This window comes from Sandaracinaceae bacterium (assembly GCA_020633055.1).
Classification (GTDB): domain Bacteria; phylum Myxococcota_A; class Polyangia; order Polyangiales; family Houyiibacteriaceae; genus JADJJE01.
In genome coordinates this window covers 288,202-403,544 of record JACKEJ010000007.1, presented here as the reverse complement: position 1 = coordinate 403,544, position 115,343 = coordinate 288,202, and the positions used below count along the sequence as shown (strand labels likewise).

At 69.8% G+C, this 115,343-nt stretch carries 92 protein-coding genes and 1 pseudogene (2 of these 93 only partly in view); 54 read left to right on the top strand and 39 right to left on the bottom strand.

Annotated elements, in window-relative coordinates:
- Window positions 1-1,647: the 3' portion of a protein kinase gene (locus tag H6726_15175; protein ID MCB9658992.1), read on the top strand. The gene continues 18 nt to the left of window position 1, outside the view; 1,647 of the gene's 1,665 nt are visible here — the last part of the coding sequence; its start codon lies off the left edge, out of view; it ends in the stop codon at window positions 1,645-1,647.
- A gap of 1 nt (window position 1,648) precedes the next feature.
- Here H6726_15175 and H6726_15170 read toward each other — a convergent pair whose 3' ends face one another.
- On the bottom strand, window positions 1,649-3,046 hold the full coding sequence (locus H6726_15170; protein ID MCB9658991.1) for a DUF2236 domain-containing protein: 1,398 nt from the start codon (window positions 3,044-3,046) through the stop codon (window positions 1,649-1,651).
- Between the two features lie 172 nt (window positions 3,047-3,218).
- On the opposite strand from H6726_15170, the gene H6726_15165 reads away from it, so the two are divergent.
- Window positions 3,219-5,621, top strand: coding sequence for a Smr/MutS family protein (locus tag H6726_15165; GenBank protein ID MCB9658990.1), 2,403 nt, complete (start codon window positions 3,219-3,221; stop codon window positions 5,619-5,621).
- A gap of 60 nt (window positions 5,622-5,681) precedes the next feature.
- Here the strand turns inward: H6726_15165 and H6726_15160 are convergent, their stop codons facing one another.
- Window positions 5,682-7,157: an alanine:cation symporter family protein gene (locus H6726_15160; GenBank protein ID MCB9658989.1), complete on the bottom strand. Its 1,476-nt coding sequence runs from the start codon at window positions 7,155-7,157 to the stop codon at window positions 5,682-5,684.
- A gap of 363 nt (window positions 7,158-7,520) precedes the next feature.
- Here H6726_15160 and H6726_15155 point away from each other — a divergent pair, with 363 nt between their 5' ends.
- Both H6726_15155 and H6726_15150 read left to right on the top strand, forming a co-directional pair.
- Entirely contained in the window at window positions 7,521-8,513 is a 993-nt protein-coding gene (locus tag H6726_15155) for a tetratricopeptide repeat protein (protein MCB9658988.1), read from the top strand.
- 98 nt (window positions 8,514-8,611) lie between these two features.
- Window positions 8,612-9,571, top strand: a complete 960-nt coding sequence (locus H6726_15150) for a J domain-containing protein (GenBank protein ID MCB9658987.1) — start codon at window positions 8,612-8,614, stop codon at window positions 9,569-9,571.
- A 97-nt stretch (window positions 9,572-9,668) separates the two neighbouring features.
- Here the strand turns inward: H6726_15150 and H6726_15145 are convergent, their stop codons facing one another.
- Complete coding sequence (locus H6726_15145) at window positions 9,669-10,619, bottom strand: SRPBCC domain-containing protein (GenBank protein MCB9658986.1); 951 nt, start codon at window positions 10,617-10,619, stop codon at window positions 9,669-9,671.
- 211 nt (window positions 10,620-10,830) lie between these two features.
- Between H6726_15145 and H6726_15140 the strand changes: the two genes are divergently transcribed.
- Window positions 10,831-14,463 (top strand): hydantoinase B/oxoprolinase family protein, encoded by a 3,633-nt coding sequence (locus H6726_15140; protein MCB9658985.1) that lies wholly within the window; start codon window positions 10,831-10,833, stop codon window positions 14,461-14,463.
- Window positions 14,460-15,080 (top strand): DUF2062 domain-containing protein, encoded by a 621-nt coding sequence (locus H6726_15135; GenBank protein MCB9658984.1) that lies wholly within the window; start codon window positions 14,460-14,462, stop codon window positions 15,078-15,080. Before H6726_15140 ends, H6726_15135 begins: the two co-directional genes overlap by 4 nt.
- 63 nt (window positions 15,081-15,143) lie before the next feature.
- Here the strand turns inward: H6726_15135 and rsmA are convergent, their stop codons facing one another.
- The 4 genes from rsmA to H6726_15115 all read right to left on the bottom strand — a co-directional run bounded on the left by rsmA (window position 15,144) and on the right by H6726_15115 (window position 19,794).
- A complete protein-coding gene (rsmA, locus tag H6726_15130; GenBank protein ID MCB9658983.1) occupies window positions 15,144-15,971 on the bottom strand; it encodes a ribosomal RNA small subunit methyltransferase A in 828 nt (275 codons plus the stop codon).
- Window positions 15,968-17,542 carry a DUF58 domain-containing protein gene (locus H6726_15125; protein ID MCB9658982.1) on the bottom strand — a complete coding sequence of 525 codons (1,575 nt, stop codon included), beginning with the start codon at window positions 17,540-17,542 and terminating at the stop codon, window positions 15,968-15,970. The genes rsmA and H6726_15125 overlap by 4 nt, the downstream gene beginning before the upstream one ends.
- Before the next feature lies 1 nt (window position 17,543).
- Complete coding sequence (locus H6726_15120) at window positions 17,544-18,476, bottom strand: MoxR family ATPase (GenBank protein MCB9658981.1); 933 nt, start codon at window positions 18,474-18,476, stop codon at window positions 17,544-17,546.
- Window positions 18,477-18,540: 64 nt separating this feature from the next.
- On the bottom strand, window positions 18,541-19,794 hold the full coding sequence (locus tag H6726_15115; GenBank protein ID MCB9658980.1) for a hypothetical protein: 1,254 nt from the start codon (window positions 19,792-19,794) through the stop codon (window positions 18,541-18,543).
- A 244-nt stretch (window positions 19,795-20,038) separates the two neighbouring features.
- Here H6726_15115 and H6726_15110 point away from each other — a divergent pair, with 244 nt between their 5' ends.
- Window positions 20,039-20,218: a hypothetical protein gene (locus tag H6726_15110; GenBank protein ID MCB9658979.1), complete on the top strand. Its 180-nt coding sequence runs from the start codon at window positions 20,039-20,041 to the stop codon at window positions 20,216-20,218.
- Window positions 20,219-20,281: 63 nt separating this feature from the next.
- Here the strand turns inward: H6726_15110 and H6726_15105 are convergent, their stop codons facing one another.
- The gene (locus H6726_15105) at window positions 20,282-21,115 is read right to left on the bottom strand and encodes an SDR family oxidoreductase (protein MCB9658978.1); all 834 of its coding nucleotides are present in this window, start codon (window positions 21,113-21,115) and stop codon (window positions 20,282-20,284) included.
- 137 nt (window positions 21,116-21,252) lie between these two features.
- Here H6726_15105 and H6726_15100 point away from each other — a divergent pair, with 137 nt between their 5' ends.
- The 3 genes from H6726_15100 to H6726_15090 all read left to right on the top strand — a co-directional run bounded on the left by H6726_15100 (window position 21,253) and on the right by H6726_15090 (window position 24,371).
- Window positions 21,253-22,584 (top strand): membrane dipeptidase, encoded by a 1,332-nt coding sequence (locus H6726_15100; GenBank protein MCB9658977.1) that lies wholly within the window; start codon window positions 21,253-21,255, stop codon window positions 22,582-22,584.
- Complete coding sequence (locus H6726_15095; GenBank protein MCB9658976.1) at window positions 22,581-23,798, top strand: FHA domain-containing protein; 1,218 nt, start codon at window positions 22,581-22,583, stop codon at window positions 23,796-23,798. The genes H6726_15100 and H6726_15095 overlap by 4 nt, the downstream gene beginning before the upstream one ends.
- Before the next feature lie 132 nt (window positions 23,799-23,930).
- The gene (locus H6726_15090) at window positions 23,931-24,371 is read left to right on the top strand and encodes a CoA-binding protein (GenBank protein MCB9658975.1); all 441 of its coding nucleotides are present in this window, start codon (window positions 23,931-23,933) and stop codon (window positions 24,369-24,371) included.
- A gap of 74 nt (window positions 24,372-24,445) precedes the next feature.
- Here H6726_15090 and H6726_15085 read toward each other — a convergent pair whose 3' ends face one another.
- Window positions 24,446-25,501, bottom strand: a complete 1,056-nt coding sequence (locus H6726_15085; protein ID MCB9658974.1) for a 3-oxoacyl-ACP synthase — start codon at window positions 25,499-25,501, stop codon at window positions 24,446-24,448.
- A 160-nt stretch (window positions 25,502-25,661) separates the two neighbouring features.
- Between H6726_15085 and H6726_15080 the strand changes: the two genes are divergently transcribed.
- The 3 genes from H6726_15080 to H6726_15070 all read left to right on the top strand — a co-directional run bounded on the left by H6726_15080 (window position 25,662) and on the right by H6726_15070 (window position 29,560).
- Complete coding sequence (locus H6726_15080) at window positions 25,662-26,594, top strand: M48 family metallopeptidase (GenBank protein ID MCB9658973.1); 933 nt, start codon at window positions 25,662-25,664, stop codon at window positions 26,592-26,594.
- A gap of 7 nt (window positions 26,595-26,601) precedes the next feature.
- Window positions 26,602-28,338 carry a dynamin family protein gene (locus tag H6726_15075; GenBank protein ID MCB9658972.1) on the top strand — a complete coding sequence of 579 codons (1,737 nt, stop codon included), beginning with the start codon at window positions 26,602-26,604 and terminating at the stop codon, window positions 28,336-28,338.
- A 151-nt stretch (window positions 28,339-28,489) separates the two neighbouring features.
- Complete coding sequence (locus H6726_15070; protein ID MCB9658971.1) at window positions 28,490-29,560, top strand: alpha/beta fold hydrolase; 1,071 nt, start codon at window positions 28,490-28,492, stop codon at window positions 29,558-29,560.
- Between the two features lie 92 nt (window positions 29,561-29,652).
- Here the strand turns inward: H6726_15070 and H6726_15065 are convergent, their stop codons facing one another.
- From H6726_15065 to H6726_15040, 6 genes are all read right to left on the bottom strand, one after another.
- Window positions 29,653-30,045, bottom strand: coding sequence for a hypothetical protein (locus tag H6726_15065; GenBank protein ID MCB9658970.1), 393 nt, complete (start codon window positions 30,043-30,045; stop codon window positions 29,653-29,655).
- Complete coding sequence (gene carA / locus H6726_15060) at window positions 30,042-31,187, bottom strand: glutamine-hydrolyzing carbamoyl-phosphate synthase small subunit (GenBank protein MCB9658969.1); 1,146 nt, start codon at window positions 31,185-31,187, stop codon at window positions 30,042-30,044. The genes H6726_15065 and carA overlap by 4 nt, the downstream gene beginning before the upstream one ends.
- Window positions 31,188-31,274: 87 nt before the next feature.
- Window positions 31,275-32,573 carry a dihydroorotase gene (locus H6726_15055; GenBank protein ID MCB9658968.1) on the bottom strand — a complete coding sequence of 433 codons (1,299 nt, stop codon included), beginning with the start codon at window positions 32,571-32,573 and terminating at the stop codon, window positions 31,275-31,277.
- A 71-nt stretch (window positions 32,574-32,644) separates the two neighbouring features.
- Window positions 32,645-32,899: a hypothetical protein gene (locus tag H6726_15050; protein MCB9658967.1), complete on the bottom strand. Its 255-nt coding sequence runs from the start codon at window positions 32,897-32,899 to the stop codon at window positions 32,645-32,647.
- A gap of 350 nt (window positions 32,900-33,249) precedes the next feature.
- On the bottom strand, window positions 33,250-34,665 hold the full coding sequence (locus H6726_15045; protein MCB9658966.1) for a hypothetical protein: 1,416 nt from the start codon (window positions 34,663-34,665) through the stop codon (window positions 33,250-33,252).
- A 115-nt stretch (window positions 34,666-34,780) separates the two neighbouring features.
- Complete coding sequence (locus H6726_15040) at window positions 34,781-35,323, bottom strand: hypothetical protein (protein ID MCB9658965.1); 543 nt, start codon at window positions 35,321-35,323, stop codon at window positions 34,781-34,783.
- On the opposite strand from H6726_15040, the gene H6726_15035 reads away from it, so the two are divergent.
- Together H6726_15035 and H6726_15030 are read left to right on the top strand one after the other, a co-directional pair.
- Window positions 35,316-35,681, top strand: a complete 366-nt coding sequence (locus H6726_15035) for a hypothetical protein (protein ID MCB9658964.1) — start codon at window positions 35,316-35,318, stop codon at window positions 35,679-35,681. The two genes, H6726_15040 and H6726_15035, sit on opposite strands and share 8 nt — an antisense overlap.
- A gap of 80 nt (window positions 35,682-35,761) precedes the next feature.
- Window positions 35,762-36,727, top strand: coding sequence for a homoserine kinase (locus H6726_15030; GenBank protein MCB9658963.1), 966 nt, complete (start codon window positions 35,762-35,764; stop codon window positions 36,725-36,727).
- A gap of 180 nt (window positions 36,728-36,907) precedes the next feature.
- Here the strand turns inward: H6726_15030 and H6726_15025 are convergent, their stop codons facing one another.
- Window positions 36,908-39,976, bottom strand: coding sequence for a PDZ domain-containing protein (locus H6726_15025; protein ID MCB9658962.1), 3,069 nt, complete (start codon window positions 39,974-39,976; stop codon window positions 36,908-36,910).
- A 192-nt stretch (window positions 39,977-40,168) separates the two neighbouring features.
- Between H6726_15025 and H6726_15020 the strand changes: the two genes are divergently transcribed.
- The 6 genes from H6726_15020 to H6726_14995 all read left to right on the top strand — a co-directional run bounded on the left by H6726_15020 (window position 40,169) and on the right by H6726_14995 (window position 47,828).
- Window positions 40,169-42,808 (top strand): tetratricopeptide repeat protein, encoded by a 2,640-nt coding sequence (locus H6726_15020; protein MCB9658961.1) that lies wholly within the window; start codon window positions 40,169-40,171, stop codon window positions 42,806-42,808.
- Between the two features lie 40 nt (window positions 42,809-42,848).
- On the top strand, window positions 42,849-44,237 hold the full coding sequence (locus H6726_15015; protein ID MCB9658960.1) for an HD domain-containing protein: 1,389 nt from the start codon (window positions 42,849-42,851) through the stop codon (window positions 44,235-44,237).
- Window positions 44,234-44,968: a protein tyrosine phosphatase gene (locus H6726_15010; GenBank protein MCB9658959.1), complete on the top strand. Its 735-nt coding sequence runs from the start codon at window positions 44,234-44,236 to the stop codon at window positions 44,966-44,968. The genes H6726_15015 and H6726_15010 overlap by 4 nt, the downstream gene beginning before the upstream one ends.
- A gap of 20 nt (window positions 44,969-44,988) precedes the next feature.
- Window positions 44,989-46,077 carry a flippase-like domain-containing protein gene (locus H6726_15005; protein ID MCB9658958.1) on the top strand — a complete coding sequence of 363 codons (1,089 nt, stop codon included), beginning with the start codon at window positions 44,989-44,991 and terminating at the stop codon, window positions 46,075-46,077.
- Window positions 46,078-46,210: 133 nt separating this feature from the next.
- On the top strand, window positions 46,211-46,729 hold the full coding sequence (locus H6726_15000) for a hypothetical protein (protein ID MCB9658957.1): 519 nt from the start codon (window positions 46,211-46,213) through the stop codon (window positions 46,727-46,729).
- A 193-nt stretch (window positions 46,730-46,922) separates the two neighbouring features.
- Window positions 46,923-47,828 carry a hypothetical protein gene (locus H6726_14995; GenBank protein MCB9658956.1) on the top strand — a complete coding sequence of 302 codons (906 nt, stop codon included), beginning with the start codon at window positions 46,923-46,925 and terminating at the stop codon, window positions 47,826-47,828.
- Between the two features lie 54 nt (window positions 47,829-47,882).
- On the opposite strand, the gene H6726_14990 is transcribed toward H6726_14995, so the two are convergent.
- Window positions 47,883-48,947 carry a tetratricopeptide repeat protein gene (locus H6726_14990; protein MCB9658955.1) on the bottom strand — a complete coding sequence of 355 codons (1,065 nt, stop codon included), beginning with the start codon at window positions 48,945-48,947 and terminating at the stop codon, window positions 47,883-47,885.
- A gap of 88 nt (window positions 48,948-49,035) precedes the next feature.
- On the opposite strand from H6726_14990, the gene uvrA reads away from it, so the two are divergent.
- On the top strand, window positions 49,036-54,534 hold the full coding sequence (gene uvrA / locus H6726_14985; protein ID MCB9658954.1) for an excinuclease ABC subunit UvrA: 5,499 nt from the start codon (window positions 49,036-49,038) through the stop codon (window positions 54,532-54,534).
- The gene (locus H6726_14980) at window positions 54,531-56,018 is read left to right on the top strand and encodes an AI-2E family transporter (protein ID MCB9658953.1); all 1,488 of its coding nucleotides are present in this window, start codon (window positions 54,531-54,533) and stop codon (window positions 56,016-56,018) included. Before uvrA ends, H6726_14980 begins: the two co-directional genes overlap by 4 nt.
- A gap of 60 nt (window positions 56,019-56,078) precedes the next feature.
- Here H6726_14980 and H6726_14975 read toward each other — a convergent pair whose 3' ends face one another.
- Window positions 56,079-56,837, bottom strand: a complete 759-nt coding sequence (locus H6726_14975) for a serine/threonine-protein phosphatase (protein MCB9658952.1) — start codon at window positions 56,835-56,837, stop codon at window positions 56,079-56,081.
- 152 nt (window positions 56,838-56,989) lie between these two features.
- On the opposite strand from H6726_14975, the gene H6726_14970 reads away from it, so the two are divergent.
- From H6726_14970 to H6726_14950, 5 genes are all read left to right on the top strand, one after another.
- Window positions 56,990-58,129, top strand: a complete 1,140-nt coding sequence (locus H6726_14970) for a trypsin-like peptidase domain-containing protein (GenBank protein ID MCB9658951.1) — start codon at window positions 56,990-56,992, stop codon at window positions 58,127-58,129.
- A 239-nt stretch (window positions 58,130-58,368) separates the two neighbouring features.
- The gene (locus tag H6726_14965; GenBank protein MCB9658950.1) at window positions 58,369-59,748 is read left to right on the top strand and encodes a hypothetical protein; all 1,380 of its coding nucleotides are present in this window, start codon (window positions 58,369-58,371) and stop codon (window positions 59,746-59,748) included.
- A gap of 233 nt (window positions 59,749-59,981) precedes the next feature.
- The gene (locus H6726_14960) at window positions 59,982-60,644 is read left to right on the top strand and encodes a queuosine precursor transporter (protein ID MCB9658949.1); all 663 of its coding nucleotides are present in this window, start codon (window positions 59,982-59,984) and stop codon (window positions 60,642-60,644) included.
- Window positions 60,641-61,234, top strand: coding sequence for a hypothetical protein (locus H6726_14955; GenBank protein MCB9658948.1), 594 nt, complete (start codon window positions 60,641-60,643; stop codon window positions 61,232-61,234). The genes H6726_14960 and H6726_14955 overlap by 4 nt, the downstream gene beginning before the upstream one ends.
- 29 nt (window positions 61,235-61,263) lie before the next feature.
- Complete coding sequence (locus H6726_14950; protein MCB9658947.1) at window positions 61,264-62,802, top strand: matrixin family metalloprotease; 1,539 nt, start codon at window positions 61,264-61,266, stop codon at window positions 62,800-62,802.
- 13 nt (window positions 62,803-62,815) lie between these two features.
- Here the strand turns inward: H6726_14950 and H6726_14945 are convergent, their stop codons facing one another.
- Entirely contained in the window at window positions 62,816-63,961 is a 1,146-nt protein-coding gene (locus H6726_14945; GenBank protein ID MCB9658946.1) for a hypothetical protein, read from the bottom strand.
- 145 nt (window positions 63,962-64,106) lie between these two features.
- Between H6726_14945 and H6726_14940 the strand changes: the two genes are divergently transcribed.
- On the top strand, window positions 64,107-65,645 hold the full coding sequence (locus tag H6726_14940; GenBank protein MCB9658945.1) for a hypothetical protein: 1,539 nt from the start codon (window positions 64,107-64,109) through the stop codon (window positions 65,643-65,645).
- A gap of 47 nt (window positions 65,646-65,692) precedes the next feature.
- Here the strand turns inward: H6726_14940 and H6726_14935 are convergent, their stop codons facing one another.
- Window positions 65,693-67,357 carry a hypothetical protein gene (locus H6726_14935; GenBank protein MCB9658944.1) on the bottom strand — a complete coding sequence of 555 codons (1,665 nt, stop codon included), beginning with the start codon at window positions 67,355-67,357 and terminating at the stop codon, window positions 65,693-65,695.
- A 121-nt stretch (window positions 67,358-67,478) separates the two neighbouring features.
- Between H6726_14935 and H6726_14930 the strand changes: the two genes are divergently transcribed.
- From H6726_14930 to H6726_14910, 5 genes are all read left to right on the top strand, one after another.
- Entirely contained in the window at window positions 67,479-67,817 is a 339-nt protein-coding gene (locus tag H6726_14930) for a P-II family nitrogen regulator (protein MCB9658943.1), read from the top strand.
- 318 nt (window positions 67,818-68,135) lie between these two features.
- Window positions 68,136-68,816, top strand: a complete 681-nt coding sequence (locus tag H6726_14925; protein MCB9658942.1) for a MotA/TolQ/ExbB proton channel family protein — start codon at window positions 68,136-68,138, stop codon at window positions 68,814-68,816.
- Window positions 68,816-69,307 (top strand): biopolymer transporter ExbD, encoded by a 492-nt coding sequence (locus H6726_14920; protein ID MCB9658941.1) that lies wholly within the window; start codon window positions 68,816-68,818, stop codon window positions 69,305-69,307. Before H6726_14925 ends, H6726_14920 begins: the two co-directional genes overlap by 1 nt.
- A gap of 14 nt (window positions 69,308-69,321) precedes the next feature.
- Window positions 69,322-70,161, top strand: a complete 840-nt coding sequence (locus H6726_14915; GenBank protein MCB9658940.1) for an energy transducer TonB — start codon at window positions 69,322-69,324, stop codon at window positions 70,159-70,161.
- Window positions 70,162-70,281: 120 nt separating this feature from the next.
- Window positions 70,282-70,872 carry a hypothetical protein gene (locus H6726_14910; GenBank protein ID MCB9658939.1) on the top strand — a complete coding sequence of 197 codons (591 nt, stop codon included), beginning with the start codon at window positions 70,282-70,284 and terminating at the stop codon, window positions 70,870-70,872.
- 85 nt (window positions 70,873-70,957) lie between these two features.
- Here the strand turns inward: H6726_14910 and H6726_14905 are convergent, their stop codons facing one another.
- The 3 genes from H6726_14905 to H6726_14895 form a co-directional block, all read right to left on the bottom strand.
- A complete protein-coding gene (locus tag H6726_14905; protein MCB9658938.1) occupies window positions 70,958-72,667 on the bottom strand; it encodes a methyltransferase domain-containing protein in 1,710 nt (569 codons plus the stop codon).
- Complete coding sequence (gene psd, locus H6726_14900; protein ID MCB9658937.1) at window positions 72,664-73,416, bottom strand: phosphatidylserine decarboxylase; 753 nt, start codon at window positions 73,414-73,416, stop codon at window positions 72,664-72,666. The genes H6726_14905 and psd overlap by 4 nt, the downstream gene beginning before the upstream one ends.
- 200 nt (window positions 73,417-73,616) lie before the next feature.
- Window positions 73,617-74,675, bottom strand: coding sequence for a tRNA pseudouridine(13) synthase TruD (locus H6726_14895; protein MCB9658936.1), 1,059 nt, complete (start codon window positions 74,673-74,675; stop codon window positions 73,617-73,619).
- Between the two features lie 89 nt (window positions 74,676-74,764).
- Here H6726_14895 and H6726_14890 point away from each other — a divergent pair, with 89 nt between their 5' ends.
- Complete coding sequence (locus H6726_14890; protein MCB9658935.1) at window positions 74,765-75,838, top strand: beta-lactamase family protein; 1,074 nt, start codon at window positions 74,765-74,767, stop codon at window positions 75,836-75,838.
- On the opposite strand, the gene H6726_14885 is transcribed toward H6726_14890, so the two are convergent.
- From H6726_14885 to H6726_14870, 4 genes are all read right to left on the bottom strand, one after another.
- Window positions 75,805-78,039 carry an ATP-dependent RecD-like DNA helicase gene (locus tag H6726_14885; protein ID MCB9658934.1) on the bottom strand — a complete coding sequence of 745 codons (2,235 nt, stop codon included), beginning with the start codon at window positions 78,037-78,039 and terminating at the stop codon, window positions 75,805-75,807. The genes H6726_14890 and H6726_14885 overlap by 34 nt on opposite strands.
- A complete protein-coding gene (locus tag H6726_14880; GenBank protein ID MCB9658933.1) occupies window positions 78,033-79,247 on the bottom strand; it encodes a lamin tail domain-containing protein in 1,215 nt (404 codons plus the stop codon). The genes H6726_14885 and H6726_14880 overlap by 7 nt, the downstream gene beginning before the upstream one ends.
- Window positions 79,248-79,381: 134 nt before the next feature.
- Window positions 79,382-79,774: a septal ring lytic transglycosylase RlpA family protein gene (locus H6726_14875; protein ID MCB9658932.1), complete on the bottom strand. Its 393-nt coding sequence runs from the start codon at window positions 79,772-79,774 to the stop codon at window positions 79,382-79,384.
- A 345-nt stretch (window positions 79,775-80,119) separates the two neighbouring features.
- The gene (locus tag H6726_14870) at window positions 80,120-81,094 is read right to left on the bottom strand and encodes a hypothetical protein (GenBank protein MCB9658931.1); all 975 of its coding nucleotides are present in this window, start codon (window positions 81,092-81,094) and stop codon (window positions 80,120-80,122) included.
- A 756-nt stretch (window positions 81,095-81,850) separates the two neighbouring features.
- Here H6726_14870 and rpsP point away from each other — a divergent pair.
- The 10 genes and pseudogenes from rpsP (at window position 81,851) to H6726_14820 (ending at window position 93,361) form a co-directional block, all read left to right on the top strand.
- The gene (gene rpsP, locus H6726_14865; GenBank protein ID MCB9658930.1) at window positions 81,851-82,108 is read left to right on the top strand and encodes a 30S ribosomal protein S16; all 258 of its coding nucleotides are present in this window, start codon (window positions 81,851-81,853) and stop codon (window positions 82,106-82,108) included.
- An 88-nt stretch (window positions 82,109-82,196) separates the two neighbouring features.
- Window positions 82,197-82,436, top strand: coding sequence for a KH domain-containing protein (locus H6726_14860; GenBank protein MCB9658929.1), 240 nt, complete (start codon window positions 82,197-82,199; stop codon window positions 82,434-82,436).
- On the top strand, window positions 82,433-83,017 hold the full coding sequence (gene rimM, locus H6726_14855) for a 16S rRNA processing protein RimM (GenBank protein ID MCB9658928.1): 585 nt from the start codon (window positions 82,433-82,435) through the stop codon (window positions 83,015-83,017). The genes H6726_14860 and rimM overlap by 4 nt, the downstream gene beginning before the upstream one ends.
- Window positions 83,017-83,781 carry a tRNA (guanosine(37)-N1)-methyltransferase TrmD gene (trmD, locus tag H6726_14850; protein ID MCB9658927.1) on the top strand — a complete coding sequence of 255 codons (765 nt, stop codon included), beginning with the start codon at window positions 83,017-83,019 and terminating at the stop codon, window positions 83,779-83,781. The genes rimM and trmD overlap by 1 nt, the downstream gene beginning before the upstream one ends.
- Window positions 83,778-84,355 (top strand): annotated as a pseudogene (locus H6726_14845) (RNA methyltransferase). The gene trmD and the pseudogene H6726_14845 overlap by 4 nt, the downstream one beginning before the upstream one ends.
- Window positions 84,356-84,472: 117 nt before the next feature.
- Window positions 84,473-84,832, top strand: coding sequence for a 50S ribosomal protein L19 (gene rplS, locus H6726_14840; GenBank protein ID MCB9658926.1), 360 nt, complete (start codon window positions 84,473-84,475; stop codon window positions 84,830-84,832).
- 135 nt (window positions 84,833-84,967) lie between these two features.
- Window positions 84,968-85,711 carry a GNAT family N-acetyltransferase gene (locus tag H6726_14835; protein MCB9658925.1) on the top strand — a complete coding sequence of 248 codons (744 nt, stop codon included), beginning with the start codon at window positions 84,968-84,970 and terminating at the stop codon, window positions 85,709-85,711.
- A 526-nt stretch (window positions 85,712-86,237) separates the two neighbouring features.
- Window positions 86,238-87,479 carry an ABC transporter ATP-binding protein gene (locus H6726_14830; GenBank protein MCB9658924.1) on the top strand — a complete coding sequence of 414 codons (1,242 nt, stop codon included), beginning with the start codon at window positions 86,238-86,240 and terminating at the stop codon, window positions 87,477-87,479.
- Window positions 87,480-87,526: 47 nt separating this feature from the next.
- Window positions 87,527-89,335, top strand: coding sequence for an ABC transporter ATP-binding protein (locus H6726_14825; GenBank protein MCB9658923.1), 1,809 nt, complete (start codon window positions 87,527-87,529; stop codon window positions 89,333-89,335).
- A 15-nt stretch (window positions 89,336-89,350) separates the two neighbouring features.
- Window positions 89,351-93,361 carry a protein kinase gene (locus H6726_14820; protein ID MCB9658922.1) on the top strand — a complete coding sequence of 1,337 codons (4,011 nt, stop codon included), beginning with the start codon at window positions 89,351-89,353 and terminating at the stop codon, window positions 93,359-93,361.
- 60 nt (window positions 93,362-93,421) lie between these two features.
- Here the strand turns inward: H6726_14820 and H6726_14815 are convergent, their stop codons facing one another.
- Entirely contained in the window at window positions 93,422-95,167 is a 1,746-nt protein-coding gene (locus H6726_14815) for an amidohydrolase family protein (protein ID MCB9658921.1), read from the bottom strand.
- A 57-nt stretch (window positions 95,168-95,224) separates the two neighbouring features.
- Window positions 95,225-96,124 (bottom strand): NAD(P)-dependent oxidoreductase, encoded by a 900-nt coding sequence (locus H6726_14810; GenBank protein ID MCB9658920.1) that lies wholly within the window; start codon window positions 96,122-96,124, stop codon window positions 95,225-95,227.
- A gap of 62 nt (window positions 96,125-96,186) precedes the next feature.
- Between H6726_14810 and H6726_14805 the strand changes: the two genes are divergently transcribed.
- Window positions 96,187-97,419, top strand: coding sequence for a beta-lactamase family protein (locus H6726_14805; GenBank protein ID MCB9658919.1), 1,233 nt, complete (start codon window positions 96,187-96,189; stop codon window positions 97,417-97,419).
- 105 nt (window positions 97,420-97,524) lie between these two features.
- Here H6726_14805 and H6726_14800 read toward each other — a convergent pair whose 3' ends face one another.
- The 4 genes from H6726_14800 to H6726_14785 all read right to left on the bottom strand — a co-directional run bounded on the left by H6726_14800 (window position 97,525) and on the right by H6726_14785 (window position 103,626).
- Window positions 97,525-99,108, bottom strand: coding sequence for a hypothetical protein (locus H6726_14800; GenBank protein MCB9658918.1), 1,584 nt, complete (start codon window positions 99,106-99,108; stop codon window positions 97,525-97,527).
- Between the two features lie 46 nt (window positions 99,109-99,154).
- Window positions 99,155-100,738 (bottom strand): hypothetical protein, encoded by a 1,584-nt coding sequence (locus tag H6726_14795; protein ID MCB9658917.1) that lies wholly within the window; start codon window positions 100,736-100,738, stop codon window positions 99,155-99,157.
- 166 nt (window positions 100,739-100,904) lie between these two features.
- Window positions 100,905-101,492, bottom strand: a complete 588-nt coding sequence (locus tag H6726_14790; GenBank protein MCB9658916.1) for a DNA-3-methyladenine glycosylase I — start codon at window positions 101,490-101,492, stop codon at window positions 100,905-100,907.
- Window positions 101,493-101,622: 130 nt separating this feature from the next.
- Window positions 101,623-103,626 carry an SDR family oxidoreductase gene (locus tag H6726_14785; GenBank protein MCB9658915.1) on the bottom strand — a complete coding sequence of 668 codons (2,004 nt, stop codon included), beginning with the start codon at window positions 103,624-103,626 and terminating at the stop codon, window positions 101,623-101,625.
- A 107-nt stretch (window positions 103,627-103,733) separates the two neighbouring features.
- On the opposite strand from H6726_14785, the gene H6726_14780 reads away from it, so the two are divergent.
- From H6726_14780 to H6726_14765, 4 genes are all read left to right on the top strand, one after another.
- Complete coding sequence (locus H6726_14780) at window positions 103,734-104,768, top strand: AraC family transcriptional regulator (GenBank protein ID MCB9658914.1); 1,035 nt, start codon at window positions 103,734-103,736, stop codon at window positions 104,766-104,768.
- A 54-nt stretch (window positions 104,769-104,822) separates the two neighbouring features.
- Window positions 104,823-105,275 carry a response regulator transcription factor gene (locus H6726_14775; protein ID MCB9658913.1) on the top strand — a complete coding sequence of 151 codons (453 nt, stop codon included), beginning with the start codon at window positions 104,823-104,825 and terminating at the stop codon, window positions 105,273-105,275.
- A gap of 132 nt (window positions 105,276-105,407) precedes the next feature.
- Entirely contained in the window at window positions 105,408-106,223 is an 816-nt protein-coding gene (locus tag H6726_14770) for an enoyl-CoA hydratase/isomerase family protein (GenBank protein ID MCB9658912.1), read from the top strand.
- 28 nt (window positions 106,224-106,251) lie between these two features.
- The gene (locus H6726_14765) at window positions 106,252-107,208 is read left to right on the top strand and encodes a TerB family tellurite resistance protein (protein MCB9658911.1); all 957 of its coding nucleotides are present in this window, start codon (window positions 106,252-106,254) and stop codon (window positions 107,206-107,208) included.
- A 21-nt stretch (window positions 107,209-107,229) separates the two neighbouring features.
- Here the strand turns inward: H6726_14765 and chrA are convergent, their stop codons facing one another.
- On the bottom strand, window positions 107,230-108,603 hold the full coding sequence (gene chrA, locus H6726_14760) for a chromate efflux transporter (GenBank protein MCB9658910.1): 1,374 nt from the start codon (window positions 108,601-108,603) through the stop codon (window positions 107,230-107,232).
- On the bottom strand, window positions 108,603-109,220 hold the full coding sequence (locus tag H6726_14755; protein ID MCB9658909.1) for a hypothetical protein: 618 nt from the start codon (window positions 109,218-109,220) through the stop codon (window positions 108,603-108,605). Before H6726_14755 ends, chrA begins: the two co-directional genes overlap by 1 nt.
- A 318-nt stretch (window positions 109,221-109,538) precedes the next feature.
- Here H6726_14755 and H6726_14750 point away from each other — a divergent pair, with 318 nt between their 5' ends.
- The 3 genes from H6726_14750 (at window position 109,539) to H6726_14740 (ending at window position 111,758) form a co-directional block, all read left to right on the top strand.
- Window positions 109,539-109,757, top strand: coding sequence for a DUF4287 domain-containing protein (locus H6726_14750; protein MCB9658908.1), 219 nt, complete (start codon window positions 109,539-109,541; stop codon window positions 109,755-109,757).
- A 68-nt stretch (window positions 109,758-109,825) separates the two neighbouring features.
- Window positions 109,826-110,725, top strand: a complete 900-nt coding sequence (locus H6726_14745) for a mechanosensitive ion channel (protein ID MCB9658907.1) — start codon at window positions 109,826-109,828, stop codon at window positions 110,723-110,725.
- 229 nt (window positions 110,726-110,954) lie between these two features.
- Complete coding sequence (locus H6726_14740; GenBank protein ID MCB9658906.1) at window positions 110,955-111,758, top strand: cation transporter; 804 nt, start codon at window positions 110,955-110,957, stop codon at window positions 111,756-111,758.
- Window positions 111,759-111,789: 31 nt separating this feature from the next.
- Here the strand turns inward: H6726_14740 and H6726_14735 are convergent, their stop codons facing one another.
- Together H6726_14735 and H6726_14730 are read right to left on the bottom strand one after the other, a co-directional pair.
- Window positions 111,790-111,933 (bottom strand): hypothetical protein, encoded by a 144-nt coding sequence (locus H6726_14735; protein ID MCB9658905.1) that lies wholly within the window; start codon window positions 111,931-111,933, stop codon window positions 111,790-111,792.
- A gap of 417 nt (window positions 111,934-112,350) precedes the next feature.
- Window positions 112,351-113,652, bottom strand: a complete 1,302-nt coding sequence (locus H6726_14730; GenBank protein ID MCB9658904.1) for an ISNCY family transposase — start codon at window positions 113,650-113,652, stop codon at window positions 112,351-112,353.
- A gap of 184 nt (window positions 113,653-113,836) precedes the next feature.
- On the opposite strand from H6726_14730, the gene H6726_14725 reads away from it, so the two are divergent.
- Window positions 113,837-114,163: a hypothetical protein gene (locus tag H6726_14725; protein ID MCB9658903.1), complete on the top strand. Its 327-nt coding sequence runs from the start codon at window positions 113,837-113,839 to the stop codon at window positions 114,161-114,163.
- Here H6726_14725 and H6726_14720 read toward each other — a convergent pair.
- Together H6726_14720 and H6726_14715 are read right to left on the bottom strand one after the other, a co-directional pair.
- Window positions 114,154-115,080 carry a hypothetical protein gene (locus H6726_14720; protein MCB9658902.1) on the bottom strand — a complete coding sequence of 309 codons (927 nt, stop codon included), beginning with the start codon at window positions 115,078-115,080 and terminating at the stop codon, window positions 114,154-114,156. The genes H6726_14725 and H6726_14720 overlap by 10 nt on opposite strands.
- 29 nt (window positions 115,081-115,109) lie before the next feature.
- Window positions 115,110-115,343, bottom strand: the 3' portion of a protein-coding gene (locus H6726_14715; GenBank protein MCB9658901.1) for a GntR family transcriptional regulator. 114 nt of this gene lie beyond the right edge of the window; the window shows 234 of its 348 coding nt (coding positions 115-348); its start codon lies off the right edge, out of view; it ends in the stop codon at window positions 115,110-115,112.

Below are 115,343 nucleotides of genomic sequence, written 5' to 3'. Positions count from 1 at the left end.
CCAGTCTGCAAGAACGAGTACGAAGGCGGCGAGGTCTTCTGCCCGATCGACGGCGCCCGCGTCGTCACGCACACGCAGATGGAGTCGGGGGACATCCCGGATGATCCGCTCATCGGGCAGATGCTCGACAAGTACAAGGTCATCCGACAGATCGGCGAGGGCGGCATGGGCCTCGTCTACGAAGGCATCCACACCGTCATCGAGAAGCGGGTGGCCATCAAGCTGCTGCGCGACGACTTCTCGAGCCGGCCCGAGGTGGTCGCGCGCTTCCGCCAAGAGGCCAAGAGCGCCTCGCGCATTGGCCACGAGCACATCGTCGACATCAGCGACTTCGGCGAGACCCCGCAGGGCGCGAGCTACTTCATCATGGAGTACCTCGAGGGCGAGGACCTCGCGAACGTCCTCGAGCGCGAGGGCGTGCTCGCCGTGCCGCGCGCCATCGCCATCGTCAGCCAGTGCTGCCGCGCGCTGGGGGCGGCGCACAGCAAGGGCATCGTCCACCGCGACATGAAGCCCGAGAACATCTTCTTGGTGTCGCGCCACGACAACGCGGACTTCGTGAAGATCGTGGACTTCGGCATCGCCAAGATGTCCGACATCGAGACCGAGGGAGAGCCCGGCCGCAAGCTCACCAAGACGGGCATGATCTTCGGCACGCCCGAATACATGTCCCCCGAGCAGGCCGCCGGAAAGCACCTGGACCACCGCGTGGACGTGTACGCCATGGGCGTCATCCTGTTCGAGTGCGTCACGGGCCGCGTGCCGTTCGTGGGCGACTCGTTCATGGGCATCCTCACGCAGCACATGTTCGAGGAGCCCCCAGCGCTGCAGGAGGTCAACCAGCACGTCGAGTGCAGCGCCGAGCTCGAGATGGTCATCTACAAGGCGCTCGCCAAGGCGCCCGAGGACCGCTACCAGGACATGCCCGCGCTGCTCGAGGCCCTCGAGGCGGCGTCCGAAGGGCGCGTCGCAAAGTCCACGCTTGCGGGCTACGGCGAGCCGGTCAAGGCCCCGCGCAAGCCCCCGCGCTCCCTCGCCCCAGGGCGGGTGTCGTCTCCGACCATGGCGGAGCCGCAGCCCAGCCGACTGCCCATGATCCTGGCCATCGCCGTGGTGCTCGCGGCGGGAGGCGGGGTGGCGGCCTGGTTCCTGAGCCAGAGGCCGGTCGTCGTGGCGCAGAACCCCGACATGCGCCCGACCCCGGACGCGGTCGTGCCGGACGCGGGCAGTCCCACGAGTCCCGGCGGAAGCACGCCCGATACGGACACGGGTGCGGACGCCACGCAGGACGACGCAGGCGCCCCAACAGGTCCGTCCATGACCATCATCCACGTCGAGACGCGTCCTGACGGGGCCAGCGTTCAGGTGGCCAACACCGAGCAGATCTGCGGGCCCACGCCCTGCGACCTGGAGGTCGTGTCGGGCGTGCCCATCGTGCTCCAGGCTCGCCACGGGCTCTCGGTCGGGGACCTCGAGATCACGCCCGAGGGCAGTCGCACCACGGTGCAGATGGCGCTCGTGCGTCGCACTGGCGCGGGGCGACCGCCGGCTGGCATGACGGCGAACGGTGACACCCGCATGACCGACACCCAGACCACCACCATGATGGGTGGTGGCGACCTGAAGGTGCCGGACATCTTCCGCTGAGCTACGCGACGGCCGGGCGCATCGCCCCGGCTGGCGCGTGCCCGTGGGCGTTCTCGTGGCCGCTCGGTCGCCCGCCGTCCCCCCGCGCCACGGCGTGTTGGGTGGGGTTGGTGGTGTACTCCGCGTGCCCGTAGCTCACTAGGAGCTCGTCGAGGCGCTGCACCAGCCAGCGGTCGGCTGCGCGCTCCACGAGCGGCACGCGCTCTGCCGCCATGTGCGCGAACAGCGTGGGCACCGCGAAGCCCTGGAACGCCGCGAACACGGCGTAGTCGACGCGGCTCGGGATGACCTGCATTTGGGTGAGCTTGTCGTCTGGCACCCGGAACGTGTGACGGAAGAAGACCTTCGAGACGCTGCGCTCCACGGTGTCGAACACGCGCCCTGGGAGGTTTCGCTCGCTCGGCAGGTAGGCCGCCATCGTCGCGCGCACGAGCTCTCCGTTGGTCGCATCGTCGTATCCGTCGCGCAGCGTCGCCGAGTACACCAGCATGGCCTCGAAGATGTCCTTCGGCGTCTCGAGCAGCAGGTCGTCCGGGAGCCCCAGCAGAAAGCACTGGTGCCGGCACAGCTCGACGATGGCCCGCTCGCGCTTGGTGAAGCCGCGCTTCTCGCGCACCGCTTGGTACGCGGTCACGAACGCCGGCATGGTCCCCGCGGGCATCTGGTCCACTTGCGGAATGGGGATACCGAACACCGTCGAGTCCCAGCGCCCAGCGCGCATCAGCAGACTGGCGCGCACCATGGAATGCATGAGGCGCACCATGGCGGCCGCGCGGAAGCCCGAGCCGAAGCGGTCCAGCGCGTTTGGCAGACAAGCGGTCGTGAAGAAGCTGGCGGTCTCCTTCACACGCTGCACGGCGGAGTCCTCGGAGAGCGCGCCCGTGAGCGCCATGGGCAGCCCGGAGTACTTGTTCATGAACGTTGCGATGAACGCCCCTCGGATGACGAAGGGGGCCAGGATGGCCATCGTCACGCGCGTTGCCCGAGCGCCCTGCGCGCTGAGCTTCGGATCGATCCAGTCGGGGCGGCGCTCCATGGACTCGATGAACCGCACCAATTCGGCGGGCGGATCCTGCACCGCGTCCAGGCCCTTCTCGCAGGCGAGCGAGAGCATGTCCACCAAGCCCCGGAAGCCGTAGGTGGGGAGCAGCGCCGCGTAAGCGTCCGCGACGGTGTCCCCCAGCATGGTGTAGGCCTGCATGCGATCGACCGCCCCCGCGTCCGCGAGCACCTTCGCGCGGTACTTGGTGGCGAAGGGTTCGGCCAGCATGCTCTTCACCCCGAGGTCGCGGGTGAAGCGCTCGGGCACCTGGTCGAAGTCCACTCCGCCGTAGAGGCCGGGGATGAGCGTCTTCTGAGAACGGACGTTGGCCTGCAGTTCGGATAGGGAGATGGGCATTCGTGCTCTCGTTCGGGGATATGTTACTCGCCAGTGGTCTAGTTTAGGGGCAGCGCGGCGGAGAGCAACGACGCAGTCGAATTTTCGCGCGGATGGTCCGAGCCGAGGGAGACGCACAACCGACGCGCCGTGGGTTGCGCATCCGGGGCCCGAGCCGCAGGGTGCCGACGCCATGACGCAGTCGGCCTCGGACACGCTCTCAAAGACCCTCGCGGACCTCGAGTGGGATCGCCTCTCGCAGGCGGTCGCCGAGCGCTGCCGTGGGCCTCTCCGCGCACGGCTCGAGCATCTCCCCATCGCTGGCTCGCGAGAGGGAACGCTGGTCGCCTTGGCCGAGACAGCGGAGGCGATGCACCTCGCCTCCATCGGTGAGCCGCTGCGCGTGGATGGCGCGCGGGAGGTGTTCCCTCAGCTGGCGCGCCTCGAAAAGCGGGGGGCGCTGGACGGCCCCGCGCTCCGCGATTTGATGAGCGTGCTCGGCGTCGCGCGTGCGCTGCGTCTGTTCTTGGGACGGCACAGGCACGTGGCCCCCGCGCTCCACGCTCGCTGTGCCCTCGACCCCACGCTGGACGTGTTGCTGGACGAGCTCGAGTCCGCCATCGAGTCGGATGGGAGCCTGTCCGACCGCGCCAGCCCCGACATCCGCCGGCTGCGTTCCGACGTCGCCAACTTGCGGGCGCGTCTGATCGCGAAGCTGGAGGAGATCCTGGTCGAGAAGGCGGCGATCCTCTCCGATGCGTTCTACACCGAGCGAGACGGGCGGTACGTCGTGCCCGTTCGCCGGGACGCCCACGAGACCCTCCCGGGTATCGTCCACGGGACGAGCGCCAGCGGACACAGCGTGTTCGTCGAGCCGCGCGCGCTGGTGCCCCATGGCAACCACCTCAAGATGGCTCAAGCGGAGCTCGACCGGGAGATCGCCCGCGTGCTGCAGGCGCTGTCCGACCTCGCCGCAGAGCGCTTGCCCAGCCTGATGGCAGCCGCCGACGCCATCGACCACGCCGACCTGCGGGCGGCCGCGGCGCGCTTGGGTGATGAACTGGGGGCGCGCGTGCTGCCTCTATCGGACGAGTCCGACATCGACCTCAAGGCCGCGCGGCACCCGCTCCTGCTGCTCGACGGGGTCGCCGTCGTGCCCAACGACCTGCCGCTCTCGTCTGGTCGCGCGTTGGTGCTGTCGGGCCCCAACGCAGGTGGCAAGACCGTGGCCCTCAAGACCCTCGGTCTCGCCGCGCTCATGATGCGCGCGGGCCTCCCCATCCCAGCCGCCGACGGGAGCCGCTGCGGCTTCTTTTCGCACGTGGCCAGCGACGTTGGGGACGACCAGAACATCCACAAGAACCTGTCGACGTTCTCTGCGCACGTGACGCGTCTCGTGCAGATGCTGGATGAGACGCAGCCCGGCGCGCTGCTGCTGATGGACGAGCTCGCAGGCGGCACGGACCCCGAGGAAGGCTCCGCGCTCGCGTGCGCGCTGGTGGACACGCTGTGCCGGAGAGGTGGCGCGGTGGCGGTGACGACCCACTATGAAGCGCTGAAGGCGATGGCCATGCGCGATGAGCGGATGTTGAGCGCGGCGGTGGGCTTCAACGTCGCCGAGATGCGCCCGACCTTCGAGGTCACCTTGGGAATGCCAGGCGCATCGAGCGCGCTCGACGTCGCGCGTCGCTTCGGCGTGCCCGAGGTCGTGATCGAGCGCGCGCGCGCGGTGCTTCCGGAGCAGAGCCGGGACTTCGATCAGCTGGTGCGCGGGATCCAGGTGTTGCGTGAAGAGACGCAGCGCACGCTCGACGGCGCGCGAGAGCGCGAGCGCGCCGCCGAGGCGCTCCAAGCGAAGGCCGAGGGCAAGCTCGAGGCGCTGATGGCAGCTGACCAGCGCAGTGTCGCGCGTGCCACCACCAAGCTCTTCGACGAGCTGCGGGACATCCGCGCGCGCATCAAGGAGGCGCGCAAGGCGCTGCGTGAGGCACGCGACGAGCAGTCGCTCCAGGCGCTGCTGCGCAAGACGGACGAAGCTCAGCGGGCGACCAACGACCTCGCTACGGAGGCCGGAGCAGCGCGGGGTGGGGCGTCCGCGGCGCACGACACTGCACCGCCGGTTCAGCTCGGGGACGTTTCCATCGGAGCCACGGTCCATGTGGCTCGCCTCGGTCGAAGCGCCGTGATCCTGGAGGGACCGCTCAAGGGCAAAGTCCGCGTCGCCGCCGGTGCGCTGAAGCTGTGGGTCGACGTGGGCGAGCTGGGCGCGAGCGCGCCCGACGCGGAGAAGGCTCCGGCCATCGCTCACGAGGCCCCTCCCGCGGTCTCCGCTCCGAGCATGCCGACCGCCGACAACACCTTGGACCTGCGGGGGCTGCGCGTAGACGATGCGCTGGCCATGCTCGAGGCGTTCCTGGATCGCATGTTCGGCGCGGGGGAGGCCACCGCGTACGTGCTCCACGGTGTGGGGAGTGGCGCGCTACGCGACGCCGTTCGAAGCGAGCTGCGTCAGTACACGCGCTACGTCAGGGACTTCCGGCCGGGCGAGCGGGACGAGGGAGGAGAGCGCCTGACGGTCGTCCGGCTCCAGCGTTGAGCGGGCTGTCAGAGCGCGCGTCCGTGCGCGAGGGGCGCTCGAGCGAGCCTCCGCGCGTGGTCAGAACGTCTGCGGCGTGCCTCGGTTGACCGTCATCTGTCCGCTCTTCAGTTTGGCCCAGTAGGTGTCGAGCGCGGTCCCGATCTTCGGGCTGAGGATGATGACGCCGACGATGTTCGGGAGCGCCATGCCGAGGATCATCATGTCGCTGAAGTCGATCACGCTCCCCAGCTTGAGCACCGAGCCGAGCACCACCGCCCCGAGGTACATCAACTTGTACCAGAGGCTCTTGCCCTCACCCACCAGGTACGCCCAGCAGCGCTCGCCGTAGTAGCTCCAGCTGATGAGGGTGCTGTAGGCGAACAGGAACACGGCCACGCTGAGCACGTCTGGGAACCAGGGCACCACGCGCTGGAACGCGATCGAGGTGAGCGCGACGCCCTCCGCGTCGGCGGTCCACGCGCCCGTTACGATCAGCACGAGGCCCGTCATCAGACACACCACCACTGTGTCGATGAAGGGGCCGATGGACGCCACGATGCCCTCGCGGATGGGCTCGTCGGTGGCGGCGGCGGAGTGCGCGATGGCGGCTGAGCCCACGCCCGCCTCGTTGGAGAACGCGGCGCGCTGGAAGCCTACCGCGAGCACACCGACGACGCCTCCGCTGACCGCCTGCGGCGCGAACGCGCGTTCGAAGATGAGCGCGAAGGCGGCTGGGATGGCGCTCACGTTGGTCACCAGCACGATGAGGCCCGCGATGAGGTAGAGCCCGCACATGAGCGGCACGATGGCCGAGGCCACCTGTCCGATGCGCTTGATGCCACCGATGATCACGACGCCCACCAGCGCGGCGAGGAGCACGCCGTAGATGAGCTTCCCCGCGGCGTTGTCGAGCGCGGGGATGATCTGAATGACGCCCTGATAGCTCTGGTTGCTCTGGAACATGTTCCCGCCGCCAAAGCTGCCGCCGATGCACAGCACCGCAAACAGGGTCGCCATGACCTTGCCCAGCCGGGTCATCCCCAGCTCGGCGAACCCACGCTTCAGGTACTGCATCGGGCCACCCAGGACGCGCCCGGTCTCGTCCACGCTGCGATACATCTGACCGAGCGTGCACTCCGCGAACTTGGACGTCATGCCGAAGAAGGCGGCGACCACCATCCAAAAGAGCGCGCCGGGGCCACCCAGCTTCACCGCGACCGCGACGCCCGCGATGTTGCCCAGACCCACGGTCGCCGAGAGCGCGGAGGACAGCGCTTGGAAGTGCGACACCTCGCCCGCGTGCGAAGGATCGTCGAAGTCCCCGCGCACGACGCGCAGCGCGTGCGTGAACGCCCGCACGTTGATGAAACGAAAGCGGAAGGTGAAGAAGACCGCACCGAGGATGAGCCAAGCCACGATGAACGGGACCTTCGTGTTGTCGGTCGGGTCGCCACCGTCGTCCCAGAACCACACGTCCTTCATGAGCACGCTGGCGATCGGTACGACCACCCAGCGGCCGAACTGCGCGTCCACGGCTTCGATCCGCCGCGCCATCCGTGAAGGCTCAGGGGGCGGCGTCGCCAAATGCGAGGTGTCTCCCGGTCCCGGCGCTGTGCTGTCCGCGCTGCCGTCGAGGTCCCTATGGCCTTGGGCGTCTTCGGTGTCTTGGGTGTCTTGGGTGTTTTGGGTGTCTTGGGTGTCTTGGGCGCGCGCAGCAGATGCGCCGGTCGCGAACAGGACCGCGGTCAGGGCCACGCACGAAGAGAACGGCGCCGCGCGCAGCGCGACCGTGGGCTCACTCATGTCGCGGACCATGGCACACATGGGTGCACACTTCACCCCTCGCCGGGGAATGCGCGGCCCGCGTGGCGTGCGAACGACCTTGAACCCCGCGCGACCCCCGGGTATAGGAACGGCGTGAGCGAACGCGGGCAACCGACCATCAGGGAGCTTCAGCTGCGCGCAGAGCGAGCGCTGTCGAGTGGTCGTCGCGCCGACATCGAACGTGCGCTGATCGACCTCGCGCGCGAGGCTCCGGTGGGAAGCGACTCCGCCATCTTCGCGCACCGTCACCTGGCCGAGCTACACCTCGAGGACAACCCGTGGCGCGCTGCGCTGCATCTGCGCCGCGCGATCGACGCGGGGCATCCCCGGCACGGCGACGTACTTCACGCGCTGATGGGCCTCTGTCAGGCGCTGCTCGGCAACTACGCGTACGCGGCCCGGTGCTACCGGCGCGCGCTCGGCTTTGCACCAGGCACGCCTTGGTACCACCACAACCTGGGGCACCTGTTGGACGTCGGGCTGGACGACCTGGTTGGCGCCGAACAGCACCTGCGGGTGGCGTACGAACAAGAGCCTCTCCACGATGAGGTTGTGGCGTCCTTGGCCCACTGCCTGGCGCGCAGGGGCAAGCTGGTGGAGGCCCTCGTGCTCGCGCGGGAGGCGGTCGCCCTCGCTCCTCGCCACAAGGAGCACCGCTCGCTACAGGAGTGGATCGAGCAAGGGGCCCCTGCCAAGCGACCGCGTGCGGTCAAGGGCGTCATGGGTCGTGTTGGGTCCGTCGCCGACGGTGCCATCGACGATGCCGTCGAGGACATGTCGGGCTGCGAGGACGAGTTCACGGAGTCCGTGGCCGCGTTGCTGGTGGACCAGATGATCGCGGGCGGCTTCGATCCGGACGACATCAACTGCGCGCGTGACGTCCTCGACGACTACATCGGCTTGCGCGACGCCGTCGGGCGTCCCGACGTCCTGGCCGCAGCCGTCGAGTACACCGTGTCGCAGCTGCGCGGGTTGGGGCTGAGTCAGCAGAACATCGCAGACCGCTACGGCGTGACGCGCGGGGCCGTAGGTCATCGCTCGCGTGACATCCGCACCACGCTCTCGCTCAGCCCCTACACCCCGTAGCGCCGTGTGCGGCGCGCTGGCCGCGTCGCTCTACCGCCGTCGTCACGCGCGTTGTCGGAAAGTTGCCGCCGTGATGGCGTGTGTCGTATCGGAACGGAGTGGACCGACTCCCAGCAGCCACCGCTCTCTCGCGTGCCCTCCTGACGCTCACCCGGTCGGCCGCCACCGGGGTCCTCGAGGTCGTCGCGAGCGGCGTCGAGCGGGGACCCTCCGACGCACGTGTCAGCATCGTCGCTGGCACGCCGCGCGCGATCGCGCTCTCGGAACCCGACGAGAATGCCCTCGGGGACTTGCTCGTGGCGTCCGGCGCGTTGGGCTCGGAAGCGGCGCTCGTCGTGGACGACGCACCAGCCGGGCCGGTGGGGGAGTGGCTGGTGCAGAGCGGGCGCGTGACCCGGGAGGAGCTCACGAGGGCGCTCCGGTTGCAGCTTCAACGCAGGCTGCTGAGGCTGTTCTCCTTCCGCGATGCCGACTTCCGCTTCCGCGCGGGCACGCCCGAGATTGGGGTGCCTCTCCTCGACGAGCCCGTGAACGTCGCCGAGCTCGTCTTGGGGGCGATGCGCGAGGCGCTCATGGGGGAAGACCCGGCGCTGCTACGACGCAAGTTCGGCGACGAAGTGTTGGAGCTGACGCCACTCGGGGAGCAGCTCTTGGCGGACGTGTCTCTCGACCCGAGTGAGCTGGCCATGATGTCGATGCTGCGCGCAGGGGCGTGTCAGGTGGACGCGGTGCTCGCGGCATCTGCCGGGAGTCTGCGCGCGCTGCGCACGCTCACGGCGTTGAAGCTGGTGCGCGCCATCGCGCCACGCGGCCCCGACTCCTATGGCCTGCTGCTGCGCAAGCATCGTGAAGTGCAGCGTCACGCCACGCCGTGGGCCCTCCTCGACCTCCCTTCCACGGCGCGGCCCGAGCAGGCGCGGGTCGCGCTGCGGAGGCTCGCGCGCAGCCTCCATCCCGATCGGTTTCAGGGATCCGGCTCTTCGTCTGCGCGGCGCATCTCGCACGAAGTCTTGACGGCGCTCGTGTCGGCCGAGGCGGACCTGCGGACACCACGCTGAGCTCCCCGCGGGCAGAGTAGCGCTGGAGTTCTCTGGTGCGCGGCACGTGAAGGGCCGCACCAGGCAGCATCGAAGTCTGACCAGACGACGTGGCGATTCAACGACGCTTCTTGGGAGCAGTCTTCTTGGGCGCGGCCTTCTTGGGCGCGGCCTGCTTGGGAGCGGCCTTCTTGGGAGCGGCCTTCTTGGGAGCGGCCTTCTTGGGAGCGGCCTTCTTGGGCGCGGCCTTCTTGGGAGCGGCCTTCCTGGGCGCGGCCTTCTTGGGAGCGGCCTTCTTGGGCGCGGCCTTCTTGGGAGCGGCCTTGACGCGCTTGGTACTGGATGTGCTGGCGGGCGACACCGTCTGTGTCGACCTGCTGGATGCGGTCGTCTTCGTCCCCGGCTGCGAGCCCCGTGTATCGTGGCTCGCGCGCTCGGTGGCCTTCTTCGAGGCGGGCGGCGCAGCCGTCACGGGAGGATCGGACTGCGTGGAACCCTTCTTCTTGCGCAGGATGACGCGGCGCGCTTTGGGCGGGGGGTCGTCTGTCATCATCGGCGCATGCACGTTGCCGGCCGAGGTGATCGGGGTCCGGGCGCGTCGCATGCCCACCATGTCCGCCGTGGGCATCTGCCCTGCTCGGGTGGCCGCGCGGTGAGCCGCTTCCATGGCACCCGACTTTCCGAAGTAGCGCTTCATCGGATCCAGGTAGGCGGCGCGCCAGATCTCCCGAGCGGCCGCGGAGTGTCCCGCCGGGATCTGCGTGTGATGAATGCTCACCTTCGTGCCACCCGCGGCGGGCTGCAAGAGGATCTCCACGTGCGAGTCAGCGGCCTCTGGCGGAAAGTCCTGGGTGCGCCATGCCAGGAGGATCTGCTTGCCGGTGTCCAGCTTCACGTGCGTCGCTTCGACGAAGCGAGCCCGCGCGCTGACGCGACCTCCGACCCAAGGGTTGATCACCGCGACCGAGCCCGTAATGGCGCTGTGCCGCCTCGAGTCCATCCACGCGGCGTAGATGGCGTTGGGGCTGGCCGGTATCAGTGATGAGACTTGAACCTCTTCGAGGGACATAGCGGTGCTCATCCGTCGCGTGTCACAGCTCAGAAGTCCACAAAAACCTTGACTGCCTGCGCATCTTTGCAATCCGCCATTTCAAAATCGCGAGCAATTTCAATGTGACGATTATCGGCGATTCCTGCCGCTCCCGAGATCGCGCCACATCGGAATCGCAAGCGTCGACCCAGGCGCGATGGCGATGCGGCGGCCTGCTAGGCTCGCCACGGTGACCCCGCCCCTCCACCCCATCTACCTCGACCGCGGCGGCACGTTCTGCGACGGAGTCACACCGCTCGCGAGCGGGGGCTTTCGCACGGCCAAGCAACTCGCAACGGACGAGCCACCCCTGGACGTCATCCGGCAGCTCTTGGCGTTGGCGGACGGCGCGCGGATTCCACCTTGCGACATACGGCTCGGGACGACGCTCGCCACCAACGCCTTGCTCGAGCGCCGAGGCGCACGCACCGCCTTGCTCGTGACAGAAGGCTTCCGTGATCTGCTGGTGGTCGGGGACCAGGCGCGACCCGAGCTCTTCGCGCTCGAGATCCAGCGACCGGAGCCGTTGTACGAGGTCGTGCGCGAAGTGGGGGCACGCAGCGCCGCCGATGGTTCGCGGCTCCGCGATCTGGATCGGGGTGCGGTCAGCGAGGTCTTGCGCGAGCTCCGCGAGATGGGGATCACCTCCTTGGCGGTGGCCCTCATGCATTCCCCGATCGCGCCCGAGGACGAGCGCGCGATCGGCGCGCTGGCAGACGCGGCGGGCTTCTCCTGGGTGACGCTGTCGCACGAGGTGGCGCACGTCCGGGGCTATCTGGCGCGCACCGAGACGTGCTTGGTCGACGCCTACTTGACGCCCGTCATCCGCAGCTTCGTCACGTCGCTCGAGGCCGCGCTCCCCGGCAGCCGCATCCGACTGATGCAGAGCAGTGGCGACTTGATGGAGGCGGCGCACTTCCGCGGACGTGACGCCGTGTTGTCGGGTCCCGCCGGAGGTGCGGTTGCCGTCGGCAAGGTGGCCGCGCTCACAGGGGCGAGCCAGGTCGTCGGCTTCGACATGGGTGGCACGAGCACGGACGTGTGCCGCTACGGCGGTGCGCTCGAGCACGTGTACGACGCGCGTGTCGCGGGGACTCGGCTGCGGGTGCCCATGCTCGACATCCACACCGTGGCGGCCGGAGGTGGGTCCATCTGTCGCCTGCTGGGACGTCGCATGGTGGTCGGTCCAGAGAGCGCTGGCGCCCGCCCAGGACCCCTCTGCTACGGCCACCCGGATGCGGTCGATCTCACGTTGACGGACGTGGCGCACTTCCTCGGCCGCGTGCCCGCCGAGCGCTTCCCGTTTCCGCTGCATGCGGAGCGCGTCGCGGCGCGCTTGGGCGAGCTCGCTCACGAGCTCGGCTACGGTGACACCGACGCGTCTCGCGCGCGGGTCGCCGAGGGCTTCCTCGACGTTGCCACGGCCACGATGGGCGACGCCATCCGCAAGGTATCGGTCGCCCGTGGTCACGACGTCCGCGAGCACGCCCTCGTCGTGTTCGGAGGTGCCGGTGGACAGTACGCGTGCCGCGTCGCGCGTGACCTCGGCATCCGCACCCTGCTGGTGCATCCGCTGGCCGGCGTGCTCTCGGCGTACGGCATAGGGGTCGCAGCGACGGCATGGCACGGGACGCGCGACGCGGGCGGTGTGGGCCTCGAAGACGCCGCCCTCCCGGCGCTCCGCCTTTTGGCAGAGGCGCTCGTGGCCGAGGGGGAAGCGCTCATCGCCAAAGACGCGAGCGGCCTCGCCGGTGTGGACGCCCCTGTGGCGTTGAGCATCGAGCTGAGCGTGGACCTACGGTCCGAGGGCACCGAGACGTCGCTGTCCGTGCGGTTCGGCGACGTCGCGTGCATGTCGTCGGCGTTCGAGCGCGAGCACCGACGGCTCTTCGGCTACGTGCGTGACAGGCCGCTGCGCGTCGCCGCCGTGCGGGCGCGCGTGTCGGTCGAATCACGCGAGCGCGCGACCGCTGCGCACGACGACGCGATCACGAATGAGCCTTCGAGGGACGCGTCGCAGGCGATGCGGACACCCGTCTTCCTCGACGGCGTCCGCCAGCTCGTGCCTGTGCACGCTCAGGAGGAGCTCCCAGCCGAGCTGCACGGACCCGCGATGATCCTCGCGGCCACGGGGACACTGGTGCTGGAGCCGGGCTTCGTCCTCCGACGAGGGCCAGAGGGCATCCTCGTGCTCACCGACGAGCGACCAGTGGCCCGCGCTGCGCCTCGCGGGGACACCTCGGTCGATCCGGTGCGTCTGCAGGTGTTCCATCACCGCTTCATGGCGATCGCCGAGCAGATGGGGAGCGTGCTCGAGCGCACCGCCATGAGCACCAACATCCGTGACCGCCTCGACTTCTCGTGTGCCATCTTCGACGCACGGGGCGCGCTCATCGCGAACGCGCCGCACATCCCCGTTCACCTGGGCGCCATGAGCGAGTCGGTCGCCGCCGTGTGCGCCGCGCACCCCGCGATGGCGCCGGGGGACGTGTTCGCAACCAACGACCCGGCGGGGGGAGGGTCACACCTACCGGACATCACGGTGGTCACACCCGTGCACGTGGGGGAGGACCCGGCGCCCGCGTACTTCGTGGCGTGTCGAGGCCACCATGCCGACGTCGGAGGCATCACGCCTGGTTCCATGCCGCCGTTCTCGACCTCGCTCGTCGAGGAGGGGGTCGTGCTACGCGCGCTGCGCATCGTCGCCCAAGGGGAGCTGCACGTGGAAGCGCTGCGAGCGGCGCTCGCGGGCGGCCCGTATCCCGCCCGGCGGCCAGACGAGAACATCGCCGATCTTCGGGCCCAGGTCGCTGCGAACCGCCTGGGGGAGCGTTTGCTGCGCGAGCTTGTCGAACAAGAGGGCAGGGCGGTGGTGGACGCCTACATGGCTCACGTCCAGGACGACGCCGAAGCCTCGGTGGCCGAGGCCATCGCCCGCATTCCGGACGGGGAGCACCACTTCGAGGATGCCCTCGACGACGGTACGCCCGTGCGGGTGTGTGCGCGCGTCTCGGGGCAGCGGCTGTCCCTCGACTTCGCGGGGACGGGACCCGCCCGCGCCAACAACCTCAACGCGCCCCGCGCCGTGACGCGTGCCGCCGTCATGTACGTGCTGCGCGCACTGGTGTCCCGGGAGGTTCCTCTCAACGCAGGATGCGTGCGGGCGGTCGAGCTCTCGCTGCCGCCCGGTTGCTTGCTCGACCCTCCGGCCGAGAGCGCCGTGGCGGGTGGAAATGTGGAGACGTCGCAGCGCGTGGTGGACGTGCTGCTCGGGGCGCTCGGCCGGGTTGCCGCGAGCCAGGGAACCATGAACAACCTGACGCTCGGTGACGAACACTTTGGATACTACGAGACCATCGGAGGCGGCGCCGGCGCCAGCGCGCTACACCCGGGAGCGCCCGGAGTGCATACGCACATGACCAATTCGCGCATCACCGACGCCGAGCTGCTCGAGGCCCGCTACCCCGTGCGGGTCCGGACCTTCGGGCTGCGCGCCGGGTCTGGCGGGGCGGGCCGCCAGCGAGGTGGCGACGGACTCGTCCGCGAGTTCGAGTTCCTCGCGCCGCTCCATGTGAGCCTGCTCAGCGAGAGGCGCACCCGCGCGCCGTTCGGTCTGGCCGGAGGACACCCAGGCGCACGCGGCGCCAACTGGCTCAACGCACGGCCCATGGATGGAAAATTCGCCGTGCGCGTCGGGCCGGGCGACGTGCTCCGCATCGAGACACCGGGAGGCGGTGGGTACGGAGCCCTGGACTGCGCCGACGTCGATGTGAACGACGGCGCAGCGTCGACCGCGCCACGCGGCGCCGGGGAGGGTCCGTGAGGATCTGGCAGCGTCTGCGGGACGTGGTCGTCAACCGCATCCTCGGCCTCGACGATTCACCTCAACGCATCGCTCGCGGGGTGTTCCTCGGGTTCGTGGTGGCCATGACCCCCACGCTGGGTCTGCAGATCGTCATCTACGTCACGCTCGCCACGGCGCTGCGCGTGAACAAGGTGGCGGGGGTTCCCATCCTGTTCATCACCAACCCGGTCACGGCGGTGCCGCTGTACGGCTTCTGTTGGTGGCTCGGCAACCTCGTGCTCCACGCAGGGGCGGGGGACTCGAGCTGGGCCGAGGTGCAGGAGCGTCTCATGGCGGGCGAGTCCACCTCGGCCGGGATGTTCGAACAGCTGCTCTCGGCGGCGTTCTGGAGCCGTGTCGGCGACGCCATGGCTCAGCTGGGCGGTGAGCTGTGGCTGGGCTCACTGATCAGCGGGGTGGCGTTGGGCGTACCGGCCTACGCTCTCTCGTTGTGGGGCGTGCGTGCCTATCGCCGGCACGCGCTGCACGCGAACCCAGACCGCGATGACGCCCTCGGTGGCAACGAGCGCGTCACGACGTCCCTCGGGCCTCGCGGTGGCGACGAGCGCGCGCCGACCCCTCCCGACCTCACCTGAGCGAGGCGCCAACGGGGCGACGAGCGGCGGCCCGCCGCCCGCTGCGGGCGGGGTAGGGCCGCATCAGAGGTGCGCGGCGATGCGCGCGAACTCTTCGACCGACAACGTCTCCCCTCGGCGGCGGCCATCCACCTCGGCCATGTCGAGCGCCCGGTCGAGCGTGTCCGTGTCGGTGAACAGTGGCCGCAGGGCGTTCCGAAGCGTCTTGCGACGCTGATGGAAGGCCGCCTTCACCACCGCCTGCAAGGTGGGGGTCTCCTCCGCGCGTGGCTCGGCCCGCGGTGTCAGCTGCACCACGGCGCTCTCCACCTTCGGGGCTGGATGAAACGCGCCGCGGGGGACATCGAGGACGTGGTCGATCGCGTAGACCGCGGACAAGAACACGGTCGGCGCACCGTACGCCCGCTCGCCCGGGTGGGCGAGCCAGCGCTCGGCGACCTCTCGCTGCACCATCACCACCACGCGCGCGACGTTCGCACACTGGTCGACCAGACGGCGCGCGATCATCCCCGTGATCGCGTACGGCAGGTTGCCCACCACGACCACGGGACCCCCGGGACCCAAGAGGCCTTGCACGTCGAGTTGCGCCGCGTCTCCGTCGACCACGTGGAAGTTCGGGTGATCCGTGAGCTCCTTGTGCAACACGTGCAGCATGTCGGGATCACGCTCGATGCCTGTCACGGGCACCCCCGACGCCACGAGCGCGCGCGTGAGGGTCCCGAGCCCAGGGCCCAGCTCGACGCAGCGTTCCCCAGGCTTCAGGTCCACGGCGCGCGCGATCGCGCGGACGGTGGGCTCCGAGATCAGGAAGTTCTGCGAGAAGCGCCGCTTGGCGCCCAACCGGTGACGCGCCAGGACGTCGCGTGGGTCCTCGAACGAGTAGTCGGTCACGAGGCCAGCCTGGCAGACGGCGTCGGCAACGCCAGCGCTCCCGCGGCATCGGCGCCCTCCGCGACGCGCACGCGCACGCCAAGCCGCCCGAAGAAGACCTTCGCCTCTCGGACGTGTCGCGCCTCGGTGCGTCCGTAGACGGCGGCCTCGAGCGGGCCGCGAGTGGGCGTCGTCAGCAGCAGGACGGTCAGGGCGTGACCGTGCGCGTGGAGCAGCTGGATGGTGCGGCGCAGGGCGTCGGTGTGCAGGACCCCGTGGTAGTCCGTGACGAGCGTGATGGAGCGGGGAGAGCGCTCCCGCGCCGCGGCGACCTGGAGGGCCTCTGCCAGCGCCGGCCCCTTGCGACCGTGGCTGGCGTCGGGGCGGTGCGGGATGGGCAGTCCGCGACTGCGGCAGAACGCCCGCAGCGTGCGCGCCTCCTGCGTGTCCGCGTGGACCGTCTGCTCGAACGCCTCACGGTCCAGGGCCGCGTGGACGTGTCGCACGAGCGACCGGTACCGACCCGACTTTCCGGGCGAGAAGTCGAGCCCGTCTTGGTGCCGGATGTACCGCGCGACCAAGGCGCCGACCTGGCCGTCGTCGAGCGCCGTCAGGTCCGCGTCGACCACCTCGGTCGCCGCGAGCAGAGCGTCGTACAGCTTGGGCAGGTGCGTCGTACCTTCTCCCACGGGCACCTGGGCGATGGGGCGCTCGTCCGCGAGCACCAGGCCGACGCGGTCACCGTCTCGGAGCGCACGTTGGGCCAGCGCGGCGCAAGCGTCGATGGCGTGGTCGAGCTTCCGGGTCCCGAGCTCACCGCCCCGCATGCTGCCGGTCACGTCCAGCACGACGACGTGCGCCTCCTGCACCTCCTGCTCGACCTCTTTGATGAGCAGACGCCCGCTGCGCGCGCTCGCCTTCCAGGCGATGGACTTGAACGAGTCGCCCGGCTGGAGCTGACGCAGCTCATGGAAGTCGGTTCCTCCCCCACGCCTGCGCAGCGCCGTTCGCCCCGCACGGCTTGCCGCGTATCCGGTGCGTGGGTGGCTGCGGCGGGCGAGCGCAGCAGCGCGCGGCAGCACCCGCACGACGAGTGGGTTCGGGAAGTACAGCGGCATGCTGAACAGACCGAGTGGGCCACGGAGGGAGACGGCGAGCCCGTGCAACACGACGCGGCCCACCGCGCGAGCGCTCAGGCGGCACGTGAACTCCGAGCGCGAGCTGGGGGACACGAGCAGATCGCTCGCCGGGTTGGGCAGCAGCTCGACGCTCCCGGGCGCCAGCGGCCGCACGTCGGTCAGCGCGATGGCGTCGTGTCCGCGGTGACGCACGTAGCAGCGCACCTGGAACGGGATGCCTGGCACGATGGTGCCGCTGCCGCCGGCGCGGTCCAGCCACCAGGCGAATTCCAGGCGCTGCCGGCGGACGCGACGCCCGAGCGGCACCGTGAATGCGGCCAGCGTGGCCAGGGCGAGCAGCGTCGCGGACGCCAGCGTCACGACCAGGGCGGAGGAGCCGAGGAAGCCCAGTGCGAGGAGGCCCACCGCGGTGAAGAAGAGCAGGCGCGCCTCGCGGGATGGGACCGGGAGCATCTCAGCCTCGCCGCAAGGTCACGCGGGACAGGGTCTGCGAGAGGATGTCGTCGGCGCTCGCGCCGTCCATCTCGGCCTCGGGCGTCAGCACGAGACGGTGTGCCAGCACCGGTGTGACCAGGTGCTTGATGTCGTCCGGTAGGACGTAGTCGCGGGCGTCGAGGAGGGCGCGAGCGCGTGCAGCGTTCACGAGCGCGAGCGCTGCGCGCGGGCTGACACCGAGCAGCAGCCGGCCATGCGAGCGGGTCGCGCGTGCCAGACGCACCACGTAGGACAGCACCTCGTCTTCCACGTGGACGCGCTCGACGAGGCCCTGGAGCTCGAGAATGGCCGCGGGCGTAAGGACTGGGGCGGGCATGTCGGGCGCGGCCGCGAAGCGTCGCAGCACCCCGAGCTCTGCCTCTTCGCTCGGATAGCCCAGCATGATGCGTACCAGGAAGCGGTCGATCTGAGCCTCGGGCAGCGGGTACGTGCCGCCTTGCTCCACGGGGTTCTGCGTGGCCAGCACGAGAAAGGGCGCCGGCAGGGCCCGAGTCTCGCCCTCCACAGTGACCTGGCTCTCCTGCATCGCCTCGAGGAGTGCGCTCTGCGTCTTCGCGGGCGCCCGGTTGATCTCGTCTCCCAGCACGACGTTCGCGAAGATGGGGCCGGTGCGCAGGTCGAACGAGCCGTTGCGGGGGTCGAGCACGTAGGTGCCTGTGATGTCCGCCGGCAGGAGGTCCGGCGTGAACTGGATACGGCGGAAGCCGCAGCCGAGCGTCGACGCGAAGGCCTTGACGAGGGTCGTCTTGGCCACTCCAGGGACGCCCTCGAGGAGCACGTGGCCACGTGCCAGGAGCGCGACGAGCAGGAGCTCGGGCACGGCGTCTGGGCCGACGTACACGGATTGAACCGCGGCGATGACGGTGCGCGCGCGCTGCGCGGCGTGTCGCAGGACTTCGGCTGGGATGGGGCCCAGCCCGGGCTGGGCCAGTGCTACTTGTGGTTCGGTCACGGGATCATCCAGCGTCTTCGAGGGGAGTCGGTGCAGGGCGTGGGGCTGTCGCGGCCGCCGGGTCGGGGAGCCCGCCCAGCAGCGCCTCGCCCCCTTTTACCATGGAAGCGAGCGCGGCTCGTCGGAGGCGCGGCGTGCGGCCTCGGACGTCGACCTGGACCCACAGGCGATCCAGGCGACCGAGCAGCGCGGCGGCTTCGTCTGCTGCCTGCGGGGCGAGGCGGACCTGGAGCGCGCGGAGCACGTTGGGGCCGTCCGTGTCGGGGTGCAGGGACAGGCGGCGACGCAGCTCCACCAGCAACTCGAAGCGGTATGCGAGCGCCGCGGACAGCGCGTCGTCCTCGGCGCGGAGGAGCGCCAGACGCCCTCCCGTCCCGCCCGTCGCGCGCCCCTCGACTGGCAGGAAGATGCTCCGTTGATACGGCGACTGCTTGGGCAACGCGGACGCCGCGAAGATCAGCAGGATGGCGGCGATCGCGGCGGCGACCCCGCGCACCATGAGGTCCGGCAGCTCGAGCGCGCCGGCGCGCTCGAGCGAGAGCCGCGTGCGCTCCAGCGGTCGGTCTGCGTTGAGCGTGCCGAAGCGGCCGTGCACCACGCTCCCAGGCGTCATCAAGAACACGCGCCCCGACCCGTTTTCGGATTTGAGATACTGCAACAAATTCAGCGCGAAACGCTCGTTTCCTCGAAACTGCATCATGTTGTTGATCAGCAGGCTGGGGTCGCCGATGACGATCAGCCGCCCCGAGCCGACGGCGCCCGCGAGCACCACGGCCGCGTCCGCCTCGCCGAGCGCGAACACCGGCACGAGCTCTGGATGGGCGAGGGCGGTGGGGTGGTTCGTGACGAGCGCGCTCACCCCGGCCGTGATCGGGTGTGCGCCGCGCGGTGCAGCGATTGGGAGGTTCGGATTGCCGCGCAACCCCTCGGCGCTCACGGGGACCCGGGTGATGCCGAAGATGCGCAGGAAGCTGCCCGCCTCGCCAAAGTCATCGGCCACGGCCACGCGCCCACCCTCGGCCATGAAGCCACCCAGACTCGCTGGCAGCGACTCACTCGGGTAAAGGATGACGAGCGCGTCCTCACGCGTCAGGGACCCCAGGTCGAGCTCCGACGGTACTTCCAGCGGGATGTGGTGCTCGGCCGCGATCTCGACCAAGCGACTCAGCCCATCCCACGCTTCGCTCTCGGGCGCATAGGGCCTCTCTTGCGCGTGGGCGACTCCGAGCGCCGACAGCGCACAGGCTCCTGCGAGCACCCGCAACGCAAGAACTCGCCGAGCGCGGCGGAACCGTTGTGCCCCTTGCACGCGTGGCCGATCAGGCGGGTTGGTCATCGGACGTCACGAACCTACAACATCACGGACACCCGCCGCCGCGAAACGTTTCGGACGCCCTGGCGTCAAAGGGAACAGGGCGTCACGCGGACGCCAACAAAAAGATAGTGTGAATGTTGTCCCCTACACCGCGCTTGGTATAGTGGACGACGAACGAAACAACATCGTGCTACCTCCGTTCATCATCGACCAGATCCGGCAGAGAGAAGAGCGAGAACGGTCCATCCGAGACCAACCCGCGCTTCAGCTGCCGCTGCCTCCAAAGCGGCCACCGCTGCCGCAGGCGGACGATGACGGGCGCGATCCAGACGCCCCAGAGCGCGGCGTGGTCATCATCGACCTCTGACCCCCGGTCGACAGCCGCGCCGTGACGGCGGCTGTCCGGTGGGTTTGCCTGATGTCCGAACCTTCAGCGTGTGGCTGCGTCCCAGTGGGCCACGAGTTCGGCTTCGGTCAGCGGTTGGTCCCCGTCACCCAAGTAGCCCTCGGTCTCGCTCACCTGGTACGCGAAGAAGCGCGCGCCGGCGACGCCGACCACTTGACCCGAGACCTCGCTCGCTGCGTCGCTCATCAGGTGCGCCACCAGCGGAGCGACGTGTTCTGGCGCGAGCTTGGCGTGTCCGCTCTGGAACAAGGGGAGGTCCTCGGTCTGACGGGTGAGCGCAGTGGGGATGACGGCGTTCACGCGCACGCGGTCCGAGCGCAACTCGAGGGCGGCGGTGCGGACCATCGCCACGAGCGCTCCGTGTGCCATGGCGCTCGCGAGCTCACGCCGCTGTCCATTCAGACCGGCGGTGCCACCCAGCAGCGCGACGCTCCCACCCCCGCTGCGCGCCATGTGCCGGTGTGCAGCGCGGGTCAACGCCAGCGGGGCTTCGACGGAGACCGCGAACGCGCGCGCGCGCGCCGCGTCCGACGTGCGGCCAAACCGCGCACGCTCCACCACGCCAGCGCAGGACACGACCCCGTCGAGCCGACCGAAGCGTGCGGCGGCCAGCTCGCAGAGGGCCTCCGGAACGCCTTGCTCCGTGATGTCGCGCCCATCGCTCTCCACCTGCGCTCCTCGGGCGCGCAGCTGTGCGGCGACCTCCTCCATCAGGCCAGGGGCCGCGCCGTGGCCGGTCACGTCGCAACCGACGTCGTTCAACAGCAACAGGGCGCCTTGGGAGGCGAACCGCGACGCGCACGCCAGCCCGACGCCGCGTGCCGCACCCGTGATGACGATGACCTTGTCTCGCAGCATCGCGCGCGGTGTATCGCGCGCTGGCTCGGTGTGCACCTCGGCGTTGCGGGGCACGTTCGTGGAGGGGCGTATTCGTTACGCATTGGGGGCGTCCACGCGCCCTTGATGCCCGCGACCTAGCGGAGTACATCGGGCCGATGCTCTGGAAGGCCGCACGCGACAGCACGACGGGGAGGCGCCGCCTGCTGCTGGCGAGCGGGGTCTGGGTGTGCCTCGTCGCCGCGTGTAGCGACGCTCCCGAGGGCGGGGCCCCACACGCGGCGGAGCCGAGCGTGACGACCACACGGACCGTCGAGCCAGAACGGGAGGAGACCGACCGACCGGTCGGAGAGCCTGCGCCATCGAACGTACAGCCCACGCCGCTCCTCGCGATCGACACCCACGCCGACACGACGCAGCGCATGCTGGACGAAGGCGCCGACCTCACACGACGGCTCCCGGACGGACACCTGGATCTGGTCCGCATGCGCGAGGGCGGGCTCGGGGGGGTGTTCTTGAGCATCTGGGTGGACCCGCGCAAGTACCGGGGCGAGCGCGCCTGGCGCCGCACGCTCGCGCTCGTCGGAGCGGTCGAGGAGCTGGTGCAGCAACACCCGGAAGTGGCCGCCCTGTGTACCACCGGCGACGAGGTTCGTGCGGCGTTCACGGCGGGCAAGGCAGCCATCCTCATGGGGCTCGAGGGCGCACACGGGCTCGGCACGGACGATGTCGACCAGGCGCTCGCGCGGACGCGGCAGCTCTTCCGGCGCGGCGTGCGCTACATGACCATCACGTGGTCCACCGACAACGTGTTCGGCCACAGCGCGACCGGGCGCGCTCCGAGTGAGGGGCTGACGGACGTCGGTCGTGCGCTCGTCGCCGAGCTCAACGCGCTCGGGATGATCGTGGACGTCTCCCATGTCAGCGACGCCACGTTCGAGGACATCGCCCGCACCGCCACGCGACCGCTGCTCGCCTCCCACAGCGCGAGCCGCGCGCTCGCCGCGCACCCGCGCAACGTCACCGACGACATGATCCGACGCATCTCGGCCGGGGGGGGCGCGGTCTGCGTGAACTTCTACGCGCAGTTCATCGACGCGGCCTACCGCGCTCGGCGCCGACGCGTCCAGCGACGCAACCCCCAGGACTTCAGCGACTTGAGCGCGCAGCACGGCCACTATCGGGGACGGGCCACCGCGGCGCTCGCGCTGGCCCAGCAGCTGGATCCCCAGCTCGGCTACCCGACGGTGGAGCGGCTGGCCGACCACCTCGCCCATGTCACGGAGGTTGGCGGACCTGGTGCGGCGTGTCTCGGCTCGGACTTCGATGGGGTGGGGGAGCTCCCCTCGGGGCTGTCCGACGTGTCCCAGCTGCCGGCCCTGCGCGCCGCCCTCGAGGCACGTCAGCTCCCCGTCGCGGCGATTTTCGGTGAGAATGTGCTGAGAGTGCTGGATGCCCAGCGCGCCGCACCCGCCGCCCCTGCACCATGAGCGACAGCCAACAAATCGTCATCGGACGCTCTCGCGACTGCGGACTCGTCTTGAGCGACGGAACGGTCTCGGGCCGCCATGCACGCCTCACCTGGCAGGGGGCTTCCCTCCTGGTGGAAGACCTGGGCAGCGCCAACGGGACGTGGGTCCGAGGCCAACGCGTCACCCAGCTGCAGATCCGCCCTGGGGAGGACCTCCGGCTCGGCGCGGTGTCGTTTCCGTGGGGTCACCCCGACATGTATGCGTTCCTGCGCCGTGGCGCGGCCGGCGACACCATTCTCGGGATGAGCATCCCGGGCCGCAAGTACATCTGTGGCGCCTGCGGTCAGACTGGGCTCATTCCCACGGGCTTCGACGGAGGCACCCTGTCGTGCGCAGCCTGCCATACGGCCTTGATCGTTGGACGTAGGCCCGTACCGGCCCCTCCTCGGCAGTCGTCGGCTGGGAGCATCCTCGCGTCACTGTTGATGTTGGGCGTCGCAGCGGGGATCGGCGTGTGGCTGTGGCAGCACGGAGGCGAGGAGCGAGCGCGGGTGGTGCGGGAGCAGCTGCAGCCCATCGGCCCACGGCCCACCAGCGCCGAGGAGCTGTCGGTGCGTGTCCACACGCGCGACCGCGTGGTGGCGTCGATGGACAGCTCGAACCCGGTCGTGCGGAACACCGCGGCGCGCATCGCCGCCGATGCGCAGGGCAATTTCAGCATCGAGCAGGTGGCGAACATCTTCAGCCACGTGCGAGGCAGCTGGCGCTACGTCAATGATCCGGAGGGCAGCGAGTACTTCGCGCACGCCAGCGAGACCATCACCAACGAGTACGTCGGCGACTGTGACGACTTCGCCATCGTCGTGGCCGCGATGCTCACCTCGATCGGAGGGCGCGCGCGCATCGTGATGATGAGCGGCCCCGAAGGAGGCCACGCGTACCCGGAGGTGTGCCTCGCCGGTGATCCCGAGGACGTGCGCGCTCACCTCGACGACCACTACCAGCACCTGCGCGACCGGGCGCTGCGACAGCATGTGAACGGCATCCACTACCGGCCGGCCGAGGACTGCCCGCTGTGGCTCAACCTCGACTGGAACGCCGGAGTCCCGGGAGGGGCGTACGAGGCCGAGAGCTGGGCCGTCGCCATCTACCCAGATGGGAGGACCGAGACGCTCGCGACGGCGGGCACACCACCGCCAGCCGCGCCGCCAGCCCCCGCATCGGGCGGTTGAGCGCCACCCCGCCACCCCATGGCAGCCCCTCTGCGCCCGCCCCGGCCTTCGCATCAGGCAGTCGAGCGCCCTACGGCCGCACCGGACCCGAGTCCTGGCGGGTGCCGGCCGAAGCCTCCATGATTGGGGTTGATGACATCCCCCCATCCCCTCATCGTCACCGAGCCGGCGCAAGTCGGGGTGATCGCGCTCGATGCCCGACGCGTGGCCGTCCTCGGGATCAAGCCAGACACCCACAAGGACCAGCCGGCGTATTACGTCCCCGCCTACATGGACACCGTCGGGATCGAGGTGATCCCCGTCCCCGTGTACTACCCGGAGGTAAAGGAGATCCTGGGCTTGCCGGTGGAACGCGACCTGCAGCGCTTGCACGACATCGACGTCGTCGTCGTGTTCCGGCGCTCGGAGGACGTGGCCGACCACGTGCGGGCCTTGCTCGCGCTGCGTCCCAAGTGCGTGTGGCTCCAGTCGGGCATCCGCGACGATGCTTCGGCGCTGTCGCTGGCCGACGCGGGCATCGCGGTCGTGCAAGATCGCTGCTTCATGGTGGAGCACCGTCGCGCGCGGCACTGACGAGCCACGCCGTATTCGCACGGGGCAGGCGTGGCGCGGCCGCGCGTCTCCGTGCGGCCGCAGGGCCACGCGACCTACAAGCGGATGAGCGTCGCGCCCCAGTTCAGGCCAGAGCCCAGCGCGAAGAAGCAGATCAGCTGACCGCGCTGGGCGCGCCCGTCTCGCAGCATCTCGTCGAGCAGGATGCCGATGGTCGCGGCCGACGTGTTGCCAAAGCGGGCGATGTTGCTCGGGACCTTCTCCGCGGGGACGCCCAGCGCCTTTTGCACGGCCGCGTTGATGCGGTCGTTGGCCTGGTGCGCCACGAACCAGTCGATGTCGTCGAGGGACACACCGTGCTTGGCGGTCAGCGAGCGCACCACCTTGTTGAGCTCCGTCACCGCGACCTTCATGAGGTCCTGCCCCTGCATCTTGGGGATGTGCTCCTCGCGCTCGAACATCTCCGGCGTGAAGTAGGGGCGCGTCTTGAACCCCCCGCTGGCGATGTAGATGCGGTCGAACAGACGCCCGTCCGTGTGCACCTCGGTGCCGAGGAAGCCGGCACCCTCCGGGGCCTTCTGGACCACCAGCGCTGCGGCGCCGTCGCCGAACAGCACCGCCAGGTTGCGGTGGCGGGTACCCTTTTCGAAGGCTTCCTGCGTGATCTCCCGCTCGGCGTCACCGGTGACGACGTCCCAGTCGTCCCATGGCATGAAGCCCGCGTGGGCGTCCGCGCCGAGGATGAGCACGGTCTTCGCTTGGTCGGTCATGACCAGGCCGTTGGCGACCTGGAACGCGTAGGGCATGGCGGCGCACTGCTGCCGGATGTCCAGCGCAGGGACCCGCGGGATGCCCAGCTTCGCGCCGAGCAGGCCGCCCGAACCCGGGAAGATGTGCTCCGGCGTCATCGTCGCGAAGATGATGTAGTCGATCTCCTCGGGCTCCATCTCGGCAGCCTTGAGCGCGCGCCGAGCCGCGATGAGCGCCAGGTCGCTCACGCCCTCGCCCTCCGCGACGAAGTGGCGCTGCTCGATGCCCGTGCGTTGGCGTACCCACGCATCGTCGGTGTCCATGACCCGCGCCAAGCGGGAGTTCGGGATGGGCTCGCCCGGGACGTAGTGCCCCGTGCCGACGATGGTGATTCCGGCCATGGTGGGTTCCTTACCCACACTGGCGCCCCCTGCAACGCTACCGAGCGGGACCGCGGGGGCGGACGCCCGTAAGGGAAAATGCGGACATCCGGGAGCAAGGTTGCGAGTTCGGGCGTTGTCGGGATAGATCGACTGGCCCCTCGCCGTATCTTCGACTCGTATGTCCAAGCAGCCCACCGACTTCCAGAGCTACGTCCGGTCGCAGACCGGAGGGGGCACGGTCGCGCGGCCCAGCGGCGCGCCCGACTACGCGTTCTCCGCCGATGTGGCCATGCTGCGGGCCTTCGAGCGCATCCGACCGGTCGAGCTGGCGGCCGCATCGGTCGTCCGAGCCAGCGCGCAGCTCATGGATGCTCAGCAACTGGGTACGATGCTCCGAGTGAGCGACCGGCAGATCCCGCACCTGCACGCCATCGCGCAAGGGTGCGCGGATACCCTCGGCATCCCGCTGCCCAAGCTGTACGTGGCCAACAGCCCGGTGATCAACGCGTACACCTTCGGCACCAACAACGACGCGTTCATCGTGGTGCACTCCGCGCTGCTGGACCACTTCGACGACGACGAGCTGCGCTTCGTGATCGGCCACGAGATGGGGCACGTCCAGAACCGGCACGTGGTGTACGGGACGGTGCTGCGCGTGCTCAAGACCAGCGCCGCCATCTTTCTGCGGTGGATCATCGCGCCCGCGGAGGTGGCGCTGGCGACGTGGTCCCGCCGGGCCGAGATCACCTGCGATCGCGCCGGCCTCCTGTGCAGTCGAGACCTGGACAGCGCGCGGCGGTCGTTCTTGAAGCTCGCGTGCGGCAGCCAGAAGCTCTACGCCCAGATCGACCTGGACGCGTACCTCGAGCAGTTCGAGGACGGCCGGGGCAACCTCGGCCGCTACCAAGAGGCGTTCGCGACACACCCCTACCTGCCCAAGCGCATCCACGCGCTGCAGGTGTTCGCCGAGAGCGACCTGTACCGGCGGGCCGCGGGGTTGGGCGCAGGGGGTATCGGCATGCCGGAAGTGGACTCGCGCACCGCGCGCATCATCGAGATCGCGGACCCCTCGCTCGACCGAGCGCCGGGCGCCGCCGACGGGAAAGCCTGAGGTATCCGTGGCAGCTGACTACACCGAGCTCCGAACCGAGGCGCTGACGAGGCTCCGCAACGTGGCGCGCCTCGCGAAGAGCGCGGGTGCCGCCACGTTGGCCAAGGGCCTCGAGGAGGACCGCATCGCGCGGTTGCGTGACGAGCGCTTCCACCTGGTGGTGCTGGGAGAGTTCAACCACGGCAAGACCACGTTCGTGAACGCGCTGTTGGGAAAGGCCGTGCTGCCTTCCGGGGTCACGCCTACGACGGCGGTCATCCACCGCATCCGGCACGGCGAGTCGGAGACCGCCACCGCCGTCCGCACGGATGGGAGCGAAGAGGCCGTGCCGTTCGCGAACATCGCCAACTACGAGGTCGGCGGGTCGGCCATCGCCGATGGGGTGCAACACCTGGATCTCGAGTACCCCAACACGATGCTGGGGGAGGGCGTGATCCTGGTGGATACACCGGGCGTGAACGACCTCAACGACGCGCGCGCCGAGATCACCTACGAGTACATCCCCAAGGCGGACGCGGTCATCTTCCTCTTGGACGCGGGCCAGATCCTCAAGGAGAGCGAGCGACAGTTCATCGTCGGGAAGCTGCTCAGCGCGAGCCGCGACAAGGTCGTGTTCGTGGTGAACAAGATGGACCTCCTGGACGCGGCGGAGCAACACGAGGCGCTGGAATACGCCCGCATGAACCTGGCCAAGCTGCTGCCCGAGCCGCGGGTGTTCGGCATCAGCGCCGAGGGGGCGCTCGAGGGTGCGGCCGACTCAGGACTGCCGGAGCTGAGCGCCTTCCTCACAACCTACCTGCGCGAGGAGCGGGGCAGGGTGCTCATCGACAACGGGCTCGAGGCGGGCATCCGCGCGGCGAACACGCTGGTGTCTGGTATCGAGGTGCAGCAGCGCGCGCTGCAGATGGAGGCGTCCGAGATGGAGCGCCGGCTGGGCGCGCTCGAGGCCGACCTGGACGCGAGCGAGGAGCGCATCGCGGCGCGGGGGGCGCGCATCCGTGAGAACATCGCGGCCGTGAAGGCCGTCGTGCGTGCGGACGTGCAGAGCTTCGGGCGCAGCTTCGCGCAGTCGCTGCCCGCCGAGATCGACGCGGCGGACGCGAAGGACCTGCAGGCGCACCTGGCGGGCTTCATCGAGGCGCGCTTCCGCGACTTCGCCGAGGAGCAGACCGAAGAGATCGCAAAACGCCTCGAGCGCGTCGCGGAGGAGGCCATCGCGTTCGTCAGCGAGGACGCCAAGGCCCAGGCCGAGCGGCTGCGTCAGTCACTCGGGGACGGCCCCGAGCTGCACCTCGAGGTGAACACGCTGGCGTACGACGTGTCCGTGTTCGCCGTGGGCGCGTTCGGGGTCACGCTGATGGTCTTGAGCAACATCGTGGTGGGTGGCGCCATGGCGCTGGCGGCCCCCGTGTTGGCCTATGTGTTCCGCGGCCGCGCCGAGAAGCAGACCAAGGAGCGCGCCAAGGCCGAGGCCCCACGCGCCGTCGAGGAGGCGGCGGCAAAAATGGCTGACGCGTTCGACCAGCGCATCGACGAGTTTGGTCAGCGCCTCACGGGCTTCGTCGCGCAAGCCAACGCCGAGATGACGCGCAGCGTCGCCGAGCTCATTCGAGCGGCCCGAGAGGCTCGGGCGAGGGGCGAAGGTGCGCTGACGGAGCTCACCGCAGGTACGGGCATGACGCTGGTGCAGTTGTCCGACGAGCGCTCGCAGATGGAGAAGCTGCGGGCATCGCTGTGGGTCTGACGAGCGCGTGACGCCTCCTTGGAACGCGTGGTCGCCGGGGCCTCGCGGTCCGTCGGCACCCGTTCACGGCTCCCGACGCCCGCGCGCCGCGCGCGAACGGCGAGGACGCCCCAGTTGCACGCGCGGTCGCGGAGGGCATAGTCGGTGCCGCATGAGCTACGCCATCGCACTGGGCGGCGTGGGGGCGCTAGCGCTCCTCTGGTGGGCGCACCTGGTGTTCTGGGTGCGACGGTTGGGGACCACGCTCGACTACAGCGCGGTGCTCCGCGTGCCGACCGAGGACGGCAGCGCGATCGAGCTGCGGCGCGTGGGAGGGAACGACGCGCAGCCAGACGCGCCCCCTGTGCTGATGGTGCACGGCATCGCCGCCAGTCACCGCAACCTCGACGTCCGCGCCGACCGCAGCATGGCCCGCCACATGGCGAACGCAGGGCGAGACGTGTGGTTGCTGACGCTGCGCTGTGGGCGCACGGACCTCTCCTGGGCCGAGCGGCGTCGCGCGCGGTATCGGTCCATGCGTGACCACGACTTGCCGGCCGGGGTCCGCACAGTGCTGGTGCAGACGGGCGCTGCTCAGGTCGACCTCGTGGGGTTCTCGATGGGTGGCATGGTCATCTACGGCGCGCTCGGTCGGAGCGTCCCAGGTGCCGAGGTCCGCCGCGTGGTGATCGTTGGGTCGCCTGGCCGCGTCCTGCGCCCGTTCGGGTTCCTGCGGGTCGCTGGTCTGCTGCCGCGCGTGCTCGTGCCCTCGCTACCGCTGCGCTTTTGGGCGCGTTCCTTCGCCTTCATCGCCGACTTCCTGCCAGGCCCCTTCCACCGCCTGGTCCACAACCCGGACAACGTCGAGCGCGGGGTCGCACCGCGCGCGTTGGTAGACGTCATCGAGAGCATCCCTGCGGCTCTGGCGGCCGACTTCGGCGAGTGGCTGGGGGACGAGGGCTTCTTGCGCGTCGAAGACGACAAGGTCTGCGAGGGGCTGCGCGCGGTCACCACGCCAGCGTTGTTCTTCGCGGGGGCCGCCGACCGGATCGCGCGGGTGTCTGGGGTCGCATACGCCGCCGCGCTGTGGGGGGCAGACGCGGGGCTGAACCCCGAGCTGCGGGTCCTCGGGGTGGAGCAGGGGTACGCGGCCGACTACGGGCATGGGGACTTGGCGGTCGGCCGCCATGTGGTCGCGGACGTGTACGATCCGGCGCTGCGCTTCCTGTCCGCGCCGGTGTAGCCCTGGGTCGACGAGGCCTGCCTATGGTCGATGCGGCCCTAGGCACCCGGCATGGCCGTCGGTGCGCATGGGCGTGCTGACCGGCGCCGAGGTTACTCGCGGAAGAACAGGCGTACAGCTGCGCCTTCTGTCCCGACGGCGATGGCGTCCCGTTGGTACACCGCGCGCCGCGAGCAGTCCTCGAGCCGCACGCGGAACGTACCTTCGCCCACGTGGAAGTGGCGTGCGCTGCCGGGATCGATGGTCTCGGCGGGGCCAAGGCGGTCGTCCCCCCAGTCGCGCTCGCTCTGGCTCACGTAGGCGTAGCACACGAGATCCGGCAGGCGGTTCTCGACGGTGAGGCAGCCCGGCGCCACCCCCTGGGTAACGGGGTTTCGCGCATCGGGCACGGGCACATGCGCGCGGCACCCTGCAAAGAGGCTGCACATGACGAGGGTCGCGGCGAGGCACCCGAGCTCACGCAGGGGGCGTCGCCAGCGTGTCATGCGCGCGCGGCGTTCATGCGCTGCACGAAGCGCTCGAACAGGTAGCGTGAGTCGTGCGGGCCAGCGGCCGCCTCGGGGTGGTACTGCACCGCGAAGGCCCCGGTCTCCGTGTGCTCGAACCCCTGACAGGTGCCGTCGTTGAGGTGCACGTGGGTCATGGTGCACTTGCCCGCCATGGACGAGACATCGACGCAGAAGCCATGGTTCTGTGTGGTGATCTCGATGCGGCCCGTGGAGAGGTCTTTGACGGGCTGGTTGAGCCCACGGTGCCCGAACTTGAGCTTGTAGGTCTTGCAGCCCAGGGCCAGCCCCAGCAGCTGGTGCCCCAGGCAGATGCCGAAGAGCGGCGTCTTGCCGATGAGCTCCTGAATCGTTTCGATGGCGTACGTCGCCGCAGCCGGGTCCCCAGGGCCGTTGCTCAGGAACACCCCGTCTGGCTTCAGCGCGAGGATGTCGGCCGCCGAAGTGCGCGCTGGCACCACCGTGACCCTGCACCCAGCGTCCACCAGGCAGCGCAGGATGTTGCGCTTGACCCCGAAGTCCAGCGCCACGACGTGCAGCGCGGCGTCCGCTGCCTGGGTCGTCCAGGGCGCGCCCGACGTGCTCCACGTGTAGCGCTCGGCCGTGGTGACGTTCCCCGTCAAATCCAGCCCCTCCATGCTGGGCGCCGCTTTGGCCTTGGCCACGAGCGCGGCCGGGTCACCCGTGCCGATGATGCCCGTCTGGGCTCCGTTGTCGCGGATGTGACGCGTCAGCGCGCGGGTGTCGATGTTCGCCAACCCGACGATTCCGTGCTTGACCAGGTAGTCGTGGAGGGAGCTGTTCGAACGCCAGTTGCTCACGACGGGCGACAGCTCGCGCATGATGAACCCGGCGAGGTAGGGGCGGTCCGTCTCGGGGTCTTCGTCGTTGACGCCGGTGTTCCCGATCTGGGGTGCCGTCATGGTGACGATCTGCCCGCAGTAGGAGGGATCCGTGAGCACCTCCTGGTAGCCGGTCATGCCCGTGGTGAACACGGCCTCGCCGCTGGTCTCGCCTTCGGCGCCCACCGAGATGCCAGTGAAGACCGTTCCGTCGGCGAGGGCCAGGTGAGCGGGGCGCGCGGTATGGCGATGGCGGGAGGTCGTCGTCGGTGCTGTCATCGGTTTGGGGGCGTCGAGGGGTGGGCGAGCAGAGGCCGCTCGGGGTGCTCAGCGCGCTCTCGCGCGTTCGCGTGGAGGACGGTGGACTCAGGCGCTGGGCGCTTGGTGGACGACCTGGCCCGCTGCGATGGTGCGGTACACTCCGCCGACGACCTCGTGGTCGAGCAGCGGCGTGTTGAACGACTTCGAGCGTAGCGCTTCTCGCGTGACGGTCCAGCGGCGCTCGGGGTCGATGACCGTGATGTCGGCGCGCGCGCCTTCGCGCAGGGTCCCGGCGTCCAGGTCGGGCACCAGCTTGGCGGGCGAGGTGGAGAGGGACTCCACCCAGCGCAGGGGACTGAGCTGACCGCCGCGCACGAGGGCGAGCGTGCTGGCGATGGCCGTCTCGAGGCCGTTGATGCCAACCGCGGCGGCAGAGAACTCGCAGTCCTTCTCCATGGTGGAGTGGGGCGCGTGGTCGGTCGCGATGCAGTCGATGGTGCCGTCCGCGAGCGCCGCGATGAGCGCAGCGCGGTCCTCCTCGGTGCGCAGCGGCGGGTTGACCTTGCAGTGCGTGTCGTAGCTCACGAGGGCCTGCTCGGTCATCGTCAGGTGATGCGGGGTCACCTCGGCCGAGACGCGCAGGCCGCGGGCCTTGGCTTCGCGCACCAGACGTACGGCGCCCATGCTGGAGATGTGGGCTACGTGGTACCGCGCGCGGGTGCGCTCGACCAAGATGAGGTCGCGAGCGACGATGATGTCTTCCGCCTCGCGCGGCCAGCCACGCAGGCCGAGGCGCGTCGAGAGCTCGCCCTCGTTCATCTGCGCGCCCTCGGTCATGTGGTGGTCCTCGGCGTGCTGCGACACCAGCAGGTCGAAGGTGCTCGCGTACTCGAGCGCGCGGCGCATCACGGCGGCGTTCATCAGGCAGCGCCCGTCGTCGCTCACACCCACGGCTCCGGCCTTGCGCATGTCGCCCATCTCGGCGAGCTCCGCACCCTGTAGGCCCTTCGTCATGGCGCCAAACGGGAGCAGGCGCACGCCACGCCCGACCGCCTTGGCTCCGCTCATCATCATCTCGGTGATGGCGCGGTTGTCGTTGCAGGGCTTGGTGTTGGCCATGGGGCACACCGTCGTGAACCCGCCGGCAGCCGCGGCGGCCAGACCCGACGCGAGGTCCTCCTTGTACTCGTGCCCGGGCTCGCGCAGGTGCACGTGCAGGTCGATGAACCCGGGGACCACCCACTTGCCAGCGCAGTCGATGCGCTCGATGCGCTCCTGACTTGCGAGCTCACGCGCGGCTCCGGGGCCAACGCGCACGATACGCCCAGCTTCGACCACCACATCTGCCGTCTCGTCTCGACCGGTGGAGGGGTCGAGCACGCGGCCACCGAGTAGGAGCAGCATGGGCCTCGCGCTTACGTGAGGGGCCGGGGCAAGTCAAGCGCCAGCCCCGCCACCAGGGTCTCCTGCGGGATTCAGCCGGCCTTGACGCTCGCCGTGTCGGCCTCGTCCTCATCGCGCGGCGATGCGATGGTGCCGACCGACGACTGTGCCACGGCGTCGTCCTTCTTCTCGTTCACGCGCTTCTTCATGGTCATGACCTTACGGTAGACCGAGGCGAAGTCCTTGTTGCGAGTGGCCAGGTGAGGGGACCCACCACGCAGGAGGGTCTGGAGGATGAACTCGAGGACTTGGATTTCGCCCTCGGAGAAGCTGTTGGAGATCCGCATGACGACGATCTACCACCACGCTCACACGATGACAATCCGTGACGTGTAACGTAGGGTCACAATACATCATGTCACGCGACGTATTGCGCTCTAAGTGTTTGGAATGACATTGGTACTGACTGCGCGCGAATTCGTCACAGCGATCGCTTTTCCGCGAACCGATCGCCTCCTCCATCGCGGATCGGTTTGACAAGACGGCTCCGCTGCGCCCACGGGAAGGGCCTCGCTGCGTGCGGCCCCACCAACGCACACACGGCGTGCGACACGCGCGTTCGAACCGTGCTCGGGTACCCACGACCAGGCCCCGACGCAGGACGGCACGGGACACGCGTGCCTGGGGCTTGGAGCGCTCAGCCCTTGCGAGCGAGGATGATGCGCTTGAGCGCGTCGCCGACGGCCTGCGCGAGCGTCTCCACGCGCTCGGTGCCGTCTTCGCCGTACCGCACGTCGTCCGCCACCAGGACGGCGACCGTCTTGCCCATCACCTCGACCGGGCAGACCACCACCACGCCGCCACGGCTGCCCGTGGCCGCTCGGAACAGGTTGTCTGCCGCGGTCACGCCGTACGGCCCCGCGTAGCGCGCGCCGTCTTGCACCACGCCGCGAAACATCGACGGGGTCGAGATCGGGATCCAAAGGTTGCGGACGGCGTCGGCCGTCAGGCTGCCTCCCCGCCCGGACCAACCACGCAGTACCTGTCCTCTCAAAGCGAGGAACACGGCGGCGCGAGCCACCAGCAGGGTCGCCTCGCACGCCATGGTGAGGACGGCGTCGCGGTCGCGCAGGGTGCGCATCTGCGCGAGGGTGGTTCCGATGTCTCCCGGTGCACGCACGGGCGCGCGACCGTAGGACTTGCGCCCGCCCCGGACGCTGTTCAGGGACGGCGCCGACGACGGCCGAACGACCTCGGCGCTCGGTGTGTCGAGGTCGTCCCAAGAGTCCGATAGATCGATCTCGATGGACGCACCAGCGGGCCGTCGCGCTCCTACGCCCCACGCGTTGGCAGTGGCCGTGTCCGCGTCCGGGAGGCTCGCACGCGTGTTCGAGAACGAGTCGATCGTTATCTCCGGGTCGTCATCGCTTGCGTGGACGTCGCCGAGACGCGCCGGGGGCGAGGAGGGCAGGGTGGAGACGTGCGGAACATCGACGCCAGGCGGACGACTGAAGCGCTTCTCGGGCACGTTGACCTTCGGAGCGGCGCTGGCGTCTTCGGTTGCTGCCTTCGGTCGGACGAGGAGGACGACCTCGTCGGCAGGAGCAGCGGAGGGATCCTCGGTGGGACGGCTCAGCCCGGCCCCCGGGGTTCGTGGTCGCGTCAGCTCGAAGGTGATGTCGGGCTCGTCATCGTCGTCTTCGGCCGGGATGTCGTCGGGATAGGCGCGGTGCAGGGCATCCCGTAGGAGCGACAGCCGGGCCACGCGCGGCAGCAGGAGTGTGCCGCTGATGAGGGCGAGCTCGCGCGTCACGTGGGCGTCGCTCGGGTCGGCCATGGCCACCACCAGCCCCTCCTCCTCGACGCGCAGGGGCAGCGCCCAGAGTCGCTGGGCGACCGTCCCAGGGAGCCGGTCGAGGACACCGTGGACGACCTCGAGCGTGTCCTCCGACTCGAAGCCCTCGCCTCGCAAGAACGACTCCAGGACGTACTCGTCGAGTCCGCCCTCCACGAGGGCGGGCGCCAACGGGAGCCGGCTCCGCACGGCCTCGGCGACCTGCTCGCGCGTGACGAGCGTCGCCGCGAGCAACCTCCCTCCCAGATCTTCAGGCACGCGCTGGCCTCGTGAGGGGCGCGTTCTGGACGCCGATGGCAGCGGTTCGGAGCATGGGGACGCGGGACTCTATCACGCCTTCGCTGCGGGGCCCGCGCCAATCCGCCGTCGGGCGCTACCAGAGCTTGTGCGGGGGGAGCGAGGCGGCCGTGTGTCGATCCCCGACGCTGGGAGCGTCGGGCTCCCCATCGAGGGCGCGCAGGGCCGCCGAGACGCGCGCGAACCCAGCCGCTTCCGCGGGCTCACGTTGGAACACGCCAACGGCCCGCAGTGCCCGCATCCCGGCGCTGGAACCGAGGTCGGTCTCCCGGTCCAGGAACGCCTCCAGCGAGGAGTACCCCTTGACCTCGAACAGACGCGATTCGTTCACCTCGTGCAGCACCTCGCCCACCTCGAAGAACGAACGCTCGAGCGAGCGCTTCAGACCGCGAAGCTGGACGATCACGCCCGAGATCCGACCCAGGCGCGCCTTCAGATCATCGGCCTTGGCGGGTGTACGGATCGTGTCGATCGGCGCGATCGGCGCGCGCATGCGGCCCGGCGGCGTGCCCTTGGTCCGCGTGGCGCGAGGCGCCTTGTCGGTCTTGGCGCGGGTCCGTGGGCCAGCGCTTGCGGACTTGCCCTTGGCGGTCGCGATCGCCTTGGCGGCCTTGCTCACCTTGGGGACGGCCGCTCCCCGGGCCTTCGACGCTGTGGCCGAGGCGGACTTCCCCTTCGGGCTGGGGGCCTTTGTCGACGTCGACTTGCCGCGTCCGGACGTGGCTGGGCTCGGGGCCGACTTGGTCGACCGCTCCGAGGGCGTCTTCGCGGCGCGCTTGGCCGTCGATGGGGCTGCGGACCTGGGCGACTTGGCCGTCGAACCGCTGCTCTTCGCGCTGACCTTCCCCTTGGACGGCGCCTTCACCGAAGTGTGGGACGCCGCTTTGGGTGGACGGTGGCTCTTGCTTCCGCCTGCGCTTTTCGCTGAACTCTTCGACGATGCCTTGACCACGGCGTCTCCTGGCGCTGCCGGATGACCCCCCGGTAGTGCGTCTGCCCCATATCACTTGTGGTTTCCGTTTGTAAAGTGCCGTCGGCATGCGACAACGCGCGGAACATGGCGGTCTACACCTCGCTCAGTCTTGAAGACGCGAGCCGTATCACCGATGCGCACTCGCTGGGTCCCTGCCTCGAGATCACCCCGGTCTCGGCCGGTAGCGTGAATTCCAACTTTTTCCTGCGCTCCCCGGGGGGGCGACACTTCCTTCGCATCTACGAAGAGCAGGGGACGGACGGTGTGGCCTACGAGTGGTCGCTGCTCGACTTCCTGGCAGAGGCCGGGATACCAGTGCCTCAGCGCGTTGCAGGCCCAGCGCCTGGGGCGATCTGCGTGGCGGGGAAGCCAACCGCCGTGTTCGAGGTCGTGGCTGGCGAAGACATCTGCGGGGGCATGTTCGACGCCGCACGGGCCCACGAGGTGGGGCTGACGCTGGCGCGCATCCACGAGGTCGGTCGCAGCTTTCCGACCCGGCGGGCGAGCCGTTTCAAACGTGACACTCTGCCCGAGCGCCTCGACTACGCCGCCGCCCAGAGCCGCCCCGAGCTGTCGGAGCCGGTCGCGCGGCTACGGGACCTCTGCGCCGAGGTGGACGCGACGTATCCCACCGATCTCCCCCGGGGGGTGATCCACGGAGACATGTTCCGCGACAACGTCTTCTGGGACGGCCCCCGCATCTCCGCTGTCATCGACTGGGAGAGCGCCTCGGATGGCGAGCTGCTGTACGATCTCGCCGTCGTGTTCCTGGCATGGTGCTACGGCGACGACTTCCGCTGGGACGTCGCACGCGCGCTGTGCGCGGGCTATCAGCAAGCGCGTCCGCTCTCGCGGTCGGAGGTCGCGGGGCTGCGCACGGTGTGCTTGGCCGGCGCGGCGCGTTTCGCCACCACCCGCATTTTGGACTTCCACCTCCGGGATGGGGGCCTCGGCGAGAGGGTCATGAAGGACTATCGACGGTTCCTGGACCGTGCGAACGTCATCGCTAGGCTCGACAACGACGAGCTGGCAAACCGCCTGGTAGGCTGATTGGCGTCTCAACCTCGCCGAGGCCATCACGGGGGCATCGCGCTCGACGGTACGACGCGCGCGGGGCGGGACAAAGATGGCAGGGCGCGTCCCAACCACGGCCACCCCTGACCGCCACGTGAGCCGTCCGGCGGAGCGAGCCTGGCTCTGCTCCGTCAAGGTGCTAGCGGACGGTGCGTATCACTCGTGGACCACGTCGTAGAGCTCCTCGTCGAAGCGCGGCGTCTCCATCAGGGACCCGTCCGGAGCGTCACGCCGCACCTGCAGCACCTCTCGAGAGATGACCTCGTCGCTCTCGCGCACGAAGACAGTGATGTAGTTGATGCCGCCGTGTAGGGGGACGCTCGCTTCGAACGGAAGCTCCCGCGTGTCCGGCGCTGGCGCGGCGCGGTAGAGCACCTTGCGAGCACCCACGAACACGTACAGGTCGCGCACACGCTGGTCGTCGCGGGCCGTACCGCGCAGGGTGAAGGTGGCGTCGCGAGTGACGTGCTGGTCGTGGGTGCTGATTTCGATGGTTGGAGCGCGGTGCGTGATGGGGTACGTCAACTCGCCACGCGCAGCACCGCTGCCGAGCGACGCCGCCAGAACCCACGCTGGCCGCCCCTCTCCAAGATCGACGCGGGCGAACTCTCCGAGCGTGGCCGTGCGGCTCACCGACGTAGGCGTTTCGGCGATGGCGACCACGGGGGCGCTCGGGTCCGCCCACGCGCGGAGCTCCGTTCCGGCCGCCACCTGCACGCGTCCGCTCGCTGCCGAGACTTCGCGCGCTGGGACGGTCAGCGGCACCTCGACGTTCTCCACGACCGACTCGCGCAGCTCCGTGTCGTACACCGAGATCTCCAGCTTGGCCGTCTCACGTCGGAACTCGGGCAAGACCTCGAAGGTGAAGCGCACCATGCGCTCCGCGCCGGGGGCGATGGGCTCGAGCTCGAAGCGACCCGCGTGCAGCAGGACGCCGGCGCCGCTCAGGTTGCGCAGGTTGGCCTGAACGCCGAAGGTGGGCCCTTCGCCGACGTTCCTCACGCGCATGTAGATGCTGCCGAGCTCGCCCACCTGCAGCTGACCGTCTCCGTTTCCGCGGACGTCGTCGGCGACCTGGAGCGAGTATGCGAACTGTGGGCCGACGAGCGCGTGCAGCTCCGTGCGAATCTCCGCGGGCGCGGGCGCGCGCTCGTGCTCTTCGCTGAACTCCACGCGGATCGCGTCTGCGCGGTCGATGATGTCTCGGGGGAGGCGACACACGCGCTGGTTGCGGGGCTCTTCCGTGGTGCAGAGACCGAGCGTCGTGCTCCACTCGCGGGTCTCGCCCGGATTGATGCGCCCGAAGACCAGCTCGCGCCCGTTGAACAGGCCGTAGTCGCTCTTCGTGATGGCGCGCACCTGGTAGAGGGGGTGCTCGCCCCGGTTGGTGACGCGCGCGGTCAAGACGAAGTCCTGGCCAGCGCGGCCTTGATTGTTCGGAGCGCTCGTGCTGAGGACCACCTCCGCGGGGCTAGGGCCAGCGTTGGGGCCCGTGGACCAGTCGACCCCCAGCGCACGCAGCTCCGCGACGGCGCGGTCCATCTCGCGCGCCTGGGTGCTGCTGATGACGTCGGCGGCGTCCGCCAGCATCTCGAGCCGCCCCGGGCGCTGGGCTCCCGCCAGGATCTGCTGGGCGAAGCGGATGAGGAACTCGGCCTCCTCCTCGTTCTCCTCGTTCGCATCGGGGTCGGCCTCGGCCAAGCGGCGACGCGCCGCCGCGTCGAAGTAGTAGCGCACCAGCGGCACGGCCGCGCCCGACTGACGTGCGCTGTCGTGGGTCAGCGCAGCGCGCAGGTCGGCCTCGCGCAGGTACGTCTCGTTGGGCAGCAGGTCCATGTTCTCGCGGTCCACCGTCATGGGCACCACGTTGATGTCCGGCACGATGCCGACACCCTGGATGCTGATCTCGCCTGGCGTGAGGTACTGCGCGATGGTCAGCTTGAGGGCCGAGCCGTCCTCGAAGTTCTGCAGCACCTGCACCGAGCCTTTGCCGAAGCTGGTCTGCCCGATGACGAGCGCGCGATTGTGGTTCTTGAGCGCCCCCGCGACGATCTCGCTCGCCGACGCGCTGCCCCCATTGATGAGCACCACCAGTGGGTAGTTGGGTTCAGTGCCCTCTCGCTGCGCGAACTTTTGGTCGCGGTTGCGGCTGTCGCGGGCGTCCGTGCTCACGATTGGCCCGCTGGTGAGGAACAGGTCCGCGATGCGCACCGCCTGGTCCAGCAGCCCCCCCGGGTTGCCACGCAGGTCCAACACCAAGCCGCGCAGGTTCTCACGGTGGAGCGCCACCAGGGCACGCTGGAGGTCCTCCGTGGTGTTGCCCTGGAAGCCGCTGACCTTCACGTAGCCGATGTTGTTCGCCAACATCCGGTGCTCGACGGACTCGATGTGGATGATGGCGCGCACCAGGCGCACCCGCCGCGGGGCAGACCACGAGCTGCCCGACCCGCGCGAGTACCAGACGTCGACCGGGGAGCCCGGCTCGCCACGGAGTCGCGAGACCGCTTCCGCCAGCGGCATGTTGAGCGTGCTCTCCGCGTCGATCTTGACGATGCGGTCGCCCCGCTCGAGCCCCGCGCGGGACGCCGGGGTGTTCGGCATCGGACGAATGACGGTCAGGTGGCCACCCCGGATGGAGATGACGATGCCGAGGCCGCCGAATTCGCCGTGCGTGCTCATGCGCATCTCCTCGAACACGTCCGGCGTAAGCAGGTTGGTGTGGGGATCCAGCGTGCGCAGCATGCCGTTGACGGCTGCGTATTCCACGTCGCGCAGGTCGAGGTCGGTCTCTTCGCCGAGGTTGGCCTCGAGGAACTCGAACACCTGCCGGAACCGGTCGGTCAGCGCCCACGGCGAGTTGATGTCCGACACGGCGAAGGACGCTTGCTGCGACCGCACCTGGAGGTGTACGCGGTCCTCGCCCTCGCGGTAGTCCACCATGACGGGAGCGACGCTGCGCTGGATGGCATTGAGGCCCGCCAAGAACATGCGCTGGTGGTTCACCCGGTCAGGGTCCACGTACCCGTCGGACACCTCGCGGATGGCGCGGCTGAGCACCCGCACTTGGGAGAGCCCGTAGGGCCGCTGGGCCCGCGCCGCCGCCGCAGAGTCGGAGGGATCCGCCTGCTGTGCGTGGCCGCGGTGGTCCGACTGCGACAGCCGGAACGCCAGGGCGATGGCGACGAGCGCGAGCAGGGGAGTGCCAAATCTCTGGAGATGCTTCATTTCTTCTGTCTCGCGGGGCCCGCGGAGGGAACGTGACCTCGCGACGGAGTGTAGCGACGGTCCACCCGGGTGGCTACCACGCCAACCCCGCATGGGGCACGGGGATTCCACCCACACTGCGCGATGCGCGAAGCGCCGTGATTCGCGTTGACCGCGGGGGAGCCGCCGCGAATCCTTCCCGGCCAGCGCCCCATGTCATCCACCGAACGCCACAGCACCGACTCGCGGCTCACCGATCCGAGGGTCCCGATGCCGCCGCTGCTCGCCGCGTCCCTCGTGGGCCGCAAGGACGTCCTGGACCAGCTCATGGGGGCGTTGGCGCGTACCCTGACGGAAGCCGAGCCCCGCGTGGTCACCGTGGTCGCCCCCAACGGCTTCGGGAAGACCCGGCTGTTCGACGAATTGGCGAAGGAGGCGGCCCGCGCCCACGGGGAGTCCGTGCGGGTGCTGCGTGGTCGAATCCACCCGACCGGACCGGCGGTGGGCGTCATCGGACGCATGCTGAAGGCCCGCTTCGGAATGCACAGCATCCTGCGAGCGGACGAGCGTGAGGCGCACCTGCGGCGCTCCGTGGCGGAGGTGCTCGGGGACCAGCGCGTCAGCGAGTTCCTGCATTTCCTGGGCGGATACCTGGACATTCGCTTCTCGGAGTCGCCTCTGACCCACGCCATGGAGGACGATCCACAGCCCCTGGCCCAGGTGCGGCGCGCGGTGCTGCGCCGCTTCCTCGAGATTGACGCCCGTCAGTCCCCGCTGGTGCTCATCTTCGACGACGTGACCGGGGCGCCGAGCGAGCTCCTCGAGCTGCTCGACTACCTCGCCACGTCGCTCCGCTCGGCGCCCGTGCTGCTGGTCTTCGCGGCCCGGGACGAGCTGCTGACCGAGCGGCCCGACTGGACCCGCGGCGGCAATCACGAGGTGCTGCGGCTCGGCCCCCTGAGCGACGCCGAGTCGGCCGTGCTCGTGCGCGAGTTCTTGGCACGCGCCGGATCCCTCCCGGACGAGCTCGTGGCGGCGGTGGTGCGGGCGGCCGCCGGCAGCCCCTACCTGGTGCGCGAGACGCTCCGAGCGTACTTCGACGAGGGCGTGCTGGTGGCGGAGCCGAGCGGCCGCTTCCGGGTCGACCTCACGCGCGTCGCGAAGGTGCGGCCCCCCACGAGCCTCGAGCAGGCGCGCGACCACCGCCTCTCGGGCCTGTCCGCGCTCGAGCTCTCATTGCTCACCAAGGCGGCCTGCGTCGGTGACGTCTTCTGGTTGGACGCCCTGGTGGCGCTCGAGCACCAGGACCACGCCGTGCCAGACCTCTGGGGGGGTCACGAGAGCCGCACGACCGACTACGCGCCCACGCTGGAGCGGCTGGCGCGGCGAGAGTTCATCGCGCCGAACCCCGAACCCCTCGTCCCGGGCACCGTGGAGTACGCCTTCTGCCAACGCCCGGAGTGGGAGGCGCTGCTCGCGCGCGTTCCGGCAGCCGAGCGGGCACGCAGCCACGGCACCGTCGCCGACTGGCTCGAGTTCCGCCTCCCCCCTCGAGAGCGCGACGAGGCCCAGCTGGAGCTGCTGGCGCAACACCATCAGGCGGGCGGGCACGTGGAGGACGCCGCGCGCTACTGGGTCGAGGCGGGTTCCCTCGCGCGCGGCCGGAACGCCACGCAGCAGGCGGTTCAGCACTATGGGCGCGGCGTCCCGCTGCTCCGGGAGACCGACGTGCGACGCCGCCTCGACGCCCTGCACGACTACGGCGACGTCCTGCAGCGTATCGGGGACTACCAGGCGGCCATCGGGTGCTTTCGCGAGATGCTCTCCATCGCCTACCGGCTGGGCCTCAAGGCCAAGGGCGGCGTCGCGCACAACCGCATCGGGCGCGTGCATCGCGCGAGCGGCCGCCTGGACGAAGCGCTGCGTCACCTCGGCACGGGGCACGCGCTGTTCGACGCGGTGGGCGACGCGCGGGGGATCGCCGCGTCGTTCGACGACGTGGGGCGCGTGCATCTGCTGCGGGGAGACTACGCCGCCGCCCGCCGCTTCGCTGCGCGCTCGCTAGAGCTCCGCCGTGAGCTGGGGGACCCGCGCAGCGTCGCGCTGAGCCTCGACAACCTGGGGGCGGCCTATTTGGCCAGCGGTGCGTTCGAGCACGCTACGGAGGCGCTGGAGGAGGCGCTCGTGCTGCGGCGCCAGATCGGGGACGAGGGCGGGATCGCCGCCTCGCTCACCAACCTGGGCCGGGTCCACCGCGACAACGGGCAGCACGCTCGCGCCCAAGAGCTCTTCGAGCAGGCGCTGTCCACGGCGCGGGCTGCGGGAGACACGGCGCTCGAGGCGCAGGTGCTCACGCTGTTGGGTGAGGGGCACTATCGGCTCGTCGACCCGGAGGCCGCCATCGCGCTGCTGACCGACGCCGACCGCTTGGCGACGCGCATCGGCGACAAGCTGCTGGAGGGCGCCGTGCGTCGCGGGCTGGCGCAGGCGCAGCTCCTCATGCAGGAGCCCGACGTGGCACGCCACCACATCGAACGGGCCATCGCGCTGTTCGAAGCCTCTCGCAGCCAGCCGGCCTTGGCGCGCGCGCTCGTCACGCGTGGGGAGATCGAGGCCGCGGCGGGGCAGGCTCAGCGCGCACGCGCCGCGTTCGAGGAGGCGCTCGAGATCCTCACGGCGGTCGGGGACGAGCTGGGGGTGGCCGACGCGTGTAGCGCGTTCGCGACGTTTGCCGGCCAGGCACCCAGCCTCGGGATCGACGCGGAGTCCCTCGCGACGCGGGCACGCCGCATCCGCGAGCGCCTGCGGGCGAGCGAGGAGTACGTCATCGAGCCCCTCGAGCCCGTGACCTGAACGGTGCGGAGCGCGGCTGTGGCTGCTACAAAGCGGCCCGATGCTGGCCTTGACCACGACCCAACGCGCGCAGATTCCCGACGACGTCGTGGACCTCTGCCGTCGTCTGCACGAGCACGGCGAGCGCGGCTGGATCGTGGGCGGCTGCATCCGCGACGTGTTGCTGGGACGGTCCATCTCGGACTGGGACGTGGCCACCAGCGCCACCCCCGATTGCGTGCAGCGCGTCTTCCGCAAGGTCATCCCCACGGGGATCGAGCACGGCACCGTGACGGTGTTGCACCGCGGCACCCCCTACGAGGTGACCACCCTGCGCGGCGAGGGCGCCTACACGGACGGGCGCCGGCCGGACGAGGTGTTCTTTGTCACGGACATCGATCGCGACCTCGCGCGACGGGACTTCACCGTCAACGCCATCGCCTACGACCCGCTCGAGGACACGCTGATCGACCCCCTCGGCGGGCTCGCGGACCTCGAGTCGCGGCGTCTGCGCGCCGTGGGTGCACCGGCCGAGCGCTTCGGCGAAGACGGCCTGCGCATCCTCCGTGGGGCGCGCTTCTGCGCCACCCTGGGTTTCGACCTCGAGGCCGCCACCGAGGCCGCGTTCGCTGGGGCCATCGGCGTGTTCGCCAAGGTGAGCCGTGAGCGTGTGCGCGACGAGTGGTTGAAGACCATGCGCGCCGAGCGTCCTTCCCGCGCCTTCGAGGTGATGCGTCGCACGGGCATCCTCGACGTGACGCTGCCCGAGCTCGTCGAGCAGCACGGCTGCGAGCAGAACCGCTGGCATGCCTACGACGTCTGGCACCACACGATGGCCGTGCTGGACGCGATGCGCGGTGACCCCACCGACAAGCTCTCCGCGCTGCTGCACGACATCGCCAAGCCCCGCACGCGGGCGCTGAGCGAGAAGACCCACGACTACACCTTCTACAACCACGAACGCGTCGGCGCAGACATGGCGGACGCGTTCCTGCGTGAGTACCGCTTCAGCAACGACGAGCGGCAGCGCGTGGTGCACTTGGTGCGCCACCACCTGGTCTGTTACCAGTCCAGCTGGACCGACGCGGCCGTGCGCCGCTTCGTTCAGCGGGTGGGGCGCGACGGCATCGACCCGCTCTTGCGGTTGGCAGAGGCGGACGCGCTCGGCAAGGGGCGCCCGGTCGAAGAAGAGCTGGCGAGCCTCGTGGAGCTCCGCGCGCGGGTGGACACGCTGATGGCCGCCGGGGCGGCGCTGTCCACCGGGGACCTGGCCGTCAACGGGCGGGACGTGCTCGCGCGCTTGGAGGGACGCGGCGGACCCGTGGTCGGCGAGATCCTGCGCGAGCTGCTCGAGGCCGTGCTGGAGGACCCGACGCTGAACGAACGCGACCGGCTGCTCGGCGCCCTGGACGCCGCCGTCGCGGCGCGCCGCGAAGGAGCGTCTGCGTGAGCACCCAGACCGGCTACGTCTGCCTGCACCTGCACTACCTGCCCGACATCGACGACGGCGTGAAGAGCCTCGAAGCGGGCGTCGCGCTCTGTCGCGGCCTCGGGGAGCTCGGGTTCACGCAGTTGGTGACCACCCCGCACATCCGCAGCGGCCTGTTCGAGAACCGCAAGCCCGGCCTCGAGGCGGCGTTCGCGGCGTTCGCCGAGGCGACGGGGGGGGAGGGGCTGCCCACGCTCGGGCTCGGGGCCGAGCACCACCTGGACGACATCGTGTGGACGTTGCTGGACACGGGGCAGGGCGTCCCGTACCCGGGGGGCCACGCCGTGCTGATCGAGCTGCCCGAGGCGCACCTGCCGTCCGGGCTCGGTGACCGCTTCTTTCGCCTGCGTGTACGCGGCACGCGCGTGGTGCTCGCGCACCCGGAGCGCTACCGGCCGTTCTTCGACCGCACTCACGAGCTGGACCCGCTGCTGGACGCGGGCGCGCTGCCCCTGCTGGACGTCATGTCGCTGATTGGCCACTACGGGAAGGCGCCCCAGCGGGCGGCGGAGCGCATGCTGGACGAGGGGACCTACTACGCGGCGTGTACCGATGCGCACAAGCCCGAGGACGTCGCGCACGTGGCGCGGGGGATCGCGCGCCTCACCGAGCTGGTGGGCGCCGCCGAGGCCACGGAATTGCTTTCCACCAACCCCCGCCACATCCTCTCGGGCACGGCGGAGTACGACTGACGCCTTCGGAACGGAACGCCTTGTCCACGGAACCCACCGCAGCCCCTGGCGGCACCGAGCCCGGGCTCGCCCGGCGCATCCTCCCCAAGCTGGTGCTCTCTCTGTTGCTCGGGGGGCTCTTGGCGTGGCTGGCGGCGCGCAGCGGGGTGGACATCATCCCGACCGACGCCGAGGCGTGGGGGCACGTGGCTCCCTGGGCCGTCCCCGCCTACGTCGTGACGCTGCTGGTCACGCACTTCTTGCGGGCCGCTCGGTTCCGCTTCCTCATCGCGCCCATCAAGCGCTTGTCGCTGCGCGAGGTGGTCCTCATCAACTGGATCGGCTTCTTCGCCATCTTCGCGCTGCCGCTGCGGCTGGGCGAGTTCGCGCGGCCCGCGCTGACCAAAATCCGGCATGGCGTCAGCGTCTCCGCCGGCATCGGCACGATCGCGGTCGAGCGCGTGGTGGACGGTTTGATGACCAGCTTGTGCGTCGCCTGGGTGCTGTTCGCGCTGCCTCGACGTCCGGTCGAGGACCCGCTCGCCCGGGCCCTCCCGGGCTATGGTCTGGCCGCGCTGGCCGTCTTCACCTGCGCCTTCGTCGCCCTCGGGGTGTTTCTGTGGAAGCGAGCATGGGCGGTGCGCACGACCGAAAAGGTCATCGGACTCGTCAGCCAACGGCTCGCCAGGTTCTTGGCCACCAAGGTGTCCGACGTGGCGGACGGTCTCGCGACCCTCGCCGACCCGCGGCTGGCGTTCGGGTTCCTCTTGGAGACCACGTTGTACTGGACCTGCAACGCATTTGGGATGTGGGTCCTGGCGGTAGGCTGCGGCCTCGAGCTGAGCTTCGGGCAGGCGGTCGGGGTCATGGGGGTGCTGGCGATCGGGATCCTGTTGCCCGCGGGGCCAGGGCTCTTCGGCAGCTTTCAGCTGGCGGTCAGCCTGGCGCTGCAGCTGTTCTTCGCCAGCGAGATCGTCAACGGCGTGGGCTCCATCTACGTGTTCTTGCTGTTCACCGTGCAGGCGGTCGGAATCGTCCTCGCCGGTGTGATCCCGCTCCTGACGCTCCGTGTGAGGCTCATCGACCTGATGCCGCGCCTCGACGGTGTGTCCTCGGAGGGGGCGGCCTAGCGCACGATCCAGGCTCGGCGGGGCCGGCCCCGAGCTGTGCTCTCGCCGTCCGTTTTCGAACTCTCCTTCCTCTCGCTCGCGGAGCGACGCCCAAAAAGTTGGGACCGCATGGGAGCGGGCGTAGCTTCGGGACATGGCTCGCAGAAACCGTCTCCGACGCCGCGCGGCTCGCCTCGCGTGTTACCTGACACTGTCCGGCGCCCTCGCTGGCCTCTCCACGGTTGCTCCCCAGCCGGCGCTCGCGCGCAGGACGACGGACCTGGGGTACCGCTACGATCAGGTGTGGACAGCGGCCGTGCGCCTCGTGCGTGTGGACTATGGTTTCAACGTCACCGAGCGCGACCAAGAGCTCGGCTTCGTGATGTTCGAGTACCTGGAAGACGGCCGGCCGTACAACGGGTCGATCGAGGTGCTGCGCACGGCGGACGCCCTCGGTCGTGACCGCGTACGCGTGGTCGTCATCATCCAAGGGCAGCCCGAGTACGTGGAGCGCATGATTGTGGACCGCCTCGAGCGCAAGCTGCGGGGAGACTACGGCGCACCGCCACGCGTCGAGCCGGCGCCTCCCGCCTCACCCGCCGCGTCGCCGCCCGCCAGCGCGGAGGGCGAGCCGAGTCCAGAACAGGCCGAGGAGGCCCCGGGCGGTCGTTGAATTGCCGCGACGTGAAGCCCGCGACGCCAAGGGGGTCGCCCGCGTCGACGCGGAACACCTCGTGGCATGAGCCAGACGCATGGGCCACGTCGTACGAGGGGGCGGTGTCGGGATGGGCTCGGCGGAGCGGAGGCCGGCGCGCGATCCTCGAGTGCGTTTGGGCGTATGGGTCGCGGCACGGCATACTGGCCGCATGCTTCAGCGGCTCGTTCTGATGAGTGGTGTGCTCGTGCTCGCCGTAGGCCTCGTGCCCGTAGAGGCCGGGGCACAACGGGCACGCGAGGGGGCCGACGGGTTGGCACCACCCGCCGCCCCGCAGGGGGCGCCTTCCGTGGTTCCGCCACCGCCACCGCCGCCGCAGACACAGGGGGGTCTTGGGGACGTCCCGCCCCCGCCCGGAAGCGGCTACGGCCCGCTCAGCCCGAGCGCCTACGCACCCCCGCAGTCCAGCGGGTTCCAGGTCGACGCGGACATGGCGACCCGTCTGCGCGTGCTGGACTCCGACCTGCAGCAGTTGGCGCGCGCGGGCAATCCGATCGCCACGGGCGTGATCACCATGGCCACGGGCGGCCTCTCCATCGCCTTGGCCTTCTTGGCCACCAACGACGACTTCTTGCGCAACTACCTCGTGCTCTACGGCAGCGCGAACGTCCTGACAGGGATCACGGAGATCGCCATCCGGCCGAACGCCAGCGGGCCGTCCATCGCGTTCACGCACATGCCGATGGGCAGCCCCAGCGAGGCTCAGGCGCGCCTCGCGTTCGGCGAGGACGCCCTGCGCCGCATTGCGCGTCGCTCCCGCGCCGCGCGGTTGATCACGGCGTCACTGGACGTGGCGGTGGGGCTCGCCATCATCCCCATGTTCCTCGGTCCCAATGACTTTTCGGTGGGCGACCCGTTCGACTACTTCGTGCTGTTGGGGAGCGGCATCTCGGTGGTGACCGGCCTCATCAACCTGCTGACGCGTTCGCCGGCGGAGAAGTACTGGGCGGCGTATGGGGAGCTCGACCGACGGCTGCGTGCGCCACGTCCGACCGTCTCCCTCGACGTTGTCCCGCGCCGCGGTGGGCTTCTGCTGTCCCTCTCGGGAACGCTCTGAACGCGGGAACACGCCAACGCGTTCGAGGGGCTGCGGCCACGCACGCGATGGGCATCAGGGCATCGTGGCGCGCAAGGCTCGTCGTGCACCAGCGTGGTCGGGGGCGCGTCGCAGCACGTCCCGCAGCGCGTTCCGGGCGTCCTCGCGCCGACCCAGACGCAGGAGCGCCAGCCCGAGCACGTAGCCACTCGACGCGCGGGCGGCGAGCTCGCCGTCGGCGTCGGCCACCGCGTCCGGGCTGGGGCTCCCAGCCGTCACGGGCCGCTCCAGCACCTCGCGCGCCCGCTGCGCCGCCAGCGTGGCGTCGCCGCTCTCGAGCGCGATGCGCGCCAGCAAGGCACCGCATTCGAAAGGACAGCGTGTGGCGACGAGCGTGAGCCCGGCTGCGGCGCCCTCCGTGTCCCCCGCCGCCAGCTGCGCCTCGGCCAGCGCGACGCGTAGCCCGAGCGCGTCTGGTGCGAACCCGAGCGCCGTTTGGAGGACGGTCACGGCCTGCGCCGCGCGTCCTCGGGCCAGCAGTACGTCCCCGAGGCGGCGCGCCCTCTCGGCCTCGGGGGCGCCCTCGATGGCCACGCGCAGCGCGGTCTCGGCGCTGGCCAGGTCGTGGCGCTCCGCGCACAAGAGCGCGAGGGCGTCGAGGGCCGTGCCCAGCTGACCGCTCACGAGTCGAGGCGCGCGCGCCAGCACCGCGACAGCGCCAGCGTGGTCGCCCGTCGCCGCGAGCGCCATCGCCTCGGTCAGCTGCATGCGCTCTCGGCGGACCCCGTCGGGCACGTTGGCCACGGCCGCGAGCACTTGGCTTGCGCGGCGCATGGTCGCCGCGGTCGGGTGCGCCGTGATCTCGCCGAGGGACCCGAGCCACAGCTCGGCCAAGCGGGTGATGGGCAATGGCGCGGAGGGGTCCAGGCGCATGGCGCGCGTGAAGGCGCCCTCGGCGGCGCGCCGACGCCCTCGCACGAGCAGTCGTTCGCCTCGCTCGACCTCGCGTCGCGCGCGCTCTTGGGCGACCTCGCTCCCGGCCGGCTGGGCGCGGGCCAAACGGGCTCCCAAGGGCAGCGCGCCGAACACGGACAGCACGCCCACGGCGAACAGGCGGATGAGTGGGGAGGCAGACGGCACGACGTCGAGGGTAGCGAACCCTGCGCCCGCGAGCTGCTGCGGATGCACGAGTTGCGCACGCGGTCGGAAGGCCTAGACCTGCTGCACCATGCGGATCACCCGACTGCGAGGGGCACGAACCCACAACCTCGAGGGCGTCGACCTGGACCTGCACCCCGGAACCCTGGTGGTGGTGGCAGGCCCGTCGGGCGCTGGGAAGTCGTCGCTCGCGTTCGAGACCCTCCACGCAGAAGGTCAGCGCCGTTACGTCGAGAGCTTCAGCGCCTACGCGCGACAGTTCTTGGAGCGCTCGGCTCGCCCCGACGTCGATGAGCTCGACCCGGTCCCGGTCAGCATCGCCGTCGACCGCAGCGCCCCGATCCGGACGAGCCGTTCCACGGTTGGGACCATGTCCGAAATCAACGACTACGTGAAGTCGCTCTACGCCTATGCCGCGACCTTGCGGTGCCCAGGATGTGGCAGCGAGGTGGCTCGGGACGACGCCAACGCCGCCGCCGCGCAGGTGTTGAGGGAGGCTCCGAGCGAACGCGTGGTGGTGACCTATCCCGTGGAGGTCGATGACGCGGAGAGCTACCTCGGTGTGCGCGAGACGCTGCTCTCGAGCGGGTATCGTCGGCTGTACGTCGGGGGGCAGAGCCGCGACCTGGACGAGCTCGCGCCGAGCGACGCGCTCGCCGAGGGGAGCGGGGCGGTCCACGTCGTAGCGGACCGTCTGGTCGCGGACGCGAGCTCGCGTGAGCGGCTGGTCGAGGCCTTCGAGGCGGCGCTCGCCCGGGGAGGCGGCCGGGCAGACGTGTTCAGGGCCGATGCGCGCGGCGCTGGGGCGCGCATGGCGTTCTCGCGGGGGTTGCACTGCGCCGCCTGTGACCGCGCATTCGGCGCGCCCACGCCGGGGCTGTTCTCGTTCAACAGCCCCGTGGGCGCGTGCCCGACGTGCCACGGCTTCGGACGCACGCAGGGTGTCGACTGGAAGAAGGTGCTCCCAGACGACTCACTGACGCTGGCCCAAGGCGCGGTGCGCGCCTATGCGGGACCTTCCTGCGAGTGGGAACGGCGGGATCTCGCGAAGCACGCCAAGCGAGCGGGAGTGCCCATGGACGTGCCGCTGCGTGAGCTCACCGACGCGCAGCGCACCTGGCTCGTCGAGGGGGACGGCACGACGCGCAAGGGCGCTTGGTACGGGCTCGCGGGGTGGTTTCGCTACAAGGAGAGTCGTGCGTACAAGATGCACGTGCGGGTCTTCTTGGCCCGCTATCGGAGCTACGACGTCTGTACGGCGTGCGACGGAACCCGGCTGCGCCCGGAGGCATCTTGGTGGCGTCTCGGGGGTCGTACGGTGGCCGAGCTCTGCGCGCTCCCTGTGAGCGAGGCGCGCGCGCTGCTGTCCGCACACGCCGACGCCTTCGCTCCCGACCGCGCTGCCCGCACGCTCCACGCCGAGACGCTCGCCCGCCTCTCGACCCTTCTGGAGGTCGGCCTCTCGTACCTCACCCTCGATCGCCAAGCGCGGACGCTCTCGTTTGGCGAGGCGCAGCGCGTGTCCATGGCGACCGCGCTCTCCGCCTCGCTGAACGGAGCGCTGTTCGTCTTGGACGAGCCCACCGTCGGTCTGCATCCGAGCGACGTCGCGCGGCTGATGCCAGCCGTGCGGCGCCTCGCCAGTGGAGACAACGTCGCAGTGGTCGTGGAGCACGATGTCGCCGCGCTGCGCGCTGCGGACCGCGTCGTGGAGCTGGGCCCGGAGGCGGGTGCGGGGGGCGGGCGCGTCGTCTTCGACGGGACGCCGCTCGGGCTCGAGCGCGCGTCGACCCTGACGGGAGCGGCGATGCGGGGGGAGATCATCGCAGCGCGCGCGCCCCTCGCTCCAGCCCAGGAGCACATCGAGCTGTACGGCGCGACGGGTCACAACCTGCGAGGCGACCTCCTGCGCATCCCGCTCGGGAGACTGACCTGCGTCAGCGGACCCAGTGGGTCCGGCAAGAGCAGCCTGGTGTTCGGGACGCTCGCGCCGCTGCTGGAGCGCGCGCGCGGCGGGACACCCGATGACGAGCCGCTACCTGCCGAGCGCTTGGTCTTGCCGCGGCCGGTGGAGCATGTGATCGCGGTCGACCAGGGCGCGTTGGGGCGAACCGCGCGGGGCAACCCGGCCACCTACCTGGGCGTCTGGGATGCCCTCCGCAAAGCGCTGGCGGACACCCCGCTCGCGCGCGCACGGGGCTACAAGGCGGGCTTCTTCTCGTTCAATGTGGCCGGCGGCCGCTGTGAGGTGTGTCGAGGCGAGGGAGCGGAGACGGTCGAGATGCAGTTCCTCTCGGACGTGACGTTCTCCTGCGCCACGTGCCAGGGGCGCCGCTTCGCGGGGCCGGTCTTGGACGTCCGCTACCGAGACCACAACGTGGCCGAGCTGCTCGACCTGACCGTCACCGAGGCGCTCGCGCATTACGGTGACCTGAAAGCCGTCCGCAAGGGGCTCGACCCGCTGGCCCAGCTGGGCCTGGGCTACCTGCGCCTCGGTCAATCGCTCGCCACGTTGAGCGGTGGGGAGGCCCAGCGCATCAAGCTCGCGGCGGCCCTCTCCAGCGCGGGCCCGAGCGCGTTGATCCTCATGGACGAGCCGAGCGCAGGCCTGCACGCGGCAGACCTCGCGCCGCTGTTGGCGACCTTGGACGGCCTCGTGCGTACAGGCGCGACCGTCGTGCTGGTGGAGCACGACATGGCGCTCGTCGCGCACGCGGATCACGTGGTGGACCTCGGCCCGGGCGCGGGCGCCGAGGGAGGGGCGATCGTCGCCGCTGGGACGCCCGTGGAGGTGGCGCGGTCCCGCGGTCCGAGCGCCCCGTTCTTGCGCGCGATGCTCGAGGCCAGCGCAGGTCCGGAATCCCGCCGCGGCGCGACCACGAGCCCGTCGGCGCGCGCCCCTGGCGTCCCGTCGACCGGGGCCGAGTCGCCGCACGCCGAGACCACGGGGCTCGGTGCGCCCATCGAGATCCGGGGCGCCCGCGAGCACAACCTGAAGAACCTCACGGTGCGCATCCCTCGTGAGCAGCTGGTGGTCGTCACGGGTCCCAGCGGGAGCGGCAAGAGCAGCCTCGCGTTCGACGTGCTGTTCGCCGAAGGGCAGCGTCGCTACCTCGAGACCCTCGCTCCATACGCGCGGCAGTACATGCCGCAGCTGCCGCGACCGCAGGTGGACCTGGTGGTGGACGTTCCCCCATCCATCTCGCTCGAACAACGCAAGACGCGCGGCGGCGCGCAGTCCACAGTGGGGACGCTCACCGAGGTGGCGCACCACCTGCGCGTGCTGTGGGCGCGCGCAGGGACCCTGTACTGCCCCGACTGTCAGGTCCCCATCGAGGCGAGCTCGGTCGAGGCGATGCTGCACACGCTGACGCGCTCCGTCGAAGAGGTCGCGGCCACGCCTTCTGCGGAGGCCGTCGTGCTGCTCGCCCCGGTGGTGCGGGGTCGGAAGGGGCACCACCGCGAGCTGCTCGAGCGGCACCGGGCACACGGGTTCACGTACGCATGGATCGACGGTGAGCGCGTGGCCCTGACCCCGGGTCTCGCCCTCGCGCGTCACCGCGAGCACGACGTGCAGGTCGAGATCACGTCCGTCCCGCTGCCGAAGGGGCGCCGCAGCAGCGTGCGCACCGACTGGCACGACGCGTTGCGCGTCGCCCTCGTGCGTGCCCTCGAGGTGGGCGAGGGAGCGGCGCTGGCGGTGCTCGGGCCGCGTACGCTCAGCCTGTCGTCGGCGCGCACGTGCGGCCGCTGCGGCGTGGGGTACCCCGAGCTGGACCCGCGGTTCTTCTCGTTCAACACGCGTCAGGGGCAGTGTGAGGCCTGCGAAGGCGCCGGAGAGGTCACGCGTGAAGTGGGCCGTGGCAAGGCCAAGCGCACGGTCAGCACGCCTTGCGCGGCGTGCGCCGGATCACGCTTGAACCCCCTCCCACGTGCCGTGCGTTTCGCTGACCGACGCATCCACGACGTGTTCTCACTCTCGGTGGATGGAGCGTGCAGGGTGCTCGACGCCATCGCCGCGGCGTCTCTCGACGAGCGCAGCGCGGCCATCGCGCAGGTCCCGCTCGAGGAGGCGCGCCGTCGCCTCGGCTTCCTCTCACGCGTGGGGCTCGGCTACCTCGGGCTGGACCGCCCGGCCTCCACGCTCAGCGGAGGGGAGCTGCAGCGCGTGCGCCTCGCCGCCCAGCTGGGGAGCGGCCTGACCGGCGTGCTCTACGTGCTCGACGAGCCGACCATCGGACTCCATCCGCGGGACACGGGCAAGTTGATCGACGCGCTCGCCGCGCTGGTCCGCGCGGGCAGCTCGGTCGTGGTGGTAGAGCATGACGCGGACGTGATCCGCGCGGCGCAGCACATCGTGGACATGGGCCCCACGGGAGGCGTGGAGGGTGGACGCGTCCTCGCGGAGGGACCGAGCGCCCACGTGCTGGCCCACGCCGCCTCCGTCACAGGGCAGGCGCTCCGAGCCACCCCCCCCGAGCCTCGCGGCAGAGCGATGGAGGACGTCTCGTGGCTCACCTTGCGGGGCGTGCGCCAGCACAACCTTCGAGACGTGACGCTGCGCGTCCCCCTCGGGCGTCTGACGGTCGTGACCGGAGTCAGTGGGTCGGGCAAGAGCACGCTGGTGCGGTCGGTGTTGCTCCCTGCGGTGCGGGTCGGGCTGGGCTTGGCCCAGGACGCGCCGCCTGGCGATCACGACGGCCTCGATGGAGTCGATGGGGTGCGCCGAGCGGTAGAGATCGATCAGTCGCCGATCGGTCGCACGCCACGGTCCGTGCCAGCGACGTACATCGACGTCTGGAACGTCGTCCGCGAGCTGCTCGCGGGCACGAAGGAGGCGCGCGCGCGCGGCTTCGCGGCGACCCGCTTCTCGTTCAACACGGCAGGCGGGCGCTGCGAGACCTGCGCCGGAAACGGGTCTTCCGTGGCGGAGATGTCGTTCCTGCCGGACGTCGTGCTGCCCTGCGACGCGTGCGGCGGCGCCCGGTTCGACGAGACGACGCTGGCGGTGCGCTGGCGGGGGCTCTCCGCGAGCGCGCTGTTGGACCTGGACGTAGCCAGCGCCGTGCGCGTCTTCGAGAGCGTGCCGAAGGTTCGTCGTCCCCTCGAGCTGCTGCTGGACCTCGGCCTCGGCTACCTGCGTCTGGGTCAGCCCAGTCATACGTTGAGCGGAGGCGAGGCGCAGCGCCTCAAGCTCGTGTCGGAGCTCGGCAAGGCAGCGGGCACCGGACCAACCCTGTACGTGTTGGACGAGCCCACCACGGGGTTGCATCGAGACGACGTCCGGCGCTTGATCGACGTGCTGCAGCGGTTCGTGGACCGTGGCGACACGGTCGTGGTCATCGAGCATCACCTGGATCTCATCCACGCCGCCGACTGGGCTGTGGACCTCGGGCCCGAGGGCGGGGAGGGCGGCGGAGCGATCACGTTCGCGGGCACTCCGTCTGCGCTGCGAGAGTGCGTCGCGTCACACACCGGCGTGGCGCTGCGCGAGGTGTCCGGCGAAGCGGCTGCGAGCCCGCGGAGCCCCTCGCGGTCCGGTCGCAAGCGTGCTACGTCGCGGAAGTGACCGAGCCGCCGCCCGCTCCCAGCGAGAGCACCGACCCGAGCGCGCGGGGACTGCTGCCGACCGCCTTGATCTCGAGGGATCTCCAGCAACGCCTCATCTTCTATGGGCTCTGGGGCGCCCTGATGCTGGGGATCCTCGTCGTCTTCCGCGAGGTGTTGCTGCCGTTCTTCCTGGCGGTGGTCGTCGCGTACGTAATGTCGCCCCTGGTCGACTGGCTCCAGCGCTGGATGGCGCGCTGGGTGGCCGTCGTCACGATCTACGCGCTGCTCGTCGGGACCATGGTCACCTTCACGGTGCTGGGGGTGCCGCGTCTCGCGGCCGAGATCGAGAAGCTGGCGAAAGACGCTCCAAGCGCGCTCGCCGAGCTGCGTGACGAGTGGCTGCCCGCCATCGAGCGTCGCATGCGCGACTCGATGGGCCAGGCGCCGACCGCCGCGCCCCCTGGGGACGACACCATCGCGGTCCCGGCGGAGCCCGGGGAGCCCATCACGAGCATCACCCCCAGCGGCGTGCCCGAGGCGCCCGCAGGCAGCGAGGAGAGGGGCCCGGGCGTCGAGGCGGACGCAGACCAGGCGCCCATGGCTCTCGGAACCGCGCCGGAGGACGCGACCGCGAGCGCGCAACCGGACGAGCCGATCACCGTGCGGCGCGTGCGCGGGGGAGGCTATGACATCCACCTCCCATCGGACGGTCTGGTGGTCACGCCGGAGGGCGACGGATACATCGTGCGCACCGCGCACCAGGAGCGAACGGACGGCGACCTGGCCGCCGCCTTCGTCGAGTCCGTACGCGGTGTGACGCGCAACACCCAAGACACCGCGACCACCCTGCTGCACACTGCGCAGACCGTCGTGCGGGCCGTTGTGAAGGGCGTGTTCACGTTCTTCATCATGTTGATGCTCTCCGCCTATTTGCTGGTCACGAAGGACGAGGTGATCGGGTTCTTCCGGAACTTCGCCCGCCCGGAGAAGCGCGCCACGTTCGACAGCCTGCTCTCACGCATCGACCGAGGGCTGTCCGGGGTCGTGCGCGGGCAGCTCCTGATCTGTCTCATCAACGGCGCGCTCAGCGGGGTTGGCTTCTACATCCTGGATCTCGCGTACTGGCCGATCCTCACCCTCATCGCGACGCTCTTCAGCATCATCCCCATCTTCGGCGCCATCCTGAGCAGTGTCCCGGCGGTCGTGCTCGGCCTCAAGCACGGGGTCGGCACGGCCGCGCTCGTAGTGCTCTGGATCGTGGTCATCCATCAGATCGAGGCCAACCTCCTGAACCCGAAGATCATGGGGGACGCAGCCCACGTCCACCCTGTGCTGGTCGTCTTCGCGCTGCTCGGAGGCGAGCACTTGTTCGGGATCGCCGGGGCCCTCCTGGCGGTGCCCGTGCTGAGCATCCTCCAGAGCTTGTTCCTCCACTACCGCGAGCAGGTGTTGGGCGTCCCGGCGCCGAAACGTGCGGACACCTCGTCGATCAGCCAGAGCTGAGCCCGGTGGACGTTACGGTTGAACGCGTCGGCCTCTTGGGGCTGGCCTCGACCGCTGGGGTCAGGCGCCGACCTCGACGACGATGGCGGTGATGTTGTCGCGGCCCCCGCGCTCGTTGGCGAGGTCGATGAAGCGCCGCGCCGCCGCCACCGGCCCAAGCTGGGCGATGCCCGGGATCTCGTGGTCCTCCACGTGTCCGTGCAGACCGTCGCTGCAGAGCACGTAGCTGTCGCCCACGCCCACCTCGAAGAAGCGGGTGTCCACCTGCACGTACTCGCGGCTGCCCACGGCTCGGGTGATGACGTTGCGGTGCGGCGAAACGAGCGCTTCCGCCTCGGTGATGATGCCCTGCTTGAGCTGCCACGCGACGAGCGTGTGGTCCTCGGTCAGCGGCGACGCCTTGCCGCCGCGCACGAGGTAGACACGGCTGTCGCCGACCTGGGCCGTGATGCCGTAGCGACCGCAGATGGCAAGCGCCGAGAGGGTGGTGCCCATGCCCTGCGAGTCGGGATCGTGCTGAGCCAGCCCGAACACCATGTACGTCGCCGCCTGCACGGCGCTCTCCAGCACCCGGATGGCGGCCCTGAGCGCCTCTTCGGAGCAGTCTCCCTGGGCCACGCGCCGCAGCTTCTCGCGCTCGTTCTTCACCATGCCGTGCACGGTGTCGACCGCCTCCGAGCTCGCTACATCGCCGGAGGAGTGGCCCCCCATGCCATCGGCCACGACATACAGACCAAGATCGTTATCCAGGAAGAATGCGTCCTCGTTGAAGCTTCTTCGTTGGCCGATATCGGTTAGCCCAGCACCAGTTACCCGCACGCGAACCCCGCTCGAGGAGCTATCGGGCGCCCCAGCGGCGCCGGACGGACCCTAGCCGTTCTGATGTGTAGTCGCCAGCCGACAACGCACCCATCGGCGAATGTTCTCGTGGGGTCGTGCGTTGAACCGCCGTACGGACGGAGACCTGCCACGTGAACAAGCCAACTCTCTCCCGAACCTCCCGCATTCTCCCCACGCTCGCGCTCGTCGCGACCCTTCCGCTCCTAGCGGCACAGCCGACGCAGGCGCGCGCCCAGGACCTCACCGACGCGCGCCGCGTCGCCATCGCCGAAGCACTGAACACCAGCACCGTGACCGTGGCGATCGGCGGCGGCAGCGGCTCCGGCTTCGTCGCCACGGACGATGGCTGGGTGGTCACGAACGCCCACGTGGTGCAGAGTTCTCGCGGGGCTGCGCGCCTCCGCCTCGGCACGGGTCAGCAGGTGGGCGCGCGCGTGCTGGCCGTCGACTCCACCCACGACCTCGCGATCCTCGCCCCAGTCGCCGGCCCCATGCCCCGGCCCCTCCCGCTGGCGGATCCCGACACTGTCCGCGTCGGGCAGACGGTGCTCGCGTTCGGTAGCCCCTTCGGCCTCGACGGCACGCTCACCCAGGGCATCGTCAGCGCGCGCCGCGACCTGCCTGGCGTGGGCGGCGGCCAAGTGCACGGCCTGATCCAGACCGACGCCACGATCAACCCCGGGAATTCGGGTGGCCCCCTGGTCAACACGCGCGGCGAGGTGATCGGAGTGAACACGGCCATTCTGTCGCGCACCGGAGGGAGCCACGGCATCGGGTTCGCCGTTCCGGTGAACTACGTGAAGGCCCTCATCGAGGAAGTGGAGCAACGCATCCAGGTCGCCCGTGCCGACGCGCCGCGCAACGGCCAGCTCGCCGCTGCAGATCCCGCCCCACAGCGCTCCGCGCCACCACAGACGAACACCCCGGTGGGCCAAGACCCTCAGCCCGCCGTGTGGCTGGGGGTCTACGCGGTCGACGTTCGTGGCGGCATCCAGATCGAGCAGGTGGTGCCTGGCGCAGCCGCTGCGCGCGCTGGCTTGCGCGGTCGCGCGGATCCGCCTCCGGCGTTCGTCCAGCAGATGGGGGTGGCGTGGACGGGGCACATCATCTATGCGGTGGACGGGCGGCGCGTCCACTCCCTGGCCGAGCTGCAGCGCGCGCTCGAAGGGCGCCGCCCAGGAGACCAAGTGCGCGTGGCCGTGGCCATCGGCGACGGCCGCCTGACGGGTGAGGCCATCGTGGAGCTGCAGCCCCGACCAGCCGAGCCCTGAGCGCGATGGGACGTCTTGGTGCCCGAGTCCGGCCACCCGTGGGTGTCCGCGCTCACCGGGCTGCTGGTGACTGACCTGACGATCGCGGTGCTCCTGGCGACGGGGAGCTTGGGCTGACGCGGCGGCCGTCGACGCGTTCGGCCACTCGGTGGCCCGTCGGCGCCACGAGGGCAGGGGCGACACTGCGGCCACGGGGGGGTGCGTGGCGCTGAGCGTCGTTTCGCGTAAGCTCGCGCGCGATGACCGTCGACCTGCTCGCGCTCCGCCAAGGCGTCCAGTCCCACCTCGAGGCCGGGGACCGCGCTGCAGCGTGGGCGGTCCTCGAGCCCCTTGGAACCGAGCTGCCCAACAACCCCGAGCTGGCCTGGCTGTGGCTCGACCTGCTGGGCCAGAGCCCGGCGCGGCCGACGTTGTTGGCGGAGGCGCGGGTCATCGTCGAAGCGTTCCCGGTAGACCCCGCGCTGGTCATCGCCGCATGCGACGCGCTCAACCGCGCAGCAGAGCGGTTCCCCATGGACACACCGCCGCTCCGCCGCGATGGTCCCGCACACTTGGCGGCGGCGGCCGCCGACCGCTGTCTGCGCGCCCTCCCGGAAGCCGAGCGCGGCCGCGTCGAGACGGCCGGCTATCTGCACATCAACCGTGCCAACGCGCTGCGCATGGCGGGCGCGGACCGCGACGCGGAGGCGCAGGAGGCGTTTGCGGCGGCCCTCGCGCTCGATCCGAACAACGGGCACTGGTGGTTCGACCTGGGCGTGCTGCACAAGTGGCGTGGGCGCTTCCAGGAGGGGCTGGACTGCACGCTGCGCGCCCGCTCCCGCCTGGGGGAGACCAAGGCCGTCCGCTGGAACGTCGCCATCTGCGCCACGGCCCTCGGCGACGGTGACCTGGCGGCCGGCGTGTGGAAGGCGCTCGGCATGCCCGTCGAGCTCCAGTCGAGCGGCATGCCGCTCGTGCAAGGCTTGCCGCCCATGCAGGTCCGCGTGCTGGCGAAGGGACCTGGCACAGGCCCGAACGCGGCGGTGCCGGACGCCTCCGTGAGCTTCGAGCTGGTCTGGGTGGCGCCGCTCTCGCCCTGTCACGGCGTGGTCCAGAGCGCGACCTTCCGTGAGGCGCCGATCGACTTCGGCGACGTGGTGCTGTGGGACGGCGCGCCAGTCTCCGTCCTGAACACGTCCGACGGCCCCGTGCCGCGCTTCCCGCTGCTCGAGATCCTGCGCAAGGGCGACGAGCACCGCATGCGCTTCGTGGCGCTCAGCGACGACCCGGGGCGCATTCACGAGCTGGAGCAGGCGCTGCCGCCGTACGCGCGCCTCTTCGTCCACCGCGAGCACGTGGAGGTCGCGGCGCCCACCGACGAGCACGCGCGCCCTGCGCGTGGCGACGGCGGCGCCGCTCCCGAGCAGAGTGGCCTGACGTACGGCAAGATCGTGCTGCCGGCTGGAGCTGACCTGCGCGGCTTCCGTGCCGCCTACGAAAAGGCCATCGCCAAGCGCGGCCTGGCCATCGCGCTCCCACGCCTCTACGAGCTCTTGGAAGAGACCAAGCGCGCAGGCCAGGAGCACCAGGCTTGGCGCGGCGTGGAGCGCAAGGCCATCAAGCGGGGGCTGCTGACGTGAGTGACCGCCCGGGCGAGCGCCCAGGTCGGCGCGACCAGAGCGCGGGGCCCGAGTCGCAGCATGCCCACGACGCCGCCGGCCCGCACGACACCACGTACGACGTGGATCGCGAGCTGCTCCCCCACGAGCAGCAGGTCTACGACGACCTCCCCAAGCTCTCGGCCGCACAGCTGCACGACCGCCGCGAGACGGTGTTCCTCGTGCTGAGCGGCCTGTTCCTCGGCAGCCTCACCATGCTCAACATCCTGGGCGTGACGCGCTTCTTGGACCTCTCGTTCACCGTCCCGGGGCTCGGCTGGGAGGTGCCCATGCCGTTGGCCATCGGGGTGCTGCCGTACCCCGTCACCTTCCTGTGCACGGACTTCCTCTCGGAGCTGTACGGCCGGCGTCGCGCCAACCAGGTGGTGTGGATGGGCTTCGCCCTCAACGGCTGGGTGGCCTTCATGCTCTGGCTCGGAGGCGCGCTGCCGGTGGCGGGTGGCAACGCCAACGACGTCTTCGCGCAAGTTCGCACCCTGGCCTTCGCGGCCATCTTCGCGTCGATGGTCGCCTACCTCGCCGCGCAGCTGGTGGACGTTCACCTCTTCCATTTCTGGAAGCGGCGGACGCGCGGACGGCACCTGTGGATCCGCAACAACGGCTCGACCCTCGTGTCGCAGCTGGTGGATACGGTGGCCGTGATCCTCATCACGCACTTCATCGCCGCCGGGCTGCCCATCGCGGCCGACCAGCCGCTGTGGCCCCAGCTGACGACGTTCATCGTCTCCGGCTACGTGTTCAAGCTGGTCGCGGCTCTGGTGGACACGGGGCCCTTCTACTTCGGGACGCATGCGCTGGTTCGCTACCTGAGGCTACCCCCTCCGGGCATCGTCCCCGATATTGTGGGGGACCGATGAGACCGCTCCTCTCCGCTGCTGTTCTCGCGCTCACGCTCGTGCACGCGTTGCCGAGCGTGCGGGCGACCACCCTGCGCTACCAGAGCGTCGAAGACCTGGCCGCGAGCGCGGACGCGGTGGTGTGGGGTGACGTGGTGCGCCTCGGCACGCGCCTCGAGCGCACGTCACAGGGGTTACGCCCCGAGCGGGAAGCCGAGCTCGAGGTGCTCGAGGTGCTCGCGGGGCAGGCGCCCGGCGACCTGCGGGTGGCGCTACGCGGTGGCGCTCATCGCCATGGCGAGCGCCGCGTGGACGGCGAAGCGCGCCTGCGTGAAGGCGAGGAGGTGGTGCTGTTCCTCGTCCGAGACGCCGCGCGCTGGCGCGTGCTGGGCATGGCGCTGGGGGTGTGGCGTGTGCAGCGGCCAGTCGGACGCGGCGCCCCTTCGGTCGTGAGCGGCCGGGATGGCTCGGTCCCCGATCTCCAGCTCGTGCGCCGCGTCGATGACGCCGTCGTGCTCGGCGGGCGTGGAGAGCCCCGCCCCGTGGACGAACAGCTCTCCCTCGCGGACCTGCGTGCGGTCCTCGCTCGGACTCGCACAGCCTCCCCATGAACCAGCGCGCGACGCGCACGGACGCCTCGATGACCCCCTCTACCGACCCCGCTGCCCACGCGCCCCCCCTTGAGCCTCCCCGAGCCACGCACGGGGCTGCTCGACGGACGTTGCTGGTGCGGGCGGCGTTCCTGACGCTGCTGGTGCTCGGGGCCGCGACCCCCGGGACGGCGCGCGCCTATCGGTGTCTCCGCCTGGGCTGCCCCACCTGGTGCGGCCCCGTGCCGGTCTCGGTGACGGCCCACAGCGAGGACCTCGAGGCCATCGCAGCGGGGACCACGCTCATGTCCGTCGAAAGCGCGTTCACCGACTGGACCCGCGTCCCGTGCGCGTCGCTGACCGTCGACGTGTCCGAGGCGCTCGGCTCGGCGCCGTTCTTCGGGGACGGCGAGTCGCAGGTCGGCTTCATCGAGAGCGACTGGCCCTACGACGCCAACGCCATCGGCATCTCCGACGTGCAGGTGATCTCCGGCTGCATCCGTGAGGCGGACGTGGCCCTCAACGGCCAGAACTTCACGTGGGTGCTCGGGGCAGGGGGCCCAGGCACAGTAAACGCCTACGGCGCGATCCTGCACGAAGCGGGGCACTACTACGGGCTCGGGCACTCGATGGAGCCGCGCTCCGTGATGTGGTTTCTGTACCGCGGCGGGCGCCCCGTGCTCGAGCAGGACGACTTCGACGGAATCTGCGCGCTGTACCCGCGCTCCGGCCCCGACGCGGACTGCAGCGTAGCGGGCTGTCCACTGGGCTTCGACTGTGAGGCGGGGGTGTGCGTCGCCACGGTGGTGCCAGGCTGCGTGCGTCACGAAGACTGCGACGTCGACCAGCGCTGCGACCCGGTCAGCGGCGCCTGCGTCGACGGGGCGCCAGTGGGCGAAGCCCTCGGTGCGCCCTGCGTGGACGACCTGGGCTGCACCAGCGGACTGTGCGCGCAGCTCAGCACGGGCGGGGTCTGCACGCAGGCCTGCGACGGCCTGCTGCCGCGCGCGGTGGCTTGCCCCGACGACTTCCTGTGTGACGGCGACGCCGTCGGCGTGTGCGGGACGGGCCTGTGTCTCGCGGGGCGCCCCGGGGACGCGTCGTTGGGAGCGCCTTGCGAAGAGGACTCCGACTGCGCCAGCTCCATGTGCGACGAGGGCGTCTGCGCGACGCCATGTAGCCCCGACGTGACTGGCAGTTGCCCGAACGGCTTCGTGTGCGAGCCGGGCCAGGCCGCCGGCTGCGGGGCCTGCAAGCCACCGCTCGGGCTCGGCGCGCGCTGTCGCTACAACGAGGACTGCGCGGACGGGATGTGTGTCACGAACGAGGGCGCGGAGACCGGCGCTTGCGCGACCCTGTGCGACCCGGACGAGGGGCGCGAGGCCTGCCCGGATGGGTTCCGCTGCGAGGCGATGAGCGAACTCGCGCTCTGCGTGGCAGACCCGATTGGTCAGCCGACGCTGGCCGGCGGCTCGTGCACGGCGGGTTCACGTCGTGTTGGAGGTGCTGGAGCGAAGACGCCGGTCTCGCTGACGTGGCTCCTCGGCGTGGTCTGGGCCGTCCGCCGGCGGCGCCGACGCGTTCGCTGAGAGCGTCCCGAACTCACCTCCGCGAAGGGGCGGCTCGTGAGCGCATCACGGGCAGGTGGCGCGTCCGGTCCACCCGTGCGGAGGCGCTCAGCGTTTCGAGGCGTTCGACCAGCGCTCGCGCCGAGCCGACCTCCATCCGACGGTACATGTCCTTCTGGTACGACTTGAGGGTTACTGCGCTCAACGCCAGCTCCATACCGAGCTCCGAGTTGCTCATGCCACGGCATAGCCCCCACGCGATGCGCAGCTGCTGCGGCGTGAGCCGAGTCGCATCGAGCGCGCGGAGCAGACGCAGGTCGCGGGCCACCTCCACGCGCAGCTGGATACCCACGTGTCCTTCGGCTCCAGCCACGTCGCTCTCGAGCGCGTAGCCGCGGAGGTCGAGGCGACCACCCGGCAGGGGCACGCTGACATGAGGGGCAGCCGCCACCTCGCCCGCCCGCGGCGCCATGCGAGCGCGGCGGACCATGGCCAGGATCGCCCGGCAGGCGTCGGGAACCAGGCCCCGATCCAGCATGGACGCACGCTCGGCGCCACCGCTGACCTCGGCGAGCCACTCACGGGCCGTGGTCGATGCCCAGACGATGCGTCCGGCAGGAGACACGACCATCATGGCCGAGTCCACCTCGTCGAATGGACCAGCCGCAGGCTCTGCACGACATGCGTGCACGAGCTGGTCGTAGAGGCTGCGCACCAAGCGCACGTCTTCGCGACGGAAGGGTGGGGCGCTGCGTTCGCGGAAGATGCCCAGGATGGCCAAGGGCTCACCGCGCTCGCGGAGGGCAACGTCCAGCGTGTGGTGGATACCGTTCGGTTGGAACAGGTGCTGGTAGATGAGCCCACCCAGGTACTCGGGGCGCGCGTCGATCAGCGCGCCGACTGGGTCTCGGTTGCTCATGAGGTTGGCGAACGCCGCCGGGTCCGGGCTGCGGGTCGCGAAGTGGTCGCCGCTCGCTGCGAACAAGGCGTGGCTCGCCTCGTCGAAGAACTCGCTGTAGTGCGCGCTCGGGACGCAGCGTTCGTCGACGCGGATCATGGACAGGCTGAACGAAGGCACGAGGCGGTGCAGCACCTCCGACAAGAGCGGCATCTGAGCCATCACGTCCATGCCCGACGTACACAGCAGCTGAAACAGCGCGAGGTCTCTAGCGCGTGGCACGGCAACCCTGGTCGATTCGACCGACTACCCCCGCCGGGAGGTAATCCGTGCTCGTGTGCGCACGTACGTTCTCGATCACGTCCGCAGCTTCGTCGGGCCGCAGGGCGCGGTCAAAGACGAACGTTTCGTCGACGCCGATTCGTCCATGACCGCACACAACGTCCCTCACACTTTCCGTCGTCTCTGTCTGCTCAGCCTCCTCGCCACGGCGGCGCCCAGCTGCTCTGCGGATCGCACCCAGTCAGACGCCAGCGTGGACGCAGGTGTGGCCAGTGATGGTGGAGGTGGCCGCACGGACCTGGGTCTCGACGGTACCGACCTGAGCGTGGCCTTCGACCACGGCGACGGCGTCGATGGGGGGACCGTGACGGACGGGGGGCTGCACGGCGCGGACGCCAGCGGCGGGCACAGCGACGCAGGGATCCAGCCCGCTCCTGGCTGGATCGACGGTGCGCTTCATGCGTTCCCGACCGGGGTTCGGGTGACCGCGTCCACGTTCCCTGACGGACGCGCGGCGCTCATGTTCGACACCGCGGCGAACTCCAACGAGCTCGAGGTCTTGGCCTGGTCGGGAGCTCCCGGGGCCCCGTGGACCGACCTGGGCGTCGTGAACGCCGGGGTCGCGGGTGCGCTCGAGCCGCTCAACAACTACCGCGACCTGCACATGCGCCTGGTCCATGTGGGCGAGCGCGAGCTCCTCGCCGTCTTTCAGCAGGACGGCGCCATCTACAGCAATCACTACGACGGCAGCGCCTGGAGTACGCCTCGGGTGGTCGAGGTCGCGTTGAGCACGGTGACGTTGTCCGGTGATGGTGGCGGGCACGCCATCCTCGTGTACGGCGTAGGAGACGAGGTCCGCGCGCGCTTCTACGACCCGGGCGCGCACGCGTTCGGGAGCCCGCTGGTCGTGTCGGCGACCGGGGGCGACCTGGGGCTGCCCTTGCAGTTCCTCTCGCGAGCCGAGGTGGACAGCGAGGGCAACGCTACGGTGTTCTTCCGCACGCGGCACCCGGGCCTCGGGACGTACAGCATCCACGGTTTCCGCTACACACCGTCCGACGGGACGTTCGTCTCCGAGCTGCCCGTCCTCAGCGGCCTACCGGATGCCGACCGCCTATGCTCCGCGGGCAACGCCCGGGGCGACCTGGTCTTCTCGTTCAACGAGCGCTTCAGTGCGATGGGACGGCTCTTCGACCGCGTGCGGCACGTGTACCGCGACGCGGTCGACGGCTTCGGGGCCATCTCCGACACTCACGCGGAGGGGCTCATCCCTCATGTGCGGAGCTGCGCCATCAGCGCGAACGGGGACGCCGTCGTGGCCGTCGTGAACCACTACGCGGCCGTCCCGGCTGCCGTCCCCATCCGTTACACGGGGGGAGTGGCGACCACGGACGCCGCGCTGAGCGCCCCGGTTCCCGTGGGGGGTTCCCGCCCCGTCGCGAGCATGGCGGCTTCCGGGCTGGGTGCCATCAGCTGGTTCCGGACCGACGCGCGGGCCGAGGTAGCGCTGCAAGCGAACACTGCCGGGGCCTATGCGATGGCGCCATTCTTGACCGTGCCATCGGTCATCGACACGTCACTCGACTTGTTCTTCAAGGCCTCTCAGCGGATGGACGACGGACGCTTCCTGCAGCTGTATCAGACAGGCAACAACGCCCTCCGGTTCGCGGTGCTCTACCCGTGAAGGTCTGGCGAGAGGGGTGATGCCCCGCTCGGGCCGAACCGCGTGCGTCAGTCGCGTGCCCGCTGTTGCAGCCGCTCGATGCGCTTGAGCACGAAGACCAGCGTGGCGTGCGCCGTGCCGTAGACGACCGCGAGCCCTGCCGCGATGCCGCCGGGCCACCACTTCTCCGCGGCCAGCAGGATCGCGCTCGACACGAACAGAGACCCCACCACGATGCCGCTGAAGAGCCGACGACCGAGGCGGTCTGCCGTGTTCGCCGCGTCGTCCTCCGAGACGCGCAGGCGGAACGCCCCGTTGCGGAGATCCTCCAGGATCTCTTGCAGCTGGAGCGGCGCCTCGGTGGCGGCGGCGCTGAGGCGCAATGCCCCGCGCATCAGATCCTGCGTCATGCGCTCCGGCGCGTAGCGCTGCTTGATGAGCGTCATGAAGTAGGGGCGGGCCTCCTCCAGCAGATCCAGATCGGGGTAGATCTCCTTCCCGACGCCCTCGACGGTCATCAGGCTCTTGCCGAGCATGAGGAAGTCGGGCGGCACCTCGATGCCGAACTTCCGCGCGCCTCCGACGAGATCACGAATGAGACCGCTGAACTCGATGTCGCCAAGCTTCTTGCCCAGGTACTTCTGCGCCAGGAACGCCACCTCGGACTCGTAGGCGCGACGGTCGATCTTCTTGGTGGGTCGCCCGATGGCGAGCAGGGCGTCTGCGATGCCGCGGTAGTCCTCGCGCACGGCCGCGATCATCAGGTCGATGGTCTTGTCCCGCATCTGCGGGGAGAGCCGCCCGACCATGCCGAGGTCCACCATCCCGAACACCGGCGCGTTGGCCTCGCCCATCATGATGATGTTCCCGGGGTGTGGGTCGGCATGGAAGAAGCCGTCCTCGAAGACCTGCTGCACGATGACCTGGATGGCGCGGCGCGCGATGGTCTCGCCGCTCATGCCGTTCGCGATGGCGTCGTAGATCTTGTGGCCATCGAGGTACGAGAGCGTCAGCACGCGCTTGCTGCTGCAGTCCCGGTAGACGCGTGGGAACACCACGCTCTCGTTCCCGTCGAAGTTGCGCCGGAAGACGTCGCAGTTGTCGGCCTCGAGCACGTAGTCGAGCTCGGCCATGATGCTGCGGTCGAACTCCTCCACCAGCCGCACCGGGTGGTAGAGCTTGGCCTCGGGGATGCTGCGTTCGATGGCGCGGGCCAGCCAGTAGAGCAGGTCGAGGTCGCGCTCGATGATGTCCTTGCAGCCGCCGCGCTGCACCTTCACGACCACGTCGACCACGCCCTGATCGGTCTTCAGCGTGGCGCGGTGCACCTGTCCGATGCTGGCGGTGGCGAGCGCGGTTTGATCGAAGCTGGCGTACACCTCGCTCAGCTCACGCCCCAGCTCGGCCTCGATCTGCGCGCGGATGTCGTCGAACGGGGCAGGGGGAACGTCGTCCTGCAGCTTCTTCAGCTCGAGGATGACGTCCTCCGGGATTAGGTCGGGGCGCGTCGACACGATCTGTCCCAGCTTGATGAAGCTGGGGCCCAGCTCCTGCAGCACGAGGCGCACACGCTCGCCGAGCTTGGTGGAGTCGGCGCCGTTCTTGGTCGTGCCCGGGAGCAACGAACCGAGCCCGGTGCGCTGCACCACCTCGCCGAACCCATGGCGGGCGAGCACGGAGACGATCTGACGGAGGCGCTCGAGGTCGCGGACGGTGTTCAGAATGCTTGGCATGACGGGCTGTTGGATGCCTAATGTCGCAGAATCCCTAGCGTTGGGGCCATTTTTACTGCGACGAAATCAGCGTGAAACAATCCGTCGCTAGACCACATTCGAACTACCCCAGGAGGTTCCCGTGAAGAAGGTGGAAGCCATCATCAAGCCGTTCAAACTCGACGAGGTCAAAGAAGCCCTCGGAGAGGTCGGCGTCAAGGGCATGACGGTCACCGAAGTCAAAGGCTTCGGGCGTACCGGCGGCAAACGCGAAGTCTACCGTGGCTCCGCCTACGTGGTCGACTTCGTGCCCAAGGTCAAAGTCGAGGTCATCGTACCGGACGCGATTGTCGTACCGGTGCTGGACGCCATCGAGAAGGCCGCGAAGACCGGTCGCATCGGCGACGGGAAGATCTTCGTCTCGCCCATCGAGGAAGCTATCCGGATTCGTACCGGCGAGCGCGGCGAAGACGCCGTCTGAGACCGGAACTGGTCGAGCCCCGAGGCGCCCGCCCACGCTCTCAGCGAGAGCGAACACGCTGGCGCCTCGCGGTGGCTCCCGACTCCGAGTCGTTCTCTTTCGCAACCCGCCAACTCGGAGCCCCTGGCTTGGCTGAGGGTGCCGCGATTTTCGGGATGCAACGCTGCGAATAAGGGCGCGCACCAACGGGTTGCCCGCCGAGCTGCGGGCGCGTGCGCTTGACGCCTTGCCGCTGCCCGGTGCCCCCCCCATATTGCATCCCACTTTCAACTAGCGCGCAGCGCTCGGCGAGAAGCCCCCCAGAAGAGCAAGGAACTCATGGACATTCAGGAAAGACTCACAGCCTTTGCGATGCTCGGCGCCGGCTGGGTGATGTGGCTGCTCGTGGCCCTCTCGATCGTCGCGCTGGCCATCGCGCTGGAGCGCGCATACGTGTTCTTCGCGCGGCGCGACGACGCCCGCACCCTACGTGAGGATCTGCAGCGCCTGCTGGGCAACCACGACGTGGCCGGGGCCCAGGCACGCATGAAGCAGAGCAAGAGCTTCGAGGCCGAGGTCGTTGGGGCTGCGCTGGACGTGGTCAACCAGGGCGCCCATGCGGTGGAGCAGCGCCTCGAGGGTGAGAAGGTGGTCGCCCGGGCCGCGATGGAGCGCAACCTCGCGTTCCTCGGCACGGTCGGAAACAACGCGCCGTTCGTGGGGCTGCTGGGCACCGTCATCGGCATCATCCGCGCCTTCGCCGCGCTGGACCAGGAGAACCTGGACGCCACGGGCACCGTCATCGCGGAGGTCGGTGAGGCCCTCGTCGCCACCGCCATCGGCCTCTTGGTCGCGCTCCCGGCGGTCGTCTTCTACAACTACTACCAGCGCGTGATCCGCGGGCGCTTGGTGTGGGCGGACGCGATGGGCCGTGACGTGCTCGGCTTCGCGGGCGCCGAAGACGTCTCGCCCGGACCCGTCGAGGAGTCCGACAAGGCCAAGGCGAAGGAGAAGGGCTGATGGCTGGCGGCGCCGATCAGGGCGACGAAGACATCATCTCGGGCATCAACGTGACGCCCCTGGTGGACGTCGTGTTGGTGTTGCTCATCATCCTCATGGTGACGGCCAAGCAGCTCGTGCAGCAGGACGCCATCGCGATGGACCTGCCCGCCGCGAGCACGGGCGAGGCGCAGCCCACGGTGCCCACCGAGATGCGCATCAGCCTCGAAGCGGACGGCACCCTGCACCTCAACATCACGCAGAACAACGAGCAGACGCTGGCACAGACCGAGGTCACACAGGCGCAGCTGCTGGAGAGGGCGCGCGCGGCGCATGCGGCCGACCCGGAGGCGCGGGCCATCCTCTCGGCCGACCCGGCGGCGTCCCACGGTGCGGTCATTGCCGTCATCGACATCCTGCGCCAGGGTGAGGTCAATCGCTTCGCGTTCAGCACGCGACAGCCGTCCGAGCTGCCCAGCCAACAAGGCGCGGGCACAACCGACGAACCCTGATTCCGGAGAGGCGCATGCAGGAGCGGATAGAGCGGCGAGCCAAGTTGATCCTCTGGGGGTCGATGCTGCTGTCGGTCGTCCTGCACACGGGCGCATCCGTCGTGCTCTCGTTCCTGCCGTCCACTAGCGTGGCGCTGGCGGCCATCCAGCGCGAGCGCATTCAGTTCGAGATCGAGGATGAACCGCCCCCCGCGCCCGAGGCGGCGGAGCCCGAAGCGGAGCCAGCGCCCGAGGCGGAGCCCGAGGTCGCGGAGCCTGATCCCCAGCCGCGCGAGGTGACGCCCCCACCGGAGCGGGAGCCACGCCCCCGCGAGGAGAGCGAGCCCGAGCCCCCGGCGCCCCAGGCCGAGCAGGTGCACGACATGGGCGGCATGGTGCTGGGCGCAACAGGTCCAGGAGCCGCGTGGACCACGGCCGCCGGGACGGGCCAGGACACGAACGGGCCCATCGGCAACCCGGTTGCTCGAACGACGGGACGCGACGTCGCTGGCCGTGGCGACGGGGTGATCGGCGGGACGGGCACGGCACCCGCGCCCCCACCCGCGCCACGTGTCGACCGCAGCCGTCCCCCGCGTGAGCCCGCCGGGATGGCGCGCGTCCTCGAGCGCTACTACCCGACCGGGGCGCACTCGCGCGGCATCGAGGGACGCGCTCGCGTCATGTTTCGCGTGCTGGCCAGCGGGCGGGCCGAGCCGCAGAGCATCGCCTCGGAGACACCTTCGGGCGAGGGCTTCGGGCGCGCGTGCATGGACGCGCTCCGATCGTCGAGCGGGTGGACCCCCGCGGTGGACGAGAACGGCGAGAGCACGAGCAGCCGGCTGTACCCCTACAACTGCCGCTTCCGCATGCGCTGAGTCTCCGCTTCCAGCGCGCACAGGCCTCTGGCGTTGCTGGGGGTCGCTCAAAAGCCGACCTTGGAGCCGAGCCCGTGTCGCAAAGTTGACCACGCGCGGCGCAGCGTTCTACGAGACGCCATGCGTGGCGCGTACCTCCTGATTCTGATGGGATGCTTGCTTGGGGTGCCGCTCTCGGGGTGCCCGGTCGATCCCGAAGGGGACGTCGTGGGTACGTACAGCGTGAGCGGCAGCCTGGTGGAGAACAGCTGCGGCAGCACGGCGTTCGCCGCGCAAGACCCCATCGACTTCGTCGTGGAGCTGCGTGCCGAGGACCACGGCCCGGCCTACTGGCGGCGCCCCACCACGGGCATCGTCAGCGGCTCGCACACGGGTGACGAGTACCGCTTCCGCACCGAGGCGCCCGTCACGCTCTACGGACCCGACGTCGAGGCGGGCACCGCAGGCTGCACCCTCGCGCAGATCGAGACCATCCAGATCACCGCCAAGGCGTCGACGCTGGACGACGCTGGCGTCCCGCTCGACCAGGGGACCACGGACGGGGGAGTGGCTGCGGACGGGACGTTCCGCGGGACCAGCACGATCGAGCTCAGCCCGACAGCCGACTCCAACTGCTTGCGCGCCGTCGCGCTGTCGGGTGGGCCGTTCCTCGCGCTGCCCTGCCGAGTCCGCTACGACCTGAGTGGGGTCGCGCGCTCGCCCGTGTTCTGAGCAGAGCGCGACGCGCCACGATCGTGCGGCTAGCGCGAGCATACGCGCGAGGTTCCGAGCGGCTCGAGAGCGTTCGCTGCAGCGCTCAGCCCGCCTCGCCGTCCCCGTTCCCCGCGGCCTTCGCGTCCGCCTTCGCTTCTCCCTTGGCGCCGTCGCCGTTGCCGCTGCCGTTCGACGCGCTCGGAGGCGGGGGAGGGGGCACGCTCTGCATGGAGGGCGTGTCGCGCATCGACTGCCGGCGCTCGGCCAGGACGATCATGCGCGGGGACTGGGCGCCGAAGAACACGCCGGGGGTAGCATAGCGGCCAGTGACCTCGACCACCCGGAAGCCGTGGTTCTGCAGCAGCATCCCCATCTCGTGCAGCGCATACAGGCGAATGCTGTAGTGGCGGTCGTGTTGCCGTCCGTTGTCGAGGATGACGTTGCGCTTCACGTTCAGCCGGGAGGCGTAGTAGTTGAAGTCCGTCTCCTCCATGCAGATGCAGCCATCGCCCTCGAACCACACCAGGTTGGGCTGCGACTGGATGACGTGGTCGCGGTTGACCACGTCCACCAGCAGGCGCCCGCCCGGCTTGAGCGCGCTGTAGAAGCGCTCGATGACGCTGCGGTTGCCCTCGTCGTCGAAGTACCCGAACGTGGTGCCCCAGCAGAGCACGGCGTCGAAGCCCCCCTCGAACACCATCTCGCGCATGTCCGCGTGGAGGAAATTGATTTTGATCCCGCGGTCCTGCGCTTCGTCCGCGGCGCGCGACAGCATGGGGAGAGACAGGTCGAGGCCGATGACGATGTAGCCCCGGAGCGTGAGCTCGATGGCGTGCATGCCAAGGCCGCAGCCGACATCGAGGATGATGGCCCCGGGATCGAGCTTGAGCATCGCGAGGATCGCGTCGCACTCGCGGGCGACCTCCTTCGGCGTTGGAGCGCGCACGGTGCGCAGGTAGTCGTCGCTGAAAAAGTCGTCGAACCAAGGGCGCCGCTTGGGGGCACCGGGTGGCGTGTTGGGCGCCGCGGATGCGGATGACGAGGCGGCGCTGGGTGGGGTCGCTGGAGCCGCGGCCGCGGCGGGGGTCGCAGGGATGGCGGGCGCTGCGGCGGGCGGTACGGAGGGCGCGACCTCTTCGAGATCCTCCATCTCGAGGATGTCGTCGTCCCCCGCGCCGTCGGTCGCCTCGGCGTCGTCCACCGCGTCCGCGACACCTTCGATGGTGATCTCCGTGGATACGTCCGGGTCGAAGTCCGTGATGCTCGCGCTCGCTGAGTTCGTCGCGCTCGGGTCTTCCACGATCTCGGCCGTCGCTGACGCGATCTCCGAGGCCGCGGCGGCGTCCGCAGCCTCCACGACCAGCTCGACCTCTCCCGAGTCCTCTCCGACCGTCCCGCGCGCGAGGGCCCCTGCGCTCTCCAAGCCCGCCTTGAGCGCGGTCAGCGAGGCGGGTTGTTCCATGTCCTTACTGGTTGGGGGAGGAGGGGGCTTCGACAGGGCGCGGCCGGCCGCGCCGGTCACGATGACCGACTTCATCGCCACGACGGAGCTGCGTGAGATCCGCTGCGGAGCTTCCTCCTCTTGCGTCTCGACGACGATCTCCGTCGCATCGGACGACGGATCGGACGGCCGAGTGGCGCTCCCCGGGGCCGCGTCATCGACGGCGAGCAAGTCGACGGCGGTGGTGTCCTCGTTCGGACCCACCTCGGTGTCTTCTTCCGAGACCGAGTGCCGCACGACGTCGTCCACCGGAACGCGCAGAGGTCGATGGCGCATGCGGCTCCCGCTGGCGTTGGCGGCGTCTTCGCTCATACGGACCTCCGGGGGACGGCTATCCGCTGCCCCATGGACACCATCTGGCCCGGGGTGATGCACCACTCGAGCGGGTCACCGGGAGGCAGGAACACGACGGCCGTGGATCCGAGGTGGAACTGCCCCAGCTCGGCCCCGCGCTCGAGGTACGCGCCCTCGGAGCCGTATCGCTTCACCCCGGACTCGCGGCCCACGTTGGTCTCGATGCTGTCGTAGGACATCGAGATGTGGCCCACCCCGATGGCGCCCACCATGATGGTCACGACGGCTCCGTGCTGGGGGCTGTCCTGCAACGTGCAGACGCGCTCGTTGCGAGCAAACAGGCGAGGAACGAACTCGGTCCCGATGTGGTTCACGGGGAACAGCGTTCCGGGGACGTGACGCGCCGCCACGACGCGTCCGCCGACTGGCGTGTGAACGCGGTGGTAGTCCCTGGGGGACAAATAGACGATGAAGTAGTTCCCTCCCTGATACCCCTCGCCCAGCTCGACATCGCCGAGCAGGTCTCCAACGCGGTAGGGCTTCCCCTTGACCGTCACGGTCGCCTCGAGGTCGACGGGCCCGAAGTCTTCGATTTTCCCGTCGGCCGGCGAGGTGATGGCGGTCTCGTCCTGATCGATGGGGCGCGCGCCGGGCACCAGCTCACGCGTGAAGAAGTCGTCGAAGCTTCGGTAGCCCCCCGCGGGCACCACCGCGTGCTCCATGTCCACGTCGTAGGCGCTGACGAACGCGTCGATGGCACGCGACACGAGCGCTTGCGGGGCGCGTGTCTTGGCGACGGCCCCGAGGGTACGGCTGATGCGTTTCCGGGGGAGCAAACGCAAGGCGTCGGCTGCGAATCGAGCGGGGCTGATCTGCATCGTGTGGGGTTCCGACCAAACGGAACCTGTGATGCTATCGAACCGGCCGGACCGTGGTCAATTTTTACCGTCCGTCGCCAATGGTCTCATCAGAGCGGCGGCAGGGGCACCTTCATCAGCTCGCGCATCAGCACCGTTGCGTAGCTGCCCTTGGGCAGCACGAAGGAGGCGCGGTATCCCCCTTCGACGGGCTCGATGTCGATGGCGGGCACGGGGACGCGCACGTAGCGGCGCGTCCCCTCACCCCAGCGCGCGAGGCGCCCGAGGTCTTCTTCGGTGATCCCTTGCTGCTCGAGCAGCGCTGCCTCCCGCGCCCCCGCCTCGTGCTCTGCGCGGCGCATCTTGGTGCCGAACATCGGGCCAGTGGCGCTCACCTCCCACGCGTCGGCGCGGGACTGCACCTCGGCGAGGTCAGCGGCCACGAACATCCCACCCGTCGCGTGCTTCTGCACCAGGTCACCGAGGCGGATGGCTCCGAGTTGTCCGGCGGCGACGCGCTCGGCCACGACGTGGTTGAACAGCTCGGACTGGAGCGCAGACACCAGCAGCTTGCGCTCGAAGGGCGCCTTGGGCGCGCGCATCTCGCCCTTCATCCAAGCGCGGGCGCGGGCGGCGTTGTCGAAGTCACGCCCGAAGCGTTGCGCGCCGAAGTAGTTGGGCAGGCCGTCGCGCTGCACGTGGGCCGCGGCATCCCGTACCGCGGCGAGGTCCACCCCCTCTGCGGCGCGCACCCGCAGCGTGAAGCGGTTGCCGTGCAGGTGCCCCGTGCGGAGCTTGGTGTTGTGGGGGATGGCCTCCAGCACCTCGATGTCCGGGAGTGCGAGGGCGAGCGCGGCCTCCGCGTGGGCTCCAAAGAGGCTGACCCATTGGGTGGTCGTGGCCTCGCGGTCCTTCAGTCCCGCGTAGCCCGCTGCGCGCTCGTCCACGCCGAGCGCCCGTGAGAGCGCTCGCACGGCGTCGGGTGTGGTCCTGTTGCGCTTTCGGACACGTACGAACAGGTGGTCTCCCGTTCCGCTGGGAGCATACGCAGGGATCTCCTCCACCACGAAATCCTCGGGCATTGCGCGCAGGGTGCCGCCGGTGGGTGGGACGTGAGCGGTGAGATAGGGGAGAGACGCGGTGGGGTCAGCAGGCGCGGAGGAGTCCATGAGCCAAACTTTCGATAGACCGTGGTGGGTGCAATCAAGTACCTATCAGGTTGGTGGGCAAGCCGAGCGTCGATCGGTTGAAACGTCAGATGTTTCGACTCCTAGAGTCTGGAGCCGCCGGGGGCGTGTTTCCGGGCGCCAGCGCCTGCGCGCTCTACCGAGACCCCAACACCTCCACGGTGGTGGTCGCCCGCGCCGCGGGCGGGGTGCTGGCGCGCGGTGAGCCGCAGGTGCGCGAGACCACGGCGTTCGACCTCGCGTCGCTGACCAAGCCCTTCGTGGCGAGCGCGGCCGCCCACATGGTCAGCCGTGGCGCGCTGAGCTTCTCGGTGCCAGTGGACGATGTCCTCCCAGACGCGCGCGGCACCGCGCTCGCTGGCGTGACCCTCGAGCGCCTCCTGTCCCACGAGAGCGGGCTGGACGCGTGGGGAGGGCTCTATCTGGACGTGCAGCACGAAGCCGGCAGCGGCGCCGCTCGGCGCTGGATCATCGGAGAGGCCATGCGCCGGGACGGCGACCAGAATCGCGGGATGGTGTACAGCGATCTCGGCTACATGGTGGCGGGCGAGCTGCTGTCCCGGGTGGCACAACGCCCGCTGCAAGAGGTGGTGGACGCAGAGGTGCTGGAGCCGCTCGGGGTGCGCCACAGGGTCTTCTACGCGGGGGCGCTGACCGCCGCCGCCCGGCACCAGCTGGCCCCGGAGGTTCCTCCCACGGAGCGCTGCGACTGGCGCGGGCGTGTGGTGCGCGCAGAGGTCCACGACGAGAACTGCGCCGCGCTGGGGGGGGTCGCGGGGCACGCGGGTCTGTTCGGCGACGCGGAGAGCGTGGCGCGGCTGGGGCTGGCGTGGCTGGATGCGCTCGCGGGGCAGACCTCGTTCGTGAGCACGGCCGTGCGCGACGTGGTGTTCGCCCCTCGGCCTGGGAGCCACCGCTTGGGCTGGGACACGAAGAGCGGGTCGGCGAGCGCCGCTGGGCAGCGTATGGGTCCGCGCACGTTCGGCCATTTGGGCTTCACAGGAACCAGCATCTGGTGCGATCCCGACCGCGGGCTGGTCATCGTCCTCCTCACGAACCGCGTCCACCCGACGCGCTCCAACACCAAGATCAAGGCGTTCCGCCCCGCTTTCTACGACGGGGTCGTCCACTGCTTCGACGGGTGAGCCTCTTCGCGGAGGCGGGCCGCCAGCTTGCTGTTCAGCTGGGTGAGCTCCGCGTTGCGCGCGGCTCTCGCCATGGCACGCGGATCGCCCAGCAGCACGACGAGGCGTTTGGCGCGCGTGACCGCCGTGTAGAGCAGCGGCCGGCTCAGCAGCATGTGGTGGGAGCCGTGCAAGACCACCACGATGCCCTCGAACTCGCTGCCCTGGACCTTGTGGACGGTGCTGGCGTACGCGAGGGTCAGCGCGTCCAGGTGCTCGAACTTGTACTGCACCTCGCGACCGTCGACCATCACGTAGGTGATACCCCCCTCAATGCGGCGCACGGTGCCGAGATCTCCGTTGTACACATCGCGCTCGTAGTCGTTGCGCAGCTGCATCACCTTGTCGCCCGGGCGCAAGAGCGCCCGGCCACGCCCGATGTCGTCGCCTGAGCGCGCCGCGGGTGTCGCAGTGGCCTGGGCCGCGGGGTTGAAGTGGGCCTGCAGGACCTCGTTCAGCACATGGGTCCCGGCGGGACCGCTGCGCATCGGTGACAGCACCTGCAGGTTTCCCATCTCGATGCCATAGACGGTGGTCATGCGCTCCACCAGCTGAACCAGCTTCTCGTGCAGGGCCTCGGGCCCCGTCGCGCGCACGATGAACAGATCTCCGTCGCCGCGCTCGCCCGCCGGGGTGGGCTCGGGCACCTCGCCACGCAGGATGGCGTGCGCGCCGCGCACGATGGCGGACCGCTGCGCCTGCCGGAAGACCTCACCGAGGCGCACCACGGGGCACACGTCGCTCGCGATCAAGTCCCGCAGCACCTGTCCCGGGCCGACGGGTGGCAGCTGGTCCACGTCCCCCACCAACACCAGCGTAGCGGAGGGCGGGACAGCCAGGAACAGGCGCTCCGCCAAGCGGACGTCGAGCATCGATGCCTCGTCGACGAGGATGAGCTCGACGTCGACCGGGTCGTCTTCACCCTTCTCGAAGCGCGACAACACGGGGTTCCACTGCAGGGTGCGGTGGACGGTCTTGGCTTCGTGCGCGGTGGCCTCGGTCATGCGTTTGGCCGCTCTGCCGGTGGGCGCGCAGAGGGCCACGCGATGCCCGAGCGCGCGATGTGCCGCGACGACGGCCTTGATGGTCGTCGTCTTGCCCGTGCCCGGTCCGCCGGTGAGCACCATCAAGCCCGTCATCAAGCTGCTGCGTACGGCTGAGCGTTGCGTCTCGCTGAGGTTCGAACCGTCCAGGGCCGCCGCGACGGCCGCCTCGCCTGCCGCGGGGAGTGCCCGCGGTCGCGCGAGCGCCGCGAGCAGTCGCGCGACGCGCCGCTCCGCGCGGTGCAAGGGCGGCACGTACAGGTCCCCCTCGTCCTCCACCACCAGGCCTCGCAGGAAGAGGGCGGGCAGCGCCTCCTCCACGGCGCTCGTCGGGACCCGCAGGCGCGTGCACGCGTCCAGCAGCTCGGGCTTCGTGAGGAACAGGTGACCATCGTCCGCGGCCTTGCCCAACAGGTGCAGCGTGGCTCCAGCGGCGCGGCGCGGGTCGTCCTCCGTGAAGCCGAGCCCGCGTGCGATCTGGTCGGCGGTCTGGAAGCCGATCCCGCTGACCTCCTCCGCCACCATGTAGGGGTCGCTGCGCACCCGCTGCACCGCCTCTTCGCCGTAGCGCTTCATCACGCGGTCGGCCGCGGCCTGACCGATGCCCAGGCCGCGCAAGAACACCATGGTCTCCACCAGCGCGTGCTTCTCACGCACCGCCTTCGCGATGGACTCGGCGCGTCCGGCGCCGATGCCGGGCACCTCACGCAGCCGTTTGCTCTGCTGCGTGATGACGTCGATGGTCTCGTCTCCGAAGTGCTGCACCAGCCGTTCGGCCAGGCCCTTGCCGATGCCGCCAATCAGCCCACTCCCCAAATAGCGCACGATACCGGGCGCGGTGGTCGGCAGCACAGGCGTGAAGCCAGTCGCCTGGAAGCGGCGCCCGAAGCGGGGGTGGTCCGAAAACCTCCCGCGTAGCCGCAGTGTCTCGCCAACACTGACGTTCCCGAGGTTGCCCACCGCGGTCACATCGGGAGACTCCGCGCTGTCACGGGTGCGCACCGCCCGGACCACCGCGAAGAAGCCGTCCTCGCTGCGGAAGAGGACCTCCTCGACGCTGACCTCGATCACCTCTTCGTGCCGACTCGGGGTGTCATTCACCGTGAAGCCGCTTACCACGTTTCGTCCTCACCCGCGCGGCCGGGGCTGCACGCGGCGCGGATGTGGAAGCTCGCAGGGGTGTCGTCGCGGGGGTCGATCCCGGTCCGCTGCGTGCAGCGGCCGGCAGTGCTGGGCAGAGACGGCACGGCGGACAGGCGCCGCCCGAGAGGATCGCGGAGGAACAAGGGCTCGCCGCTGTTGGTCAGCCCCCCCGTTGCGAGCGGCCCGTCGACGCGAACCAGCGGCACGCCTTCGGGGATGGGCACGTCCCCGCGAGTGAGGGCTGGCTCGAAGCGCTCCGGCACGAGCAGCGCGCGTCCCCCAGCGGGCAGGCGGAGCGCGCTCACCACGAGATCTCCCTCGCGCGTCGGATCGTCCGCGAGGCGGAGCCCGCTCAGCTCTGCCGGCTCATCGCCGTAGTTCACGATCTCGACGTACTCCTGGTCCGGGTCTGGGCCGAGGGGGTCGGCGCGCACTTCGCTGATGGTCAGCGTCGCGAGGGAATCGTGGGTCCGGACCAGGGTCTCGACCTGATGCGTCGCGCCGTCCAGGCCGGTGGCGCGCATCGTCAGCGGGTAGAACGTGTCGGGGGCCAGCCCAGTCAGCCGCAAGACCACCTCCGCGCGGGAGGCGAGAGCGCGCACGGTGCGTCCCTCGGTTGCCAGCTCGACGATGGCGCTGGCGCTGAGGAAGGCGCGCACGCGGAGCGACGTGTCCGTGCGCAGCAAGCAGAAGCCCGACACCCGCTCCTCGTCGCGCTCACACCCCTGCACGGACGGCTGGGCCGGATCGACGGCGAGCGAGGTCACGTCGAACTCGGCGAACGCGGGGTCGACGGGGTCTCCCTCCGCGTCCAGCGTCCCTTCGTCCAGCCCGATCTGATGCGTCCCGACCGGCAGTCGGATCAGCGGCTCGAGCCGCAGACACACGTCTGCGACGATCCCCACCTCGTCGCAGGGGCGCTGCTCGGCGCGGTGTGGGACGGAACCGCCGGGGCTGCGCCAGCCGGTCTTCAGGACACGCAGCGGGCCTGGGGTGTCGAGCGCGATCCACGCACGCGGGAGCTCGTCGGGGACGCCTGCGCTGCCATCCGCAGGCCAGGTCGACACCAACAGTGGTGCCCTGGGCACGCTGGCGTCCACAGGCGCACGCGACCCGCCGTGCAGTCCGGTGTCGACGCAGCCGAGCCACGCGGAGACCAGGAGCGGAACCCAAGGGGAGGGCACGGAGGACCTTCTGGAACACGCCATGCGCCTGTGTCGGCGCGAGCGGCCGCCAGTTGTGCGCTCGGGACGCACCGTGCGCGCTGCACGCCCAGCAGCCCGAGGGCGTCCGCGTCGAGGTCGGCGCCGCCTCGTCTTCAGCGGGTCGGGCGGTGGACGATCTCCACCCGCACGTCCACCACGCCAGCCCGGATCATCCCGAGCTCCTCGGCCGCGACGCGCGAGAGGTCGACGATCCGCCGCCGATCCCCGAACGGTCCGCGATCGTTGACGCGTACGTACGTGACGGCGCCGGTGTCGGCGCGGGTCACCCGCAAGATCGTGCCGAAGCGTAGGTCGCGACTGGCAGCCGTGAATTCGGTGGTTCGATAGGGCTCACCGCTGGCGGTGCTGCGGCCCGCCAGGCGGTCGCTGTAGTAGCTGGCGCGGCCCTCGAGGGTCTCGAGCGCTGGCGCCCGTCCATACTCGGCGGCGTACGGGCTGTGGCTGCGTTCGGACGTCGTCGCGCGCGGGGTGGTCGTGCCGCCCATGGGTGGCGGCGCGGGGTGGCGCGTTGGCTCTCCCGCCGGAGGCGGCGCCGTCTGCGCCGCGGGGTCGCGTGGGGTCGGCTCCGTCGAGCGTGCGGAGGTGCCGGCCGACCACACCCCGACATGACCGACAGCAACGCGATCATCCAACGCGGCGCGACGGGCGCGACGCATCCGCTGGGAGCGCACGTGTCGCGCGTGCCGGGGCTGGCCTGCATCGGGGGTCGTCCGGTCGCGGTTCGGGTGTTCATGGGTTGAATCCGGCCTCGGCTTCCGGCAGCCCATGACCAGGCACCCAGCAGCGTACGGCGATAGACCTCTATGCAGAAGCGGTCGCTGTGCTCTCGTTTAGCCGACACCCCCACGCACGGCTTCGGGCACGTCGCGTCGTGGCGGGAATGGTCCCTGGCTCTCCACGTGGGCGCTGGCGGGGCCGTGACAGTTCTCGCAGCCGACGTTGCGCAGCGCGCCCTCGGCACCGAGCTGGGTCACGGTGGATCCTCCGGGCTGGAGGTAGCCGGTGACGTGGCAGCCCACGCAGCTGAGGTTGAACTTTTGTGTCGCACCTCTGAGGGTGCTGTAGGCGCGCCCGTGGGGATGGTTCCGCCACCACGCGAACGCCGCGGTGTGACAGCTCTCGCAGCTGGCCGAGCCCAGGTAGTGCGGCTGCCCTGCGCTGGCCGGCTCGGGGACCCACTCGGCCAGGGCGACACGGTTGTGGTCGTTGACCCGTCGTGCCAGCGCCTCCATCGCCTCCGTGATGGACGCCTCGCGAGGCGCGTCGGGCGGGAGCTCGACGAACTCGGCAGACACCGCGCGACGGTCGGGGGGGAGGGGGGGCGCGGTGAGGGTGGCCAGCTCCGCGCGCATCGCGTCGAGCCGCGCCCGCTGCTGCGCCACCCGCGCTGGGTCGGCGGCTTCCTCCTCCCAGCGCCGGATGTTGCCCTCCAGCTCGGCGATGTCCGCCTCGAGCGTGCCCCGGCGCACCTCGACGCTCCACAAGCTGATGTCCAGCACGCTCGGCCGACCTGGATCGGTCCCCCGCGCGCCCGGCGGGACGTACACCCGCGCGAGGGTCAGGCCCTGACCTTGGCGGCTCGCGTGGAGAACCAGCGCGTCGCCCACCTCGCTCGGAGGGAGGGGCTCATCGACGTCGGCGCCACCCATGATCACGACGTCGACCCCCGAGACCCGCGCGAGCGCGCGGGCGCCACGTCGACCGCCGCGGGTCATGACCACGCCAGGGAGCGCTTCTGCGTAGCGTGGATCATCGAGCAGGGCGCGGGGCGTAGCCTCCGCAGCCTGCGGGTCCTCTTCTGCCACGCCGTCCGCAGGACACTGTTCCCCCACCGTGCGACTGCCGCCTCTCGCCCGCAGGAGGCGCGCAGATGCGCTCTGCTCTGCACAGCGCCGTCAGCGCGGCGGGTTCTCAGTGTGCGGTCGGGCAGCTGAGCGCCGGCTTAGGCCTGAAACGTCCGCGACCGCCTCGGCGCTGACGCGTCCTGCCCGCACGAAGCGCGCGCAGCAAGCCCGGACCGTCGGAGCGCTGGCGGCCTCGCCGACGTGGGGGCCGTGCATTGCCGGAGAAGACAGGTCACCCGCCAGCAGGGTCAGGGTGGGGCCCGGCGCCGCGGGTGGCGATCACCTGCGCGGCGAGGCGGTCGATGCCGCCAGCGGCGGCTCGTAACCGCACGGCTCGAGTAGCCCTTCAGATCCGTGACGATCGCCAACGTGAAGGTGGCCGTCGGGAGCGCCTGCCTCGTGTCCAGCGCCGGGTCCTCGCCACCACACCCGCGTCCGCCACAGCCGAGCGCGAACGCTGCCAGCCCACAGAGGGTCAGCGTGGCCACGCCAGGGAGGCGTGGATGAACGGGGTGGAGGGATCGCATGGGAGGCACTCATACCGACAAAGGCGTGAGCGAACAAAGGATTCCCACGCGGCGCGGCGGGAGCGCAAACGACGGTGGGAGGGCACACCGCGCCTTGACGCTCGTGCCCAAGCCCGCTAGCTTCCGCGGCCGATTGCCCCCGAGGACGTTTCCTTGGCGCAAACATCCCGGTAAAAAGAGGTATCTCCCCATGGTCAAGGTTCGACTTGCCCGACGCGGCGCCAAGAAGCGCCCGTTCTACCACATCGTCGTCACGGACAGCCAGAACGCCCGCGACGGCCGTTTCATCGAAGAGATCGGTTACTACGACCCCTCGCGTGAGATCACCGAGGCCCACGTGCTCTACGAGCGCCTGGCGTACTGGGTCGGCAAGGGCGCTCAGCTGAGCGAGCGCGTCGAGAAGGTGGTCAAGGCCCACAAGAAGGCCTCCGCCGCCGCGGCTGCCTGAGCCCCGTCGGCCTCCGCCGAGTCCCCGCGCCGCGCGTGCTGGGGAGGCGGGGCCGGCCCTTCGTTCCATCCCGAGGCTCGTCGGTACCTTGCAGGACCTCAAAGATCTCGTCGCCTACATTGCTCGTGCGCTCGTGGACGACCCCGACTCCGTGGAGGTCTCCGCGGTCGAGGAAGACCGCGCCATCGTGCTCGAGCTGAGCGTGGCCGAAGACGACCTGGGCAAGGTCATCGGGCGCGAGGGCCGCACGGCGCGTGCCCTCCGCACGGTCGTGGCGGCTGCCTCCACGCGCTTCGACAAGCGCGTGGTGCTCGACATACTCGAGTGAAGCCCCCCCGCGGAGCTGCGCCGACGCGCGCGCCTTCACCGTCGGGGCCGGGCGCCTCCGACGAGCGCGAGTGGGTGGCCCTCGGCGCCGTCACGCGTCCCCACGGCGTGCGGGGCGAGCTACGCGTCCACGCGTTCAACGCGGACTCCGAGCTGATCGCCGAGTTGGATGTGCTGCACCTGCGCGACAAGACGGGCGCCCTGACGGCACACCGCGTGCTCGCGGCTCGGCGTGCACCCAAGACCTGGCTCGTCGCCCTCGAAGGCGTGACCACGGTCGAAGCGGCCGAGGCGCTCCGCGAGCGAGAGGTGTGCGTTCCGCGCGACCAGATGCCGGCGCCGGCCGCCGACGAGTTCTATCTGCGGGACGCCGTGGGCCTCCCCGTGAAGCGCGCAGGCGAGATCGTCGGCGAGGTGCTCGAGATCATGCTCTACCCCAGCATGGAGTGCTTCCGCTGCCGCTTCGCCGACGGCGTTCGCGAGGTGCCCGTGATGCGCCCGTGGGTCGAGGGCGTGGACATCGAAGCCGGCGAGGTGCGCGTTGGCGACCTCGACGATCTCCCGGTCGAGAAGCTCGGCTGATGCGCTTCGAGGTCGTCACTCTGTTCCCCGAGCTGTTCGCGGCGGCCGACGTCGGACTGCTGGGCAAGGCCCGGGAGCGCGGCGACGTGTCGCTCACGCTGCTCTCGCCGCGTGAGTTCGCGACGGACAAGCACCGCTCGGTGGACGACTATCCTTACGGCGGGGGGAGCGGGATGGTGCTCATGCCAGGCCCGGTGGTGGACGCGCTGGAGCATCTGGACCGTGAGCGTGGGCTCCCGGAGCGCTCGCGCCGTGTGCTGCTCTCACCCCAGGGCGTCCCCTTCGACCAGCGCGCCGCCGAGCGCCTTTCGACCTACTCGGCGCTGACGTTGGTGTGTGGCCGCTACGAAGGCTTCGACGAGCGCATCCGTTCGTATGTGGACGAGGAGATCTCCCTGGGCGACTTTGTGTTGCTAGGCGGAGAGATCGCGGCTCTCGCGGTCATCGAGGCCACGGCCCGCCTCTTGCCAGGTGTCCTCGGCAACGAGCAGTCCGCGGCCGACGAGTCCCACACCAGCCAGCTGCTCGAGTACCCCCAGTACACCCGGCCTCCCGAGTTCCGCGGACAGGGCATCCCGGAGATCCTCATGAGCGGTCACCACGCCAAGATCGCTGCCTGGCGCAAGCGCGAGTCGGTCCGTCGTACCCTTCAGCGCCGGCCGGACCTGCTGGCGGGTCGTGAGCTGACCCCCGAGGTCGCTGCGGTGGTCGCGTCGGTTCGCGCCGAGCTCGGAGCGTCGCCGCCCGACGGGGACGGAACGTGAGCCGGCGCGTCTACTGCGCCTTGGTGCATCACCCCGTGAAGGACCGCGAGGGGCTGAGCGTGGCCACGTCGGTCACCAACCTCGATGTGCATGACATCGCCCGTTCCTCCCGCACCTACGGGCTGTCTGGTTATTACGTGGTCACGCCCATCACGGCCCAGCACGCCATCGTGGAGCGCATCCTGTCGCACTGGAAGCCAGGTGCGCCCGGGGGCGAGCTGGAGTGCCCCAGCAGGCCGAGCGCACGGCTCATCCGGGTCACACTTGCAGCATCGAGGACACCGTCGCCGACATCACGGGGCGAGAAGGGGTTTCGCCCCGCGTCTGGGCCACAGGCGCACGCGCTCCAGAGGGGGTAGCCACGCTGTCCTTCGAGCAGGGTGCGCGCCGCCTACGAGACGAGCCCGACGTGCCGACCTTGATCCTGTTTGGGACGGGGCACGGTCTCGTCTATGACACCCTAGTCGGCTCCCAAGCCGTCCTGGCTCCCATTCGGGCGGGCTGCGACTACAACCACTTGTCTGTACGCGCCGCGGCGGCCATCATCTTGGACCGCCTCTTTGGCGAGGCCTGAGCCGCGTGTTCCCGCGCCCTCCACGTGTCAATTGGATTGACATCGTTTGGGATCAGGCTAAACAGCGACCCCCAACGCCCGCCGGGCGATGACGACCCGCGAGACGCAGGTAGACCCATGAGCACAGCCGTTCCCCAGATTCAGGCGATTGACGCCACCCAGGCCCGCACGCTGACCCCGTTCCGTCCGGGCGACACCGTCCGCGTTCACTACCGCATTCGCGAGGGCGAGAAGGAGCGCGTCCAGGTCTTCGAGGGCGTCGTGATTCGGCGCAAGAGCGGTGGCGCCGGGGCCACCTTCACCGTCCGCAAGGTCTCGTACAGCGTCGGTGTCGAGCGCATCTTCCCGCTCAACTCGCCGCGCATCGAGAAGGTCGAGGTCCAGGCTCGCGGCCACGTGCGTCGCGCGAAGCTCTACTACCTGCGAGACCTCCGCGGCAAGAAGTCGCGTCTGCGCGAGACCAAGCGGGCTCGCTGAGCACGGCCCGAACCTGCGGTTCCCCGAGACGCCTCTGGACATCGGCTCCCGAGGCGTCTTGCCGTTTCGCGCGTCTGTGCTGCCCCGCGTAGGCTCGTCTGTCTCGGTGCCCCAAATTGGCACTACACTGCGCCCGTGCGATTCGACGAGCACTACGACGAGCACAAGCGTCTCGCGAACGGCCGCGCCGTGCAGCTACGACTCATTCGCCCCGACGACAAGGCCCTGTTGCTCGATGGCTTCGAGCGGCTGGGGCCGAAGTCACGCTACACGCGCTTCTTCTCGGGCAAGAAGGCCCTGCACGAAGCCGACCTGGTGTACCTGACGGAGGTGGATGGGCAGGACCACTTCGCGTTGGTCGCGGGTGAGGAAGGCGCGGATGGCCGGCTCCGTGGCCTCGGCGTCGCACGCTTCGTGCGCTGCGCCGACGATCCGGACGTGGCCGAGCCCGCGATCGCCATCGTGGACGACGCACAGGGGCAGGGGCTGGGCGGCTTGATGCTGCGGCGCTTGACGGACGCGGCGGTCGAGCGCGGAATCCGCCGCTTTCGCTGCATGGTCATGGCCGACAACGACGCCATGCAGGCGCTGCTGCTCGAGGTGGACCCCAAAGTGATCAAGCGGCACGACCAGCCTGGCGTCACGTCCATCGAGATGACGCTCCCAGAGCCCGAGCCGAGCGAGCCGATCGCGAGCGTTTCAGGAGACCCGCTCACGGCGTCGCGCGAGAGTGATGGCGCGAGAGAGCCTGGCAGTGGGCTGCACGTGCTCAGCAGCGCCGTCCACCGACTGCTGTCCTTCGTGGCCGAGCAACGTGTGGCGGTTCCTTTCCGCAGCCGCCTCCCGTCGCCTCCAGAGGAAGGTGAGCCCTTGCCATAATCCGCCGAGGGACCATGGTTGCCCCCTTGGCCCCCCGGAAGAAGACGCTCGGTTCGTACCTGCGCCCCTATTGGCGTTCGCTCGCCGTGGGCGGCTTCTTCTTGGTGCTCACGAACGTGGCGGACAAGAGCATCCCGTGGCTGCTGCAGCACGCCATCGACGCGCTGGTCGACCTGGACCTCGGCACGGTGCGCAACTACTCCTGGCCGTCGTGGCTCGCAGCGTTCATGTGGGTGGTGCGCGTGCAGTCACGCGTTCGTGTTCGACGTGGTCAGAGATGTGGAGTTCGATCTGCGCTGACTCATCGAGAAGGTGCATCAGCTGGGCCCCCAGCTTCTTCCAGCGCGCGCCCACAGGCGAGATCGCAAGGCCGCCGGGCGACCTCGGACGCTCCGGCTGCTCGTGGGGTTTGGCGCGGCTAAGCGCGTCGTGAACTCGATCCTCGCCTTACATTAGGCGCCATCGCGCTCATGCTGGCCATCTGCCGCGACCACGGCGCTCGCGCCTGCTGTATCCGCTCTTCATCTTGGTCGCGCGCGGTTTCGGCAAGGTGCTCTACGACCGCTCGCGTGACGCCCAGGCGGCCCTCGGCGCGCTAGCCGACCGTGCCCAGGAGAACCTCGCGGGCGTGCGCGTGGTGCGGGCCTTCGGGCTCGAGGCGCAACAGGAGCGCCGCTTCGAGTCCGCGAACCAAGCGGCCATCCGCGCCAACATGCGCCTGGTGGTCACCCGCGGCTTCATGTTCCCCGCGCTCATGTTGATCGGGTCGATCGGGACGCTGATCGTCATCTGGCAGGGCGGCGAGATGATCCTCCGGCGCGAGCTCACGGTGGGGCAGTTCGCCGCGTTCAACGCCTACCTGGCGACGCTGGTCTGGCCCACGTTGGCGTTCGGCTACATGCTCTCGGTGGTGCAGCGCGGGCGCGCCAGCTTCGAGCGGGTGCGCGAGATCCTCGACGCGGAGCCCGACATCGCCGACCCCCGCGAGCCCATCCCGATGAGAGGCGAGGGGCGCGTGCGCGTGCAAGACCTCGAGGTGGAGCGCGGGGGGCAGCCCGTGTTGCGGGGGGTGTCGCTGGACGTGCCCGCGGGCACGTCGCTCGCCATCTTGGGGGGCATCGGCTCGGGCAAGAGCACGCTGGCGGCGACCCTCCCACGGCTCCTCCCCGCGCCGGACGACGCGGTGCTGGTCGACGAGCAGCCCGTCGAGTCGCTCGCCCTACGCGAGCTGCGCCAGACGGTGGCCTACGCGCAGCAGGAGCCCTTCCTGTTCTCCACCAGCATCGAGCGCAACATCGCGTTTGGTCTGGGGAACGACGAGGCGGATCCCGCGTCCCTACGCGAGCGGGTGCGGCGCGCGGCCGACGAGGCGTGCATCCTCGAGGAGATCGACAACATGCCCGCGGGCCTCGACACGCTCGTGGGCGAGCGAGGCGTGCAGCTCTCGGGAGGCCAGAAGCAGCGCATCGCCCTGGCGCGGGCCCTGCTCAACGCGCCGCGCGTGCTCGTGCTGGACGACCCTCTCAGCGCGGTCGACGCCAAGACCGAGGCACGCATCCTCCGAGCGCTGGACCGCGCGGGGGAGGGGCGCACGCTCATCCTCGTGACGCATCGCGTGGCTGCGGCCGAGCGCATGGATCAGGTGGTGGTGTTGGAGGCGGGGCGCATCGTCGAGCGCGGCACCCACCGCGAGCTGATGGAGGCCGGCGGCCCCTACGCGCGTATGGCCAAGCGCCAGGCCCTCGAAGCGGAGCTGTCGACGCTATGAGCTGGTCGCGAGGCAAGCAGAAGCGGGAGCGCGGACCCAGGCTGCTGATGGTGGCCTCGGCCCAGGAGTCGCTCGCGCCCACGGGCGGGGAGGGCGACGTCCAACTGCTGCGCAAGCTGGTGCCGTACGCGCGACCGCACGCGGTCTTGTTCATCGCGGCGTTGGTCACGATGCCGCTCGCCGCGCTGGCTTCCCTCGTGCAGCCGCTCATGGTCAAGGGAGCCATCGAGGCCACGCTGGTGGCGCGCAGCGACGACGCGCTGCAGATGGTCGTGCTCGGCTTCGCGGCGGCCATCACGATCGAGTTCCTGGCCAAGTTCGCGCAGACCTACGTCATGCAGCTGGCCGGGCAGCGCACCACGGCGGACCTGCGCCGCGCCGTGTTCGAGCACGTACAGCGGTTGCGCGTCAGCTACTTCGACCGCGAGCCGGTGGGCCGGGTCGTCACGCGCATGACCAACGACATCGACGCCATCACCGAGCTCTTCGCGTCTGGCGCGGTGACCGCCATCTCGGACCTGCTCATGCTGGTGGGCATCATCGGCTTCATGCTCTACCTCGACGTGGAGCTGGCGCTGATCGCGCTCCTGGCGCTGCCACCGCTCACCATCGCCGTCAACGTGTTCCGCCGCTGGGCCCGCGAAGCCTTCCGCAGCATCCGCGTCCACGTGGCGCAGCTCAACGCCTACCTCAACGAGCAGGTGCAGGGCATCGCGGTGGTCCAGGCCTATGGGCGCGAGGCGGAGTGTGCGGCCGAGTACCGCGAGATCAACGAAGACTACCGCGCGGCCAACTACCGCAACATCCGCTTCGACGCGCTGCTGTACTCCGTCGTCGAGTCCGTGGCCACGGCGTGCTTGGCCATGGTGCTGTATTACGCCGCCACGCAAGCTGGGGTGCTCGAGGGGAGCGCCGCGACGGCCGCGTACGTCGGCACCGTGGTCGCATTCTACGACTACATCCAGCGCTTCTTCGTCCCCATCCGCGACCTGGCGACGAAGTACACCATCATCCAGTCGGCCTTGGCGTCATCCGAGCGCATCTTCTCGCTGCTCGACCATGAAGAACCCGACGCCCCCGCGCGCCACGTCAGCGACGCGCGTGAAGAGACCGACACCGCCATCGAATTCCGCGGCGTCACGTTCGGCTACAAGCCTGGGCAGCCCGTCCTGCACGACCTCCAGCTCAGCATCGCGCGCGGCGAACAGGTGGGCATCGTCGGCGCCACCGGGTCGGGCAAGACCACACTCACGGCGCTCTTGCTTCGCCTGTACGATGTGGAAACCGGCGAGGTGCGCGTGGATGGTCAGGACATCCGCGCGCTGCCGCGCGAAGCCCATCGCGCGAGCTTCGCCACGGTCCCGCAGGACGTGTTCCTCTTCGTGGGCACTGTCGCCGAGAACATCGCCCTCGACGTCGGTGCCCCCGACCCCGCGCGCGTGCAAGCCGCCCTCGAGCGCGCCTCGGCCTGGGACCTCGTGCAGTCGCGAGGGGGCCTCGACGCGCGCGTCGAAGAGCGCGGCAGCAACTGGAGCGCCGGCGAGCGGCAGCTGCTCGCGTTCGCCCGTGCGCTCTACCGAGACTCGCCCATCCTGGTGCTCGACGAGGCCACCGCCAACGTGGACAGCGAGACCGAGGCGCGCATCCAGGGGGCGGTGGCCCAGGTCATCGCGGGGCGCACGGCGCTCGTCATCGCGCATCGCCTTTCCACCATTCGCGCGCTCGACCGCATCCTGGTGTTCCACCACGGGCGGATCGTCGAGCAGGGCTCACACGACCAGCTCGTGGCCCTGGGCGGGATCTACGCTCGCCTCCACGCCCTGCAGCTGGCTAGTGAGGGTGTCGCGGCCGAGTGATACTCTCCCCCGTCCATGACGGGTGACAGCGTCAGCTACGGCAAGTACCAGCTGCTCGAGCGCATCGCGCGCGGCGGCATGGCCGAGGTGTATCGCGCCAAGAGCCACGGCGTGTCCGGCTTCGAGAAGGTCCTCGTCATCAAACGCATCCTCCCCGAGCTGGCCCGCCACACGGAGTTCGTCGAGATGTTCGTCAACGAGGCGAAGATCGCGGTCTCCTTGACGCACGCGAACATCGTGCAGGTGTTCGACCTGGGCTTCGCCGAGGACACCCACTTCATCGCCATGGAGTACGTACCGGGACCCGACCTGGCCACCCTGCTCAAGCGTGCCCGGCGCGAGCAGATCGACGTGCCCCTGCCCACGCTGGCGCTGATTGGCGCGTCGGTCGCCCGCGCGCTGGACTACGCGCACCACAAGCGCGACCTGGCGGGACAGCCCCTGCACATCGTGCACCGCGACGTGTCGCCGCAGAACGTGCTCGTGAGCGTGGACGGGGAGGTCAAGCTCACCGACTTCGGCGTGGCCAAAGCACGCACGAGCGTCTTCGGTACCGAGGAGGGCGTCGTGAAGGGCAAGTTCGCGTACATGTCGCCCGAGCAGGCCCGCGGTGAGCTGGTCGACCCCAAGACGGATATCTTCGCGCTGGGGACCCTGCTGTACCACGCGCTCACCGGCGTGAACCCGTGGAAGCGCGAGAACACCCGCGAGACCCTGCGCGCCGTGAGCGACGCGCGCGTGGCCGACGTGCGCACGCACGCTCCCTCCGTCCCAGCCGAGCTCGCCATGCTGGTGATGCGCTGCCTCGCAGCCGACAAGGACGCGCGGCCCGACAGCGCGGGCGTGGTCTACGAGGCGCTCCAGCCTTTCCTGTTCGACGCTGGGAGGCGCGCACGCGCCTCGGACGTGGCGCGGCTGGTGGCCGAGGTGCGCGGCGCGGAGAGCTCTTACAACGCGGCGTCGGACGTCGCGCCACGGCTCTCCACGTCGTTCGGCAGCTCGCGCAGGACGTCGCGGCCGCCGGGGAGGGCGCCTGGGATTCGCCACGTGGGGCTGTCCGCGACGCCCATCGAGCGGCCGCGGGCCTCGCGTTCCCATCCGCCCCCGAGCGGCCCCGGCACGACCAGCTCGAGCGAGGCCAGCCGAGAGCGGGCGCTGGGGGTGGCGCGCCCGCAGCCCGAGCGCCGCGACGTCACGGTGGCGGTGCTGGGACCGTTCGACCACGGGCTGCCCAGCGTCGTCGCACAGCGCGTCGCATGGTTCGGCGGGCGGTGCGTCGACACCCGCGACGGCATGCACGCTGCCATCTTCGGTCTGGACACGCCCGACGGACGCGACGCCGACGCCGCGGCCCGCATGCTGTTGGACGTGCGGCGGCGCGCGAAGGAGCTGGGGCTCGCGCCTCTGCGCATGGGGCTGCACTCCGGGCGCGTGCTGGTCGACATCTCGTCCGCGCTCGTGGCAGACGAGCACCTACGCGCGCTCATCGCTACGGGGATCGGCGCAGCGTCTGCTGCCAGCCCGGGGCAAGTCCTGGTCACGGTGCCGGCGCAGCACCTGATCCACCGCAGCTTCGACGTGCGACGAGTCGGGGGAACGGACTACCGGCAGGTCATCGAGGAGAGCGCGTTCTCGGCGGCCGCCGCGCCGTTCGTGGGACGGGCTGCGGCGCTGCGCGTGGTCGGGGACGAGATCGGGCGCGCCGCGTCCGGCGACCGACGCCTGCTCGGCATCGCGGGTGAGGCCGGCAGCGGCAAGACACGTCTGCTGATGGAGGCGATGGCGCGTCTTCAGCGAGACCACCACAACGTCAGCACCCTCTACGTGCGCATCGACCCCGCCCTCCAACGCGTGCGCTACGCCACGCTGCAAGAGCTGTTCTGCGTGGTGTTGGGCATCGATCCACGTGACAGCGACGACGAGGCGCGGCGCAAGCTCGGACGCCTGCGCGAGCTCGGAGCCGACGAGCTGTCCGCTCGGGCGGTGGCGCAGCTGCTCGGGCACGCCGCGCGCGAGTCCGAGACGGGTGACGCGTTCGACACGGCGCTGCGCCGCGCCATCGCGCGCGTCGGGAGGCGGATGGCCATGCTGCGCCCCCTGGTCGTGGCGTTCGACGGACTCGAGAACGCGGACCGTGCGAGCCTGCGCGTGCTGCGCAGCATCCTCGACCAACCCGAGCGCGTCCCCGTGCTCGCGATCCTCGCGTATCGGCCCGTCCCTGGCCAGCCGTGGCGTCGCTTCCCCAACTTCCTCGAACACAGGCTCGCTTCGCTCAGCGAGACCGAGACCACCGAGCTGCTCGCCGAACGCCTCGGCACGGACGAGGTGCCGATGAAGCTCGTGCGCGAGGTGCTCCAGAAGAGCGCCGGCAATCCGCTGTTCGTCGAGGAGTACGCCCACGCGCTCAGCGAAGCGGGGGCCGTCTCCGTCACGACCGACGGCGTGGTGTTCCGTGACGACATCGCTGTCGGGGTCCCGAAGACGCTGCGCGGCATCATCCGGGCGCGCCTCGAGCACCTCTCGCCCACGGAGCGGCACCTGCTCCAGGTGGCTGCCGTGCTGGGACAGGAGCTCGACCTCCTCACGCTGAGCCGCGTCACCGACGAGGACCCGGACACCGTCGACGAGGCTCTCGGGTTGTTGGAGCGCCGCGGCATCCTCACGCGCGGGGAGCGCGGGTATGCGTTCGCCAGCGACGCGATGGTGCAGGTCATCTCGACGGGGCTCACGCCCGATGCTCGCAAGGAGATCCACGGCGCCATCGCCGTCTCGCTCGAAGAGCTGTACCCAGACGAGCTGGACGAGCTGGCGCACACCCTCGCGCTGCACCATGAGGCGGCCGGTTCCACCGCGGAGGCGGTCTCCTACCTGGAGCGCTGGGCGCGGCGGAGCGCCCACGAAGGGGCCTACGCCACCGCGTTCGGGGCTCTGGAGCGCGCCCTCGAGCTGACCGCGTTGGCCAGCGAGCCGAGCCACGAGGTGCGACTCCGCCTCTACGTGGCGCTGGGCGACGTGGCCTTCGCCGGGCGCGTGGTGGCTGCCGGGGCAGAGCGCATGGCCGCGGCATACGAGCTGGCCGACGCCCTCGGGCGTCTGCCGGAGCTGGCCCACTTCGCGATGCTGCGGGGGCTCTTGCTGTGTCATGCGAACCGCATGGAGGACGCGCGCCGGTGGCTCGACCGCGCACGTGAGGTGGCCCGTGAGCTGGGTGACCCGAAGCAGCTCTGCGAGGTCACCGTGGCCACGGCCGACGCCCTCGCGCGCGTCGGGGACTACGCCTCCGCGGCGAACCTGCAGCGAGAAGCCCTCGCGACTGCCCGGGAGACCCGCGACATCGACACGCAGGTCCGCTGCCTCTCCGGGCTCGCGATGTCCTACGCGGCGGCGGGCGACGAGGCGGCCGCACGGAGCGCGCTGTGGGAGGCCTGGGAGCGAACGCCGGTAGACGCTGCGCCCATCCGCCGCTGCGCCCTCCACCTCACCGACATGCGCGTACAGGGGCAGGCGGGGGACCTGCGCGACGCCATCGACGCCGCGCGGCGCGCCGAGTCGATCGCCAAAGAGCACGGCTTCGAAGACGAAGAGGTGGAGGCGCTGCTCCACATCGGGGAGTGCCATCTGCGGCTGAACGAGACGTCCCGCGCGTTCGCGGCGCTGCGCGTGGGATACGAGCGGGCGCACGAGCGCGGGCTGACGCGCCGTGAGCACCAGAGCCTGCGGCTCTTGGGGTTCCTGGATGCGTCGCGCCACGGCAGCCGCGAGGGGCGGACACTCATCGAAGAGGCACGCGCGTACGCGGCCAGTCAGGGCTACGCCGTGGACATGCTCGAGTGCGACTACCTGCTGGGCTACCTCTACGCGCAAGAGGGAGACGTGATCCGGGCGACGGGCACGTTCCAACAGACACACGCGTTGGCCATGGGCCTCGGCAATCACCACTACGCGCGCTTCTCCGAGCAAGCGCTCGACGCCCTCCGGCTGGGAGAGCCCGTGCGTCTGGCGCGGGTGCAGGCGGTCGGCTCGTGATGCCCGCGCAGACGCCGGGCCACACGTGGCCTGCACCCCGCCGTCTGCTGGCTCCCGCCCTCAGTTCGTGACCCGGGCCAGGCGACCGGGGCGCGCCCCCGTGAGCTTGCCGTCACGAGCGATCATCTGGCCGCGCACGAACGTCGCCAGATAGCCCCGCGCGCCCTGCATGAGCCGGCGCCCGCCGGCGGGCAGGTCGGCCTGGATGCGCGGGTGCTCGAGGGCGAGCTTCGCGTGGTCGATGACGTTGATGTCGGCGCGCTGGCCCACGGCGAGCAGACCGCGATCGCGCAGGCCGACGAAACGCGCAGTGTCGTGACACTGCATCTTGATGACCTTCTCGAGGGGGAGCCCCTTCTCACGATCGCGCGCCCAGTGAGTCAGCATGAACGTCGGGAAGCTGGCATCGCAGACGGTGCCCACGTGCGCGCCGCCATCGCTCAGGCCGGGCAAGGCGAGCGGGTGCTGGAGCATCTCGTAGACCTGGTCGAGGTTGCGCTCGATGTAGTTGTAGAGCGGGAAGTAGAGCAGCGCGCGCCCGTCCTGCTCCAGCAGCGCATCGTAGATGACGTCCAGCGTCCCGCGCCCCGTCTTGCGGCCTTCCACGTAGAGGCAGGTGTTGGGATCAGGCTCGTAGTTCGGTTCCTCGCCGAGCTTGAAGAGCCGCAGGGCGATCATGTCGATGCGCGCCAGGAGCTGGTCCGCGAGTGGCGGGATGGCGCTCCCGTCCCCCGAGAGTGGCTCGTTCTTCTCGGTCAAGAGCTGCGCCTTGAACTCGGGGTCACGCATGATGCGCACCTGCTCGTCGAGCGAAAGGTGCGCGATCTTCTTGTACGAGGGGAAGCCGATGAACGGGTGGAAGGTCGCCTGCAGGCCCAGCATCAGGCCGATGCCCCGCGCCCCCACTTGCACCTTCACGTCCAAGCCTCGCGCGTTCGCAGCCTCGACGCGCTTCAGCACGCGGCGCCACTGCCCTGGCTCCTGGTCCCGCTGAATGAGGGACATGCTGAGGGGACGCCCGGCCGCCTCGGCCATACGCTCGAGGAGATCGAATTCCCCGTCGAACAGCTCGGGGCTCTTGGCCATGTCGAAGTCGCTGACCCCTTGGACCACGCCGTGCCCGAGCCCCGCAAACGCCTCGGCGATGCCGACGAGCTCCTCCATGCGGGCTTCGGACGCAGGGGTCTCCTCGCCACGGATCGAGCGGTGGTTGTCGCTGCGGCCCGTGCTGAAGCCAACGGCGCCAGCCTCGACGGCCTCGCGCACGAGCATCCGCATGCGTGCGATGTCTTCCTCGGTCGCCACGGAGCCAGACACGCCGCGCTCCCCCATCACGTAGACGCGCAGCGCGTCGTGCGTGACCTGCGCGCAGAAGTCGATCGCGTGTGGGAAGTCGATACGGTCCATGTACTCGGGGAAGGTCTCCCAGCCCCACGGGATGCCCTCCGCGAGCGCTGCCCCCGGGATGTCCTCGACGCCCTCCATCAGCTCGATCAGGCGCGTGTGGTCCGACGGACGCACCGGCGCGAAGCCGACCCCGCAGTTCCCCATGACGGCGGTGGTCACGCCATGCAGCGACGACGGCGCCATGTCCGGATCCCAGCTGACCTGCCCGTCGTAGTGCGTGTGCAGGTCCGTGAAGCCTGGTGTCACGATGGCCCCGGTCGCGTCGAACGTCTCGCTGGCCTCACCTTCCACCACGCCGACCGCCACGATCACGCCATCTTTGATTCCTACATCGCCGGCGTAGGGTGCGCCACCCGTGCCATCGACCAGCGTTCCACCAGTGATCTTGAGATCGTACATGCTCATCTCCGGGTCTCCCAGTTGGTGGGACAAAAATGACACTCAGTGTCAACAAAGTCAACAGCCGTCGTCTACCGTCCCGGAGCCCGCTGCCGCACGTGCCGGGCGACGGCGGCCAATGACGGCGACGTCCAACTCCCCCTCACCCGCCGCGCGGCGAGCGTCGAGCGTCGCAGCGATGGCCGACAACGAGGGCAGGGCGGCCTCCCCAGCGCACCGCATCATCAGGCCGAGATCCTTGCGTGCCACGTCGACCGTCCACAGGGGCGCGACGTCTTGCGCCGCCATCTTCCTGCCGCGCCCCTCGAGCACGTAACGGACGTCGATGACCGAGAACACGTCGAGCGCGCGCTCTTCGGGGATCTCGAGCTCTCTGGCCATCGTGAGGATGTCCGCCAACCCGTGCAGCATGGCGAGGTTCATGGCGTTCCCGAACAGCTTCATGGCGGCGGCCAGGTCTGCGCGCGCGCCGACATGTCGCAGCGTCGCCGTCATCGGCTCGAGCAAGGGTGCGACGCGCTCGAAGGTCGCGGGGTCGCCAGCGACGATCATGGTCCCCTGGGCGGAGCGCGCCGCGTTGGGCGACATGAAGACGGGCGCGTGCAGATAGGGCACCCCCCGCGCTTGCATGCGCTCGACCCGGGCGGCGGTGCCCGCGGGCGAGGTCGTCGAGTGGTCGACCATGACGACCCGTCGCTCCACCAACACGGACAACGCGGGCTCGACCGCATCCAGCACAGCGTCCACTGCGTCGTCATGCGTCAGGACGAGGTGCACGACGTCGGCCTCTGGGAGGGTGGCCATCGCCTCCGCGTGGACCGTCGCCCCCATCGCGCGCAGGGGCTCCGCGCGTTCCGGTGTGCGATTCCACACGTGCACGGCGTCGCCCCGGCTCAGCGCCCCCTCCGCCATGCCGGTGCCCAACAGGCCGGTACCCAAGAATGCTCTGGTTGTCATTGAGTGCCAGAATGTCCTCGCTAGCCCTGGGAGACAACGTTTTTCGTGGTAGCGTGCCTTCCGTGAACCTCCCCGAGCGGTCCCGCGCCGGCCAGGTGTCTGGCCATGTCCACCCCGACTTCGAGCCTGTCCGGGCCACGTTCCAAGCGGCGTTCGACCGAGGAGAGGAGTGGGGAGCGAGCGTGTGCGTGTGGCACGCCGGAGAGGTCGTGGTGGACCTGTGGGGCGGGCTGATGAACGTCGAGCGATGTCGCCCGTGGGAACGGGACACGCTCGCTACGGTGTTCTCGTGTACGAAGGGGCTCGTCGCCACCGCGTTCTTGATGCTCGCGGAGCGTGGCCTGCTCGACTACGACGCGCCGGTCGCCAGCTATTGGCCAGCCTTTGCAGAGCGTGGGAAAGCTCGCATCACCGTCCGCACCCTCTTGGACCACCGCGCTGGCCTCCACGCTCTGGATCAGGCGGTCACCGTCGACGACATCGTCCAGCGCCCAGCGTATGTCGCCGACGTACTCGCCAGGCAGGCTCCGCATTGGCCCCCAGGGCAGGATCAGGGGTATCACGCGGTCACGTACGGCCTCTACGCGGCCGAGCTCTTTCGATGTATCACGGGAGAGTCAGTGGGCTCGTTCTTCGCGCGTGAGGTGGCGGGACCACTCGGGGCCGATGCGTTCATCGGCCTGCCAGAATCGCACGAGGCGCGTGTCGCGACGAACTACCCAGTCACCACGCGCGAGCGACTGACCAAGATCATCCCCAAGCTCCTCGCCTCGGACAGCACGGAGGGCCGTGTGTACCGCAACGTGGCACGCGGCGGGGACGCACAGCGGGCGTTCGCACATCCGCGGGAGCTCGGTCCTGCCGGCATCCAGAACTTCAACACGCGTCGAATCCACGCCCTCGAGCTGCCGTGGGGCAACGGTGTGGCCAACGCGCGCGGGCTCTGCCGCGTCTTCGCCGCGCTCGCCAACGGGGGCGAGATCGACGGTGTGCGGCTGGTCCGCCCCGAGCTCCTCGAGCCCGTGATGCACGGGGGGGGCTGGTCGGAACACGACCGCGTGCTGCAGAAGCCCGTCGGGTGGAGTCAGGGGTTCCTGAAGGAGAACGCCGGCATGTTCGCGCCCCACCGGGAGGGCTTCGGGCACGCCGGCGCTGGCGGATCGCTCGCCTGGGCGGACCCGGTCGCACGCGTCGCAATGGGCTATGCCATGAACAAGATGGACCACATGATCCGGTCGCCGCGGGCTCTCGCGCTGTGCGCCGTCGCCCACGAGTGCGCCGCGCGTCGCGCGTGAGTTCTCGTTCGGGCGGTCTCCGCACCACATAGAACCCTGCCTGGTCGTGGCAGGGTCCTGCGTCGTGATGGGGGCGTCCAAGCGTCGTGAGGGGCTCCTCTGCGGTCAGCGCCGACGTCGACGCCGTGCGGACAACGCCAGACCCAGCACCGCGAGCCAAGCCGCGACGGGGGCCTCCGGTGCCGCGGGGTCAGGCACCCTGCAGCCGCAGCCGCTGCTCACGGGAGGCCTGGGCCGTCCGTCGCCGGCGTCCGAGCCGTTGCCGCCACCGTCGGCGCCGCTGCCACCGGCGTCGAGGTTGTTGCCGGTGCCCATGTCGTTGCCGGTGCCGGTACCACCGTCGGGTGTCGAGATGGGGATGTCGACGCAGCTTCCGGCGGTACACATCTGTCCGTCGGGGCACACCGCGCCGATGCACGCGTCGACGCAGTTGCCGTTGCTGGGGTCGCAGACGGTGCCTGCGGCGCAGCTGACGTTCACGCAGTCCGTGTCGAGGCACTGGCCCGTGGCTGCGCAGCTGAAGCCGGCGCCGCAGCCGGTGCAGCTGCAGGTGTCCACGCAGATACCGCCCTCGCACACCTTCATGGCGCCGCAGGTGACGTTCGCGCAGGGGTCCACGCAGGCGCCCACGCGACACACCTGGGCGCCGGGGCAGACCACGCCGTCGCACGGGCCCACGCAGTCACCCCCGCGGCAGACCTCGCCCGAGGGGCAGCTCACGTTCTCGCACGCCGGCTCGTAGCAACGCCCCGTGCTCTCCTCGCACGTCAGGTCGGGGTTGCTGCAGCCGAACTCGTTGCAGCGCCCCACGCACTGGCCGTTGACGCACACGGACCCGCTCCCGCAGAGGTCGCCGTCGTCCACCTCGCCGTCGCAGTCGTTGTCCAGGCCGTCGCAGCTCTCCGTGCTCATCACGTTGACCGGGATGCACTCGAGCGCTGCGCCATCGCACTGCGTCAGCCCCTGCGCGCAGATGCCCATCGCCCCCGGCACGTCGCACGTCTCGCCCGCGCCCGAGCAGGTGATGCCCGTGAAGTAGAACACGTAGTCGTTGTAGTCGCCGTCGTTGCTCCACCCGGTCGCGTTCGCGCCGCCGTCCTCGAACGCCACGTAGAACGCGTTCGGCTCCACCGTCGACTGGTAGCTCAGGCTCATGATCCATCGCCCCACGTACGCAGGCGCCCCGTCATCGCACGGCCCACCCGTGCACTCCGGGTTGTACTGCCGCTCCGTGAAGTAGTAGTCCGGCGCCGACGCCCGAATCAGCGCGAAGCCGATCAGCCCCCCCGCGTAGTCGTCGCTCTCACGAATGGTCTGACCCGTGACCGTGACACCGACGGAGCCGCTGGTCAGCGGGTTCGCGAAGATCGGGTAGATCTCGGAGGCCGTGGGGGCCGTGCCCGTCACGTTGTACCACCCCACGTTGAGCGTCGAGCTCGACTGCTTCAGCACCAGCGTCGCGGTGAAGTCGCACAACGGCGAGAAGGCGTTCGGCTGCTCGCTGGCGTCGTTGATGTAGTCGATGGTCTCGCCGCGATTGCTGAAGAGCGTGAAGAGCTGCACCTCCGAGCCCGAATCGACCGGGTAGACGTTGCCGTCCGGCTGCGTGATCTGCGCCGAGACCGCGACCGGAGATGCGAGCACCAAGGACATCAAGAGAGGAAGGCGAGCGGCACGTACGAAGGTCATGGAGTTCGATCCTGGAGCGTTTGGGGGGAGAGCCTTTTCGTCTGATTCAGTTGTTCGCGCGTTGGCGGCGACGCAGCACGCAGAGCCCGAGCAACGCCAGCAGCGCCACGACGGGGGTATCCTGAGCGCCATGCGCTGGCACGCGGCAGCCACAGCCGCTGTCGACCGTGCGCGGCCGTCCGTCGCCGGCGTCCGAGCCGTTGCCGCCACCGTCCGCGCCGCTGCCACCGGCGTCGAGGTTGTTGCCGGTGCCCATGTCGTTGCCGGTGCCGGTGCCACCGTCGGGTGTCGAGATGGGGATGTCGACGCAGCTTCCGGCGGTACACATCTGTCCGTCGGGGCACACCGCGCCGATGCACGCGTCGACGCAGTTGCCGTTGCTGGGGTCGCAGACGGTGCCTGCGGCGCAGCTGACGTTCACGCAGTCCGTGTCGAGGCACTGGCCCGTGGCTGCGCAGCTGAAGCCGGCGCCGCAGCCGGTGCAGCTGCAGGTGTCCACGCAGATACCGCCCTCGCACACCTTCATGGCGCCGCAGGTGACGTTCGCGCAGGGGTCCACGCAGGCGCCCACGCGACACACCTGGGCGCCGGGGCAGACCACGCCGTCGCACGGGCCCACGCAGTCACCCCCGCGGCAGACCTCGCCCGAGGGGCAGCTCACGTTCTCGCACGCCGGCTCGTAGCAACGCCCCGTGCTCTCCTCGCACGTCAGGTCGGGGTTGCTGCAGCCGAACTCGTTGCAGCGCCCCACGCACTGGCCGTTGACGCACACGGACCCGCTCCCGCAGAGGTCGCCGTCGTCCACCTCGCCGTCGCAGTCGTTGTCCAGGCCGTCGCAGCTCTCCGTGCTCATCACGTTGACCGGGATGCACTCGAGCGCTGCGCCATCGCACTGCGTCAGCCCCTGCGCGCAGATGCCCATCGCCCCCGGCACGTCGCACGTCTCGCCCGCGCCCGAGCAGGTGATGCCCGTGAAGTAGAACACGTAGTCGTTGTAGTCGCCGTCGTTGCTCCACCCGGTCGCGTTCGCGCCGCCGTCCTCGAACGCCACGTAGAACGCGTTCGGCTCCACCGTCGACTGGTAGCTCAGGCTCATGATCCATCGCCCCACGTACGCAGGCGCCCCGTCATCGCACGGCCCACCCGTGCACTCCGGGTTGTACTGCCGCTCCGTGAAGTAGTAGCTCGGGGTACCCGAGCGGATGAGCGCGAAGCCGATCAGCCCCCCCGCGTAGTCGTCGCTCTCACGAATGGTCTGGCCCGTGACCGTGACACCGAGGTCCGCGTTCGTCAGGGCGCCCGAGAAGATCGGGTAGATCTCGGAAGCCGTGGGGGCCGTGCCCGTCACGTTGTACCAACCCACGTTGAGCGAGGAAGCCGTTTGGCGCAGAACCAGCGTGGCTGTGAAGTCACATAGCGGTGAGAAAGCGTTCGGCTGCTCGCTGGCGTCGTTGATGTAATCGATTGTCTCACCGCGACCGCTGAACAGCGTGAAGAGCTGCACCTCGCCCGTGGACCCCGTCGAGTCGATGGGATAGACGATGCCGTTGGGCTGGACGATCTGGGCCGCCGAGAGCGAGGGGGCGGCCAACAGGAGCACGCCGAGGAAGCAGGCACGGAGGGAACGCATGACTGCAACCATACCGTGTTTTCGCCCGTATGTGGCGCCGCTTCTGCGCAACAAACGTATACTCGCACAATGCAAGAAGGACCGAATGGTCGTCATTTCTTGAAGGTACGGCGTGCTCCCCGCGCGCACACTTGACATTCTGTATACAAACCGACCGTGAAGTCTCTCAGTTGGACATTTTTACTTCACGATACCGAGGACAGCGGATTTCGTGGTCGTTCACCATCCCCACTGCCTGCATGCACGCGTAGACGATGGTGGGGCCACAGAACGTGAAGCCGCGCTTCTTCATGTCTTTCGCCAGGCGCTCGGAGAGGGCTGTCTTGGCAGGGACCGATCGCCAGCTCTCGAGGCGCCCATCGAGGGGCTTGCCGTCTACGAAGGCCCACAAATAGTCCGAGAATTCGAGGCCACCCTCCCTCATGCGCAGGTACGCCTTGGCGTTCCCGATGGTCGCTTGCACTTTGGCGCGGCTACGGATGATCCCTGGGTTCGAAAGGGCTCGCTCGACCCGTGCATCGTCCCAACGCGCGATGACCTCCGGGACGAACCCCTCGAACTCTTCGCGCATGCTGGCGCGCTTGCGCAGGATGGTGATCCACGCGAGCCCCGCCTGGAATCCGTCCAACTGGAACTTCTCCCACAGCGCGCGGGAGTCGCGCTCGGGCACCCCCCACTCGGTGTCGTGGTAGCCGCGGTACAGGGCGTCGTGCGCGGGGGCCCAGCCGCACGGGAGATCGGCGTCGTCGCTCATGGGCGTCAGCGTGGCACACCAGGGAGGACGCGGTCACTGTCGGCGCTGTCGGACGCCGCCCATCCTGACACGTCCTGTCGTCGCGCGTCGTGTGCCGTCAGCGAGACGCAACGTAGCCGCGGTCCCGTCGCTACACGGGAGACCCACCGAGGAAGCGTGTCAACAATGCCTTCTCGACGGGGAACTCCGTGGGCGCTCCGTGCTCCGGGAAGACCCGATGCAGGAGGTTCAGGATGCGCGTGGTGGTCTTTGGCGAGACGCGGTTCGAGATCGAGTAGAAGCGCCCCTGGCCCGTCATCACCAGGCGCCGCCGGTCCACCACACCGTCCAGCACCATGTGCGCGGCGCGCTCGGGGGTCATGATGTCCTTGCGGTCCGCGTACTCCTTCGTGGGCGCCATCATCTCGGTGCGTACCAGCGGCAAGTAGATGTTGCTCACGTGCACGCCCTCGTGGTGGCACTCGGCCGCGAGCGAGTTCCCGAACGCCTCCAGCGCCGCCTTGCTGGCGAGGTAGGCCGAGAAGAAGGGCCCCGGGATGAGCACCCCCATGGTGAGCACGTGGCAGACGCTGCCCCCACGCTCGCGCAGCCCCGGCAGCAGCTGCATCGTCAGGCGCACGGGGGCGAAGTAGTTGAGCTGCATGGTGCGCTCGTAGTCGTGGAAGCGTGTGCGGCTCTCCGCGATGCTGCGCCTTATGCTGTGCGCCGCGTTGTGCACGAGCACGTCCACCCCGCCGTGCTCCTCCGTGACCCGGGCCGCGAGAGCGTCGACCGCCGCGAGATCCGACAGGTCCGTCGGGTAGACGGTCACACGCCCACCCGTGCTGCGCAGCTCGCTCGCCAGCACCTCGAGGGCCTCGCCGCCACGCGCCACCAGCAGGAGCTCCGCGCCCGCCCGCGCGGCTTGACGCGCGACCTCGGCGCCGATGCCGCGTGACGCGCCGGTGACGAGCACGCGCTGGCCAGCGAGGGCGCGCGCGTAGCGGGCGGGGCGCTGGTGCGCATACGAAAGGTGGTCGTCGTAGTAGCGCACCATGGGGCGCACGTAGTCCGCGAGGCGCGGGCACGCGACGCCGGTCCCGGCGAGGGCCGCTTGCGTGTGATGATCGTCGAACCGCACGCGCAGGTTGAGCGCGGAGAGCCCCTCGGCGGGCAGGCCGAGATCTTCCAGGACGTCGCGGCGCAGTGTGGCCACGCTGGGCAGCATGTTCGCGAGGTTCAGAGCGTTCTCCACACCGGGGACGGACCGCACGTCCACCTGGACGCCAAGCCCCGGGCCGTGCATCTCCCGCAAGAACAGCCCCGTCATGGCCGCGAAGCTGGGTGGCGCGGGGTCCACCAGGTGAAACACGCGCCCGTGCGAGGCGTCGTCGTCTGGACGCGCGGCCAGCCCGATGTGCACCAGGGCGTCCGCGACATAGTCGACGGGCACCAGGTTCATCCGGCCGCGGATCTTGGGCATCGGCAGCCTCACCCAGCGCGGGAAGGTGCCCGCGAGCTGCTGCAGGCCCTCGAAGCCCAGGTACGGTCCGTCCACCCGGTCCATCTCGCCCGTCTGGCTGTGGCCCACCACGGCGCTCGGACGGTAGACGCGGTACGCGAGCCCCGAGGCGCGCACCTGCCGCTCCGCGTCGTACTTGCTGCGATGGTAGGCGTGCGGGAACGACTGCCCCTCGTCGAACATCGTCTCGCTGAACGTGCCTTGATAGTCCCCCGCCACGGCGATGCTGCTCACGTGGTGGAGCACACCGCGAAAGTTCGGGCCGAGGGCCTCGAGCAGGTGCCGCGTGCCCACCGCGTTCGCCGCGAGCAACGCCTCCTCGCTGGCGGTGATGTCGTACAGCGCGGCCAGATGGAACACGTGTTGCGCGCCGCGCAGGGCCACCCGGCCAGGCTCGTCCAGGCCCAGTCCCGGCAGGCCCGCGTCGCCCGTCACCACCGTCAGCGACCCGCTGCAGCCGGGTTCCGCGCTCACGGCGCGCAGCTGCTCGAGGCGCTCGGCGCGGCTGCCGAGGGACGCAGGGCGCACCAGGAGGCTGACGTGCGCGCCTCGACGTAGGAGGCCGGCCACCGTGAAGCGCCCAATCAGGCCCGTGCCCCCAGTAATGAAGACGTTGGTTGTCGCTGTGGTCATGACGTGATGCTGCGCGCCTGGGAGGCTCGAGGGCAGGGTGTCTTTCGGACGCCACGGGGTCATTTTCGGCCAGCGTGCCCCTCGTGAACGGCCTAGGATGAGCAGCGATGAGCTCGCAGGGCCCGCGCGCGACACCCATGGTGACCCCCTACACCGAGCTGCTGGTGCGGCACTTGGTGGAGGCCGGCCACCCGCGCGACGCGCTCCTCGCGGGCACCGACATTGCGCTGACGGACGTGGCGGAACCTGGCCGTCCGATTCGCTTCGAACAGCACCAGCGCGTCGTCCGCAACGCCCTCGCGCTGACCGGCAACCCGGGCCTCGGCCTGTGGTTCGGCAAGCAGCTCAAGCTCGCCTCGCTGGGGCTGGTGGGCTACGGCGCGATGAGCAGCCGCACGCTCAGCGAGGCTGCCCTCCTGATCGCGCGCTTCCATGCGCTGCGCGTGCCCAACCTCGAGCTGAAGATCGAGCCCCCGCCCGTCGCCGACCCGCGCGCCGCGCCCAGCTTGAGGCTCGAAGAGACGCGCGACTACGGCGACATCCGGGTCTTTTCGATCGAGTCCGTGCTGCAGTCCGTGAGCGAGCTCAGCACCATGCTGCTGGGGCACGCGCCTGCGACGCTGTCGTTCGACGTCGCGTATGCGCGACCGGCGCACTGGGACGACGCGGCCTTCGCGCACCCCGTGCGCTTCGGGCAGGACCACCACCGCATCCACATCGGCGCCTCGGCGCTGGCAGCGCCACTCCCCAACGCCGACCCGGGTGCGGCGTCGGCCATCGCAGCGCTCCTTCAGGCACAGTTGGATGCGCGCGCTTCGTCCGGGCCACTCCAGCAGCGGGTACGTCGGGTGCTCGCGGCCTCGTTCCGTCGCGATGAGCGTGAGTTCCCTGACGCGGCGCGGGTGGCCGAGCAGCTCGGGTGTTCCCCTCGTACGCTGAGGCGCGATCTCATGGCCCAGGGCACGTCGTATCGGGAGCTGGCAGACGAGGTGCGCTGTCGCCTCGCGATCGAGGCGCTGCGGAGCAGGGAGCTGACGGTGGCCCAAGTGGGAGAGCGGCTCGGCTACCGAGACACCGCGAACTTTCGGCGCGCCTTCAAGCGCTGGACTGGACGCGTGCCCGCCGACTACCGCGAGGGGTGAACGCACGGTGGGGAGCCCTTTCGTCGAGGCCCGTGGTGTGCGAGAAGCGTGGGCATGGTTCCGAAGCAGTCTGGTGAGAGCCCGCCCGTGGAAGTGGGGCGCATCCTGATCGTGGACGACGAGCCGCTGATCGCCGCGCGCGTGGCGACGATGCTGGAGCAGCTGGGGCACGTGCCGATCGTGGCCCACGACTGGAGCAGCGCTCTGGTGGCCTATGACGACGACGTCGACCTCGTGCTGCTCGATCTCGTCATGCCCAAGGTGGACGGGTTCAAGCTCGCGCGACTCGTGCGGTCGCGGAGCAAGGTCTACACACCGATTGTGTTCTTGACGGGGCGCACCGACGACCAAGCACGGCAGAAGGCGCTCGAGGCAGGGGGGGACGACTTCTTGGTCAAGCCCATCACGCCGCTCGACCTGCGGGTAAGGGTGACTGCCATGCTCCGTATCCGTCGGCTGACCCAAGCCCTCGTGCGGCAAACCAGCGCGGATCCGCTCGTCCGCTAGCGCAAGGGACACGCGGCGCCAGCCTGCCTGCCGTTGCCGGCTTGGGGGGTGACGGTCCACGACGGTACGCTGTCGACCATGGACCCAGCGCTGCGCCATGTCACCGAGCATGAACCATGACATAACCGACGGATGTCCGAGCAGCTGCTGACGAACACGGTGGACGGCGTGACGACGCTCACCATGAACAACCCCCGCCGTCTGAACGGCTGGACCACGGAGATGATCGCGGACCTGAAGGCTGCGCTCTCCCGCGCCGCCGCCGACGACGCCACGAAGGTGGTGGTGCTGACCGGTGCGGACCCGTACTACTCGGCGGGCGTCAACCTGGGCGGGTCGCTCCAGCTCGGGCACCCCCGCGAGCTCCACGCCAGCATCGTGCAGCTGAACGAGGCGCTCTTCGATGCCTTCATCTCGTTTCCGAAGCCGATCCTGATCGCGGCGAATGGCCCCATGATCGGCGCCTGCGTCACATCCGCGACTGTGTGCAACGCCATCGTGGCCTCGGAGAAGGCGACGTTCTCGACGCCTTTCGCTGCGCTGGGGGTGCCGCCCGAGGGCTGCTCGAGCGTCGTGTTTCCGCGCATCCTGGGCACCGCCGCCGATCGCATGTTGGGGCCCGAGGGCTGGAAGCCGACGGCGCGCGAGGCGCTCGACGTGGGGCTCGTGCAGCACGTGGTCCCACACGATCAGCTGCTGCCCGAGGCTCAGCGCATCGCGCGCGCGTGGATCCGAGACGGCGTCGAGCGTGCGTACCCTGCGGGCCTCACACGCGACGAGCTGCGCGCCGTCAACGCACGCGAGTCGGCCCAGGTGGCCAGCGCGTTCCTCAGCCCGCCGTTCCTCATGGGCCAGTACCGCTTCCTACGCAGCAAGCAGAAGTACGGGCCTGCCGCGATGTTCCTCGCCCTCCGGGTCACGCACCCGGCGTGGTCCCGGTTGATCTGAGCGCGCGCGCTGGGTGTACGCTCGGGGGATGGCCCACGTCCAGATCCCTCCCCCCGAGCTCGTCCCCTTTGGCATGCGTGCGTTGAAGTGCGTGGCGATGGCCGACGGGAGCTTCGCGGAACCCGAGCGGGCGCTCCTGGAAGCCGCGCAGCAGCTCTTCCGGGTCAGCGTGGACCTCGACGCCCTGGCTCCCATCACACCCGCGGAGCTCGCCGGAGCGGTGGAGGATCCGGCGCTGCGGCTCCAGCTCGTGCGAGCGATGCTGATGGTCTCGTTGGTGGACGGTGAGGCTTCGCCGGCCGAAGCGGCGCAGGTGCGCGCCTTTGCCGACGCGCTGGGCATCGGCGCCGAGGAGCTGCGAACGTTCGAGAAGATCTCGGAGGGGCACCTGCTGACGGCGCGCTTCGAGGTGCTGCGCCGCTTCTGGGCGGTGCCCCACGTCAGGGCGCGCGTGGAGAAGGAAGGCCTGCCATGGCTGGCCAAGACCCTCGCCGCGTTCGTGGGGCTGAGAGAGAACACGGCGCTGGCCGAGCGGTATCGGAAGCTCCAGGAGTACCCCAGCCACACCCTCGGACACGCCTACTTCCGCTTCGTGCGGGACAACGGCTTCTCGCTCCCCGGAGAGAAGGGCAGCCCGCCCGAGCCGATCATCTTGCACGACCTCACGCACGTGCTCTCGGGCTACGGCACGGACCCGACGGGGGAGATCTGCGTGACGGCGTTCCACGCGGGCTACCGTCAACAGAACCCGTTCACGTTCATCCTCTTCTCGATGATGCAGTTCAACCTCGGCATCCGCATGGTGCCCATCGCGGCCGCCGCCAAGCAGCAGGTGGACCCCGCCCGCTGGCTGCAGGCGGCCCACCGCGGATCACAGATGACACGCGACATCACGGACGGTACGTGGGACTGGTGGGAGAACCTCCCGCGCGACATCGAGGAGGTGCGCGCGGAGCTGGGCATCCCGCCGTTGGCCACGGGCTGAGCTGCCGAACGCGGGAACAGCTCAGCCCACCAGAAGGTGGGCGAGCGCGCCAAGCGCCGCGCACCCCCCCAGGGTCACCGGCATGCTGGCCTTGATGCGGAACACGGCGACACAGGCCACGACCGTGATGGCGACGGCGGTCACGTTCACGCTCGAGACGTCCGGGACCAGGAGGTGGGCGACACCGTGGGACCGCTCCGCGACCTCGCGGAAGAGCGTGTGCACCGCGAACCACAACGCCAGGTTCAGGATCACACCCACGACCGCAGAGGTGACAGCGGAGAGCGCGGCGGTCAGCCACGCCTTGTCCCGCAACGCCTCGATGAACGGCGCTCCAAGGAAGATCCACACGAAGCACGGCACGAACGTGACCCAAGTGGTCACCACGGATCCGAACAGACCCGCCACCAACGGAGGAACGCCGTGCAGCTGGCGATAGGCCCCCATGAAACCGACGAACTGGACCACCATCACGAGCGGGCCAGGCGTGGTCTCGGCCATCCCCAGCCCGTCGAGCATCTCTCCTGGCAGGAGCCAGCCGAAGCGCACCACCGCCTGCTGCGCGATGTAGGCCAACACGGCGTACGCGCCCCCGAACGTGACCGCCGACGCCTTGCTGAAGAACACGCCTTCTTGCGCCAGCACGTGCTCGGGCCCGAGCAGCACGACCAGCGTCAGGACGGGACCGCCCCACAGCAGCGCGCCCACGGCGAGGACTCCCAGTGCCCGCGACCGAGATGGAATGGTGTGGGCAGGCGGGTGCTGGTCGAGCACATCGGCCACGGAGTCCAGCTGCGAGGCGTGGGCTTCCGCGGTGCCCTTGCGTCCCTCGACCACCGCGAACGCCCTGGGATGCACCTGGGTACCGAGCAGGCCGATGACCGCCGCGCCCAGGATGATCAGCGGGAAGGGCACCTGGAGTACGAAGATGCCCACGAAGGCGGCGACCGCGATTGCCAGCATGGCGCGGTTCACGAGGACCCGCTTGCCGATGCGCAGGAGGGCGTCGAGCACGATGGCCAGGACCGCCGCTTTCAGCCCGAAGAACACGGCCGCGATGACCCCGACGTCTTGGAACGAGGCGTAGACCATGCTCAGCGCGAGGATGGCGACGAACCCGGGCAGCACGAAGAGCCCCCCGGCGACCAGCCCGCCCCGATACCCGTGGAGCAGCCAGCCGATGTACGTCGCCAGCTGCTGGGCCTCGGGTCCGGGGAGCAACATGCAGTAGTTCAGCGCATGCAGGAAGCGCGACTCGCTGACCCACCGCTTCTCGTCCACCAGGATGCGGTGCATGACCGCGATCTGCCCGGCGGGCCCGCCGAAGCTCTGAAGCCCGACTCGCACCCAGACCCAGAGGGCCTCCCGGAACGGGACCAGCTCGGCCGGGCTCATCAGCCGGTCCACCGTACGAGGTGGGCACAGTGCGAGTCCCCTTCGGACACGCAACGCGTCGTCACCGAAGTCACCTCAGCCAGGCCCATCGCACCATAGATCACCAGGTCCGAAGCCGTACACATCTCGCAGAGCACGCGGTGGTGTGCGGGCCAATCCCAGTAGGCGACCTCGGCTGCCGCGGCGCCCATCGAGGTCACTACCACCCGGCCCCCGTCGAAGTGGGCGTCCCAGAGGCGCTGCGCGAAGCGCCTGTGCAGGTCGGGCGACATCACCATCCGTAGGAGCGCACGGTGCACGCCCCGGAGCGTGACGTTCAGAGCCGCGATCGACCCGGCGTGTGCGAAGCGCTGCATCTCGGAAGCGCTCATGCCCCGCACCACCCCGTCCATGAACGCGCTGGTGAACTCCCCCGCGTACCAGGCCGAAGGGAGCACGCCGAACGCCTCCGTATCCGCGTCGATCGCGTTCCGAAAGGCGGGTGGGAGCCCCCGCACGACGGCGCTCGCGGCCTCGGCCCCGAGCTCGCGGCGCATCCAGATGGCGAACTCGCGAATGGCCGCGCCTTTGACGCGACCTCCGGGATGGCCCGACGGTGGGAACACGGCGTCGCTCAAGGTATGCTCGTGGATGGGGGACGTCGGGGTACGGGCACGCGGGGTAGGGGCCACCGTGGATCGGCGGAGGCGAGGGGGCAGCGCGGGAGTACTATGACTGGTTCCCCACGACAGCACCACCGTCCGGCGCACGGAGAGGCACCGAAGGAGGGCATCGACGCCAGCGCGGGGCGCCTCGGCTTCAGCAGGAAGTCGACGAACGCCCGCACCGTCGACAGCCCATGGGCACGCCGGGGTCGAGAGGGGAATTCGACACGGGCATGTCGGCGGAGCGGTGCGTCGTGCGTCGTTCCGGAAACACCCAAGCAGGAAACACGCATGACCTTCCAAGCCTACCTCGACAACATCGAAACCAAGACCGGACTCGGCCCCAGTGACTTCAAGCGCCTCGGGGCCGAGCGCGGATACCTGAAGAGCGGCAAGCTCGCACCTGGCGTGAAGGCGGGCGAGATCATCGCGTGGCTGAAGGCCGACTACGGCCTCGGTCACGGGCACGCCATGGCCATCTTCGCGCTCTTCAAGGGCAAGGAAGAGTAGCCAGGCGCAGGAGGGCCCGTCGTTCGACCGGCTGCCTGACGCGGCCCCCGCGGTGGTAGCGTGCCCCGATGGACGCGTTCCTCCACCGTCTCCCCACGTGGCTGAAGGACCCCACGGTGGGAAAGCTCGTCGCCGCGGTCTTCTCTGTGCTGGTGGTCATCGCGCTCGTGCGCCTCAGCCAGCGCGGGGCGACGCGCTACATCCACGACTCGACCGCCAGCTACAGAGTGCGCAAGGCGCTGAGCGTCATGGGCTACGTGGGCGCGCTCTTGGCCGTCGCAGGCGTGTTCAGCGACGGGCTCGGGCAGCTCACCGTGGTCTTCGGTGTCGCTGGAGCGGGCATCGCGTTTGCGCTCCAAGAGGTCATCGCGAGCGTGGCGGGGTGGATCGCCATCTCGTTCGGTGGGTTCTACAAGGTGAGCGACCGCGTGCAGCTAGGCGGTATCAAGGGTGATGTTATCGACATTGGCATCCTTCGCACCACGCTGGCCGAGCTGGGCGTCTGGGTGGATGGCGACCTGTACAACGGCCGCATGGTGCGTGTGGCCAACAGCTTCGTGTTCAAGGAGCCCGTGGTGAACTACTCGGGCGACTTTCCGTTCCTCTGGGACGAGCTGAAGGTGCCCATCCGCTTCGGGAGCGACCTCGACCTCGCGCAGGCGCTGATGACCCAGGTGACCGAGGAGGTGTGCCAGGCGTACGAAGCCGAGGCCGCGGCGATCTGGAAGGGTATGGAGAAGAAGTACCCGCTGGAGCCGGCCACCACCAAGCCGCTGGTGACGTTGGCGTTCGACCAGAACTGGGTGACGTTCACGGTCCGCTACACCGTGCGCTTCGACCAGCGCCGCATGACCAAGCACCGCATCTCGTCGGGCTTACTGAGCGCCATCGACGCGTCGGCTGGCAAGGTCAGCGTGGCCGCGGCCGCGCTCGAGTTGTTTCCCATGAAGCCGTTCGAGACCCGGTAGAGGCTTGCAAACAAGCGTCAGGCCGCGGGATGGGGGCTCCCCCGCACCCGACTTCGTTGTTTGCGCAAGGTAGAGATGTCCGGTTGCGCGTAAAGTAAAGATGTCCGCTGAACAGGGGAGCAGGGCGCGAGGCGGAGGCTTGCGAGGGAGTGGTTCGCGGTGACACACCGGTTGGCGGACGATTCGTCAAGTCGCCATGGCACCTGCAGCGCTATGATCGACGCCGACCATGGAAAAGACGACATACCACGTGGCCGAGATGGATTGCCCCTCGGAGGAGCGAATCATCCGGCTGCGGATGGAGGCTATTGCAGGCGTTGATACTCTCGTCTTCGACCTGACGGGCCGCCAGCTCGACGTCTACCACCACGGCGCCCGCGAAGCGGTGGGGCGGAGCCTGGACACGTTGGCGCTTGGCGCCGAGGAGATCGGCCATGAGGGTGACGTGCAGCTTCCCGACGGGCGACGACCCTCAGAGCGGCACGCACTGACGTGGGCCCTCGCCATCAACCTCGCGCTGTTCGCCGGCGAGTCTCTTGCGGGGCTCATCGCTGGCTCGATGGGCCTGGTCGCCGACTCTTGCGACATGCTGGCCGACGCGGCCGTCTACGCGCTGAGCCTAGCAGCCGTTGGCACCTCGGCCCTGCGTAAGACTCGGTTGGCCGCGATGAGCGGCTACCTACAGCTCGTCCTAGCGCTTCTCGGCGTAGCCGAGGTGGCGCGCCGGTTCGTCTGGGAACAGGCGCCCCCGGACGTGCTGACAATGGTCGTCGTCTCATGCGTTGCCCTGGCGGGGAATGCGGCCACGCTAGTGCTTCTCCGAGGAACTGATCGAAAGGAGATCCACATCCAGGCGAGTTGGATTTTCACGTCCAACGACATCAAGGTAAACGTGCTCGTCATCGCCGCCGCAGCTGGTGTGGGGCTGTCGGGCTCCCGGGTTCCGGACCTGGTTGTCGGAGCCGTCATCTTCCTGATCGTGGCATCCGGCGCCCGACGCATACTCAGGCTTGCACGCGGTTCGGCAGCCTGAGGGCCTAGTGGGTGCCACCCACAGGAGGGCGTCACTCACTTCCTACGGCAACCATCCGCTTCTGCGCGAGCCTCCAGTCCCGCTTCGTGCGCGAGAACTGCGCGCGGTCGTCTTCGGATTCGATCTGCTGTTCCCGCGCGTACTCCAGCACACGCCCCAGCGGCTCGTTGTTCACGACTGCGCCGGGCTGAATGCGTGCTCGCGGCACCTTGTCGACCGGCTTCGCCGGGAGCTCGCTGCATCTCGGTGCCGCGCCCGCCAAGGACGCCTCCCAGGCTCAGCCGACCACGGTCTGAGCGACGCGTAAGGCGGCGCGGTCATGACTGAGTTGCTCGCGCCCGAGACGTGTGCCGAGATGCCCGACATCGGCGGATCGTTGGCGAGCCCCTGCGCGCCAAGGACCGGCGCGGGGAGCGGGCGGCGCGCCATTGGGGTCGCTCGACAAGCCGCCGAAAGCTGAAAACGTGAGGGCGCCTCCACGAGCGGAACCAGGCCGACCGAGGCATCGGTAAGACGTTCCTTTGGCGCCAAGGGAGTCAGCGTCCATCATCAAGTGTCCCCGGACCGACTTCATCGGTAGCACTCCCCGGCGCTACTTGGTCTCAGAGGCCGCGATACGGCTCGCCGCCAAGCGCCGCTCGCGCTTCGTCCGCGAAAGCTGTTCGCGCTCCGCCTCCGCGTCCTGCTGCTGTGCCCGCGCGTACTCCAGCACGCGCCCGAGCAGCTTGTCCTCCACCACAGTGCCAGGCTGAATCCGCGCCCGCGGCACCCGATCAAAGGCCCGCGCGTCGAGCTCGAACCCAGACTCGGTCCGAATGCTCACGGCCCCGTCGGCATCCTCGTAGACCAGCACCTCCTTGCCCATGACGGCCCGCGCCGCGTCGGACTTCTCGAGCACGTAGAGCGTCCGCTGGTAGTTGATCGTGAGCCGCTTCGTGACCTTCCGGCGCGCCTGGAGCTTGAAGATGTCCTCGATCGGGGCGGACAGTAGGAGAGGGCGATGCGCGTCGTGGTCGCTCTCTGGGACCCGTGCGAAGCGCGCGTTGAAGTCCTCTCGGAACTGCGCGTCGAGGAACTCGTTCGCCGTCACCATGTCGCTGATTCCTTGGAGCCGGAGCTCCTTTACGAGGCGGTCCTGGAGCGTCCGGTTCGCTCGCTCGACGCGCCCCTTGGCGGGGGCGGTATTCGCGCAGAATACGTCGATGTTGAGGTCGTCCATCGCGCGCCCGAACTGCGTGAGGCCTGAGCCGCCGTGGTCGTTGCGGTTGACGCGAAAGATGCTCGCCTTGTCGCTGTAGAACGCGACAGGGCGCCCGTGGCGTTTCAGGTAGCGCTGGACGCACTCGAAGTAGCCGAACGTCGTCTCGCCTTCGACGAAGCGGAGCTCCATGAGCTCGCCGGTCGCGTCGTCCACGAAGACCAGCAGGACGGCCCGTGGCGCGCGGTCCTCGAACCATTCGTGGTCGGAGCCGTCGATCTGGACCAGCTCGCCGCGGCAGGGTCGCCGCCGGCGCGGTTGGTGGATGGCTCGGCGCTTTCGACGCGGTGTCCAGAGCCCGAGCTCGATCATCCACTTGCGGACGGTGGGTACGGAAACGTCGAAGCCGTGGAGCTCGGTCAGCTTCTCGGTGGCGAGCGTTGGCCCGAAGTCGGCGTAGTGGGCCGTGAGCAGCGTTGCGGCAGCGCGGCGGAGCTCCTCGGGGGTTCTGCGGTTGCTGCGGCGACCGCGGTGCCGGGAGATGAGGCCTGCGGGGCCATGCTCCTCGTAGGCCCGGCACAGGCGCCTGACCGTCCGCGGGCTGACGCCCAGCTGGCGGGCGGCGTCACGCTGTGAGAGGCGACGCTCCAATACCCGCACCACCACCTGGGTGCGGTCCAATTCCTTCGTGCTCATCCGGATGACCTTGGCCATGCGCCGGATCGCAACAGGGCGAACCGGACATTTTTAAGTTTCGGAAACCGGACATTTCTATATTTCTCCTACATTCGTATTTCGCAGAATACATATTATGTAAACTTAATGCAGCGGGCCCACCCATGCGTCGACTCGATCATGTCGAGTTCGCTACAGTCGGCTCGTGCATGGGCTCCTCGCGATGGGTCTTGTCTTCGTGGTTTGCTGGCTGCCGCTGCTGGGTGTGGTCGTCGCGTCGCGGACGCGCCATACGAACGTCGCGAGCGCGTTCGGTCCCAACCTTGGCTTCGTCAGCCTGTGGCTGATGTTCAGCATCACGAACTGTTGGGTCTTGCCGTTCGCGAGTCGGATGTCGGGCGACACGATGCTCGGCCTCTCGTTCCTCCTGTTGCTCATCAGCGGCGCGCTCATCAGCGGCTACGTCGTGGCGTCGGCCCCTTCGCCGAGCGTCCCACGACCTGGCGGCGAACGGCGCCCTCGTCAGGACTGACGCGCGACGAGGTCGTTGAGGAGCCCCGCCGCTGTCTCGGCGTCGTCCACGGTGACGGCGAACACGCGACTGCCCTTTAGCTCGAGGCGGATCCCCGGGCCCTTTCGCAGGACGACCGCGGCCTTGCCCATGAGGAACATGCTGCCCCGATAGCCCCATCCCCCCCAAGCCATCGGCTCGACGTCGATGGCTTCGGCGCGCGTGATCTCGGCTAGCGGGATGCTGTGCCGCCACAGTCCGAACGAGCCCCAACGCATGGTCAGGCCGCCCTCGTCGACGGTGACGCGGCAGGTGGTCATCTCGACCAGGATCATGCAGACGACGACGCCCCCAAGGGCGAGCGCGGGGACGTCCCCCCATAGGCCATACGCCACCATTCCAAGCTCAGGCACGACCAGGAGGTAGACCCACGGCGCGGAGATTCGGCGCGACCACACCGCCCGTTCGTCGGGACTGAGACCCACGGTCGGGCGGGCTCCTCCGACGTAGGGGTCGGAGAAATCCCCTGGCCACCCCACGGTCAGATGGCCTAGGAGCTGGCCCATCAAGGCGCTGACTGCCGCACCCACCAGCAAGGCGCTCAGTGTCATGTCCGGGGCGTGGCGCCAGGTCGGGAGCCCACGTTGAACCCAGGTCGTCCACAGCAGGAGGCCACCGAGGACACTTGCCAGGAAGCCCCCAAAGACTGCCAGGTTCCTGCGTGTGTCGTGCTTCATTCGTCGGACCATCCCTGCGCTGGCGATCAGCGCGGTCGCAACGACGAGGTGGAGGCCGAAGAGCGCCATGAACCCGCCCACGCCCATGGAGCCATCGGCACGGCCCGTCATGCCCCAGTGGCTGGCCATCGGACGTGGCAGCTCGTCGGCCCAGTAGACCGCGAGCCCAAGCGGAAGCGCGCCGAGGATCAGGGCCGACACCACAAGCACGATGCGTCGCGCCGTGACACTCACAGCTGCGTCCTCACCAGCTCGAGGATGGCCTTGTCCGCGAAGCCCAGCCTTCGCGCACCGCGCACCAGCGCTGCGGCCAGCTGCACGACCGACGCCTGCTCCTCGGCTCCGGCCAGCACGGTGACGCTGCGTCCGCGGCGCATCTCGATCAATCCCTCGTCGCGCAGCACGGCGTAGGCGGCGCGTACGGTGTGCATGTTGACGCCCAGGGACTCCCCCAGCTCCCGCAC

Excerpts from the sequence above, each read along its gene's own strand:
- H6726_14915 (MCB9658940.1), top strand. The coding sequence starts at position 69,322 with ATGCAGGAGCGGATAGAGCGGCGAGCCAAGTTGATCCTCTGGGGGTCG.
- H6726_14815 (MCB9658921.1), bottom strand. The coding sequence starts at position 95,167 with ATGTACGATCTCAAGATCACTGGTGGAACGCTGGTCGATGGCACGGGT.
- H6726_14875 (MCB9658932.1), bottom strand. The coding sequence starts at position 79,774 with ATGGGCGGCACGACCACCCCGCGCGCGACGACGTCCGAACGCAGCCAC.
- H6726_14890 (MCB9658935.1), top strand. The coding sequence starts at position 74,765 with ATGTTTCGACTCCTAGAGTCTGGAGCCGCCGGGGGCGTGTTTCCGGGC.
- H6726_15070 (MCB9658971.1), top strand. The coding sequence starts at position 28,490 with ATGAGCTACGCCATCGCACTGGGCGGCGTGGGGGCGCTAGCGCTCCTC.
- H6726_14955 (MCB9658948.1), top strand. The coding sequence starts at position 60,641 with ATGAGACCGCTCCTCTCCGCTGCTGTTCTCGCGCTCACGCTCGTGCAC.
- chrA (MCB9658910.1), bottom strand. The coding sequence starts at position 108,603 with ATGAGCCCGGCCGAGCTGGTCCCGTTCCGGGAGGCCCTCTGGGTCTGG.
- H6726_14780 (MCB9658914.1), top strand. The coding sequence starts at position 103,734 with ATGAGCTCGCAGGGCCCGCGCGCGACACCCATGGTGACCCCCTACACC.
- trmD (MCB9658927.1), top strand. The coding sequence starts at position 83,017 with ATGCGCTTCGAGGTCGTCACTCTGTTCCCCGAGCTGTTCGCGGCGGCC.
- H6726_15015 (MCB9658960.1), top strand. The coding sequence starts at position 42,849 with ATGCTGGCCTTGACCACGACCCAACGCGCGCAGATTCCCGACGACGTC.
- rplS (MCB9658926.1), top strand. The coding sequence starts at position 84,473 with ATGAGCACAGCCGTTCCCCAGATTCAGGCGATTGACGCCACCCAGGCC.
- H6726_14740 (MCB9658906.1), top strand. The coding sequence starts at position 110,955 with ATGGAAAAGACGACATACCACGTGGCCGAGATGGATTGCCCCTCGGAG.
- H6726_15065 (MCB9658970.1), bottom strand. The coding sequence starts at position 30,045 with ATGACACGCTGGCGACGCCCCCTGCGTGAGCTCGGGTGCCTCGCCGCG.
- rpsP (MCB9658930.1), top strand. The coding sequence starts at position 81,851 with ATGGTCAAGGTTCGACTTGCCCGACGCGGCGCCAAGAAGCGCCCGTTC.
- H6726_14965 (MCB9658950.1), top strand. The coding sequence starts at position 58,369 with ATGACCGTCGACCTGCTCGCGCTCCGCCAAGGCGTCCAGTCCCACCTC.
- H6726_14765 (MCB9658911.1), top strand. The coding sequence starts at position 106,252 with ATGGCCCACGTCCAGATCCCTCCCCCCGAGCTCGTCCCCTTTGGCATG.
- H6726_15145 (MCB9658986.1), bottom strand. The coding sequence starts at position 10,619 with ATGTCCCTCGAAGAGGTTCAAGTCTCATCACTGATACCGGCCAGCCCC.
- H6726_15170 (MCB9658991.1), bottom strand. The coding sequence starts at position 3,046 with ATGCCCATCTCCCTATCCGAACTGCAGGCCAACGTCCGTTCTCAGAAG.
- H6726_15085 (MCB9658974.1), bottom strand. The coding sequence starts at position 25,501 with ATGGCCGGAATCACCATCGTCGGCACGGGGCACTACGTCCCGGGCGAG.
- H6726_14905 (MCB9658938.1), bottom strand. The coding sequence starts at position 72,667 with ATGAGCGAAGACGCCGCCAACGCCAGCGGGAGCCGCATGCGCCATCGA.
- H6726_15125 (MCB9658982.1), bottom strand. The coding sequence starts at position 17,542 with ATGCTCCCGGTCCCATCCCGCGAGGCGCGCCTGCTCTTCTTCACCGCG.
- H6726_15090 (MCB9658975.1), top strand. The coding sequence starts at position 23,931 with ATGACATCCCCCCATCCCCTCATCGTCACCGAGCCGGCGCAAGTCGGG.
- H6726_14770 (MCB9658912.1), top strand. The coding sequence starts at position 105,408 with ATGTCCGAGCAGCTGCTGACGAACACGGTGGACGGCGTGACGACGCTC.
- H6726_14995 (MCB9658956.1), top strand. The coding sequence starts at position 46,923 with ATGCTTCAGCGGCTCGTTCTGATGAGTGGTGTGCTCGTGCTCGCCGTA.
- H6726_14940 (MCB9658945.1), top strand. The coding sequence starts at position 64,107 with ATGACCGCACACAACGTCCCTCACACTTTCCGTCGTCTCTGTCTGCTC.
- H6726_15105 (MCB9658978.1), bottom strand. The coding sequence starts at position 21,115 with ATGCTGCGAGACAAGGTCATCGTCATCACGGGTGCGGCACGCGGCGTC.
- H6726_14745 (MCB9658907.1), top strand. The coding sequence starts at position 109,826 with ATGGACGCGTTCCTCCACCGTCTCCCCACGTGGCTGAAGGACCCCACG.
- H6726_14960 (MCB9658949.1), top strand. The coding sequence starts at position 59,982 with ATGCTCAACATCCTGGGCGTGACGCGCTTCTTGGACCTCTCGTTCACC.
- H6726_15095 (MCB9658976.1), top strand. The coding sequence starts at position 22,581 with ATGAGCGACAGCCAACAAATCGTCATCGGACGCTCTCGCGACTGCGGA.
- H6726_14920 (MCB9658941.1), top strand. The coding sequence starts at position 68,816 with ATGGCTGGCGGCGCCGATCAGGGCGACGAAGACATCATCTCGGGCATC.
- H6726_15080 (MCB9658973.1), top strand. The coding sequence starts at position 25,662 with ATGTCCAAGCAGCCCACCGACTTCCAGAGCTACGTCCGGTCGCAGACC.
- H6726_14910 (MCB9658939.1), top strand. The coding sequence starts at position 70,282 with ATGCGTGGCGCGTACCTCCTGATTCTGATGGGATGCTTGCTTGGGGTG.
- H6726_15160 (MCB9658989.1), bottom strand. The coding sequence starts at position 7,157 with ATGGCGCGGCGGATCGAAGCCGTGGACGCGCAGTTCGGCCGCTGGGTG.
- H6726_14800 (MCB9658918.1), bottom strand. The coding sequence starts at position 99,108 with ATGACCTTCGTACGTGCCGCTCGCCTTCCTCTCTTGATGTCCTTGGTG.
- H6726_14775 (MCB9658913.1), top strand. The coding sequence starts at position 104,823 with ATGGTTCCGAAGCAGTCTGGTGAGAGCCCGCCCGTGGAAGTGGGGCGC.
- H6726_14750 (MCB9658908.1), top strand. The coding sequence starts at position 109,539 with ATGACCTTCCAAGCCTACCTCGACAACATCGAAACCAAGACCGGACTC.
- H6726_14790 (MCB9658916.1), bottom strand. The coding sequence starts at position 101,492 with ATGAGCGACGACGCCGATCTCCCGTGCGGCTGGGCCCCCGCGCACGAC.
- H6726_15030 (MCB9658963.1), top strand. The coding sequence starts at position 35,762 with ATGGCGGTCTACACCTCGCTCAGTCTTGAAGACGCGAGCCGTATCACC.
- H6726_14935 (MCB9658944.1), bottom strand. The coding sequence starts at position 67,357 with ATGCCAAGCATTCTGAACACCGTCCGCGACCTCGAGCGCCTCCGTCAG.
- H6726_15020 (MCB9658961.1), top strand. The coding sequence starts at position 40,169 with ATGTCATCCACCGAACGCCACAGCACCGACTCGCGGCTCACCGATCCG.
- H6726_14810 (MCB9658920.1), bottom strand. The coding sequence starts at position 96,124 with ATGACAACCAGAGCATTCTTGGGTACCGGCCTGTTGGGCACCGGCATG.
- H6726_15000 (MCB9658957.1), top strand. The coding sequence starts at position 46,211 with ATGGCTCGCAGAAACCGTCTCCGACGCCGCGCGGCTCGCCTCGCGTGT.
- H6726_15050 (MCB9658967.1), bottom strand. The coding sequence starts at position 32,899 with ATGCGGATCTCCAACAGCTTCTCCGAGGGCGAAATCCAAGTCCTCGAG.
- H6726_15165 (MCB9658990.1), top strand. The coding sequence starts at position 3,219 with ATGACGCAGTCGGCCTCGGACACGCTCTCAAAGACCCTCGCGGACCTC.
- H6726_15100 (MCB9658977.1), top strand. The coding sequence starts at position 21,253 with ATGCTCTGGAAGGCCGCACGCGACAGCACGACGGGGAGGCGCCGCCTG.
- uvrA (MCB9658954.1), top strand. The coding sequence starts at position 49,036 with ATGCGGATCACCCGACTGCGAGGGGCACGAACCCACAACCTCGAGGGC.
- H6726_14950 (MCB9658947.1), top strand. The coding sequence starts at position 61,264 with ATGACCCCCTCTACCGACCCCGCTGCCCACGCGCCCCCCCTTGAGCCT.
- H6726_14795 (MCB9658917.1), bottom strand. The coding sequence starts at position 100,738 with ATGCGTTCCCTCCGTGCCTGCTTCCTCGGCGTGCTCCTGTTGGCCGCC.
- H6726_14820 (MCB9658922.1), top strand. The coding sequence starts at position 89,351 with ATGACGGGTGACAGCGTCAGCTACGGCAAGTACCAGCTGCTCGAGCGC.
- H6726_15025 (MCB9658962.1), bottom strand. The coding sequence starts at position 39,976 with ATGAAGCATCTCCAGAGATTTGGCACTCCCCTGCTCGCGCTCGTCGCC.
- H6726_14785 (MCB9658915.1), bottom strand. The coding sequence starts at position 103,626 with ATGACCACAGCGACAACCAACGTCTTCATTACTGGGGGCACGGGCCTG.
- H6726_14730 (MCB9658904.1), bottom strand. The coding sequence starts at position 113,652 with ATGAGCACGAAGGAATTGGACCGCACCCAGGTGGTGGTGCGGGTATTG.
- H6726_14825 (MCB9658923.1), top strand. The coding sequence starts at position 87,527 with ATGGTGGCCTCGGCCCAGGAGTCGCTCGCGCCCACGGGCGGGGAGGGC.
- carA (MCB9658969.1), bottom strand. The coding sequence starts at position 31,187 with ATGACAGCACCGACGACGACCTCCCGCCATCGCCATACCGCGCGCCCC.
- H6726_15055 (MCB9658968.1), bottom strand. The coding sequence starts at position 32,573 with ATGCTGCTCCTACTCGGTGGCCGCGTGCTCGACCCCTCCACCGGTCGA.
- H6726_14895 (MCB9658936.1), bottom strand. The coding sequence starts at position 74,675 with ATGGACTCCTCCGCGCCTGCTGACCCCACCGCGTCTCTCCCCTATCTC.
- H6726_14925 (MCB9658942.1), top strand. The coding sequence starts at position 68,136 with ATGGACATTCAGGAAAGACTCACAGCCTTTGCGATGCTCGGCGCCGGC.